Annotated in this window: 102 protein-coding genes, 1 tRNA gene, 1 pseudogene and 1 riboswitch (2 of these 105 cut by a window edge); of the genes and pseudogenes, 51 read left to right on the top strand and 53 right to left on the bottom strand. The window is 54.6% G+C overall.

The window, feature by feature from the left end:
- The 4 genes from iroB to ABLV17_RS04110 form a co-directional block, all read left to right on the top strand.
- Positions 1 to 305, top strand: the final stretch of a protein-coding gene (gene iroB, locus ABLV17_RS04125) for a salmochelin biosynthesis C-glycosyltransferase IroB (RefSeq protein ID WP_015703469.1). It extends 811 nt beyond the left edge of the window; the window shows 305 of its 1116 coding nt (coding positions 812-1116); its start codon lies off the left edge, out of view; its stop codon occupies positions 303 to 305.
- Positions 306 to 351: 46 nt separating this feature from the next.
- Complete coding sequence (gene iroC / locus ABLV17_RS04120) at positions 352 to 4020, top strand: salmochelin/enterobactin export ABC transporter IroC (protein WP_348854090.1); 3669 nt, start codon at positions 352 to 354, stop codon at positions 4018 to 4020.
- A 103-nt stretch (positions 4021 to 4123) separates the two neighbouring features.
- On the top strand, positions 4124 to 5362 hold the full coding sequence (locus ABLV17_RS04115; RefSeq protein WP_045359847.1) for an alpha/beta hydrolase-fold protein: 1239 nt from the start codon (positions 4124 to 4126) through the stop codon (positions 5360 to 5362).
- A gap of 83 nt (positions 5363 to 5445) precedes the next feature.
- Positions 5446 to 6378 (top strand): alpha/beta hydrolase, encoded by a 933-nt coding sequence (locus ABLV17_RS04110; protein ID WP_032715828.1) that lies wholly within the window; start codon positions 5446 to 5448, stop codon positions 6376 to 6378.
- A gap of 54 nt (positions 6379 to 6432) precedes the next feature.
- Here the strand turns inward: ABLV17_RS04110 and iroN are convergent, their stop codons facing one another.
- Entirely contained in the window at positions 6433 to 8607 is a 2175-nt protein-coding gene (gene iroN, locus ABLV17_RS04105) for a siderophore salmochelin receptor IroN (RefSeq protein ID WP_348854089.1), read from the bottom strand.
- 532 nt (positions 8608 to 9139) lie between these two features.
- Here iroN and ABLV17_RS04100 point away from each other — a divergent pair.
- Both ABLV17_RS04100 and ABLV17_RS04095 read left to right on the top strand, forming a co-directional pair.
- Positions 9140 to 9634, top strand: a complete 495-nt coding sequence (locus tag ABLV17_RS04100; RefSeq protein ID WP_348854088.1) for a M15 family metallopeptidase — start codon at positions 9140 to 9142, stop codon at positions 9632 to 9634.
- A 30-nt stretch (positions 9635 to 9664) separates the two neighbouring features.
- Positions 9665 to 10447 (top strand): hypothetical protein, encoded by a 783-nt coding sequence (locus ABLV17_RS04095; protein ID WP_213793586.1) that lies wholly within the window; start codon positions 9665 to 9667, stop codon positions 10445 to 10447.
- Positions 10448 to 10554: 107 nt separating this feature from the next.
- On the opposite strand, the gene ABLV17_RS04090 is transcribed toward ABLV17_RS04095, so the two are convergent.
- From ABLV17_RS04090 to ABLV17_RS04075, 4 genes are read right to left on the bottom strand one after another with little or no spacing between them, the layout of a single operon-like run.
- Positions 10555 to 11112: a DJ-1/PfpI family protein gene (locus ABLV17_RS04090; protein ID WP_308957729.1), complete on the bottom strand. Its 558-nt coding sequence runs from the start codon at positions 11110 to 11112 to the stop codon at positions 10555 to 10557.
- A gap of 22 nt (positions 11113 to 11134) precedes the next feature.
- The gene (locus ABLV17_RS04085) at positions 11135 to 12325 is read right to left on the bottom strand and encodes a glycoside hydrolase family 88 protein (protein ID WP_308957730.1); all 1191 of its coding nucleotides are present in this window, start codon (positions 12323 to 12325) and stop codon (positions 11135 to 11137) included.
- 13 nt (positions 12326 to 12338) lie between these two features.
- Positions 12339 to 13619 carry an oligosaccharide MFS transporter gene (locus tag ABLV17_RS04080; RefSeq protein ID WP_015369698.1) on the bottom strand — a complete coding sequence of 427 codons (1281 nt, stop codon included), beginning with the start codon at positions 13617 to 13619 and terminating at the stop codon, positions 12339 to 12341.
- Entirely contained in the window at positions 13616 to 15454 is a 1839-nt protein-coding gene (locus ABLV17_RS04075; RefSeq protein WP_308957731.1) for a DUF2264 domain-containing protein, read from the bottom strand. The genes ABLV17_RS04080 and ABLV17_RS04075 overlap by 4 nt, the downstream gene beginning before the upstream one ends.
- 229 nt (positions 15455 to 15683) lie before the next feature.
- Here ABLV17_RS04075 and ABLV17_RS04070 point away from each other — a divergent pair, with 229 nt between their 5' ends.
- Positions 15684 to 16538: an AraC family transcriptional regulator gene (locus ABLV17_RS04070; protein ID WP_015369696.1), complete on the top strand. Its 855-nt coding sequence runs from the start codon at positions 15684 to 15686 to the stop codon at positions 16536 to 16538.
- A gap of 1 nt (position 16539) precedes the next feature.
- Here ABLV17_RS04070 and ABLV17_RS04065 read toward each other — a convergent pair whose 3' ends face one another.
- The 4 genes from ABLV17_RS04065 to ABLV17_RS04050 form a co-directional block, all read right to left on the bottom strand.
- The gene (locus ABLV17_RS04065) at positions 16540 to 17949 is read right to left on the bottom strand and encodes a cytosine permease (RefSeq protein WP_047055790.1); all 1410 of its coding nucleotides are present in this window, start codon (positions 17947 to 17949) and stop codon (positions 16540 to 16542) included.
- 344 nt (positions 17950 to 18293) lie between these two features.
- On the bottom strand, positions 18294 to 18689 hold the full coding sequence (locus ABLV17_RS04060; RefSeq protein WP_271032117.1) for a YidB family protein: 396 nt from the start codon (positions 18687 to 18689) through the stop codon (positions 18294 to 18296).
- Between the two features lie 44 nt (positions 18690 to 18733).
- Entirely contained in the window at positions 18734 to 19183 is a 450-nt protein-coding gene (gene lysM, locus ABLV17_RS04055; RefSeq protein WP_015369692.1) for a peptidoglycan-binding protein LysM, read from the bottom strand.
- Positions 19184 to 19237: 54 nt separating this feature from the next.
- Entirely contained in the window at positions 19238 to 20134 is an 897-nt protein-coding gene (locus ABLV17_RS04050) for a LysR family transcriptional regulator (RefSeq protein ID WP_087859798.1), read from the bottom strand.
- A 98-nt stretch (positions 20135 to 20232) separates the two neighbouring features.
- On the opposite strand from ABLV17_RS04050, the gene ABLV17_RS04045 reads away from it, so the two are divergent.
- Together ABLV17_RS04045 and ABLV17_RS04040 are read left to right on the top strand one after the other, a co-directional pair.
- Positions 20233 to 20835, top strand: coding sequence for a short chain dehydrogenase (locus ABLV17_RS04045; protein WP_308957732.1), 603 nt, complete (start codon positions 20233 to 20235; stop codon positions 20833 to 20835).
- Between the two features lie 549 nt (positions 20836 to 21384).
- Positions 21385 to 22788: a cytosine permease gene (locus ABLV17_RS04040; RefSeq protein WP_308957733.1), complete on the top strand. Its 1404-nt coding sequence runs from the start codon at positions 21385 to 21387 to the stop codon at positions 22786 to 22788.
- A gap of 41 nt (positions 22789 to 22829) precedes the next feature.
- Here the strand turns inward: ABLV17_RS04040 and argE are convergent, their stop codons facing one another.
- From argE to ABLV17_RS04015, 5 genes are all read right to left on the bottom strand, one after another.
- Positions 22830 to 23978: an acetylornithine deacetylase gene (gene argE / locus ABLV17_RS04035; protein WP_213316613.1), complete on the bottom strand. Its 1149-nt coding sequence runs from the start codon at positions 23976 to 23978 to the stop codon at positions 22830 to 22832.
- The gene (locus ABLV17_RS04030) at positions 23971 to 24645 is read right to left on the bottom strand and encodes a DUF1028 domain-containing protein (RefSeq protein ID WP_015703481.1); all 675 of its coding nucleotides are present in this window, start codon (positions 24643 to 24645) and stop codon (positions 23971 to 23973) included. The genes argE and ABLV17_RS04030 overlap by 8 nt, the downstream gene beginning before the upstream one ends.
- A gap of 9 nt (positions 24646 to 24654) precedes the next feature.
- Complete coding sequence (locus ABLV17_RS04025; protein ID WP_087859803.1) at positions 24655 to 25077, bottom strand: RidA family protein; 423 nt, start codon at positions 25075 to 25077, stop codon at positions 24655 to 24657.
- Between the two features lie 28 nt (positions 25078 to 25105).
- Positions 25106 to 26371: an NAD(P)/FAD-dependent oxidoreductase gene (locus ABLV17_RS04020; RefSeq protein ID WP_015703482.1), complete on the bottom strand. Its 1266-nt coding sequence runs from the start codon at positions 26369 to 26371 to the stop codon at positions 25106 to 25108.
- 311 nt (positions 26372 to 26682) lie between these two features.
- Positions 26683 to 27612, bottom strand: coding sequence for a LysR substrate-binding domain-containing protein (locus ABLV17_RS04015; protein ID WP_015703484.1), 930 nt, complete (start codon positions 27610 to 27612; stop codon positions 26683 to 26685).
- A 631-nt stretch (positions 27613 to 28243) separates the two neighbouring features.
- Here ABLV17_RS04015 and ABLV17_RS04010 point away from each other — a divergent pair.
- From ABLV17_RS04010 to ABLV17_RS04000, 3 genes are all read left to right on the top strand, one after another.
- On the top strand, positions 28244 to 29752 hold the full coding sequence (locus ABLV17_RS04010; RefSeq protein ID WP_308957734.1) for an aldehyde dehydrogenase: 1509 nt from the start codon (positions 28244 to 28246) through the stop codon (positions 29750 to 29752).
- The gene (locus tag ABLV17_RS04005; RefSeq protein WP_108684040.1) at positions 29749 to 31131 is read left to right on the top strand and encodes an aspartate aminotransferase family protein; all 1383 of its coding nucleotides are present in this window, start codon (positions 29749 to 29751) and stop codon (positions 31129 to 31131) included. Before ABLV17_RS04010 ends, ABLV17_RS04005 begins: the two co-directional genes overlap by 4 nt.
- Positions 31132 to 31327: 196 nt before the next feature.
- Positions 31328 to 31516 carry a hypothetical protein gene (locus ABLV17_RS04000; protein WP_047078357.1) on the top strand — a complete coding sequence of 63 codons (189 nt, stop codon included), beginning with the start codon at positions 31328 to 31330 and terminating at the stop codon, positions 31514 to 31516.
- A gap of 166 nt (positions 31517 to 31682) precedes the next feature.
- Here ABLV17_RS04000 and ABLV17_RS03995 read toward each other — a convergent pair whose 3' ends face one another.
- The 3 genes from ABLV17_RS03995 to ABLV17_RS03985 all read right to left on the bottom strand — a co-directional run bounded on the left by ABLV17_RS03995 (position 31683) and on the right by ABLV17_RS03985 (position 35025).
- Positions 31683 to 32864, bottom strand: a complete 1182-nt coding sequence (locus ABLV17_RS03995; protein ID WP_213793595.1) for a PLP-dependent aminotransferase family protein — start codon at positions 32862 to 32864, stop codon at positions 31683 to 31685.
- 96 nt (positions 32865 to 32960) lie between these two features.
- Positions 32961 to 34826: a bifunctional glutathionylspermidine amidase/synthase gene (gene gss / locus ABLV17_RS03990; RefSeq protein WP_113373066.1), complete on the bottom strand. Its 1866-nt coding sequence runs from the start codon at positions 34824 to 34826 to the stop codon at positions 32961 to 32963.
- 76 nt (positions 34827 to 34902) lie between these two features.
- Positions 34903 to 35025 carry a hypothetical protein gene (locus ABLV17_RS03985; RefSeq protein ID WP_323129966.1) on the bottom strand — a complete coding sequence of 41 codons (123 nt, stop codon included), beginning with the start codon at positions 35023 to 35025 and terminating at the stop codon, positions 34903 to 34905.
- A gap of 20 nt (positions 35026 to 35045) precedes the next feature.
- Between ABLV17_RS03985 and ABLV17_RS03980 the strand changes: the two genes are divergently transcribed.
- Entirely contained in the window at positions 35046 to 35606 is a 561-nt protein-coding gene (locus tag ABLV17_RS03980) for a thioredoxin domain-containing protein (protein WP_015703498.1), read from the top strand.
- 49 nt (positions 35607 to 35655) lie between these two features.
- On the top strand, positions 35656 to 36522 hold the full coding sequence (gene yghU, locus ABLV17_RS03975; protein ID WP_032715837.1) for a glutathione-dependent disulfide-bond oxidoreductase: 867 nt from the start codon (positions 35656 to 35658) through the stop codon (positions 36520 to 36522).
- A gap of 43 nt (positions 36523 to 36565) precedes the next feature.
- Here the strand turns inward: yghU and ABLV17_RS03970 are convergent, their stop codons facing one another.
- The 3 genes from ABLV17_RS03970 to exbB all read right to left on the bottom strand — a co-directional run bounded on the left by ABLV17_RS03970 (position 36566) and on the right by exbB (position 38355).
- On the bottom strand, positions 36566 to 37060 hold the full coding sequence (locus tag ABLV17_RS03970; RefSeq protein WP_015369672.1) for a TIGR00645 family protein: 495 nt from the start codon (positions 37058 to 37060) through the stop codon (positions 36566 to 36568).
- Positions 37061 to 37191: 131 nt separating this feature from the next.
- Positions 37192 to 37617: a TonB system transport protein ExbD gene (exbD, locus tag ABLV17_RS03965; RefSeq protein WP_015369671.1), complete on the bottom strand. Its 426-nt coding sequence runs from the start codon at positions 37615 to 37617 to the stop codon at positions 37192 to 37194.
- Between the two features lie 6 nt (positions 37618 to 37623).
- Positions 37624 to 38355: a tol-pal system-associated acyl-CoA thioesterase gene (exbB, locus tag ABLV17_RS03960; RefSeq protein ID WP_015369670.1), complete on the bottom strand. Its 732-nt coding sequence runs from the start codon at positions 38353 to 38355 to the stop codon at positions 37624 to 37626.
- A gap of 251 nt (positions 38356 to 38606) precedes the next feature.
- Between exbB and metC the strand changes: the two genes are divergently transcribed.
- Together metC and yghB are read left to right on the top strand one after the other, a co-directional pair.
- Positions 38607 to 39794: a cystathionine beta-lyase gene (metC, locus tag ABLV17_RS03955; protein ID WP_087859810.1), complete on the top strand. Its 1188-nt coding sequence runs from the start codon at positions 38607 to 38609 to the stop codon at positions 39792 to 39794.
- Positions 39795 to 39923: 129 nt separating this feature from the next.
- Entirely contained in the window at positions 39924 to 40583 is a 660-nt protein-coding gene (yghB, locus tag ABLV17_RS03950; protein ID WP_308957736.1) for a DedA family general envelope maintenance protein YghB, read from the top strand.
- 74 nt (positions 40584 to 40657) lie between these two features.
- Here yghB and ABLV17_RS03945 read toward each other — a convergent pair whose 3' ends face one another.
- Positions 40658 to 41557: an AraC family transcriptional regulator gene (locus ABLV17_RS03945; RefSeq protein ID WP_015703501.1), complete on the bottom strand. Its 900-nt coding sequence runs from the start codon at positions 41555 to 41557 to the stop codon at positions 40658 to 40660.
- A 198-nt stretch (positions 41558 to 41755) separates the two neighbouring features.
- On the opposite strand from ABLV17_RS03945, the gene yqhD reads away from it, so the two are divergent.
- Positions 41756 to 42919: an alcohol dehydrogenase gene (gene yqhD / locus ABLV17_RS03940; protein WP_087859813.1), complete on the top strand. Its 1164-nt coding sequence runs from the start codon at positions 41756 to 41758 to the stop codon at positions 42917 to 42919.
- A gap of 144 nt (positions 42920 to 43063) precedes the next feature.
- Complete coding sequence (dkgA, locus tag ABLV17_RS03935; RefSeq protein WP_015369664.1) at positions 43064 to 43891, top strand: 2,5-didehydrogluconate reductase DkgA; 828 nt, start codon at positions 43064 to 43066, stop codon at positions 43889 to 43891.
- A 34-nt stretch (positions 43892 to 43925) separates the two neighbouring features.
- Here the strand turns inward: dkgA and ABLV17_RS03930 are convergent, their stop codons facing one another.
- The 7 genes and pseudogenes from ABLV17_RS03930 to ABLV17_RS03900 all read right to left on the bottom strand — a co-directional run bounded on the left by ABLV17_RS03930 (position 43926) and on the right by ABLV17_RS03900 (position 52968).
- Positions 43926 to 44453, bottom strand: a complete 528-nt coding sequence (locus ABLV17_RS03930) for a GNAT family N-acetyltransferase (RefSeq protein ID WP_308957737.1) — start codon at positions 44451 to 44453, stop codon at positions 43926 to 43928.
- Positions 44453 to 46790, bottom strand: a pseudogene (locus tag ABLV17_RS03925) (YgiQ family radical SAM protein). Before ABLV17_RS03925 ends, ABLV17_RS03930 begins: the two are co-directional and overlap by 1 nt.
- Positions 46791 to 46823: 33 nt before the next feature.
- A complete protein-coding gene (gene ftsP / locus ABLV17_RS03920) occupies positions 46824 to 48236 on the bottom strand; it encodes a cell division protein FtsP (protein ID WP_087859816.1) in 1413 nt (470 codons plus the stop codon).
- Positions 48237 to 48319: 83 nt separating this feature from the next.
- A complete protein-coding gene (gene plsC, locus ABLV17_RS03915; protein ID WP_087859817.1) occupies positions 48320 to 49057 on the bottom strand; it encodes a 1-acylglycerol-3-phosphate O-acyltransferase in 738 nt (245 codons plus the stop codon).
- Positions 49058 to 49243: 186 nt separating this feature from the next.
- Positions 49244 to 51502 (bottom strand): DNA topoisomerase IV subunit A, encoded by a 2259-nt coding sequence (gene parC / locus ABLV17_RS03910; RefSeq protein ID WP_113373071.1) that lies wholly within the window; start codon positions 51500 to 51502, stop codon positions 49244 to 49246.
- A gap of 121 nt (positions 51503 to 51623) precedes the next feature.
- A complete protein-coding gene (locus ABLV17_RS03905) occupies positions 51624 to 52493 on the bottom strand; it encodes an AraC family transcriptional regulator (RefSeq protein ID WP_113373072.1) in 870 nt (289 codons plus the stop codon).
- A 79-nt stretch (positions 52494 to 52572) separates the two neighbouring features.
- Positions 52573 to 52968 (bottom strand): YgiW/YdeI family stress tolerance OB fold protein, encoded by a 396-nt coding sequence (locus tag ABLV17_RS03900; RefSeq protein ID WP_047065630.1) that lies wholly within the window; start codon positions 52966 to 52968, stop codon positions 52573 to 52575.
- 150 nt (positions 52969 to 53118) lie between these two features.
- Here ABLV17_RS03900 and qseB point away from each other — a divergent pair, with 150 nt between their 5' ends.
- The 4 genes from qseB (at position 53119) to ABLV17_RS03880 (ending at position 56208) form a co-directional block, all read left to right on the top strand.
- Positions 53119 to 53778, top strand: a complete 660-nt coding sequence (gene qseB, locus ABLV17_RS03895) for a quorum sensing response regulator transcription factor QseB (RefSeq protein WP_015369657.1) — start codon at positions 53119 to 53121, stop codon at positions 53776 to 53778.
- Positions 53775 to 55124: a quorum sensing histidine kinase QseC gene (gene qseC / locus ABLV17_RS03890; RefSeq protein WP_308957738.1), complete on the top strand. Its 1350-nt coding sequence runs from the start codon at positions 53775 to 53777 to the stop codon at positions 55122 to 55124. The genes qseB and qseC overlap by 4 nt, the downstream gene beginning before the upstream one ends.
- Before the next feature lie 106 nt (positions 55125 to 55230).
- The gene (locus ABLV17_RS03885) at positions 55231 to 55812 is read left to right on the top strand and encodes an NAD(P)H-dependent oxidoreductase (protein ID WP_308957739.1); all 582 of its coding nucleotides are present in this window, start codon (positions 55231 to 55233) and stop codon (positions 55810 to 55812) included.
- A gap of 81 nt (positions 55813 to 55893) precedes the next feature.
- Positions 55894 to 56208, top strand: coding sequence for a putative quinol monooxygenase (locus tag ABLV17_RS03880; RefSeq protein ID WP_015369654.1), 315 nt, complete (start codon positions 55894 to 55896; stop codon positions 56206 to 56208).
- A 64-nt stretch (positions 56209 to 56272) separates the two neighbouring features.
- Here the strand turns inward: ABLV17_RS03880 and parE are convergent, their stop codons facing one another.
- The 5 genes from parE to nudF are packed head-to-tail and all read right to left on the bottom strand — an operon-like array spanning position 56273 to position 60679.
- Positions 56273 to 58168 (bottom strand): DNA topoisomerase IV subunit B, encoded by a 1896-nt coding sequence (parE, locus tag ABLV17_RS03875; RefSeq protein ID WP_015369653.1) that lies wholly within the window; start codon positions 58166 to 58168, stop codon positions 56273 to 56275.
- Positions 58169 to 58198: 30 nt separating this feature from the next.
- Complete coding sequence (yqiA, locus tag ABLV17_RS03870) at positions 58199 to 58774, bottom strand: esterase YqiA (protein ID WP_087859821.1); 576 nt, start codon at positions 58772 to 58774, stop codon at positions 58199 to 58201.
- Entirely contained in the window at positions 58774 to 59601 is an 828-nt protein-coding gene (cpdA, locus tag ABLV17_RS03865; protein ID WP_087859822.1) for a 3',5'-cyclic-AMP phosphodiesterase, read from the bottom strand. The genes yqiA and cpdA overlap by 1 nt, the downstream gene beginning before the upstream one ends.
- A 24-nt stretch (positions 59602 to 59625) precedes the next feature.
- Positions 59626 to 60048, bottom strand: a complete 423-nt coding sequence (locus ABLV17_RS03860; protein WP_015703512.1) for a DUF1249 family protein — start codon at positions 60046 to 60048, stop codon at positions 59626 to 59628.
- A 1-nt stretch (position 60049) separates the two neighbouring features.
- Positions 60050 to 60679: an ADP-ribose diphosphatase gene (gene nudF / locus ABLV17_RS03855; RefSeq protein ID WP_015369649.1), complete on the bottom strand. Its 630-nt coding sequence runs from the start codon at positions 60677 to 60679 to the stop codon at positions 60050 to 60052.
- A 195-nt stretch (positions 60680 to 60874) separates the two neighbouring features.
- On the opposite strand from nudF, the gene tolC reads away from it, so the two are divergent.
- From tolC to ABLV17_RS03840, 3 genes are all read left to right on the top strand, one after another.
- Entirely contained in the window at positions 60875 to 62356 is a 1482-nt protein-coding gene (gene tolC / locus ABLV17_RS03850) for an outer membrane channel protein TolC (RefSeq protein ID WP_213793603.1), read from the top strand.
- 166 nt (positions 62357 to 62522) lie between these two features.
- Positions 62523 to 63194, top strand: a complete 672-nt coding sequence (locus ABLV17_RS03845; RefSeq protein ID WP_015369647.1) for a DUF1190 family protein — start codon at positions 62523 to 62525, stop codon at positions 63192 to 63194.
- Positions 63195 to 63199: 5 nt separating this feature from the next.
- Positions 63200 to 64360, top strand: a complete 1161-nt coding sequence (locus ABLV17_RS03840) for a glutathionylspermidine synthase family protein (RefSeq protein ID WP_015703515.1) — start codon at positions 63200 to 63202, stop codon at positions 64358 to 64360.
- Positions 64361 to 64415: 55 nt separating this feature from the next.
- Here ABLV17_RS03840 and ygiD read toward each other — a convergent pair whose 3' ends face one another.
- The gene (gene ygiD / locus ABLV17_RS03835) at positions 64416 to 65210 is read right to left on the bottom strand and encodes a 4,5-DOPA dioxygenase extradiol (RefSeq protein WP_087859824.1); all 795 of its coding nucleotides are present in this window, start codon (positions 65208 to 65210) and stop codon (positions 64416 to 64418) included.
- A gap of 205 nt (positions 65211 to 65415) precedes the next feature.
- The gene (gene ribB / locus ABLV17_RS03830; RefSeq protein WP_015703517.1) at positions 65416 to 66069 is read right to left on the bottom strand and encodes a 3,4-dihydroxy-2-butanone-4-phosphate synthase; all 654 of its coding nucleotides are present in this window, start codon (positions 66067 to 66069) and stop codon (positions 65416 to 65418) included.
- Between the two features lie 105 nt (positions 66070 to 66174).
- Positions 66175 to 66326: riboswitch (FMN riboswitch) on the bottom strand.
- Positions 66327 to 66453: 127 nt separating this feature from the next.
- On the opposite strand from ribB, the gene ABLV17_RS03825 reads away from it, so the two are divergent.
- Positions 66454 to 66723, top strand: a complete 270-nt coding sequence (locus ABLV17_RS03825; protein WP_015369643.1) for an accessory factor UbiK family protein — start codon at positions 66454 to 66456, stop codon at positions 66721 to 66723.
- Between the two features lie 193 nt (positions 66724 to 66916).
- On the opposite strand, the gene glgS is transcribed toward ABLV17_RS03825, so the two are convergent.
- The gene (gene glgS, locus ABLV17_RS03820; protein WP_087859826.1) at positions 66917 to 67114 is read right to left on the bottom strand and encodes a cell surface composition regulator GlgS; all 198 of its coding nucleotides are present in this window, start codon (positions 67112 to 67114) and stop codon (positions 66917 to 66919) included.
- On the opposite strand from glgS, the gene ABLV17_RS03815 reads away from it, so the two are divergent.
- From ABLV17_RS03815 to ABLV17_RS03805, 3 genes are all read left to right on the top strand, one after another.
- On the top strand, positions 67106 to 67246 hold the full coding sequence (locus ABLV17_RS03815; protein WP_271032107.1) for a hypothetical protein: 141 nt from the start codon (positions 67106 to 67108) through the stop codon (positions 67244 to 67246). The two genes, glgS and ABLV17_RS03815, sit on opposite strands and share 9 nt — an antisense overlap.
- Positions 67247 to 67463: 217 nt before the next feature.
- A complete protein-coding gene (locus ABLV17_RS03810) occupies positions 67464 to 68093 on the top strand; it encodes an OB-fold-containig protein (RefSeq protein ID WP_271032106.1) in 630 nt (209 codons plus the stop codon).
- A gap of 20 nt (positions 68094 to 68113) precedes the next feature.
- A complete protein-coding gene (locus ABLV17_RS03805) occupies positions 68114 to 69838 on the top strand; it encodes a flotillin family protein (protein ID WP_259678471.1) in 1725 nt (574 codons plus the stop codon).
- Positions 69839 to 69928: 90 nt separating this feature from the next.
- Here ABLV17_RS03805 and hldE read toward each other — a convergent pair whose 3' ends face one another.
- From hldE to ABLV17_RS03790, 3 genes are read right to left on the bottom strand one after another with little or no spacing between them, the layout of a single operon-like run.
- A complete protein-coding gene (gene hldE, locus ABLV17_RS03800; protein ID WP_015369639.1) occupies positions 69929 to 71362 on the bottom strand; it encodes a bifunctional D-glycero-beta-D-manno-heptose-7-phosphate kinase/D-glycero-beta-D-manno-heptose 1-phosphate adenylyltransferase HldE in 1434 nt (477 codons plus the stop codon).
- A gap of 58 nt (positions 71363 to 71420) precedes the next feature.
- Positions 71421 to 74258, bottom strand: a complete 2838-nt coding sequence (gene glnE, locus ABLV17_RS03795) for a bifunctional [glutamate--ammonia ligase]-adenylyl-L-tyrosine phosphorylase/[glutamate--ammonia-ligase] adenylyltransferase (protein WP_348854094.1) — start codon at positions 74256 to 74258, stop codon at positions 71421 to 71423.
- 21 nt (positions 74259 to 74279) lie between these two features.
- The gene (locus ABLV17_RS03790) at positions 74280 to 75575 is read right to left on the bottom strand and encodes an inorganic triphosphatase (RefSeq protein ID WP_271032105.1); all 1296 of its coding nucleotides are present in this window, start codon (positions 75573 to 75575) and stop codon (positions 74280 to 74282) included.
- 212 nt (positions 75576 to 75787) lie between these two features.
- Between ABLV17_RS03790 and ABLV17_RS03785 the strand changes: the two genes are divergently transcribed.
- Positions 75788 to 76408, top strand: a complete 621-nt coding sequence (locus ABLV17_RS03785; protein ID WP_087859830.1) for a TIGR04211 family SH3 domain-containing protein — start codon at positions 75788 to 75790, stop codon at positions 76406 to 76408.
- A 61-nt stretch (positions 76409 to 76469) separates the two neighbouring features.
- On the top strand, positions 76470 to 77711 hold the full coding sequence (locus ABLV17_RS03780; RefSeq protein WP_213316623.1) for a multifunctional CCA addition/repair protein: 1242 nt from the start codon (positions 76470 to 76472) through the stop codon (positions 77709 to 77711).
- Positions 77712 to 77722: 11 nt separating this feature from the next.
- On the opposite strand, the gene bacA is transcribed toward ABLV17_RS03780, so the two are convergent.
- Complete coding sequence (bacA, locus tag ABLV17_RS03775; protein ID WP_087859832.1) at positions 77723 to 78544, bottom strand: undecaprenyl-diphosphate phosphatase; 822 nt, start codon at positions 78542 to 78544, stop codon at positions 77723 to 77725.
- A 69-nt stretch (positions 78545 to 78613) separates the two neighbouring features.
- A complete protein-coding gene (folB, locus tag ABLV17_RS03770; RefSeq protein WP_020077905.1) occupies positions 78614 to 78997 on the bottom strand; it encodes a bifunctional dihydroneopterin aldolase/7,8-dihydroneopterin epimerase in 384 nt (127 codons plus the stop codon).
- A gap of 233 nt (positions 78998 to 79230) precedes the next feature.
- Here folB and plsY point away from each other — a divergent pair, with 233 nt between their 5' ends.
- Both plsY and ABLV17_RS03760 read left to right on the top strand, forming a co-directional pair.
- Positions 79231 to 79851, top strand: a complete 621-nt coding sequence (plsY, locus tag ABLV17_RS03765; RefSeq protein ID WP_015703522.1) for a glycerol-3-phosphate 1-O-acyltransferase PlsY — start codon at positions 79231 to 79233, stop codon at positions 79849 to 79851.
- A gap of 213 nt (positions 79852 to 80064) precedes the next feature.
- The gene (locus ABLV17_RS03760) at positions 80065 to 81534 is read left to right on the top strand and encodes an MFS transporter (protein ID WP_308957741.1); all 1470 of its coding nucleotides are present in this window, start codon (positions 80065 to 80067) and stop codon (positions 81532 to 81534) included.
- Between the two features lie 53 nt (positions 81535 to 81587).
- On the opposite strand, the gene tsaD is transcribed toward ABLV17_RS03760, so the two are convergent.
- A complete protein-coding gene (tsaD, locus tag ABLV17_RS03755) occupies positions 81588 to 82601 on the bottom strand; it encodes a tRNA (adenosine(37)-N6)-threonylcarbamoyltransferase complex transferase subunit TsaD (RefSeq protein WP_032712539.1) in 1014 nt (337 codons plus the stop codon).
- 238 nt (positions 82602 to 82839) lie between these two features.
- Between tsaD and rpsU the strand changes: the two genes are divergently transcribed.
- The 3 genes from rpsU to rpoD all read left to right on the top strand — a co-directional run bounded on the left by rpsU (position 82840) and on the right by rpoD (position 86973).
- Positions 82840 to 83055, top strand: coding sequence for a 30S ribosomal protein S21 (rpsU, locus tag ABLV17_RS03750; RefSeq protein WP_001144069.1), 216 nt, complete (start codon positions 82840 to 82842; stop codon positions 83053 to 83055).
- Positions 83056 to 83232: 177 nt separating this feature from the next.
- Positions 83233 to 84978 (top strand): DNA primase, encoded by a 1746-nt coding sequence (dnaG, locus tag ABLV17_RS03745; protein WP_045392225.1) that lies wholly within the window; start codon positions 83233 to 83235, stop codon positions 84976 to 84978.
- Positions 84979 to 85128: 150 nt separating this feature from the next.
- Positions 85129 to 86973 (top strand): RNA polymerase sigma factor RpoD, encoded by a 1845-nt coding sequence (gene rpoD, locus ABLV17_RS03740; RefSeq protein WP_015369628.1) that lies wholly within the window; start codon positions 85129 to 85131, stop codon positions 86971 to 86973.
- Between the two features lie 70 nt (positions 86974 to 87043).
- Here the strand turns inward: rpoD and mug are convergent, their stop codons facing one another.
- Positions 87044 to 87550, bottom strand: coding sequence for a G/U mismatch-specific DNA glycosylase (gene mug / locus ABLV17_RS03735; RefSeq protein ID WP_049056296.1), 507 nt, complete (start codon positions 87548 to 87550; stop codon positions 87044 to 87046).
- Between the two features lie 125 nt (positions 87551 to 87675).
- On the opposite strand from mug, the gene ABLV17_RS03730 reads away from it, so the two are divergent.
- Both ABLV17_RS03730 and ABLV17_RS03725 read left to right on the top strand, forming a co-directional pair.
- Positions 87676 to 87751, top strand: a tRNA-Ile gene (locus ABLV17_RS03730).
- A gap of 562 nt (positions 87752 to 88313) precedes the next feature.
- A complete protein-coding gene (locus tag ABLV17_RS03725; protein ID WP_213316625.1) occupies positions 88314 to 89387 on the top strand; it encodes a hypothetical protein in 1074 nt (357 codons plus the stop codon).
- Here ABLV17_RS03725 and ABLV17_RS03720 read toward each other — a convergent pair.
- The 6 genes from ABLV17_RS03720 to ABLV17_RS03695 are packed head-to-tail and all read right to left on the bottom strand — an operon-like array spanning position 89353 to position 95057.
- Positions 89353 to 90783 (bottom strand): amidase, encoded by a 1431-nt coding sequence (locus ABLV17_RS03720; protein ID WP_213793615.1) that lies wholly within the window; start codon positions 90781 to 90783, stop codon positions 89353 to 89355. The two genes, ABLV17_RS03725 and ABLV17_RS03720, sit on opposite strands and share 35 nt — an antisense overlap.
- Positions 90776 to 90982: a hypothetical protein gene (locus ABLV17_RS03715; protein WP_213316627.1), complete on the bottom strand. Its 207-nt coding sequence runs from the start codon at positions 90980 to 90982 to the stop codon at positions 90776 to 90778. The genes ABLV17_RS03720 and ABLV17_RS03715 overlap by 8 nt, the downstream gene beginning before the upstream one ends.
- On the bottom strand, positions 90960 to 92597 hold the full coding sequence (locus ABLV17_RS03710) for a M28 family peptidase (RefSeq protein WP_271032102.1): 1638 nt from the start codon (positions 92595 to 92597) through the stop codon (positions 90960 to 90962). Before ABLV17_RS03710 ends, ABLV17_RS03715 begins: the two co-directional genes overlap by 23 nt.
- A gap of 14 nt (positions 92598 to 92611) precedes the next feature.
- A complete protein-coding gene (locus ABLV17_RS03705; protein WP_213316629.1) occupies positions 92612 to 93784 on the bottom strand; it encodes an MFS transporter in 1173 nt (390 codons plus the stop codon).
- A complete protein-coding gene (locus ABLV17_RS03700) occupies positions 93781 to 94119 on the bottom strand; it encodes a hypothetical protein (protein ID WP_213316630.1) in 339 nt (112 codons plus the stop codon). The genes ABLV17_RS03705 and ABLV17_RS03700 overlap by 4 nt, the downstream gene beginning before the upstream one ends.
- Positions 94104 to 95057: a hypothetical protein gene (locus ABLV17_RS03695; protein ID WP_213316631.1), complete on the bottom strand. Its 954-nt coding sequence runs from the start codon at positions 95055 to 95057 to the stop codon at positions 94104 to 94106. Before ABLV17_RS03695 ends, ABLV17_RS03700 begins: the two co-directional genes overlap by 16 nt.
- A gap of 485 nt (positions 95058 to 95542) precedes the next feature.
- On the opposite strand from ABLV17_RS03695, the gene ABLV17_RS03690 reads away from it, so the two are divergent.
- From ABLV17_RS03690 to ABLV17_RS03650, 9 genes are all read left to right on the top strand, one after another.
- Positions 95543 to 95752 (top strand): hypothetical protein, encoded by a 210-nt coding sequence (locus ABLV17_RS03690; protein ID WP_213316632.1) that lies wholly within the window; start codon positions 95543 to 95545, stop codon positions 95750 to 95752.
- Positions 95753 to 95859: 107 nt separating this feature from the next.
- Positions 95860 to 97128: a hypothetical protein gene (locus tag ABLV17_RS03685; RefSeq protein ID WP_213316633.1), complete on the top strand. Its 1269-nt coding sequence runs from the start codon at positions 95860 to 95862 to the stop codon at positions 97126 to 97128.
- 48 nt (positions 97129 to 97176) lie between these two features.
- Positions 97177 to 97827 carry a dTMP kinase gene (locus tag ABLV17_RS03680; RefSeq protein ID WP_213316634.1) on the top strand — a complete coding sequence of 217 codons (651 nt, stop codon included), beginning with the start codon at positions 97177 to 97179 and terminating at the stop codon, positions 97825 to 97827.
- Between the two features lie 27 nt (positions 97828 to 97854).
- Complete coding sequence (locus ABLV17_RS03675; protein WP_213316635.1) at positions 97855 to 98787, top strand: putative PEP-binding protein; 933 nt, start codon at positions 97855 to 97857, stop codon at positions 98785 to 98787.
- 14 nt (positions 98788 to 98801) lie between these two features.
- Complete coding sequence (locus tag ABLV17_RS03670) at positions 98802 to 100928, top strand: FAD/NAD(P)-binding protein (protein WP_213316636.1); 2127 nt, start codon at positions 98802 to 98804, stop codon at positions 100926 to 100928.
- The gene (locus ABLV17_RS03665) at positions 100925 to 101962 is read left to right on the top strand and encodes an alkaline phosphatase family protein (RefSeq protein ID WP_308957742.1); all 1038 of its coding nucleotides are present in this window, start codon (positions 100925 to 100927) and stop codon (positions 101960 to 101962) included. Before ABLV17_RS03670 ends, ABLV17_RS03665 begins: the two co-directional genes overlap by 4 nt.
- Complete coding sequence (locus tag ABLV17_RS03660; protein ID WP_213316638.1) at positions 101956 to 103029, top strand: aminotransferase class I/II-fold pyridoxal phosphate-dependent enzyme; 1074 nt, start codon at positions 101956 to 101958, stop codon at positions 103027 to 103029. The genes ABLV17_RS03665 and ABLV17_RS03660 overlap by 7 nt, the downstream gene beginning before the upstream one ends.
- Positions 103026 to 104252 (top strand): nucleotidyltransferase family protein, encoded by a 1227-nt coding sequence (locus tag ABLV17_RS03655; protein WP_308957743.1) that lies wholly within the window; start codon positions 103026 to 103028, stop codon positions 104250 to 104252. The genes ABLV17_RS03660 and ABLV17_RS03655 overlap by 4 nt, the downstream gene beginning before the upstream one ends.
- Before the next feature lies 1 nt (position 104253).
- On the top strand, positions 104254 to 105558 hold the full coding sequence (locus ABLV17_RS03650; RefSeq protein ID WP_213316640.1) for an LLM class flavin-dependent oxidoreductase: 1305 nt from the start codon (positions 104254 to 104256) through the stop codon (positions 105556 to 105558).
- 35 nt (positions 105559 to 105593) lie between these two features.
- Here the strand turns inward: ABLV17_RS03650 and ABLV17_RS03645 are convergent, their stop codons facing one another.
- Both ABLV17_RS03645 and ABLV17_RS03640 read right to left on the bottom strand, forming a co-directional pair.
- Entirely contained in the window at positions 105594 to 106658 is a 1065-nt protein-coding gene (locus tag ABLV17_RS03645; protein WP_308957744.1) for an iron-containing redox enzyme family protein, read from the bottom strand.
- A 188-nt stretch (positions 106659 to 106846) separates the two neighbouring features.
- Positions 106847 to 107428: a TetR/AcrR family transcriptional regulator gene (locus ABLV17_RS03640; RefSeq protein ID WP_308957756.1), complete on the bottom strand. Its 582-nt coding sequence runs from the start codon at positions 107426 to 107428 to the stop codon at positions 106847 to 106849.
- A gap of 149 nt (positions 107429 to 107577) precedes the next feature.
- Here ABLV17_RS03640 and ABLV17_RS03635 point away from each other — a divergent pair, with 149 nt between their 5' ends.
- From ABLV17_RS03635 to ABLV17_RS03620, 4 genes are all read left to right on the top strand, one after another.
- Entirely contained in the window at positions 107578 to 108276 is a 699-nt protein-coding gene (locus ABLV17_RS03635) for an O-methyltransferase (protein WP_271032097.1), read from the top strand.
- A gap of 350 nt (positions 108277 to 108626) precedes the next feature.
- A complete protein-coding gene (locus ABLV17_RS03630; protein ID WP_271032096.1) occupies positions 108627 to 109709 on the top strand; it encodes a glycoside hydrolase family 88 protein in 1083 nt (360 codons plus the stop codon).
- Between the two features lie 33 nt (positions 109710 to 109742).
- Positions 109743 to 112226, top strand: a complete 2484-nt coding sequence (locus tag ABLV17_RS03625) for a hypothetical protein (RefSeq protein WP_348854087.1) — start codon at positions 109743 to 109745, stop codon at positions 112224 to 112226.
- Positions 112227 to 112262: 36 nt separating this feature from the next.
- Positions 112263 to 113609, top strand: a complete 1347-nt coding sequence (locus tag ABLV17_RS03620) for an MFS transporter (protein ID WP_113373089.1) — start codon at positions 112263 to 112265, stop codon at positions 113607 to 113609.
- A 26-nt stretch (positions 113610 to 113635) separates the two neighbouring features.
- Here the strand turns inward: ABLV17_RS03620 and ABLV17_RS03615 are convergent, their stop codons facing one another.
- Both ABLV17_RS03615 and ABLV17_RS03610 read right to left on the bottom strand, forming a co-directional pair.
- On the bottom strand, positions 113636 to 114676 hold the full coding sequence (locus ABLV17_RS03615; RefSeq protein ID WP_113373090.1) for a LacI family DNA-binding transcriptional regulator: 1041 nt from the start codon (positions 114674 to 114676) through the stop codon (positions 113636 to 113638).
- Positions 114677 to 115063: 387 nt separating this feature from the next.
- On the bottom strand, positions 115064 to 115343 hold the 3' portion of the coding sequence (locus tag ABLV17_RS03610; protein ID WP_087859854.1) for a hypothetical protein. The gene runs 17 nt beyond the window's last position; only the last 280 of its 297 coding nucleotides appear in the window; its start codon lies off the right edge, out of view — the gene reads right to left on this strand; its stop codon occupies positions 115064 to 115066.

Raw genomic sequence — 115343 nt, 5'->3', positions numbered from 1 at the left:
TCAACGGCGCCGATGGTTTTATCCATCACGGCGGCGCTGGCAACACCCTGACGGCGCTGCACGCGGGTATTCCACAGATCGTTTTCGGCCAGGGGGCCGATCGCCCAGTAAACGCCCGCGCGGTAGTCGATCGCGGCTGCGGGATCATCCCCGGCGACGGCGGTCTGTCGAGCAGCATGATCAATGCTTTCCTCGACGATCGCGCATTACGTACGGCCTCTGAAGAGGTGGCGGCGGAAATGGCGGCGCAGGCCTGCCCAACCGAGGTGGCGAAAGAACTGGCCGCCATGGCGCAAAAAGGGTAATGGCCGCCGTGGCGGATTTCATCTTTAAATTGACGGAGGAGGCTTAATGCCTGCGACTCACTCTCCCACGCCCGCGCGATCCTGGATAATCCGCCTTGCGCGCGTGTGCTGGGAACGTAAGAAACTTAGCGCCATCGTGGTGGTGGCGTCGGTGTCGACCATTCTGCTGGCCGCGCTGACGCCGCTACTGACGCGGCAGGCGGTAAATGATGCGCTGGCGGGTAATCCCACCCGCCTGCCGTGGCTGGCCTGCGGACTGCTACTTATCGCCTTTTTTGATTTCATCGGTAACTATGTACGACGCGGCTATGCTGGCGAGCTATCGCTGTGGGTGCAGCACACCCTGCGAGGACGCGCGTTCGACAGTATTCAAAAGCTCGATGGCGCAGGCCAGGACGCGCTGCGTACCGGACAGGTGATTTCACGGACCAATAGCGATCTGCAGCAGATGCATACCCTATTGCAGATGGCTCCGGTACCGCTGGCGGTATTCACCTACTACATCGCCGGTATTGCCGTGATGCTGTGGATGTCGCCGGCCATGACGCTAATCGTGGTCTGCGTGCTGGCGTGTCTTGCCATTACCGCGCTGCGCGCCCGTCGCCGGGTATTCGCACAGACGGGGCTAGCTTCAGACCGGCTGGCGAATCTGACCGAGCACATGCGCGAAGTTCTGGCGCAGATCTCGGTGGTGAAATCCTGCGTGGCGGAACTGCGCGAAACGCGCTGGCTGGATCGTCAGTCGCGGCAGATGGTGCGCGTGCGCATCGGCGCGGCCATCTCGCAGGCGATGCCTGGCGCTACCATGCTGGCGCTACCGGTTCTCGGGCAAATCGTTCTACTGTGCTACGGCGGCTGGTCAGTGATGCACGGGCGAATTGACCTCGGGACCTTCGTGGCCTTTGCCAGTTTCCTCGCCATGTTGACCGGACCTACCCGTGTGCTGGCGTCGTTCCTGGTGATCGCCCAACGTACCCAGGCATCCGTAGAACGGGTATTCGCTCTGATCGATACCCGTTCGCAAATGGTTGACGGTAGCGAAGCGCTCAATGGTCGTGTTATTGGCCTGCAGTTAGAAAAAGTGAACTTCGGTTATGGCGGCGGCAGCCGTATCCTGAGCGATGTTTCCTTCTCCCTACAGGCGGGTGAAACGCTGGCGGTCGTCGGCGCGTCGGGCTCCGGTAAATCGACGCTGCTAATGCTGCTGGCGCGCTTTTACGATCCCAGCGCTGGCGACATTTGGCTAAACACCAGCGCCGGTCGGCAGAACCTTCGCGATCTCAAGCTTGAGGCGTTACGCCGTCAGGTGGGGGTGGTATTTGAAGACGCCTTTCTGTTTGCCGGAACGGTCGCGGAAAATATCGCCTACGGCCACCCGCAGGCGACGATGGAAGATATTCGCCGCGCGGCGGCGGCGGCAGGCGCCAGCGAGTTTATCAATGCCTTACCGAAAGGCTTCGATACCCGCCTAACCGAGCGCGGCACTAACCTCTCCGGTGGACAGCGGCAACGCATCGCGCTGGCGCGGGCGCTGATTACCGCACCGGAACTGTTGATCCTCGATGACACCACATCGGCGGTAGATGCCGGTACCGAAGCGGAGATCAATGCCGCGCTGGGTCGTTACGCCGATGACCAGCACATGCTGCTGGTGATTGCCCGCCGCCGGGCGACGCTGCGGTTGGCCAGTCGAATCGTGGTGTTGGATAAAGGGCAAGTGGTGGACATCGGCAGCCAGGCTGAGCTTGAGTCTCGCTGCCCGGCGTTCCGCGCGCTGATGACCGGCGACGGGGATTTCCTCGAACCTGGCGCCGGCGGCTGCCGCGATCTTTGGCCAACAACGCCAGCGATGCAGAACGAGGAGCCGCAAGCGTTGCCGGAAGTTGACGGCAACGGTTTTGTCGCCCGCATGACCCGCGTGCCGGAACAGGCGGTTCAACAGGCGCTGGCCGGAGAGGGACGGAGATTGACCTCGCTGCTGCGGCCGGTGGCGTGGATGTTCATCATCGCCGCCCTGCTGATCGCGCTGGATTCTGCCGCTGGCGTCGGCGTGTTAATACTGCTGCAGCGCGGTATTGACTCGGGGGTTGCCGCAGGCGATATGGCGACTATCGGCATCTGCGCCCTGCTCGCCCTGTGCCTGGTGGTCATAAGCTGGTGTTGTTATTCACTACAGACCATCTTCGCCGCCAGAGCGGCGGAGTCGGTTCAACATACGGTACGCTTGCGCAGCTTCGGCCATATGCTGCGTCTTGCCCTCCCCTGGCATGAAAAGCACGTTGATTCACGCCTGACCCGGATGACCGTCGATGTCGACTCCCTCGCCCGCTTTCTGCAAAACGGCCTTGCCGGCGCGGCCACCAGCCTGGTCACGATGTTTGCCATCGCCGCGGCCATGTTCTGGCTCGACCCCATTCTGGCGTTGACGGCCTTAAGCGCAGTGCCGATAGTCGCGCTGGCGACCTGGGTTTATCGTCGCCTGAGCTCTCCAGCCTATGCCCAGGCGCGCCTTGAAATCGGCAAGGTGAATAGCACTCTGCAGGAGAAAGTCTCCGGCCTGCGCGTCGTGCAATCCCATGGTCAACAGGAGCAAGAGGCCGCCCGGCTGCGCGCATTATCGGATCGCTTCCGCGCCACCCGCGTACGCGCGCAGAAATATCTTGCGGTCTACTTCCCCTTCCTGACCTTCTGTACCGAGGCCTCCTATGCCGCCGTGCTTCTGGTTGGCGCATCGAGGGTGGCCGAAGGCGAAATGACCGCCGGGGTGCTGGCGGCATTCTTCCTGTTGCTGGGGCAGTTTTACGGCCCGGTACAGCAATTATCCGGGATTGTGGATTCCTTCCAGCAGGCGACGGCCAGCGGTAAACATATTGATGAACTGTTGGCGACCGAAGAGACGGAAAACGTCACCCCTTCCTCCACCCAGCCGGCCACGGGTGCATTACAGCTTGATGAAGTTACCTACCGTTATCCCGGCAGCGCTGAGCCAGCGCTGGACAAGCTCACCCTGACCATCCCCGAGGGCAGTGTCGTGGCGGTCGTTGGCCGCAGCGGCGCCGGGAAGTCGACATTGATTAAACTTATCGCCGGACTCTATTCGCCCACCAGCGGGACCATCGGCATTGGGGAACGACAGATGACGGCGACAACCCTTGCCGATTACCGCCGTCAGATCGGGCTGGTCGATCAAGATGTTGCGCTCTTTAGCGGCGATATTGCGGAGAATATACGTTATTCGCGGCCATCCAGCAGCAATGCCGAAGTTGAGATCGCTTCACGGCAGGCAGGCCTGTTTGAGCTGGTACGTCAGCTCCCGCAAGGTTTCCGCACGCCAGTCAATAACGGCGGCGCGGATTTATCCGCCGGACAACGTCAGTTGATTGCGCTGGCTCGCGCCCAGTTGGCGAATGCCCACGTCCTGCTGCTCGATGAAGCCACATCGCGCCTGGATCGCCGCGCGGAAGAGCGCCTCATGTCTTCGTTAACCGAAGTCGCCCGTGCCAGAAAACGCCTGGCGCTAATCGTGGCGCACCGCCTGACCACTGCCCAGCGCTGCGATCTGATCGCCGTTGTCGATAAAGGGCGGCTCGCAGAATACGGTACACACGAGCAATTACTTGCGGCGAACGGCCTCTACGCCCGCTTATGGCGCGATAGCGTCGGCCCGGCAGATGCACGCAACCAACACGACATAACGGGAGAAATCGTGGGATAGTGATGGTAAGCGTTAGACCTTAATCAACACGCCTAAAGCGGCTGTTCGCTGAACAGCCGCTTTAGCTATTTTTACTGGTAGCATAATTTTTCAAAGAGATAGAATGTTCAATATCAATCCACATCCGCCGGTTTCAGCGGCTATCGCCGGCCTGCGCCGCCAGTTGGCGACCGGCAACATTACCGATCTTTCTCATTTCTGGCAGCAGGCCACATCGCTGCCGGTACCGCTAGTAACAACGGTGGACGGCGCAGCCGATGAACGTGAAGTCACTTTTTTGTGGCGCGCCCGCCATCCGCTCAGAGGCGTTTATCTGCGATTAAACCGGGTAACCGACAAAGAACAGGTGGCAAAAGGGCTGATGACCCAGATTCCCGCAACGGATATCTGGACCCTGACGCTGCGCCTGCCGGCCAGCTATTGCGGCTCTTATTCACTGGTGGAGATCCCGCCAGGCACGCCGGAAGAGGTTGTTAATCAGCTTGGGAGCCGCTTTGCCGCACTCGCCGGACAGGCCGATCCGCTCAATAAGACGCCGGGGATCGCTATTCGCGACGGCGTGCGGGAGTCGGTGCTGGCGCTTGATAACGCCCCCGCTCAATCCGAATGGCGCGGAGGCCGCCACGCCGGCACCTTGCTGACCTCAGAACGGATCGTTGCCGGGCAATCACGGCAGGTGCGCCTGTACCTGCCCGCGGTTGATAAGTCGCAGCCGTTGGGGCTGGTGGTGCTACCCGATGGCGAAACCTGGTTCGATCATCTTGGGGTGTGCGCAGCCATCGACGCCGCGATCGATAGCCGTCGCATTGTTCCCGTGGCGCTGCTGGGCATCGACAATATCGATGAGCGCGAGCGCACCACGATACTCGGCGGGCGCAGCGAACTGATACGGGACGTCGCGGAACATCTCCTGCCGACCATTCGCCGCGAACAGCCGCGACAAAAATGGGCGGATCGCTCACGCACCGTCCTGGCCGGGCAGAGCCTCGGCGGCGTCAGCGCGCTGATGGCCGCCCGCCATGCGCCGGAAACTTTCGGTCTGGTGCTCAGCCATTCGCCTTCCATGTGGTGGACGCCAGATGGCGGCAGTCGCCCCCATTTATTTAGCGCAACCGATACTTCATGGGTCAGCGAACATGTGTTGTCTGCGCCGCCGCGTACTGTCCGTATCCGCCTGTGTGTGGGCTCACTGGAAGGTTCGACGGTGCCTCACGTCCAGCAGCTTCATCAGCAGCTACAGGCGTCCGGCGTTGATAGTCATTGCGCCATTTACACCGGCGGGCACGACTACGCCTGGTGGCGCGGCGCCTTGCTTGATGGGCTCGGCTTACTGCAGGGTTGACTTGACCAGCAAGCGCTTTCAGGCAACTGTATGTGCTTTCTGAATAACGAAAATTTCACCTGCGGAAAAGGAATAATCATCAGATGTATGCCCGCGAGTCTCGCTCTACGCGCCCGCGCAAGGCGCTTTTTGCCGTTCTTTCTTGCCTCACCCTCAGCTATAGCGCTTCAGGCTTAGCAAAACCGGATATGCAGCCGTTGGGGCCCAATATCGCCGATAAGGGTTCAGCGTTTTACCACTTCAGCGTCAATCAGTTCGATTCCGCCGACGGCGCTCGCCACTATCGGGTATGGACGGCCATACCGAATAAAGCCGCGCCACCAACGGGCTATCCCGTGCTATATATGCTTGATGGTAATGCGGTAATGGATCGCCTGTCTGACGAACTACTCAAGCAGCTGGCGGCGCAATCGCCGCCGGTGATCGTCGCGGTCGGTTATCAGACCAACCTGCCATTCGATCTTAACGGCCGGGCCTACGACTATACGCCGGCAGTCAGAAAGAATAATGAAACATATGCTGGCCGCAAAAGCGGCGGCAGTGAAGACTTCCGTCAATTACTGGAAACGCGTATAGCCGCTAAGGCGGAGCAAGGGCTGAAAATCAACCCACAGCGCCGCGGTCTGTGGGGCCACTCATACGGCGGCCTGTTCGCGCTCGACTCCTGGCTTTCGTCCTCGTTCTTCCATTCATATTACAGCGCCAGTCCTTCGCTTGGCCGGGACAACTTTGCCCTGCTGAACCGAATCACGGCGGTCGAGCCCGCATCATATTGCGCCAAAAGCCTGGCCATTATGGAGGGTTCGGCGACGCCGGGTGATAACCGGGCAACGCACGCCGCCGAAGTGCTAACTAAAGTACATGCCACCCTCGCCACGCTGAAAGAGAAAGGGGTTAATGCCGCCTTTTGGGATTTCCCTGGCCTGGGGCACGGGCCGATGTTTAACGCCTCATTCCACAGCGCGCTGCTGGATATGAGTCGCGAAAAAGCGTCCAACCAGCATAGTTGTCCTTAACCCAGCGTTGATACTGCCCGCGCGGTTGCGGGCAGTATACTGATGACGATGCGATCAGAATGTCGCCGTCACTCCGGCATAATAGGCCCGACCGGGTTCGTTATAGGTATTCGCCCCTTCGGATGAACGATAGATCTGTTTATCGAAGATATTGCTGACCCCCATGTTCAGACGCAGATTTTTATTAATATCGTAATTAAAGTTGGTACCCACCAGCGAATAAGCCCCCAGCTCTTTACCCGACAGGCCGCCGGTATCTTCGCTGCGCGACTCCGCATGGGTACGCGGTTTTTGTCTACCATACAGCGTCCAGTTGACGCTGGCGGAAAATGCCTGGGTAATCGTCCAGTCCAGGGAGTTGTTGATGGTGTATTTCGGAATAACCGAGAGCGGATTGCCGGTATCTTTTTGTTCCGAGGTAATCATGTAAGTGGCGTTGGTATTCCATTTCAGACGATCCTTCACCAGCGGGAACGCCATACTGGCTTCAATGCCGTCCACTAACGCTTTACCGCCGTTCTGCCACTGGAGGATATAAGCGCCGGAAGCGGTTTGCCCGATAATATCATCGCCGGCCACAATCTTATTCTGATAATCGTTACGGAAATAAGTCACGCTGGCATGATAATCGTCGAGGGCAAACTCCAGGCCGATCTCTTTATTCACGCTGATTTCCGGATCGAGATCTTTATTACCAATCAGGTAGCAGCCGCCTGAAGTAATATCTTTAGGGCAACCGTTGCCTTTCGAATAGAGCAGATAGCCTTCGCTGGATTGATAGAGGTTTGGCGCTTTAAAGGTTCTGGCAATCCCGGCTTTAATTTTGAAGTAATCACCTAATTCCTGCGACAGGTTCAGGCTGGGGCTAAAGTTGCCGCCGGACTCATTAAGATAATCAAAACGCAGGCCGGGAATAATATTGGTTCCGGGCGTCGGTTCAATATTATCTTCAAAATAGATGGCGCTAATTTGTGAATGATTTTTACTGCTGCGATCCGCCGCTGAACCGGGAATACCGCCAATGTTATTATCATTCACCGATAAACCAGTGGAAGAGGGATCGTCAAGCTCATCGCGGTTCCACTCCGCGCCAACGGTCAGAGTCTGATCGACCCATAGATCCAGCGGAATATTGAGTTCGCCGCTGGTGCGCCAGGAGGTCAGGCGGTTAGTGGTGAATTTCTCATCCGCCGAAATACGCCCTTCGCCGCCGCCGGATAAACCTTCATCCATACGGGTGTTATTGGTTTTTTCGTAATAGACTCCAAAGCGGCTTTGCCCCCAATCCCAGACCCCATTATGGGTAATACCGTAATTCTGCCGATACAGGCGGTTAGTCTCTGCGCCAGATTTCGCCAGGCTTTCGGTCACCGCGCTGGAAGAGCTATTTTGCGTATCGCCGGCGTAGATATTACCCTGACGGCTATATCCTGCTTCAAAATCGAGAATTTGCTGCGGATTCACTTTCCAGGAGACGACGCCGTTAATATCCTTGTTGCGTACCCCTTCGTGGCCGGCGGCGTTTTTCGTCCCCGCGGAAGAGTTAATATCCCAGCTGTCGGCATCGGTTTTATTCAGGTTGCCGTACAAACGCATCGTCAACGCATCGCCGGCCAGCGGCCCGCTCAGGCTAAAGTTGGCGCGTCGGGTGGCCCCTTCATCGCTGCTTTCCGGTTGGTTGGTGTATAACGAGAGCGAGCCATGCCAGTCATTGGTTGGGCGTTTAGTAATGATATTCACCACCCCGCCCGCCGCGCCGGAGCCATAGCGCGCCGCCGCCGGGCCACGAATGACTTCGATACGTTCAACCTGTTCCGGCGGTACCCAGTTAGTATCGCCGCGGGTATCACGCTCGCCGCGCCAGCTATAGCGTACGGAGTTACGCGAGGTCACCGGGACGCCATCAATGAGGATTAAGGTGTTTTCCGGCCCCATACCGCGAATATCGATTTGGCGGTTATTACCGCGGGTGCCTGACGCGCTGTTGCCGGTGAGGTTCACCCCCGGCATTTTGCGAATAATATCGGAGAGGTCGTTGACCGGAGGGTCCTTTTTAATATCTTCACTGGTAATAATTGAAACGCCCGGCTGCTGCTTAAGTACTTGTTCTGCGGTGGCTTCAACGACCAACGTTTCATCGCTATCGTCGGAGGATTTGGCGGCGGATAGCGGGCTATTCAACCCTACCACTAGCGCGGTGAGCGGCCAGAGGATCTTGTTAATTCTCATACCTATTCCCTAATTCATGCCTAACTTAAAGTGGTTGTTCGTTAAGCTCACATCCTTGCCAGGTATTAATATTGTTATTATGTTTTTATTATGAGAATGATAATTAATATCATTTAAGTGAGATTAAGGCAATCCTTGAATTGGTAAAGTGATGGGGTTTGGTACGAGCATGGTTAGTAGAAGCTGGTAGGTACACATCGACTTAAAGTCGATGTAGGGAGAGGTACCTGGTACCTCTCCCTCTCAGTACGAACCACAAATCATCTATTAAATCAGGGCATTGCTATAAAAGGCCTTTGATAGATTGTTTAACAAAAAAGATTAATCAATCAATTAAACTGGATACCTACTTACTAATAGATGAATAGACTAACATAATTAGAAAACCGAGATGAAAAAATAAAAAAACATCACTTACATTAGATTTAAAACAAATATTTCAAACACCCTACCAAATCTAGTGGATAATGAAAGGATTTACTCTATTTTAATTATATCTACCTGCTCATATCATTTGCACCTGGAGCGCGCTATGCCAATATTTACTTATCACCACCCCTTGTTTGGCAAGGTAACGTATAAAACAGCCCATGAGGAAAAAGTATTTGGCGATCGTATAATTTTCACTAAAGGATTAAACGAAAAGGATATTCAGTACGTTACTATTCCAGAATTAAAAAACATTAAAAATGTAAGCAGTACTTTTCTTTTTCATGTGAAAGGCCATGAACAGTTAAAATTAGCATTTTCAGAGATACACAGCGCAGGTCTTATTCATATTATAAAAGAGTTAGGGGCCCCATATTATGCAAGGCTTCGCAAACCAACGAGCGGCATCTATAGTAGCAAAACGTCTAATCATGCTTTTGGTATTGCGCTCGATATTAATCCTAATGATGGAGGAAATGGAATAAGTAGCTCACCGTTGTCAAACATTTTTATAAAACACGGATTTACTTGGGGTAACACTTTTACGGCAAAAGATCCTATGCACTATGAAATAAATGAATTCATTTTTCAAAATTAAACACAGCCTGCAAGGGTGGCACACATAAAAATGAAAAAAAATACTAGTCTTGTTTTGATCAATGCGATTTTGATACTTTCCGGTTGTACACAATACACACCGCAAAATCTCAATGCACATTCCGACCTTAATGAAATGCAATTTATATCAAAAAACAACAGGATAGAGGATGATCTCGGGAGGTTATATAAACAATGTAAAGGCATAGACAAAAACGGTAAAGAGTACTTAACGAACTGGAGTGCCACAAGTCTCATTTTATTTCCAACCGGTATAACTGGGGTAAATAAAATCGACACAGGACCAGTTAAAAAGGACTCTTATACTGCGATTGAAAAATCCGGAGCAAAAGCCAAAGCGGTTCTCACTGGCATATTTGATGGTGGTGTAAACTATAATAGTGCATACCGTTATAATGCTGAAGTCAACCAAGTAATATCATTACAAACATCAACATTAAAATTTAACAAGCCGGCTGGGGACTATATAACCAAACATTCAAATTGTAATTTCGCTTATCTAAACACCCTCTATAAAGGAACTGCATTTATTGAAGTGTTGAAAGAAGTCTCATCGGATACCGGAGGCGGAAATGAAGCGGCCTTTCGTATCGATGGCTCATATTATCAATCAGACTCCGCGAATAGATTTATTACTGGTTTTATTTTATTTGAGCTAGCGGATATCAGCCCTGATGAGCTGGAAATGCTTTCTTCAATGAAGCCTAGTCCGGATCTTATCGGCGCTCTAAATGCCAAAGAAGTGAGTGAATTAAAAAATATCTACCCTGAACTTAAAATTGACATCAAGTGATGTTGGCACCAAATCCAGGAAAAAGCGAACACATCGTAACTTCCTCTTTTACATTTAAAAAAATCTGCAGGCCGCCATTATTATTTTGGAAGCCTGCAGATCTTGTTCTACCACGGATAATAAATATGTTCCGCCTGTTCGCGCGCCGGCGCTTCATCGCCCTGTAACCGCGCCGCCAGGGTAAAAGCAAAATCAAATACCTTGCCCAACCCCCGGCCGCTGAGCAGATTGCCGTCTTCTACGACATCGGCGTCCACGTACACGCCATCGCTCACCTGCTGCCAAAGATCGCCGGAACAGACATAGCGACGCCCCTTCAGCAGCCCATTGCCGCCCAATACGCGGGCGGCGGCGGAGCAAATCGGGCAGATATATTTACCCGCTTCATCGTGGCGGCGAACGAAGGCAATAACCTCCGCGTTTTTCGCCAGGTTAACGCTGCCTTCCGGGCCGCCCGGCAACACCACGGCATCAAAGGTTCGATCGAAGCTGGCCTTCAGGGTGCTATCCGCTATCATTGGGATAGCGTGGTAGCTCACCACTTCGCGACTCTCGCCGCAGGCAATTGTCTGCACCGTAATATTCAGACGGCGCAGGATATCGATAGTGACTATCGCTTCCCCCTCTTCAAACCCGGGGGCTAATAACACGGCTACGCTTTTCATCTTGCTCTCCATTCCTTGAGGGTTACCAGTACGGGTACCAAATCTGTCGTAGCCGCGCCAGCAGCTCAAGATAGAAATAGTCCCCCCAGCTACAGCATTGATCGACGCCCTTGCCGCTACCCATGTGATAAACCGAGTGTTGCAGCAGCCCTTCGGTAGGGTCATCGTCGTGGGCCAGGTAGTTATCGGTCAGCGACAGCGCAATGCGCAGCGCCATCTCTTCGTAATACGCGCGATTGGCATCGAGCGTTGGCAGCGCCTTGACCAGCTCCAGCAGACCGCAGGCGGCAATCGCCGCTGCCGAACTGTCGCGCACGGCATCGGTGCCGAGCAGCGCCAGATCCCAATGGCAAACATCATCTTCCGGCAGACGGTTGAGGAAGTAGTGCGCCAGGCTGCGCGACAGCTCAACCATCTGCTTATCGCCGGTGTGCTGATAGCTCAGCAGGAAACCGTAAATGCCCCACGCCTGGCCGCGCGACCAGCATGAAGTATCGCTGTAGCCCTGATGAGTGTTACCAAAGCGCGGCTCGCCGGTCTGTACATCCATATAGTAGGTGTGATAAGTCGAAGCGTCTTCACGCACGATATAATTCGCCGCCTGCCCGGCGTGCGCCGTTGCCGCCTGCGCGTAGCGCGGGTCGCCGGTCTGCTCGCTGGCCCAGTACAGCAGCGGCAGGTTCATATTGCAGTCGATGATCATTCGCCCCTGCTGCTCCGGATCGTTTAAGTCGCCCCACGCCTGAATAATTTTGGCCGTCGGGTTAAAACGTTCCATCAGGCGCTCTGCAGCCAGCAGCGCCGACTGGCGAGCGGCTTCATTGCCGGTGAGCCGCCAGGCGCTGATGCAGGAGAGCGAATAAAGGAAGCCGAGGTCGTGGGTCGCGGTGTCGATACGCTGCTCAATACGCCGGGCGAACGACGGTAAATAGCGCTCGGCGGCTTCGCGGTAGTGCGCTTTGCCGGTCATCTCCCACGCCAGCCACAGCTGGCCCGGCCAAAAACTGGTGGTCCACTCTACGTTCTCGGTACGCGGCCAGATGCCGTTTTCACAGGCTTCGCCGGGGAACTTATCGCCGAAGGCGACGATATTTTTGTCGAGCTTGCGCGTCACGCGGTCCAGCGCGTCTTCCAGCTTCTGGCTCAACGCCAGGCGGTCAACCTGATGCAGTTCTATCGGCCGCAGCGCTTCGGTGATAACAGATTTGGTCATAACAACTCCTGAATTAATGTTTGGCCGGTTCAACCGAGGCGGTATCTAAAGCCGGAGTAAAGGGTCGTGAGGCATCGCGCTTCGACTGGCAGCGCGATAGCGTAAAAGCGGAAATCAGCGTAAACGTCAGGGCGCAGCAGCCCATCAGCAGATAGGTATGCTCAAAGCCGATTTTGTCGTACAGGTAACCCGCCGGCGGCGCGACCACAATCGATCCGACATAAATCATCGCCTGGTAACCCAGCAGGTACATCGTGGCGTTAACCCGACGATGGAAGTGTTCGGCGATGTATTTGAAGACTGAAATCAGCAGCAGCGCGATCTCGACGCCGTAAAACGGTTTGATGATGGAGATGACTATCGGGTCGTTGGTCAGGCCGGAGGCAATCAGCCGCGCCCCCACCACGCAGCCGCAGAACAGCAGGCCGCGCTTGGCGCCATAATGGTTCACCAGCCACGGGATAAACATCATCATCACGAATTCCATCCCCGACTGGACGGTACTCAGATAGCCGTACCAGGCGTTCCCTTGCTCTTTGGTGGCGAAGAACGAGACGAAATAGCGCGGGAACTGCTGCTCGGCGATGAACATCATCCACGCCACTCCGGCGACGTAGAGGCTGAACATCCAGAATTTGCGATTTTTCAGCAGCATCAGCACATCGGCAAAGACTATTTTATTCGCGGAAATAACGTTGTTATTGCGCAGCTGTTCATCACCGATTTTGAGGCTAATCAGCACCAGCAGCATCAGTACCGAGGTGCCGCTGCTGAGCAAAAAGTTAGCCAGCGGCGTGAAGTTAAACAGCAGCCCGGAGACCGAAGCCGCCATCGCCCAGCCCAGCGAACCCCACATTCTGATGCGGCCGAACTCCAGTCCGTACAGGCGGCTAAAGCGGTCGGCATAAGATTCGGAAGCCGCCACCCCGGCGTACCAGCCAAGGCTCAAATACAGCGCGCCGATGATAATCCCCAGCGTCGCGTGGCTTTGCAGCAGCGGCTGGTACACCAGCGCGAAGAACGGCGCCATCAGCGCGGAAATGGCGCAGACAAAATAGAGCAGCCACTTACTCATGCCGATTTTGTCCATGATGTAGCCGTACACCGGTTTCAGGACCACCGCGAAAACGCCATTAATGGCGAACACGCTGCCGATGGTAATGCTATCGAGACCTACCTTCTGGCTCAGCCACAGCGCGTACAGGCCAAAGCTGGATGACCAGGTGAAAAAATAGAGAAAAATAAAGGTACTCATTTTGTACTGCGCGGCGCGTACGGACGATGATGTGCTCATAGCGATGCCTCCGGGGCCAGAACGAGCGTCGTTTCTTGTCGTGCCGTCACGAAGCGTACCGCGTCATCGCTAATGAAGGCCTGTGGGCAGTGTTGCGGTTCGAAGTCAGCGGCATTCCCCGCCCATACCGCGCTTACCAGGCAATGCGTCCCCGCATCAAGCTCGCCGCGCAGCACCGGCACCGCCGCGCGTTCGGCGAACAACAGATTGCTGTTCGGCGGCGTCAGTACCGTCTCGCCACGGCGGGTGTGCGGATGTAAACAGAAAATTGCCGAGATATCGCGGGCGTTGCGTAAGCAGCAGGCGCCGTCACTCTCTTGCGCCTGCGGCAGCGGACGGTTCGCCAGGCTAAAGCCGCCTTCCGCGCAATCCAGCGCGCGGTGGGTAGTTATGCGATGGACGCGCAGCTGCCAGTCGCCCAGCGCCAGTAGCCAGCTATCAATCACCACGTCGCGCCACGGCAGCCAGCGGCTGTAAATAGTGCCATCAGCGGTGACCACCTGCTGGCATTCGCGGCGGCCGCGCCAGTAGTTATCCTTTTCGGCCAGCAGCAGCATCGAATCGGGGGCGGCATGGTTCAACCCGTAGCGCCCCCGCTCAATGGTGAAACCAAAGCGGGTGGAGTAGGCAAATTTGCAGTATTTCGCCTCGGTATTAACGAAGTTGTTCAGCTCCAGCTGGCCGGAAGTTAGCATCCACAGGTGATCGGCCTGATGTACCAGCACCTGATCCGCATGAGCTATTGTGTGCTGCGCGGGCAGCGGCGGCAGAGGCAACTCAGCCGCCTGCCAGAAGGCGTCGCCCTCGCCTAACGCCAGCACCAGCATGGTTTTCAGCCCCCAGTACGGTGAACCCGGCGCGTTGTAATCTTCCGCCATCGCCAGGTTCGGGTAGCTGTAGCCAACGCTCAGTACGCCGTCGCGGTCGAACATCGGCTGCTTCAGCCACCAGCGCAGGTGGCGCAACACGATGCCTTTCATCACGCCCGGCGAAAAGACTTCCAGCCCGGCGAAGGCCGCCGCGCTCCAGAACGCCGCTTCGGCAAAGCGATAGGTCAGACTACGGCCGAACGGGATCGCCGCGCCGTCATCGGCAAAGAAATGGATGAAGTCAGAGGAGAAACGCGCGGCCCGCTGACGCAGTTCCGCACAACGTCGCGGATCGACATCGGCCATCAGCTTCGCGTAAATCAGGCCATAGAAATGGAAACCCATCGAGATGTAGTAGTCGCGCGGTCGGCCCGGGCCATCCGAGTACCAGCCATCGCCGAGGTAGTAACGTTCCATGGCGGTGAAATGATCTTCCCGCGCCTGCGGATTGGTCGGCATACCGCAATAATGAAAGCCAACCTGCACCAGAATCGGAAAGAAGTGCCAGTTATTATCCGGGATATCCTGGGTCTCGCACTGCTTTAACCAGCGCCATAAATTCTCTTTTTCCACAGCGTTGAAGTGCGCCAGTACGGTTTTTCCCGCCAACGCCAGCAATAGTCCGTAAGCCGCCATCTCGACAATGCGTTGATCGTAAGGCGCGACTTCGCCCCAGTAATCGGCATGCTGCGGATTGGTGCCGTTTTTTATCGCCTGTAAATAGAAGGAGAAATGCTGCGGCTCGCTGCCGCCAGCCAACAGCGGCGTTACGCCCCACAGCAGGCGGGAAAAGGTTTCCATGCTCGCGACCTGCTGGCCGTAGTGAGCGGTGAAGTTCGCTAAATCAATGCGGCTGGCGTCGTTTTTAAAATAAGGCGCCACCGCGTTCAGCATTTCATTGACCAGCCGTAGCACCTCTTCCCGGCTTGTCAGTGGGTTATCCAGATGAATGTTTTCAGGTTGCACAGGGTCCTCCCGTATAACACGAGGATAGAGGTAAGTTATTGTTATTAGGCTTTTATCAAGCCACGTGTGCGACGTCTGGATGAAGAGTAACCGCTTTTATTCCCGGCGCTGAGTGAGCGGACTCACAAAATTAAACCGCCATTTCATTTTTGCTGGATTTTGTCGACCGCGCGGAGGATAAATTGCAAATGATGGCGTAAAAATTTAAATCTGTTGTCCTGGAGGCAAAATGGGTGAAGCGCAACTGCTGGAACGTATTACGCTCGATCGGCAGGCCATTTCGTTTAATCGCATGTATACCACCAGCGTGCTTTACTACCACTGGCATCAATGCGTTGAATTGCTTTATATTTCCAGCGGCTACGGCATCGTGGTGGTGGATAACCAGCACTACACCGCCCGTCCTGGGCGATTATTTATCTTCCCGCCCTTCCGTTTGCACAAAGTGCAGGTCGATCATAGCGATAAAAATCCTTATCACCGCACCACCATGCACATTGAGCAGTCGGTCGTTGAGAGCGCGCTCAGCGCTTTCCCGCGCCATCAGGCCCAGTTCGCAGCGCTGGCCGCCAGCAATCTGCCGGCGCAAATTTACGACCTCAGCGAGCACGCGGCATTTATCGAAAGGATCCTTGAACAGTTTCAGCGTCTGGAGGATAACGAGCAGACCACCGCCTGCGAGGTGGCGTTTTTGATGATGCAGCTGATGACGTTTCTACCCGAGCAGCCGCAACGCTACCCGCCGCGCCAGCAGACCGTCGCCTCGCGGATTATGAACTGGATCGAAGCCCACTATGCCAGCAAGTTTTCTCTTGACCAGCTGGCTTGCGACCTCGGACTTTCGCGCAGCTACACCTCGCGGGTTTTTCGTCAGCAGACCGGCGGCAATATCCATGAATATTTGCTCACCCGGCGAATAAAACGCAGTTGCGATCTGCTACGTAATAGCGATGAGAGCATTGATGCCATCGCATTAGCGGTGGGATTTGGCGAGGTGACCTACTTCATTACCTGTTTTAAAAAGATGATGCGCCAGACGCCGCTGCAGTACCGTAAGGCCAGCCAGCGGCGCTCCGCTTTATAACTTAATCCATCGCCTGCTTGAGGCCAACCTGACGGCGACGCCAGGCGCTATCGCGGCTCGCCAGCCAATAGTACAGCGGCGAGGTCACCAGCAGGCCGACCAGCCAGGAGAGATCGGCGCCGTTAAACCACGCCGAGACCGGGCCAACGTATAGCGGGGTATTCATAAACGGGATCTGCACCAGGATGCCGATGGCGTAGGCCAGCAGCGCGTGCGGGTTGTAACGGCCATAGATACCGCCATCCACCTGAAATATCGAGTTAATATCGTAGTTGCCCTTGTGAATGGCGTAGAAATCGATCAGGTTAATCGCGGTCCACGGCACCAGCACCACCAGCAGGGCCAGGACCAGATCGATAAAGTGGCTGATAAAGTCCGCCGAGGCGAAGATCGCCGCCGCCACGCAGCAAATAAGCACGATGACCGACAGCAGCGCGCGGCTGCGGCTGCCGGGGATCCAGCGCCACAGAAAGGTTTGCACCAGGGTTATCACCGACATCACCGCGCCATACAGATTAAGCGCGTTATGGCTGATGACGCTCAGCAGGAACAGCACCAGCATCAACGGGCCTATCGCACCGGTCGCCAGCTTTACCGCATCCATGGTTTCCAGCCCCACCGGCGTCGCCAGCACCGCTACCGCGCCGAAAATAAACGACAGGCTGGAACCGAGCGTCGAGCCAAGGTAAGTGGTCCAGAACGTCGCGGCGACGGGCACATCCGCCGGCAGGTATCGCGAATAATCAGAAACATACGGGGCGAAGGCAATCTGCCACAGCGCCGCCAGCGACACGGTGGCCAGCCAGCCCGAGAAGGAAAAGCCGCCGCGGGTTAAGAAATCGGCGGTATGCAGATGAGTGAAGATGTAGCCAAAGCCGACCATAATGCCGATACCCAGCACCCAGGTGCCGATTCGGTTGAGAATATGAATACATCGGTAGCCGATAATGCCAATCACGCAGGATCCCACCGCGCCGATCACAATCCCCACCGGTAGCGGAACCGCGGGGGCGATGCCGTGCAGCGACTGCCCGGCCAGCACGATGTTCGAGGCAAAGAAGCCGACGTACATCACCCCGGCGATCGCCACCACCAGCAGCGAACCAAAAGATCCAAACTGCGCGCGGCTCTGGATCATCTGCGGGATCCCCATCTGCGGCCCCTGCGCCGAGTGCAGCGCCATCAGCGCCCCGCCGACCAGATGGCCGACTAAAATCGCAGCGATCCCCCACAGCAGATTCAGGTGAAAGATCTGTACCCCCAAGGCGCCAGTAACGATCGGTAGCGGCGCGATGTTGCCGCCAAACCACAGGGTAAAGAGATCGCGGGTTTTACCGTGGCGATCTTCTGGCGGAATATAGCCAATAGTGTGCTTCTCAATAAGCGGCGGCGATGATTCTTTGGTCGGCATAGCATTCTCCAAAGTCAGAAACCATTAATAATGGTTGTGATGTGCAGGTGTTTTTATGTTTTGGAGATAATGCGCATTATTTTGCGAAAGGGTAAATTACTTTGTTTATGGCTACAGGAAATAAAAAAACTAATTAGCCCGGCAGGACGCCGATAAATATCATAAAAATTTATCATAACCGTTCCGGTAAGATTAAATAATGATATTTTCAACGCAGCGGTAAGTTGTCAATTAGTCATCCAGAATAAATAATCGTGATGAGATGAATTTATGGCTGATAATAAAATACGGGCCGTTATTCAGGCCCGTATTATGTGATAAGTTAAAACTCAAACGGCAAGCGCTTAACTAAAAAACTTACCTTTCAGTAGATTAAGCCCTGCGGAGACCAGGTCGCCCTGGGCCGGCGCTTCGCCCTGCGGCGACAGGCCATCGACGATTTTTGGCAGGTATTCCGCAATCAGCGATGAGGCAGTTTGCGAATCAACGCCCAGTTTGGCGCCGAGATCCTGCAGCGCAGGCGAGCCGAACACCGAGGTAATCTGATCGCTGTTCACCGACATATTACTCTGCTGACTAAGCCAGGACTCGACGATTTCACCTAAGCCGCCGCTGCGGAATTTTTCCAGAATCCCCTGGATACCGCCCTGCTGTTCAATCCAGGCCATGATCGCCTGAAGTTGTTCAGCCTTGCCAGCCTGCCCGCCAAGCACGCCGCCGATTTGATCTAATAATCCCATTACAGACTCCATCAAAACGTTGCTATTAATCCCTGATTCACGGCTTACTTCGCCGGGATAATCAGCACCTGCCCCGGATAGATCTTATCGGGATGCTTCAGCATCGGTTTATTGGCTTCAAAAATACGCTGATAGTCATTGGCGGAGCCATACATCGCTTTCGAGATGGCGCTGAGGGTATCACCGGATTTAACCGTATAGTAACGACTTTCCGCTCCGCTCTGCGTCACAGTAACGCTATCGTTGACCTGGCCAATCCCGGTTACGTTACCTACCGCCACCAGAATTTTTTCCTTATCTTCCTGTGAACCGACGTCGCCCGTTACCGTCGCGGTACCATCGTCCGCTACGGCAATATTGACCTTTTCGGCACCAGGCAGGTTAAGACTATCAATATGTTTTTTCAGCTTGTCAGCCTGATCTTCCTTGCTGGAGCCGGAGACGGCATCCCAGATCTTCTCGCCCGCTTCTTTCACAAAACTTAATAATCCCATCTATCCATACCTCCATTACTGTTTCACGATGAATGCTTTCATCAGACACGATAATCATAGCTTATAAATACCGTTCACTTCCTTTAACAAATGCTCGACGAAACGGGTAAGTTTTGGTAACGGGCGCAGATCCTGGCGCCACAGCAGGTGTATCGGCCTCGGTTCCGGGGTGTAATTTTGCAAAATACGCACCAGTCGGCCATTGGCTAAGTCTTCCGCCAGCAGCACTTCCGGCTGCAATAACAGCCCGGCGCCGGCCACCGCCGCCATACGCAGCGCGTAGCCATCGTTGCAGCGCAGCACCGCGTCGCGCTTCCAGCGCACCTCTTCCGCAGCGCCCGGCAGCCGCCACTCGTTGCGCGCGGTCCACACCGTATGCGAAAGACACTGATGCCCGGCTAAATCAGCGGGGGTTTGCGGGGTGCCGTGGCGCGCCAGATAATCCGGCGCCGCGCAGATCGCCATACGATAGGGAGCGAGATATTTCGCCACCAGATCGGTACGCTGGATGTCGCCGATGCGAATCGCCAGATCGATTCCCTCATCTACCAGGTCCACCATGCGGTTCGTCAAATCAAGCTCGACGCGTACCTCCGGCCAGGCCTGCAGAAAGGAGGCGGTCAGCGGCGCGATAATGCTGGCGCCGAAAGAAACCGGCGCGCTCACCCGTAGCGTACCGGCAGGGGCCAGCCGTAGCCGTTCAACTGAACGTTCGGCATTCGCCACCTGCTCCAGTACCCGCCGCGCCTCGTCAAAATAGACTCGCCCGGCATCGGTCAGGCTTTGCCGGCGGGTATTTCGCTCCAGCAGGCGGGTGCCGAGCTGGCCTTCAAGTAAGGCGATATATTTGCCGACCATCACCGCCGATATTTCGAGACGCGCCGCCGCGCCGGTGAAGCTACCGCACTCCACCACCGCGACAAACGTCTCCATTCCACGCAGTTTGTCCATATTACAAACTCCTGGTTAGTAATCATCTAACTTTTAGCCAGTTTATCCGACAATCGATTAATTAAAGAATAGAGGCTCACTTCACTGAGGAGTTTGCGATGAAAATTATCGTTATTGGCGCCAGCGGTACCGTTGGCCGCGCGGTTGCGGAAGAACTGAGCCGCCAACATGAGGTTATCCGCGTTGGCAGGACCCACGGCGACGAGCAGGTTGATATCACCTCGCAGCACAGCGTGCAGGCGCTGTTCGAGAAAATTGGCCCGGTCGATGCCATCGTCTCAGCAACCGGTAGTTTGTACTTTGGCCCGCTAAGCACGATGACCGACCGCGATTTTGACCAAGGGCTGCAGGATAAACTGCTGGGGCAGATTCGCCTCGCCCTCACCGGCCAGCATTATCTTAACGATGGCGGTTCCATCACCCTTATCAGCGGCATCGTCGCCGATGAACCCATCGCTCAAGGGGTGAATGCCACCACCGTTAACGCCGGACTGGCCGGCTTCGTTCGCGCCGCCGCCTGTGAATTACCGCGCGGGATCCGCATTAACCTGATAAGCCCCACCGTGCTCAGTGAATCCGTCGAAGCCTATGACGGCTTTTTCCCCGGTTTCTCCAGCGTATCGGCCGCAGCGGTGGCGCAGGCCTACCGCCGCAGCGTCGAAGGGATCCAAAGCGGGCGGGTTTATAAAGTCGGTTATTAATTATTTTCGGGCAGGATGTCGCATTCCTGCCCTTATATTGATTATCTGTTGGTTATTGTGAAGCGCCTCGCATAACGCCCTTTCCCCTATTATTTGTATGACTTTAGGTTACTCAATACGACAATTCTAATGTCATGATGTATCAGCTAATTATTTTATTTCCCCATTATTTTATGGGGTCAAACATCTATCTCATTAGACCATAATAAAAACAGGGAATTGTTATTTCTCCCTACGGTTCATCATTCTAATCCCTTCGCAATATAGCAGAGTTTTATCTGCCTGATAAAAAACCATCAGCGGGTTTGCCAGTAAAAAATTAAGCACGAAGCATAAAACTCTAAAAAAAACTAAACGCACAAATGCAGCGTTTTTCCAGCGCCGGGTAAAGCATTTTTTTTATATCCAGCACCGATATTTTTTGTCATTTCGCAAATGATACGGAGTTGTAAAAATGGTGAATGAAATGTTGTGATGAGTAGATTAGCTGTACTCCTCATTGAAATATCACTCTTACGCTGATGAAGACCAAAATAATGAGAGAGCACCATGACAAAACATCAATCTGTTAATGTCGAGAATCTTGAAAGTAATACCATCAGACCTATCCCCTTAAATATGCGTCACGGCAAGCCAGGCGATCTTTTTACCATTTGGTTTGGCTCCAATATTATGCTGTTAACGGTCATCACTGGCGCGATGTCGGTGACGATTTTCCACCTTTCCTTTTTATGGTCAGTGATTGCGCTATTTATCGGCAGCCTGGTCGGCGGGCTCTTTATGGCGCTGCATTCGGCGCAGGGTCCAAAACTCGGGGTGCCGCAAATGGTCCAGACCAAGGGGCAATTTGGCTCCTATGGTTCGGTACTGGTGGTCTCCATCGTCGTACTGATGTATATCGGCTTTACCGCCTCCAGTCTGGTGCTCGGCGGGCAGTCGATGCACGCGATTTATCAGCCGATGAACTCGGACATCGGGATTATCGTGGTCGGCGCGCTAAGCCTGTTCGCCACCATCTTTGGCTATAAGATCATCCACTCCTACGCGCGGATCATGTCGTGGATTTCCGGCATCGTACTGGCGGCAACCTTCGTGTGGATAGTCTTCATCCATGGCCTGCCGGGCGATTTTGTCGACCGCGGCGGCTTCAACATCGTCGGTTTTCTCGGCGCCGTCTCTATCGCCGCGCTCTGGCAGCTGGCCTATGCGCCGTATGTCTCTGATTATTCTCGCTATATGCCCTACAGCACCAACGATAAAAGCGTCTTTTACGCCAGCTATTTTGGCTGCATTCTCGGCTCCTATTTGCCGATGGTGCTCGGGGTACTGGTGGCGATTTGTATCGGTAATGACGATATTATTCAAGGGATTATGGATCTTACCGGCAGCATGGGGGCGATAGTGATTATCGTACTGGCGCTGGGGATCGCCGCCACCAACTCGATGATGCTGTACTGCGGCGTACTCTGTACCCTGACGCTCGGCCAGACCTTTATCGACGGCTGGTCGCCGATGGCGCGGGCACGCATTATCACCGCTATTTTGACCATGCTGCTGGAGATATTCCTCGCTATCTATGGCCAGGAAAATTTCCTGCTAATCTACACCAACTTTATTACCGTGCTGTTGTATGTGCTGGTGCCGTGGACGGCGATTAATCTGGTCGATTATTATTTAGTGGCCCACGGCGAATATCACGTTGAATCGTTCTTTAAACGCGATGGCGGTATTTACGGTTACTTTAATGCAACGGCGATATCCTGCTATATCCTCGGTATTCTGGTCGAAGTACCGTTTATGTCGACCTCAATTTATACCGGGCCAATCGCCCTCTCCTTCGGCGGCGCAGATCTCTCCTGGATTATAGGTTTATTGGTGGTCTCACCGGTCTATTATTATTTCTCGAAAGCGAAGAGTGTTAAAAGCATGGCTTTTGCTAAAGAGAAGATTTAAAGCCCACAAGAAAGCGCGCCGCCTTTGCGGCGCGCCGGCGTTTAAGCTGACATCCAGCGGCAGAGGTTTTTCAACATCTGCGCGCACTTTTCCAACTGCGCCTCGCTAACAAATTCATCCGCCTTATGCCCCTGCTCCATACTCCCCGGACCACAAACAAGCGTGGCCACGCCGGCCTCATCAAACAATCCGCCTTCGGTGCCAAAAGCAACCGTTGAAAAATCCTCGCATTCGGCCCACTGCGCCAGCCAGCCGGCGAACGCCGACTGCGGGTCGCTCAGCAGGCCGGGATACTGGCTGAGCGGTTGAAAGCTAATAGCCGATCCCGCCGCCTTCGCGCGCATTTTTGGCAACAACTCGCCTTCGGCATACGCCTGCAGCGAGGCCAGCGCATCATCGACCGACACATCCGGTAAATGGCGAATTTCAAAATCGAACTGACAGTGCTGCGGTACAATATTCAACGCCGCGCCGCCCTTAATCACCCCCACCTGCAGGGTGCTGAAAGGCGGATCGAAACGCGAATCCTTGCGAAGCGCAAGCTGCTCGCCCAGCTCGTCCAGGCGGCCAATCAGCTTTGCCGCCCAGGCAATCGCATTCACGCCATCAGGCGCATAAGCGGAGTGGCAAGCGTGGCCGTGAACATCGCAGCGCATCGCCAGCTTCCCCTTGTGACCATAGACCGGGCGCATCTCCGTCGGCTCGCCGATAATGCACATCGCCGGTTTCTCTGTCGACGCCTGCAGATGGGCGACCAGGCTGCGTACGCCAAGACATCCCACCTCTTCATCGTAGGAAAAAGCCAAGTGCAGCGGCATGCGTAGCGGTTGGGCGAGAAAATCAGGAATGGCGGCCAGTACACAGGCGAGGAAGCCTTTCATATCGGCGCTACCGCGGCCGTAGCAGCGGCCATCGCGTTGCGTGAGGGCAAAAGGGGGAACCGTCCATGGCTGGCCGTCAACCGGCACCACGTCGGTGTGGCCGGAGAGCATAACGCCGCCGGGCCCCGCAGGGCCCAGTCGTGCATAGAGATTAGCTTTTCTCCCTTCCGCATCATAAAAGCGCTGCGTTTCGATTGCGAAGCCGTGGAGATATTCGGCGATATCGTCGATCATCGCCAGGTTCGATTCGCGGCTGGTGGTGTCAAACGCCAGCAGCCGCGCCAGAATATCCTGTAATCGACTATTCATCGCCGGGTACTCCGTAACTGGGAGCCTCCCGCGGATCGAGAGCGCGCGTCACGTAAGCCTGCATTTGCGGTTCATAGGCCTGCCACAACGCCGCCAGCTCGCCAATCGGGTCCGTTTCACTCCAGTCAACGCGCAGATCCACCAGCGGCCAGGAGTAATCATCCACCACCTTTACCGCCGCCGAATGGACCGGCCCGGCCTCGCCGCCCTCTGCTACACCGGCCTGCAGCGCGGCAACCAGTCGCGTCGCCAGCTCGCCTTCGGTTTGCGAAAACGTTGCCGCCATCGCGGCAATCACCGCTTCAGATGCCAGCATATTACCGCCGGCGATACAGTTATCGCCCTGCACAACATGCCAGGTCCCCAGCGTTTTATCGCCGCTGAACCACGCGGTCTGGCCGCTGGCGTCGATGGCGATAATCTGCCGATAGCGGCTAAAATCATCTTCCGCCAGCGCCCGGCGCATCGCTTTCTCCGCCGTCAGCCCCTGCTCCATCTGCGCCAGAGTGAGTTGCCCCAGCGCCGGTAAGGTAATGTTCTGGCTCGATACCGCCCCTACCCCCGCCTGCAGCCACGGGCAGCGGGCGCCGACGGCAATGCTTGAAGAGCTGATCGCGATACCAAACTGCCCGCTTTCCGGGCAGCGTGCGGCAATCGAAAATGTCATTCTGCCTCCTTATTTCGCCACGTCATCAGGGATGACGGCGATAACATCGATTTCCATTAGCCACTGCGGCTGCGCCAGCGCGGAAATCACCAGCCCGGTGGAGATCGGGAACACGCCTTTTAGCCATTTTCCTACCTCCTGATAGACCGGTTCGCGATAGCGCGGATCGATAATATAGGTGGTGGTTTTGACGATATGCGACAGATCGCTACCCGCCTCTTCCAGTAGCTGTTTGACGTTTTTCATCGCCTGTTCCGCCTGCGCTCTAGGGTCGCCAAGGCCCACCAGATTGCCGGCAAAATCCGTCCCTACCTGGCCGCGAACGTAGACGGTATTACCGGCGCGCACCGCCTGACATAAATCATTGTCCAGCGTCTGATTAGGGTAAGTCTCTTTGGTATTGAACATCCGAATACGAGTATGGGTCGGCATAATGGTTATCCTGTTCAGTAAGTCATGATTAACGCTGACTGGCGTCTTTGTACTGGCTATATTTACGGCGGGTAGCGATATGGTCGGCGATATGCTTCGCGTCGTGCCAGACGCCCCAGATAAAGGTTGATCCCCGGCGCGATAACCACGGCAGGCCGAGGAAGTAGACTCCCGGTTCGCTGGAGACGCCGCGCTGATGCTGAGGACGGCCCTGTTCGTTGAAAGCGTTGACGTTGAGCCAACTGTAGTCCACCGCATAGCCGGTGGCCCAGATAATGGTGTTAATCCCCGCCTGCGCCAGATCGAGCGACAGGATCGGCGACGTCATGCAGTCCGGGTCCGCTAAGAATTGCCGTGCGGCGGGCTCTTCCGGTAAATCCAGGCCATTGGCGGCGATGTAAGCATCGGCGGCATCCAGCAGCGCCAGGTAGTTTTCATCGCCGAGACGAATATTTTCGACGAGATTATTTTTAAAGGAGACGGTGCCCCCAGCGAAGGATTCGGTGAGACCAACCAACGTGATACCGCGATGCGCCAGCTCGCGGAAATCAACCGTGTGGCCGCCGTGCGCGCCGCTAACCGCGATGGTAACGTGCTCTTTACCGGGTTCGCTGGCCGGCGCATCCCACAGGCCTAATACCCCCAGCCACCAGCAGAAGTCCCGGTTACGATAGGCGCGCGGCGGGCGGTCATGGGCGCCGACCGACAGATAAACCTTGCGGCCCGCGCGCTGCAGTTCATCGGCGATTTGCACGCCGGACGAGCCCGCGCCCACCACCAGCACCGCACCTTCCGGCAGTTGCTGCGGGTTGTAATATTTCGCCGAATGAATTTGATGGATGGCGCTGTCGCGCGGGGCGATCGGCGGAATAACCGGCTTCTGGAACGGCCCGGTCGCCGCGACAATATTCAGCGCTTCAATCACGCCGTCGGTGGTTTCAATGGTAAACCCCGGACGACCGTGGTTACGCACCGCACTTTTGACTTCCACGCCGGTACGGACCGGAAGATTAAACTCGCGCACATAATCGACAAAGTATTGCGCAACATCATCCTTGGCAATAAAGGCATCGGGGTCGCCGCCTTTAAACTCCATGCCCGGAAAACGGTCATGCCACGCCGGGCCGTTCGCCACCAGCGAATCCCAGCGGCCGGTACGCCATGCTTCGGCAATGCGATTCTTTTCCACGACCAGATGCGAAATACCCTGTTTGCTCAGGTGCTCGCTCATAGCGATCCCGGCCTGCCCCCCGCCAACAACCAGCGTCTCGATTTGTATTTTTTCTACGGTCATATATGTGTCCTTCGGATGATGTTCTGCTCATGACCGAGGTTAATAAACCGTTATACACAGGTAAATTATTATAAATTTAGTACCTGAGAATAAAATAATGATGCAGCGGTCTCCCCCTGCCTTCAGGCCATTTCCGCCACGCGAATACGCAGTATTTATTTTTCAGGAACGGGATTTTGAAAGGAAAAATAACAATGGCTTTCGAGGCTCATGAAAATATCGTCAGAGCCTCGTTTTTTTATAAGCAATAAAACGTAGAAAATACCGCATGAATATATTTACCCGCGCTAATCGCGGGTAAATTTGCTCATTCAGGCGACTTTCACTTCTTGCTGCGGCGGGCTCAACACCGCATTGCGGCAATATTCCATAAACAGTTTGGTGGGTTTAGTCGGTTCACTACTGCGCAGGTGCGCCATTACCAGCGCCGAATTCGCCATCTCATCTTGAATTTCCACACAGCGAACCTGCTGGCCGTCATAGGTCATGTCATTCACCGGACGCGTTACCAGCACCGAGAAGCCCAGCCCTTGGCCGACCATGCAGCGCACCATCTCAATCGACGGCGAACTGTAGGCCACCTGCGGGTTGTAGCCCTTATCTTTGAAAATGCTGATGAAGTAGTTTTTGCTCGGCACCACATCCAACAGGATCATTGGCAGATTGCTCAGCTCCGACAGCCGCACGGCGTGCCGCTGGGCCAGCGGATGGTCCGCCGGTAACAACGCATAGGGCTTCTGCGGCGCGTTGAGGCTCTCGGTATAAATCGAGGTATCCAGTTCGAGGTCATAGAGAAAAGCCAAATCAAAACGCCCGCGGTGCAGGCCGTGAGCAATCTCGTGCTGCTCGCCGTCGTAAATTTTAATGGTGATTTCCGGATAAATTTTCTTAAACCCGGCCATCAACGATGGCATATACAGCGGCGCGGCGGTCTCGAAACAGCCGATGGAAATAATCCCGGAGACCAGCTCATTATCGGCCTTCGAGTTTTGCTCGAATTGATAAGAGAGCCGCAGCAGTTCTTTGGCTTTTTCATAAAAACGCTGCCCGCTCGGAGTCATTGATACCCCCTGGGCGTGGTGGCGAATAAAAAACTGCTGCTCAAACATATCTTCCAGCGTCTTCACGGCAATGGAAATTGACGGCTGCGCGATATGCAGCTGGCGTGAGGCTTCAGCAATACTTTCCGCCTCGACGACGGCAACAAAGTATTTGAGCTGTTTCAGGGTGAAATGGGGCATGTGATACCTTATTTTTTTATCATCAAGGAGGCAGGCTGGTTAGCTTTAAACGATGAATACCCTGGCCTGCAACCCTCTGCCGTGAAAAAGATCAACAATCCGACAGCGATCAGATTTTTACAGAAAATTAACAGACGCCTGGCGAGAAAACTGCGAGCGCCGGAGGATAATACTTCGGCCAGTATAAGCAGGATGAGAAAAAACAAGGCATATAACTACCTTATATTACAACGTATTAATTATGCTTACGCTCACTAAAACGCGCTGGTGAGGTCGAACGTTTCATCGTTATTCATTTTGCCTTAATTAGTATTTATGTTCTCAATATTTTTATTTGAGAATATTTAATATTGCCAAAGCCCACCGGGCCCCTTCGTTATAGAAAACGGACCGCAAATAAAAACTCTTTGCATTACAGCTTATTGAAAAATTGCACCTCCCCGATTTTTGAACGCCATCACAACGCACGACCTCCCGTCCTCGATCACAGAAAATCGCCAATCCTGACTAACAACGATTTTTATAGAGGTAGCCTCAATTTTTAGTCCTTTCTCGCCGCATTGGCCTCCTGCATCATGAACTCAAAGAAACAAATAAATAACAATTACGCAACATGCGAAGGAGAAGGTTCATGTCTGATAGAAACTTTTGGCAGCGCAGGCTGCAGGAGCAGCGCTTTATCAGCCACGCCATTATCGATGGTCAACCGTACGTCGCGAAAAGCCGTAAAGTCTGCCCCGCCATTAATCCAGCCAGCAATACGCTGCTGGCGGAAGTCACCTCGCTGCAGGCGGAAGATATCGATATTGCCGTCGCCTCCGCGCGCCGCGCGTTTACTTCCGGCGTCTGGTCGGGGCTGGCGCCGCAGGAGCGTAAACGCGCGCTGCTGCGCCTCTCGGCGCTGATCCTTCAACATCGCGAAGAGCTGGCGCTGCTGGAGAGCGTCAGCATGGGGAAACCGGTCAACGATGCGCTGAACATTGATGTACCCGGCGCCGCGCACATCCTCAGCTGGTATGCAGAAAGCGTGGATAAAATCTACGATGAGGTGGCTCCCGCCAGGCCCGGCGCGCTGGCGACCATTACCCGCCAGCCCATCGGCGTGGTTGCCACCATCGTGCCGTGGAATTTCCCGCTCGACCTCGCCTCCTGGAAGTTGGGTCCGGCGCTGGCCGCCGGCAATAGCGTAATCCTCAAGCCCTCGGAAAACTCGCCGTTTAGCGCCCTGCGTCTGGGCGAACTGGCGCTGGAGGCCGGTATTCCGCCAGGCGTGCTTAACGTGGTGACCGGGCTGGGAACCGAAACCGGGAGCGCGCTGGGACTGCATCACGATATCGATGTCATCGCCTTCACCGGCTCAACCGCCGTCGGCAAAGCCTTTATGGCCTATTCGGCCCAGTCCAATCTGAAACAAGTATGGCTGGAGTGCGGCGGCAAGAGCGCCAATATCATCTTCGCCGACTGCCAGGATCTCGACCTGGCCGCTGAAAAAGCAGCTTTCGGTATTTGTTTTAATCAGGGCGAAGTCTGCTCTGCCAACTCTCGCCTGCTGGTTGAGCGCCCGATTTACGCGGCCTTCATTGCCAAACTACAGGAAAGAATGCAGGCCTGGGCTCCGGCGCATCCGCTCGAGCCGCAAACCCGCATGGGAGCGATGGTCAGCGCCGCGCATGCCGAAAAAGTGATGGCGGCTATCCGCCGCGCGCAAGACGAGGGCGCAACGCTGCTTACCGGCGGCCGTACGGTGGAAATAGACGGCGTCGCCAACTACGTTCAGCCAACGCTGCTGACCAACGTGAACGAAGAGATGGCGCTGTGGAAAGAGGAGATCTTCGGCCCGGTGCTGGCCGTTTGCGCCTTCGATAGCGAGCAGGAGGCGGTTCATCTGGCGAATAACCATATCTATGCGCTGGCCGCCTCGCTATGGACCGACAATCTGCACCGCGCCCATCGCGTCGCCGCGCAGCTGACCGCCGGAACGATCTCGGTAAATACCGTCGATGCGCTGGACGTCACCGTTCCCTTTGGCGGCAACAAACAGTCGGGCTTTGGCCGCGATCTGTCGCTGCACGCCTTTGATAAATTCACCAGCCTCAAAACCACCTGGTTTCAGTTTCAGCAGACAGGAGAGACGAAATGACTAATCCAAGCAATCAGAACCGTTCGACGTCCGATTACCAACATTCAGATGCGGCTCACCATATTCATGCCTTCCTGGATCAAAAAGCGCTGAACGCCGAAGGGGCGCGCGTCATGGTACGCGGCGAAGGACTATACCTGTGGGACAACGACGGGAATAAATACCTCGATGGAATGTCCGGCCTGTGGTGTACCCAGCTGGGCTACAGCCGCCAGGATCTGGCGGACGCCGCCGCGGCGCAGTTTGCCAAACTGCCCTATTACAATATGTTCTTCCACACGACCCACCCGGCGGTGATTGAGCTTTCCGAGCTGCTGTTCAGCCTGCTGCCGCCACACTACAGCCACGCTATCTACACCAACTCCGGCTCGGAATCGAATGAAGTGCTGATTCGCACCGTTCGTCGCTACTGGCAGATCCTCGGTAAGCCGGAGAAAAAGGTGATGATTGGCCGCTGGAACGGCTATCACGGCTCCACGCTGGCGGCAAGCGGGCTCGGCGGCATGAAGTTCATGCATGAAATGGGCGGCGTGATCCCGGACGTTGCCCACATCGACGAACCCTACTGGTTTATGCACGGCGGCAACCTGACCCCACAGGAGTTCGGCCTGCGCTGCGCCCGCCAGCTGGAAGAGAAGATCCTTGAGCTGGGCGCGGAAAACGTCGCCGGTTTTATCGCCGAGCCGTTCCAGGGCGCGGGTGGGATGATCTTCCCGCCGGAAAGCTACTGGCCGGAAATCCAACGTATCTGCCGGCAATATGACGTGCTGCTGTGCGCCGATGAGGTGATTGGCGGCTTTGGCCGTACCGGCGAGTGGTTTGCGCATCAGTACTTTGGTTTTGAACCGGATACGCTGTCGATTGCTAAGGGGCTAACCTCTGGTTACGTACCAATGGGCGGGCTGGTACTGAGCAAACGCATGGCGGAAGTGCTGGTGGAAAAAGGCGGCGTTTTCCCACACGGCCTGACCTATTCCGGCCACCCGGTGGCGGCCGCGGTGGCGATTGCCAACCTGAAAGCCTTACGCGATGAAAACCACGTTACCCGAGTTCGTACCGATAGCGGCCCCTATCTGCAAAAAACGCTGCGCGAAGTGTTTGAAAATCATCCGCTCATTGGCGAGGTGCAGGGAGCCGGGCTGGTGGCTGCCCTGCAGTTTGCTGAAGATAAAGCCACTCGCAAACGCTTTGCCAACGAGAACGAACTGGCCTGGCGCTGTCGCACCATCGGCTTTGAAGAAGGGGTGATTATTCGCTCGACGCTGGGGCGCATGATCATGGCGCCGGCGCTGATTGCCGGACATAGCGAACTCGATGAACTGGTTGAAAAAACCAAGCGTGCCGTTGACCGTACCGCTAAAGAGATTGGCCTGCTATAAGTCAATTACTTACTGCTTTTGATTATCTTTTAGCGGAGGCCTTCGGCCTCCGTTTTTACCTGCATTCCACTTAGCAGGGTTCCGGGTATCAGCAGACCGTCATGAGATGCGCTTTTAGAGCGTCGGCAAAAAAATGTTGATCTGATACGAACAAGCTTTTATTTTGCCTGCTAGTTTTCAAACTGAGATGAAACTGATGCCTACTATTATCGCCAGTAGTATGAAAGAAGCTAAAGAACTTGTTAATGCCAGAAAGTACCGGGAAATCGTCCTGAATTTCGATGTTGACGCTGATGATTTTTTCACCCTTGCAACAGCGCAGCATGACACCAAAATCACCATTGCAAACAAAAATAGCCACTCACCGGTTACATTAGAAAAATAATAAAACCCCTGAGGAAATTTTTATGTTGTTGTTTATTGGCACTATTGCTGTCGCTTTTCTCTCTTCTCTGATGCTCATCTGGCTCGACGATCGCATCGCCGAGCAGGAGTAATCCCTCCCCCGATTTAAAGCTCTCCGCACCGGTCATCGGTGCGGAGACAAAAGATTACAGCGATTTCGCCAGACGTTCGACGGCGGTCAGCAGACCGGCTTCAGAAACCGTCGAATAGGAAAGACGCAGCGTGCGGGTATCCGGATTATCGTTGTAGAACGCTTCGCCAGGTACGTAAACCACGCCGTTTTCCAGCGTCTTATTCAACCACGCCATGGTATCGAACGGATAGCGGAAGCGGGCCCACAGGAACATTCCCCCTTCCGGGCGGCTAAACTCAAGATGCTCGCCAAGACGGCTTTCCAGTGCCTCGGCCAGCGCCACGCACTTCTTGCGGTAGTCTTCGCGGATCAGGGCGATCTGATTGTTCAGGCGATTCATTCCCAGATACTCAGCGGTGATAACCTGAGAGAGCATATTGGTATGCAGATCCGCCGCCTGCTTCACGATCACCGCCTGGTGCGCCAGCCATTCCGGCATCACGATCCAGCCAATACGCATTCCCGGTGCGAGGATCTTGGAGAACGTGGAGGTGTACACCACCCGATCTTCACAGCCTTGTTCGATCGCATGTTGATACAGCGGACGCCGCACTTTATCGGTGAAGCTGATTTCGCCGTAGGGATCGTCTTCGATGATCACAAAATCATGTTGCTTCGCTAACGCCACCAGCCGCTGGCGACGATCGTCGCTGAGGGTTTTACCGCCGGGGTTGCCAAACGTCGGCACCAGATAGACCGCTTTAACCTTAGTGGTCTCCAGCAGATCGGCCAGTTGTTCAACCAGCATGCCGTTATCGTCGGTATCGACGCTCAGGATATTCGCCTGCGCCAGCTGGAATACCTGCAGCGCGGCAAGGTAGGTCGGACGTTCAACGACGACCGCATCGCCCGGATCGAGCAGCGTGCGGGCAACGATATCCAGCGATTGCTGCGAACCGGAGGTGATATACACCTGGCTTGCCGAGCAGGCCACGCCGCGCGACTGGCAGATTTCGCTCACCGCCTGGCGCAGCGGCGGATATCCTTCGGTAAGGCCGTACTGGAACGCATCATTAAAACGTTCGCTCATCACCTTTTGCACCGCGAGGTTGAGACCTTCGGTATCAAACAGTTCCGGAGCCGGAATACCGCCGCCAAGCGAAATAACGCCGGGCAGTTTACTGTGTTTGAGAAGTTCGCGGACGGCGGAGGGCTTAAGTTCACCCGCGCGGGCGGCGAGGCGCCGATCGTGCATATGCTTTTCCTTTTCTGTCTTGTTGTTGTGTTAGTTGTACGTTGAAGCTTTGCAGGTGCCGGGCAGCGATGCTAGCCGCTGCCCGGTTTGCGGCCGTTACTCGTTGTCTTTCAGTACGACTAACGGCTCAATATCGCTCTCTTTCTTCACCACCAGCGAATCATCGCCGCGCAGGCAGGTTCCGCCATAGTTACCGCCCACCGTAAAGGTGCACACCTGGATGTACTTGCCGTCAACCTTCGGCAGACACCACAGCTGCTGGTAAATATTTTTGCGATCGACAAATTGCCCGCTGGTCTGATCCAATACCTCATCGTGCGGGCTTATCAGATCGATGTTATTACCGCAGCGCCCGGAGATCGGTTTGACCGCATAACCGGTTTTCGCCAGCTCGTCATTGACCACAAAATCGGTATCCAGCAGATAACGATGATGCGGGAACAGCGACCACAGCACCGGCAGAATCGCCTTGTTGCCGGGGATAACCGTCCACAGCGGTTCGAATACCAATACTTCAGGGCGCAGCAAGACGTCAATCAGGCGCACCTCATTTTGCGGATGACCGGTACGAATCGGCACCGCCGCATACTCATCGGCGCTGACTTCACGCACCTGCTCGATGGCGGTTTCCCATGCCCAGGTCTTCCACACGCAGTTAACCAAGCGGCCATCGCCGTCGATAAGCTGACCGGCAGCATCCCAGCGCAGCTCATCAAGACCGAAGAGAATTTTGCTCTCAAAGCCCGCCTCGGTTAGCGAACGCTGAATAAACTGGGCATGGTAGTTCTCTTCAAGATCCTTATCCTGCATGATATGCACGAACGGCCGCGCGCGGCTGTGTTTCCACGCCCCCGCCAGCTCCTCGAGCAGATTTTCCGCCGGATTATGGCCGGTACCGCGGTAGCCCTGTTTGAGCCACTGTTCGAGGATCAATCCACCTTCCGTATGGCAAGAGGCAGAGTCGGCGTTGTATTCGTACACCTTCAGCCCGCGCTCGTCCATGCAGAAATCCATGCGCCCGGTAATCATATGATGTCGGCGGCGCTGCCACGAGAGGCGCAGGCGCGGCCAAAGAATTTTCGGAATATCGAACAGCGCCAGCAGGTTGTCATCTTTCATCACCTTATCAGTGGCGTGCAGATACATCAGGTGCAGTTCGTTAGTCGCTTTAATCAGCTCCTGTTCGGCGCTCTCGCTGATGGTGAAGTACTGGTAGGGATCCTGATTGATGAAATGACCGTTGGCTTCAACATAGGCCTTTTGCAGCGCGTCTTTCTCATTGAGCCAGTTACCGCGGAACTGGCCCTTATTCGGCAGCCGCGCGCCGCTGATTTTCATCTCCTCGCCCGGCAGCACCGGCTGCGGCAGGCTGTGCTCGGTATCGGCGGTCTGGATCATCCAGCCTAAAATTTCGGTATCGGTAAAGGTATCTTTGATGGTGTAGACGCCGTCTTTCACTTCCAGCGTCAGCTCGCGGGTCCACTGCTGGCCCTGCGGCAGCGGCGCGTGAATGACGTTTTGCTCGGCGATACGGACCTTATTCCCTACCAGTTGCGTAATCACCGCCACGTGGCCGGTATGTTTAAACTCGCCGCCTTTCTGCCAGATTAGCAGCGAGCCGGCGATCGGCGGACGACGCGAGCCGTTGGCGAAGGCCTGCAGGGGAAGAATGTTGTCATTCACCACTTCGCGCAGAAAGCGCAGCGAGAAGATTTCATAAGCCATACCGACATCGGTAAAGACAAAGCCGTAGGTGAGGAATAAAAAGCGCCGCGCGAACTCTACGCACTGCCATTTATGCCCCATATACTCATTGCCGATATAGCTGCGGAAAGCGGCGTCATCCGGATAATCTTGTGGATTTAAGCTACTGTAATTCGAAGAATAAATTGCCACGCCGCCCGGCGCGTAGCCTAAAAGCGTGCCGAAAGGGGCGTCAATACTGGTCGATCCTTTACTCATTTAGCCTGACCTCAAATTAATGCAGCCCGGGCAGTTGGCGGAACAAAACTCCCTCTTCTTATCCTGCCGCAGGCACTTACCAGACAGAGGTGAAAAGATGATACCACTCATTCGATTCGCTAAACGTGCCCTTATAGAAAATAACCCGGCGTCCATTGGCAAAAGTGATATTGTTAGCCAACACATAACAAAAAAACATCACTACATCAGGAGTCGACAATGAGCGCACCTTCGCATCTCAATGCCCAGCCGCTGGTCTGGGGACACGGCCCGCGGACTTTTGAAGTATTCCTCGAACCAACCTGTCCGTTTTCCGTTCGCGCCTTCAACAAACTCGATGAATTGCTGGATGAAGTCGGCGCCGAGAACGTCACGATTAAGATTCGCCTGCAGTCCCAGCCGTGGCATCTGTTTTCCGGGGTAATCGTGCGCTGCGTGCTGGCCGCCTCCACCCTGCCGCACGGCAGAGAGCAGGCGCACAAAGTCCTGCAGGCGGTCGCCGATCATCGTGAAGAGTTTGAATTCACCGACCACTGCAGCGGGCCGAATATGAATACCACTCCGCAGCAAATTATCGAGCGCCTTGAGCGCTATAGCCACGTGTCGCTGGCGGCGGCATTTGCCCGCCCTGAGCTGCAAAACGAAATCAAATGGCACAGTAAATACGCCCGCCAGAACGGCATCCATGTGTCGCCGACGTTTATGGTCAACGGCCTGGTGCAGCCCGATCTCGGCAGCGGCGATGACGTCAGCGTGTGGGCCGCGCGGATTATGGCCTGAGATTAGCTGCTAGACTTTTTTATACACCTTACTAAAGAGGCAGGTCAGTATGTCCGACAATCACTACCAACCACCGAAAGTATGGGAATGGAAACAGAATAACGGCGGCGCGTTCGCCAATATCAACCGTCCGGTTTCCGGCGCGACGCATGAAAAAGTGCTGCCCGTTGGCAATCACCCGCTGCAGCTCTATTCGCTGGGCACGCCGAACGGGCAGAAAGTGACTATCATGCTGGAAGAGCTGCTGGCGCTGGGCGTGGCTGGCGCTGAGTATGATGCCTGGCTGATTCGTATCGGCGAAGGCGATCAATTTTCCAGCGGCTTTGTCGAAGTGAATCCGAACTCGAAGATCCCGGCGCTGAGCGACCACTCCACCACTCCACCGACCCGGGTATTTGAATCCGGCAGCATCCTACTCTATCTGGCGGAAAAATTTGGTTTCTTCCTGCCGAAAGACCCGGCCGGGCGCACCGAAACGCTGAACTGGCTGTTCTGGCTACAGGGCGCAGCGCCGTTCCTCGGCGGCGGCTTTGGCCACTTCTATAACTATGCGCCGGTGAAAATCGAGTACGCCATCGACCGCTTTACCATGGAAGCGAAACGTCAGCTAGACGTGCTGGATAAGCAGCTGGCGCGCGGCCGCTTTGTGGCGGGGGAAGAGTACACCATCGCCGATATGGCGATCTGGCCGTGGTACGGCAACGTGGTGCTGGGCAACGTCTATAACGCCGCGGAATTCCTTGATGCCGGCAGTTACGTTAACGTGCTGCGCTGGGCGCAGGATGTGGGCAATCGCCCGGCGGTGAAGCGCGGACGGATAGTTAACCGCACCAATGGCCCGCTCGACGAGCAGTTGCACGAGCGCCATGACGCCCGCGATTTCGACACGCAGACCGAAGACAAACGTCAGGCGTAATGCCTTTACCCGGCGGCGCAAAGCTGCCGGGTAAGTTATCACATCAGTGCTTTACCTTAGTCAGGCGATCGAGATAGCCCATCACAAAGGCAGACAGCACAAAGGTGAGATGGATAATGACGTACCACATCAGCTTATTATCCGGCACGTTCTTCGCATCCATAAACACCCGCAGCAGGTGAATGGAAGAGATAGCCACAATCGACGCCGCCACCTTGTTTTTCAGCGATGTCGCATCCATTTTGCCAAGCCAGTTGAGCTTCTCTTTGCCTTCGTTAATATCCAGCGTCGAGACGAAGTTCTCATAACCTGAAAACATCACCATCACCAGCAGCCCGCCCACCAGCGTCATATCGACCAGCGAAAGCAGCGTCAGAATCAGATCCGACTCGCTGACGCTGAAGATATGCGGCAGGATGTGGAATATCTCCTGAAAAAATTTTATCGATAGCGCGATAAGCCCCAGCGAGAGGCCGAAATAAACCGGCGCCAGCAGCCAGCGCGAAGCATAAATAGCGTTTTCCAGAAAGCGTTCCATAAGGTCCTGTCAGTTTGTAAAAATGGCCGCCATTATATCGCAGCTGGCCCATATCAAAACGATACGCAGTCGGTGGGGAAATAAAAAAGGCCAACACTGTGTTGGCCTTTCGGGAGAAATCCTGGGGGAAATTACTTCGCTTTGACGGTCTCTTCGCCCACCAGACCAATTTTCAGGTAACCGGCCTGATGCAGCGTATCCATCACTTTCATCATCGTCTCGTAGTCGACGGTTTTGTCGGCTCGGAAGAACACGGTGGTGTCTTTCTTACCCTGAGTCAGCGCGTCCAGCGAGGCAATCACGCTCTCTTCGGTCACCGGATCGTTGCCGAGGAACATCGATTTGTCCGCCTTCACCGACAGGTAAATCGGTTTTTCCGGACGCGGCTGCGGCTGGCTGGATGAGGCTGGCAGGTTGACTTTGACGTCCACGGTGGCCAGCGGCGCCGCCACCATGAAGATAATCAACAGCACCAACATGACGTCGATAAACGGCGTGACGTTAATATCGTGCATTTCGCCGTTATCATCGAGGTTTTCGTTAAAATGCATCGCCATAGCGGATCAACCTACCCGTAATTTCTGCGCCGGACGCAGCGGCTGAGAACCACTGGCGTTCAGGTCAAGGTCACGGCTTTGCAGCAGCATAATCTGCGCGGCCACATCGCCAAGAGACGCTTTGTAACTGGCAATCATGCGGGCGAAGACGTTATAGATAACCACCGCCGGAATCGCGGCAAACAGGCCAATCGCCGTTGCCAGCAGCGCTTCCGCGATACCCGGCGCGACAACCGCCAGGTTAGTCGTCTGCGTTTGCGCGATACCGATAAAGCTGTTCATGATGCCCCAGACGGTACCAAACAGACCGACGAACGGGGAAATAGCGCCGATGGTTGCCAGATAACCATTTCCGCGGCCCATGTAGCGGCCAACCTGCGCCACGCGACGCTCAAGGCGGAAACCGGTACGTTCTTTAATGCCTTCGTTGTCATCCACGCCTGCCGACAGTTCCAGCTCATTATTGGCTTCGTTAATCAGCTGAGTGGTCAGGCTTTTAGCATGGAATCCATTCGCGATAGTGTTAGCCTGATCGAGAGAACGCGCTTCGCTGAGCTGCTGCTGCTCACGCTTGAGGCGACGCTTGCTGGACAACATTTCGGCACCCTTGCCGAAGAAAATAGCCCAGGTGACTACTGAAGCCAGAATCAAGCCAATCATCACAACCTTAACGACAATATCGGCGTGATGATACATACCCCAAACGGAGAGATCCGCCTGCATCAAATTATTACCCACACTGTTTCTCCAGGACGTCAATCACAAAAACTGAGCATAATAATATCAAAACGACATCGAATTGATAGTGGTTCTCATTAGTATTTACACTGTGCAGCAAATCACGTTTATTTTCTTTGCGCTTACGCAGTAAAAAAGCGGCTGACGCCGGTTTCGGGAAAATTTTTGCCTGTATCGTTTGCGGCCCGGTACACAAACCGGTATTCATGGTAGTTTAGACGTCCAGACGTATAAAAACAGGTTTCTATAACATGGCTGATAAACATCTTGATACCGCGCTGGTCAACGCCGGGCGCCGCAAAAAATATACTCAGGGTTCGGTGAATAGCGTTATCCAACGCGCCTCATCGCTGGTGTTCGATACCGTCGAGGCTAAAAAACACGCCACCCGTAATCGCGCCAAAGGCGAGCTGTTTTATGGCCGCCGCGGCACGCTGACCCACTTTTCGCTGCAGGAAGCCATGTGTGAACTGGAAGGCGGCGCCGGCTGCGCCCTCTTCCCCTGCGGCGCGGCCGCGGTCGCCAACACGATTCTGGCCTTCGTCGAACAGGGCGACCACGTGTTAATGACCAACACCGCCTATGAGCCCAGCCAGGACTTCTGCACTAAGATCCTCGCGAAGCTCGGGGTGACGACCGGCTGGTTCGATCCGCTCATCGGTGCGGATATCGCCAACCTGATTCAACCCAATACTAAAGTCGTGTTTCTGGAATCCCCCGGCTCGATCACCATGGAAGTGCATGATGTGCCGGCCATCGTCGCCGCCGTGCGCCGCGTCGCGCCGGAAGCCATTATCATGATCGATAACACCTGGGCGGCAGGGGTACTGTTTAAAGCGCTCGATTTTGGTATCGATATCTCTATTCAGGCGGCAACGAAATATTTAATTGGTCACTCCGACGGGATGATCGGCACCGCGGTGGCCAACGCCCGCTGCTGGGAGCAATTGTGTGAAAACGCCTATCTGATGGGCCAGATGGTCGATGCCGACACCGCCTACATGACCAGCCGCGGCTTGCGCACGCTTGGCGTCCGCCTGCGTCAGCATCATGAAAGCAGCCTGCGCGTCGCCGAATGGCTGGCGCAGCACCCGCAGGTGGCGCGAGTCAATCATCCGGCGCTACCGGGCAGCAAGGGCCACGAGTTCTGGAAGCGCGACTTCAGCGGCAGCAGCGGGCTGTTCTCTTTCGTCCTTAATAAACGTCTGACCGACGCCGAGCTGGCAGCCTATCTGGACAACTTCAGCCTGTTCAGCATGGCCTACTCGTGGGGCGGGTTCGAATCGCTGATTCTCGCCAATCAGCCGGAACATATCGCGGCCATCCGCCCCGGGGCGGAAGTGGATTTCAGCGGCACTCTTATTCGACTGCACATAGGTTTAGAAAATGTTGACGATCTGCTGGCGGATTTAGCGGCAGGTTTCGCGCGTATCGTGTAAAGTGACAGGAAGTGGCAACAAAAGCGGACGCTTTCAGAAAAGCGGCCGCTTTTGTTGCGCCCGGGATCAAGGTGCTCGGGCCGCTTCAGGAGTACACTAGTCGAAAAACGGTACCACTTAGGAAAGTCCATGGTTGTCATTCAAGAGATTGTCGCCGCGCTGTGGCAACATGATTTTGCCGCATTGGCAAACCCTCACGTTGTGGGTTTTGTATATCTGGTCATGTTCGCGACCCTGTTTCTGGAAAACGGGCTGCTGCCGGCTTCGTTTTTACCGGGCGATAGCCTGTTGCTGCTCGCCGGCGCGCTAATCGCTAAAGGCGTCATGGATTTTGTCCCCACTCTCGCCATCCTAACCGCTGCCGCCAGCCTCGGCTGCTGGCTGAGCTATTTACAGGGGCGCTGGCTGGGTAATACCAATATGGTGAAAGGCTGGCTGTCGCATCTGCCGCACAAATATCACCAGCGCGCCACCAACATGTTTGATAAACACGGCCTGCTGGCGCTGCTGGCCGGGCGCTTTTTGGCGTTTGTCCGCACCCTGCTGCCAACCATGGCGGGCATTTCCGGCCTGCCGAATCGTCGTTTCCAGTTCTTTAACTGGCTAAGCGGCCTGCTGTGGGTTGGTGTCGTCACCGGTCTTGGCTATGCGCTGAGCATGATCCCGTTCGTGAAAAACCACGAAGACCAGGTCATGACCTGCCTGATGATTTTACCGATCGCCCTGCTGGTGACCGGCCTCGTTGGTACGGTTATCGTCGTTATCAAGAAGAAATACTGCAGCGCCTGATTCACTCGCGCCGGATGGTCTCAAAGTCCCCGGTAGCGCTAACGCTTACCGGGGCTACAGGCGCCGCATCCTTATCAAATCCCCTGCATTGTGCGAATACGCGCAGCATCTTCACCCGGCGTAATACCAAAATAGCGTTTAAACTCACGGCTAAACTGCGAGGCGCTTTCATAGCCGACGCGCATTGCCGCCGCGCTGGCTTTCATACCGTCATGGATCATCAGCATTCTGGCCTTATGCAGGCGATAGGTCTTCAAATACTGCAGCGGCGAGGTGCTGGTAACCGATTTAAAGTTATGGTGAAACGCCGAGACGCTCATATTCGCTTCCGCCGCCAGCTGGTCGACGCTGAGGTTTTCGGTGTACTGGCTTTCAATACGCTTCAAAACGCGGCTAATCAGACTAAAGTGCGTCTGTCGGCTGACCAGCGCCAGCAGCGCGCCGCCGCAGGGGCCAATCAGGACATGATAAAGGATCTCGCGAATAATCTGTTTGCCGAGAATGCGCGCGTCCAGCGGCCGCTCCATCACGTCTAACAGGCGTTCCGCCGCGCAGAGGATCTCTTCCGATAACACCGCCGAGTTGATCCCGCTGGAGGCGACCGACGGCTGAAAAAGCTCATCTTCGCCGATATCCATCAGCAGCTCCTGCAACTGCAAAATATCGACATTCAACCGCATTCCCGCCAGCGGCACTTCCGGGGTCGCGAAGGTTTCGCATTCGAACGGTAGCGGAACGGTTAACAGTAAGTATTCGTTGGTGTCATAACGGAAGGTTCGTTCATTGATATAGCCAATTTTATGGCCGGAAAAGAGAAAAACGATCCCCGGCTGGTACATCACCGGCGTACGGGTGCCCGGCTGCGTCCCGTACAGCAGACGGATATCCGGCAGCAGTTCACTTAGCATTTCTTGCTTATCTTTCAGCTTGTTAACTTTATCTGTTAATAGCTGGCATATCTCGGCACGGTTCATTTTCGCTGCTTCTCCGACGACTTTTCTACAAGCTTATTGTGCGTAGTTTCCTTCTTTTTCTCCAGCCCAATGGAGAAATGGGCAAGACAATGGCAGGAATGTGCATTGAGAGGAAACGGTCGCAGGAACACAATAGCCGCCATCGGGCAGAGAGTCGTCTTTTCTGCCGGGAGTTTCATCTTTATGAGGGCACCAGCCATGAATAACTTCAATTTACATACCCCAACCCGCATTCTGTTCGGCAAAGGCGCCATCGCCGATCTGCGCGAACAAATCCCAGCCGGCGCTCGCGTGCTGGTGACTTACGGCGGCGGTAGCGTGAAGAAAACCGGCGTACTGGATCAGGTACTGAGCGCGCTGGCTGGCTTTGACGTGCTGGAGTTCGGCGGGATTGAGCCAAACCCGTCTTACGAAACGCTGATGAACGCGGTGAAAATCGCTCGCGAAGAGAAAGTGACCTTCTTGCTGGCGGTTGGCGGCGGTTCGGTGCTTGATGGCACCAAGTTTATCGCCGCGGCCGCGCACTATGACGCGAATATCGATCCGTGGGAAATTCTGGAAACCTACGGCAACAAGATTGCCAGCGCAATTCCGATGGGCTCGGTATTGACCCTGCCGGCGACCGGTTCCGAATCAAACAAAGGCGCGGTTATCTCGCGTAAAACCACCGGTGATAAACGCGCGTTTATGTCCGAACACGTTCAGCCGGTCTTCGCGATCCTCGATCCGGTTTACACCTACACCCTGCCGCCGCGCCAGGTCGCTAACGGTGTCGTTGACGCTTTCGTCCATACCGTTGAGCAGTACGTGACCTACCCGGTTGACGGCAAAATTCAGGACCGTTTCGCCGAGGGCATTCTGCTAACGCTGGTGGAAGATGGCCCGAAAGCGCTGCAGGAGCCGGAGAATTACAACGTGCGCGCCAACATTATGTGGGCGGCGACGCAGGCATTGAACGGCCTCATTGGCGCAGGCGTGCCTCAGGACTGGGCGACGCATATGCTCGGCCACGAACTGACGGCGATGCACGGCCTGGATCACGCTCAGACGCTGGCTATCGTGCTGCCGGCGCTGTGGAATGAGAAACGCGATACCAAGCGCGCTAAGCTGCTGCAGTACGCCGAGCGCGTGTGGAATATCACCGAAGGTTCCGAAGAACAGCGTATCGATGCCGCTATCGCCGCAACCCGTAGTTTCTTCGAACAAATGGGCGTGCCGACTCGCCTTTCCGATTATGGTCTCGACGGTAGCTCCATCCCGGCGCTGCTGGCGAAGCTGGAAGAGCACGGCATGACTAAGCTTGGCGAAAATCAGGATATCACTCTGGACGTCAGCCGCCGTATCTATGAGGCTGCCCGCTAAGTTATTCCCGCCTGATTCACCTCTCCTTACGTTAAACAAACGTCAAGGAGAGGTGTTTTTACTACCGTTTTTAGCTATTTCGTCCAGACTTAATGCTACCCCTCGGCGGATTTTTGACGCTGAGTTCATTAACAGGAGGAAGGCATGACACATCCAACCGTTATTAAACTACACGACGGCAACCTGATGCCGCAGCTGGGTCTCGGCGTGTGGAAAGCAGGCAACGAGGAAGTCGTCTCCGCCATTCATAAGGCGCTGGAAGTCGGTTATCGTTCTTTTGACACCGCCGCCGCGTACCAAAATGAGGCTGGCGTCGGCAACGCGTTAAGCAGCGCGGGCGTCAATCGCGATGAGCTCTTCATCACCACCAAACTGTGGAATGACGATCAAAAACGGCCGCATGAAGCGCTAAAAGAGAGCCTCAGCAAGCTGAAATTGGACTATGTGGATCTCTATTTAATCCACTGGCCGGTGCCAGCGATAGGCCATTACGTCGAAGCCTGGCAGGCGCTGATCGAACTACAGCAGCAAGGGCTGGCAAAAAGCATCGGGGTGTGTAATTTCCAGGTGCCGCATCTGCAAAAGCTGATCGATGAAACCGGCGTCGCCCCGGTGATCAACCAGATTGAGCTGCACCCGTTAATGCAGCAGCGTCAGCTACATGCATGGAACGCCACGCACAAAATCCAGACCGAATCCTGGAGCCCATTAGCGCAGGGCGGCAAAGGGGTCTTCGATCAGAAAATTATTCACCATCTGGCGGATAAATACGGCAAAACGCCGGCGCAAATCGTCATTCGCTGGCATCTCGACAGCGGACTGGTGGTAATCCCGAAATCCGTCACGCCATCGCGTATCGCGGAAAACTTTGACGTCTGGGACTTCCGTCTCGACAAAGACGAACTCAGTGAAATCGCTAAGCTGGACCAAGGCAAACGTCTCGGCCCCGACCCGGACCAGTTCGGCGGTTAATCCCCTTCACTTTTGCCTTTAGCGCCGCACGGCGCTAAAGGCTTTCGCAAATTAAATGTATATCCTCAGGCTCCAGAGCAAACAGCTCCGGGTCGGGCTCATCAATTAAACGACACCCCTGTGAGAGATAAAAATCAACGGTACTTTTATTGGGAATGGACGAAATATACAGGCCGGACGCGCCCAGATCAGGAAGCTGCTGCAGCGCATAATCAAACAGACGCCGTCCCCATCCCTGGCCACGCTGCGCCGCACCCACATAAAAGAATAGCAGCTGGCGTAGATCGCCCTTTTCACCCCGTGGCAAGGTATCAATCGCCGCCGCGGCAATGATTTTATCCTGTTCGAAAAAGGCGAAAAAAATACCGCCGCGATCGTAGCAGGCCTCGTGAATAGGCGTATAAACCTGGCGATCGTGAGGATCCCAACCTCGCACATCATAATATTGCGAGTACGCCTGAAGCCGGCCATTATCGAGCTTATAAAGGGTGTCGATAATTTCACTGCGATCTATCTCCCACAACATTTCCAGCTGCTGTCGTGACAGGATTACCGGCATCATTATCGTTCTCTCTCCTTATATGACAGGCTTTCCCCCGGCGAGCGCACCCGCCGGGGAAGCGGCTTAGCGGGACGCCGTCTTCGGCTTAATACGCTTTTTCGCGCCCGGCGCGGCCGGCGTCTGGCGCTGATGCGCAACCGGCGTATGCTTCGTCAGCGCCGGACGGGTATGGCGGTTCTGGCGACGCGCTTCACGCATCTCGTCAAGGGTCGGCGCCGGTACCAGGCAGTCACGGCGTGAACCAATCAGATGCTTTTTACCCATCGCTTCCAGCGCCTGACGGATCAGCGGCCAATTTGCCGGATCGTGATAGCGCAGCAGCGCTTTATGCAGACGGCGCTGTTTGTCACCCTTCGGCACCACCACGTCTTCGCTCTTATAGCCGATTTTACCCAGCGGGTTCTTGCCGGTGTAATACATGGTGGTTGAGTTCGCCAGCGGCGACGGATAGAAGTTCTGTACCTGGTCGAGACGGAAGCGATGACGTTTCAGCCACAGCGCCAGGTTCACCATATCTTCATCGCGCGTCCCTGGGTGGGCGGAAATAAAGTACGGGATCAGGTACTGTTCTTTACCCGCCTGCTTCGAATAGGTATCAAACAATTCTTTAAAGCGGTCATAGCTGCCCATGCCCGGCTTCATCATCTTCGACAGCGGCCCCTCTTCGGTATGCTCCGGGGCGATCTTAAGGTAGCCACCGACGTGGTGGGTCGCCAGCTCTTTGATATAGCGCGGATCCTCTACGGCGATGTCGTAACGCACACCCGATGCGATAAGGATTTTCTTGATGCCTTTCAGGTCGCGGGCGCGACGGTACAGATTAATCGTCGGCTCATGGTTGGTATCCATGTGCGGGCAGATATCCGGGTAGACGCAGGAGAGGCGGCGGCAGGTCTGCTCAGCGCGCGGCGATTTACAGCGCAGCATATACATATTGGCGGTTGGGCCGCCAAGATCGGAAATAATGCCGGTAAAGCCGGGGACCGTGTCGCGAATCGCTTCGATTTCATTGATTATCGAATCTTCGGAGCGACTCTGGATGATGCGCCCTTCGTGCTCGGTGATCGAGCAGAAAGAACAACCACCGAAGCAACCGCGCATGATGTTAATGGAGAAGCGAATCATCTCGTAGGCCGGGATACGCGCATCGCCATAAGAAGGATGCGGCACACGCTTGTACGGCAGCGCAAAGACGCTGTCCATCTCTTCAGTCGACAGCGGGATCGCCGGCGGGTTAACCCAGATATAACGCTCGCCGTGCTTTTGCATCAGCGCGCGGGCGCAGCCTGGGTTGGTTTCATGGTGCAGAATGCGCGACGCGTGAGCGTACAGCACTTTGTCGCCTTTAACCTTCTCAAAGGAAGGCAGCAATACGTAGGTTTTTTCCCACGGTTTTGGCCGCGGCGGCTGCACGACAACGGTTTTGGCCTCAGCTTTTTTCGGCGCAACCGGTTTGTTGTCTGCGCACGGCAGGTCTTCACCGTACGGATGCGGAATCGGGTCGATTTTGCCCGGCGTATCCAGACGCGTGGAGTCAACGCCGCTCCAGCCCGGCAGTGCTTCCTTTACCATGATCGCGGTATTACGCACATCGCGAATATCGCCGATGGCCTCGCCCATCGCCAGACGATGCGCCACTTCTACCAGCGGGCGCTCGCCGTTGCCGAACATCAGCATATCGGCTTTTGAATCCACCAGCACCGAGCGGCGCACGGTATCGGACCAATAATCGTAGTGCGCGGTACGGCGCAGGCTGGCCTCAATACCGCCGAGGATCACCGGCACGTCTTTCCATGCTTCTTTACAGCGCTGGGTATAAACCAGCGTCGCGCGGTCCGGGCGCTTACCCGCGACGTTGCCGGCGGTATAAGCGTCGTCATGGCGCAGCTTACGGTCGGCGGTATAGCGGTTGATCATTGAGTCCATATTGCCCGCGGTCACGCCGAAGAACAGATTCGGCTTACCCAGGCGCATGAAGTCTTCTTTGCTGTTCCAGTCCGGCTGAGAGATGATCCCTACGCGGAAGCCCTGTGCTTCCAGCATACGGCCGCAGATAGCCATGCCGAAGCTTGGATGGTCGACGTAGGCGTCGCCGGTCACCAGAATAATGTCGCAGCTATCCCAGCCAAGTTGATCCATCTCTTCACGCGACATCGGTAAAAATGGCGCAGGGCCAAAACAGGCAGCCCAGTATTGCGGCCAGGAAAATAGGTCACGATCCGGCTGGATCAGGGATATTGCGCTCATATTGCTTCCGGGGAAAATGATAAAAAAATAACCAAAAGGGCGTGGATTATAAGCCGGAATGATAGTGGAAATGAAGGAGGATTTTCTCAAACCCTGACCGTGTTGCGGCCAGGGTTACGGATATTACGGCGCCGGATTCACCAGAATCTGGCCAATCGAGCCGCGGTCGGCAAGCTCCAGCGTCTGGCTCAGGTACTGGAACGGGAAGTGCGGCCAGGAAGGCTGGTTATAATACACCAGCAGTTCTACCTGCCCGTCGATCCATACGGTATCTTTCCAGCCACGGTCTTCCGGGAACGGCATCGTTCCATTAACGTTACGGATCTGGAACATCACGCCTTCAATATGGAACGACTGCGGGCGGTCGGCGCGCACGGTCCAGCGCTCCCACGTTCCCTGCTGGGCGGTGATATCAATACGCTGCGGATCCCACAGTTGGCCGTTGATGCCGGGGTCGTCGCCGAGCGTAATATCGCGGCTGCGCAGCGGCGTGCCGGAGAGCAGCTCGGTCGGCAGCAGCCGCACCGGCAGGCTATCGGTAACCAGCGGCAGCAGCCCGGTCGGACGCAGCGTCAACACCAGCGTGGAGATCAAAATGCTCGACGGCTCGAAGAAACCGCGGATACGGTCGACGATGCTCGCCGCTTCGCCGCAGGTAATCGACACTTCATCGCCGTTGGTCATATCCACCAGAATTTCTCGCCGCTCGCCGGGGGCCAGCGACAATTGCTTAAGTGAGACCGGCGCCGGCAGGAAGCCCTGATCGCCTGAGATAACGTGCAGCAGACGACCATCGCTCATCTGCAACTGATAGCGGCGCGAGTTAGAAGCGTTCAGCAGACGCAGTCGTACCCAGCCGCGTGAGACTTCGACATAGGGCCCCTGCGCGCCGTTGACCAACAGGGTATCGCCCACGAAACCACCGCTGCCCGGTTCGCTATATTCCGGAGTACCGAAGTTATCCAGCCGCTTATCCTGAATAATCACCGGGAAGTCATCAACGCCATAATGATTAGGAATTGGCAGATTCTTGCTGACTTCATCTTCCACCAGCCACATTCCCGCCAGGCCGTTGTAAACCTGTTTCGCCATCCGGTTCGGGGTATTCGCCTGATACCACAAAGTGGCCGCACTCTGGCGAATCGGCAATACCGGCGCCCAATCCGCATTCGGCGACATCATGCGCGCCGCGCCGCCAATCAGCGGGCCCGGCACCTGCAGGCCGCGAATCGTCATGGCGACATTTTCGGTCAGGCGGTTACTGTAGATAAGTTTGACGTCATCGCCATTCCAGACGCGAATGGTCGGCCCCAGGTAGCGGCCATTGATGCCCCATACCGGCGCGCGCGTGCCCTGGGTAAATGACCAATGAGAACGTTGCAGGGTCAGAAACAGCGGCTGACCGCGACGGGATTCCAGCAGAGGCGGAATGGGGAGCGCCGGCTGCTGGCCGGCGGCATGAGCCTTCAGCGGCGCGGCGCCCGCGCACAGCGCTACACCTGAAGCCTTAATAAACTGACGCCGACTGAGTGACATATTAACTCCATGAAATACTGACAATGCAAAAAGGGAATTCGTTTCCCGCCAGCAATACGCTCGCGTTCGCGGCGTTTCCTGTATTATTTCTTTCCAGCCGCTTCGCGCTCGGCCACTTCTTTATCCAGCTCGGCGATTTTTGCGGACATCAGCTCGCGGCAGTGTGTCGCCAGCGCGCGCACATTATCTTTACCGTACTGGCTGGTATCGACCGGCGGCAGCATCTCGACAATCACCAGACCGTTGTTCCAGCGATTGAGTTTAATTTTGTTCGATGTATTCGACACGCATACTGGAATAATCGGTACGCCAGCGGCGATGGCCGCGTGGAACGCGCCGGTTTTAAAGGGCAGCAGACCGCGGCCGCGGCTGCGGGTCCCTTCCGGGAACATCCAGAACGAAATTTTACGCTTTTTAAACGCATTCACTACTTCGGCGATAGTGCCGTGCGCTTTGGTTCGGTTATTACGGTCAATCAGCAGGTTGCCCGTCAGCCAGTAAAGCTGGCCAAAGAACGGGATCCACAGCAGGCTTTTTTTCCCTACGGTAACCGTCGGCGGCTGCACGATATTTGACGCTGTCACCATATCATAGTTGTTCTGGTGATTAGCGATGTAGATCGCATTGCCGTAGCTTTCCGCATCTGCGGGCTTACGCAGTTCGACTTTCAGGCCGAATACCGGGGACAGACGGCCAAACAGATGACCAAACGTCGCGACGTGCTTAGGGTTGCGCGGGCTGAACAAGCAGTAAAGACTGCCAAATATGCACACCACGATGCAATAAATGACAACAAAAATTAGTCGAAAAATAAATAACATAGCTTCCTCTGAAACCCAAACCGCTTAGCGTTATACCCGTTGAATCACAGGTTCAGGACACCGCTGCCCTCTCAACGCGGGGCGGAAAATTTCCGCCCCTGGAGGACATGTTAATCGCAATGCCTGAATAAACAACGATTTTGCGGCAAATTTTCGCATCCTCCAGCCGGGTGAAGGATGCGGGTCTTACTCTTCGCTGTCGCCAGCCGAGGCGCGGCGCGGGGAGTCGATCTCCACGCGGTCGATTTTCTGCAGGCCGCGCATCAGCGAACCGCGACGGCCGCGCTCGCCGGTGACTTTTTGCAGCTCTTCCGGCCGCAGTTTGATCTTACGCTTGCCGACATGAATGGTCAGCGTGCTCTGCGGCGGCAGGACAAACAGATGCGCCAGCCCATCCTGGCCGGAGGCGGCTTCCGCCGACGGAATGTTGATAATTTTATTGCCTTTGCCTTTCGACAGCTGCGGCAGATCGCTCACCGGGAACATCAGCATGCGCCCGGCGTTGGTGATCGCCAACAGCATATCGGCATCGTCTTCAATGACCAGCGGTGGCATGACATGCGCGTTCTCCGGCAGCGTAATCAGCGCCTTACCGGCGCGGTTGCGCGCCACCAGGTCGTTGAAGGTACAGACGAAACCGTAGCCGGCATCGGAAGCCATCAGCAGCTTCTGATCGTCTGCCTCCATCAGCATATGTTCTACGCTGGCGCCCGGCGGCAACGTCACTTTACCGGTGACCGGTTCGCCCTGGCCGCGGGCGGAAGGCAGCGTAATCGGGTCGATGGCGTAGCTGCGCCCGGTGGTATCAATGAATACCACCGGCTGGTTGCTCTTGCCTTTCACCGACGCTTTCCAGCTATCGCCGGCTTTGTAACTCAGCCCCTGCGCGTCGATATCGTGACCTTTGGCGCTACGCACCCAGCCCATCTGCGACAGAACGATAGTGACCGGCTCGGACGGCAGCATATCGTGCTCGCTCATCGCCTTCGCTTCTTCGCGTTCGCGCAGCGGCGAACGGCGGTCGTCGCCAAAGGTATCGGCATCGGCCTGCAGCTCTTTCTTCAGCAGGTTATTCATCTTGCGCTCGGAGGCCAGAATCGCCTGCAGCTGATCGCGCTCTTTTTCCAGCTCGCTCTGCTCGCCGCGGATCTTCATCTCTTCCAGTTTGGCGAGATGGCGCAGTTTTAATTCCAGAATCGCTTCCGCCTGGGTTTCGCTGATGCCGAAGCGGGCAATCAGCGCCGGCTTTGGTTCATCTTCGTGGCGGATTATCTCAATCACTTCATCAATGTTGAGGAACGCGACCAGCAAACCTTCGAGGATGTGCAGGCGCTTGAGGACTTTTTCCAGCCGGTAGTTCAGGCGGTTACGCACGGTATCACGACGGAAGGTCAACCACTCCGTCAGGATTTCGAGCAGATTCTTCACCGCCGGACGGTTGTCCAGGCCGATCATGTTGAGGTTGATGCGGTAGCTCTTTTCCAGATCGGTGGTGGCGAACAGGTGGTTCATCACCTGCTCCATATCTACGCGGTTGGAACGCGGCACGATCACCAGACGGGTCGGGTTTTCATGATCCGATTCATCACGCAGATCATCAACCATCGGCAGCTTTTTGTTACGCATCTGCGCGGCGATCTGCTCCAGCACGCGCGCGCCGGACACCTGATGCGGCAGCGCGCTAATCACCACCGCGCCGTCTTCTTTCGCCCACACGGCGCGCATCCGTACCGAACCGCGGCCGTTCTGGTAGATTTTGCGAATTTCCGCGCGCGGGGTAATGATTTCCGCTTCGGTCGGGTAGTCCGGCCCCTGCACGATATCCAGCAGTTCATCGAGGGTGGTTTTCGGTTTTTCCAGCAGCGTAATCGCCGCCTGCGCCACTTCACGCAGGTTGTGCGGCGGAATATCGGTCGCCATACCAACGGCGATGCCGGTGGTGCCGTTCAGCAGGATGTTCGGCAGACGCGCCGGCAGCATTTTCGGCTCCTGCAGCGTACCGTCAAAGTTCGGTACCCAATCGACGGTGCCCTGACCCAGTTCGCTGAGCAGCAATTCGGCGTATTTTGACAGGCGGGATTCGGTGTAACGCATCGCCGCGAAGGATTTCGGATCGTCCGGCGCCCCCCAGTTCCCCTGGCCGTCTACCAGCGGATAGCGGTAAGAGAACGGTTGCGCCATCAGCACCATCGCTTCATAGCAAGCGCTGTCGCCGTGCGGGTGATATTTACCCAGCACGTCGCCGACGGTGCGGGCGGATTTTTTGAACTTGGCGCTGGCGTTCAGGCCCAGCTCGGACATTGCATAGACAATGCGGCGCTGAACCGGCTTTAAGCCATCGCCAATAAACGGCAATGCCCTGTCCATGATGACGTACATGGAGTAGTTCAGGTAGGCATTTTCCGTGAATTCATGTAGCGCGAGGCGCTCTGCCATATCGCTCATTAATCGTGGATCCTCAATCTGGGACGCGGCCATTGCGGCGGCAAAACTACCCGCGATAATACCCGATCTCACGCCCTGAGTCACAGGAAGTGAGATCGGTTAAAGAGGATGAGGATATCAATCAGGCTAGCGGCAAATAAATATCGGTGCGGAGTTCATGCTCGCCAACTTCATGCACAAAATTGAGGTAGCGGAAGTACACCGGAAAATCCCTTAGCGTCTCCCCGGCGGCGGGTAGCCAGTCGCGATAGAGGAACCAGACGCTTTGCGCCAGCGTGTCCAGCGAACCGTGGTGGCGGGCCACGGCGCAACGGCCTGCCGGGATCTCGCCGTTAATCACGCCAAACGCGTTTTCGCTAATCGGCCGATCGACGGTACCGCAGATATCAAAACGAAATGCGTCGCCTGGCGTTGTTTGCGGATCGTCCCAGGCAATGCCCCAGGTTTCGCTGGTGGCGACTGGCGACAGCCCGCTCGTTTTACGCCATGCGATAAAACGCGCGGCGGTGGCGTTGACCAGGTCCGGGCTCCCGCGATGTTGTAGTATGGCGACCCTTGTAGCTGGAAATTGAATGATGTTTACGTCCATCGAAGTTTGCTCCTGTAGCGTATGTTTCGGTACGCGTCGATGCCACTCGGCCCAATCCGGTCGCTGACGGAACTGAGTCGGGCTTTGATCAAACGCGGTACGGAAGGCGCGACTGAACGACTCCGAATTTTGAAATCCGGCATCAAGGGCAATATCGATGATTTTATCGTGCGGGTTGAAGGCCAGGCGCCAACAGGCGCGCCGCAGGCGTAACCACTGAATATACCGGTACAGCGGAACGCCGGTATACGCGCTAAATTGCCGGTGAAAATGGTAAGGCGAGCTATACGCAATCGCGCTCAGCGCCTCCAGCGTTAGCGGCTCATCAAGATGATTCTCAATGTACAAACAGACTCGCTGAAAACGCCCGACGTACGCCGGGCTGGCCTTAATATCGTTCATCGTCTCCTCCACGCGACATACTCTGCCAGAGCGAGGATAGCGATTCCTGACCAATCTTGCGCACTATCCGGCACGTACCTTATGGCGTGATTTTACGGATCTGCTTCACGTCGATCTCTACCGAATTCCAGTCTTTATCGACTTCACCCTGAATTTCTACCGTATCCTGCGGGCCGACGGTCACGCCGTTCCAGCGCTTATGGTCGATATCGACGTTCACCACGCCGGAGGCATCCTGGAATTTATACAGATCATCAGAGATGCGCTCGACGATTTTACCGCGCAGGGTCACCCAGGTGTCATCACGCAGCGACTTGGCGTTCGCCACGGTGGTCACCGCGCCGCTCGGCCCGGTGAAGCCGCCGGCCTGCGTAGTAGCGGTAGTAGACGGTCCGGTGAATCCACCCTGCCCGGCGGCCAGTACCGGCATGGAAACCAAAGCAATAATCGCGGTCATCGCAGCAATTTTTTTCATCTTATATTCTCCCTTATGTGTTGGTATGGCTCCTATTACGCCTGACAAAACTTAACGACTTCTTAAGCGGAAAAAAGAAATTTTAATGCTGTACATCCCCTGCTTCAACGCGGTTTACTGCGCAAAGAAACGGGATCGTCGGAGGGAAACATGCGCATATTATTGGTGGAAGATGACAAACTGATCGGTGACGGCATCAAAGCCGGGCTGAGCAAAATGGGCTTCAGCATCGACTGGTTCACCGCAGGCCAGGAGGGCAAAAACGCCTTATATAGCGCCCCTTATGACGCCGCGATACTTGACCTTACTCTCCCCGGCATTGACGGTCTCGATATTCTGCGCGAATGGCGCGATAAAGGTCGTAATGAACCCGTGCTGATCCTCACCGCCCGCGACGCGCTGAGCCAGCGGGTCGAAGGGCTACAGCTTGGCGCCGATGACTATCTGTGTAAACCCTTCGCCCTGATTGAGGTAGCGGCGCGTCTCGAGGCGCTGATCCGCCGCGCTCACGGCCAGAGCAGCAGCGAGCTACGCCACGGTAAGGTGACCCTCGACCCGAACCGCTTAACCGCCAGCCTCGACGGCGAAAGCCTGGCGCTAAAGCCGAAGGAGTTCGCCCTGCTGGAATTGCTTATGCGCAACGCCGGGCGCGTGTTGCCGCGTAAGCTTATCGAGGAAAAACTCTATAACTGGGACGACGAGGTCTCCAGTAACGCCGTGGAAGTTCACGTCCACCATCTGCGGCGCAAACTCGGCAGCGGTTTTATCCGTACCGTGCACGGCATCGGCTATACCTTGGGTGACGCATGAAACGACTCGCCCGTTTAAGCCTGCGCCTGCGCCTGACGCTGCTGTTTGTCCTGCTAACCAGCGCCGCCTGGGGGATCGCCAGCGTTATCGCCTGGCAGCAGACCAGTGAAAAGCTGGATAAGCTGTTTGATACCCAACAACTGCTCTTCGCCCGCCGCCTGAGCGCCATGAATGTCGATGAGCTGCAGGCGCGACCGGCGCAGATCCGCGAAAAGAAAAAAGTTAAACACGGCCATCTTGATGATGACGCGCTGGCCTTCGCTATCTTCACCCGCGACGGGAAAATGGTGCTTAACGATGGTGAAAACGGCGAAGACATTCAATGGGGCTCGCAGCGCGAAGGCTTCAGCGATGGCTACCTGCGTGGCGATGACGACCAATGGCGCTTCTTGTGGCTGACCACCGCTGACGGCCGCCATCGTATCGCCGTCGGTCAGGAGTGGGATTATCGCCGGGAAATGGCGATGGATATCGTGACCTCGCAGCTCACGCCGTGGCTGGTCGCGCTACCGCTGATGTTCGTGTTGCTCATCGTACTATTAAGCCGCGAGCTGGCGCCGTTGAAGAAACTGGCTCGCACCCTGCGCCAGCGCGCGCCGGACTCGGCGGAACGTCTGTCGGACGACAAAATCCCTTCAGAAGTTCGCCCGCTGGTCGATGCCCTGAACCAACTGTTCAGCCGTACCCACGAAACCATGCTGCGCGAGCGCCGCTTTACCTCTGATGCCGCCCATGAGTTGCGCAGCCCGCTGGCGGCGCTGAAAGTGCAAACCGAAGTTGCCCAGCTTTCAATGGACGATCCCGAAGGTCGGGATAAAGCGTTGGCGCAATTACATCAGGGCATCGACCGCGCTACCCGACTGGTCGATCAATTACTTACGCTGTCGCGGTTGGATTCCCTGGCGCAACTGGATGACGTGCAGCCGGTCGCCATCGACGACCTGCTACAGTCGGCGGTGATGGAGATGTATCACCACGCGCAGCAGTCCGCCATTGAGCTACGCCTGCATCTGAATGCCAGCAATATCGTCCGCACCGGCCAGCCGCTGCTGCTCAGCCTGCTGGTACGCAATCTGCTGGATAATGCCATACGCTACAGCCCGCGCGGTAGCCGGGTGGATATCACCCTTTCCGCCCGCGAATTCCGGGTCCGCGACAATGGTCCAGGCATTAGCCCGCAAGCGCTGGCGCGCATTGGCGAGCGTTTTTATCGCCCGCCGGGCCAGGATGCCCCCGGCAGCGGATTAGGCTTATCGATCGTTCGCCGCATCGCCGCACTGCACGGCATGCGGGTTGATTTTGCTAACGCGCGCGGCGGCGGCTTCGAGGCGCGCGTTTACTGGTAGCCGCATTATTGCCAAAAATGCAAAAGACTTTGCACATTTTGCTCATTTTACTGCCCCGCTTCGCGGGGTAAAATTGCCGACAAATTTAATAGATTGAGGGCAAAAAATGAGCAATATCCTGATTATCAACGGGGCGAAAAAATTCGCTCACTCTAATGGCCAATTAAACGACACCCTGACCGAGGTCGCGGATGGTTATCTGCGCGACGTCGGGCATGATGTTAAAATCGTCCGCGCGGAAAGGGAGTACGATGTAAAAGAAGAAGTGCAGAATTTCCTGTGGGCCGATGTGGTTATCTGGCAGATGCCGGGCTGGTGGATGGGCGCGCCGTGGACCGTGAAAAAGTACATGGATGACGTCTTCACCGAAGGCCATGGTTCTCTGTACGCCAGCGATGGCCGTACCCGCTCCGATGACAGCAAAAAATATGGCTCCGGCGGATTGATTCAAGGCAAACAGTACATGCTGTCGCTGACCTGGAATGCGCCGATGGAAGCCTTCACCGATAAAGATCAATTCTTCCACGGCGTCGGCGTTGATGGCGTTTACCTGCCGTTCCACAAAGCCAATCAGTTCCTTGGCATGAGCGCGATGCCGACTTTTATCGCCAACGACGTGATTAAAATGCCTGACGTTCCCCACGTCATCGCAGAATATCGCAAGCATCTGGCCGAGATTTTTGGTTAACTAGATGTCTACACTCGCTGTTATTCAAGTCACTAACCTTGAAGTATGGCGAGTTTACACACAGAAGGAGTTGAGTTAACCATGTTAACAGTGATTGCCGAAATTCGTACTCGTCCGGGCCAACACCACCGTCAGGCGGTACTGGATCAGTTCGCTAAAATTGTCCCAGTGGTACTGCAGGAAGAAGGCTGCCACGGCTACGCGCCGCTGGTTGACCACGCCGCCGGCGTGAGTTTCCAGACTTCCGCCCCGGATTCGATCGTCATGGTCGAGCAGTGGGAAAGCGTCGCGCATCTTGAAGCGCATCTGCAAACGCCGCACATGAAGGCTTACGCTGAAGCGGTCAAAGGCGACGTGCTGGAAACCAGCATCCGCATTCTGCAGGCTGGCGTATAAGCCCGGCAGAAGTAAAAAAGGGAGCCTCAGGCTCCCTTTTTCGCATCTGGCGGCTGACGTCGGCTTAGGCTTCGAGATCCGCCATATCGCCTTTTTCCTGCAGCCAATTGCGACGGTCTTCAGAACGCTTCTTGGCCAACAGCATATCCATCACCGCGGTCGTTTGCTGCTCGTCTTCATCGGTGATGATGAGCTGCACCAGGCGGCGGGTGTTCGGGTCGAGCGTGGTTTCACGTAGCTGCATCGGGTTCATCTCGCCCAGCCCTTTAAAGCGCTGTACGTTCGGCTTACCCTTCTTACGCTTCAACTGCTCCAGCACGCCGGCTTTTTCTTCTTCCGTCAGCGCGTAGTAAACCTCTTTACCCAGGTCGATACGATACAACGGCGGCAGCGCGACGTACACGTGACCCTCTTTCACCAGGGTACGGAAATGCTTCACGAACAGCGCGCACAGCAGGGTAGCGATGTGCAGACCATCCGAGTCGGCATCGGCGAGAATACAGATTTTACCGTAACGCAGCTGGCTTAAATCATCGCTATCCGGGTCGATACCAATCGCCACCGAAATGTCGTGCACCTCTTGCGAAGCGAGCACTTCATCGGAAGAGACTTCCCAGGTATTCAGGATCTTGCCTTTCAGCGGCATGATCGCCTGATATTCACGGTCGCGCGCCTGTTTCGCCGAACCGCCCGCAGAATCCCCTTCGACAAGAAACAGTTCGGTGCGGTTCAGGTCCTGCGCGGTGCAGTCCGCCAGCTTACCCGGCAGCGCCGGGCCGCTGGTGAGCTTTTTGCGCACCACTTTCTTGGCGGCGCGCAGGCGACGCTGAGCGCTGGAAATGGCCATTTCCGCCAGCAGCTCCGCAGCCTGTACGTTCTGATTCAGCCACAGGCTGAAGGCGTCTTTAACCACCCCGGAGACGAATGCCGCGCACTGACGCGACGACAGACGTTCTTTAGTCTGCCCGGCGAACTGCGGATCCTGCATTTTCACCGACAGTACGTACGCGCAGCGATCCCAGATATCTTCCGCCGACAGCTTCACGCCGCGCGGCAGAATATTGCGGTATTCGCAAAACTCGCGCATCGCGTCGAGCAACCCCTGACGCAGACCGTTAACGTGCGTACCGCCCTGCATGGTCGGGATCAGGTTTACGTAGCTTTCAGTCAGCAGTTCGCCGCCTTCCGGCAGCCACAGCAGCGCCCAATCCACCGCTTCCGTTTCGCCGGAGAAGTTACCGACAAACGGTTTTTCCGGCAGCAGCGGCAGGCCATTGACCGCCTCGCACAGATAATCATTAAGGCCGTCCGCATAGCACCAGCGCTGTTCGCTGTTGTTCACCTGGTCGCGGAAAACAATTTCCACGCCCGGGCACAGCACCGCTTTCGCTTTTAACAGGTGAGTTAGCCGCGAGACGGAGAAACGCGGGCTATCGAAGAAGCTTTCATCTGGCCAGAAATGGACGCTGGTCCCGGTGTTGCGTTTACCGCAGGTGCCGGTGACGCGCAGGTCTTCAACTTTTTCCCCGTTCTCAAAGGCGATGCTGTAGACCTGGCCATCGCGGCGCACGTTGACTTCCACGCGTTTAGACAAGGCGTTGACGACAGAAATCCCCACCCCATGCAGGCCACCGGAGAACTGGTAGTTCTTGTTGGAAAACTTCCCGCCCGCGTGCAGCCGACAAAGGATCAGCTCAACCGCCGGAACCCCTTCTTCCGGGTGGATATCAACCGGCATCCCGCGCCCATCGTCGATAACTTCCAACGATTGATCGGCATGAAGGATGACCTCCACGCGTTTGGCGTGACCAGCCAGTGCTTCATCCACACTGTTATCAATAACTTCCTGACCAAGATGGTTAGGACGGGTTGTGTCGGTGTACATTCCCGGGCGGCGGCGAACCGGCTCAAGCCCGGTGAGTACCTCAATGGCATCAGCGTTATATGAAGATTGCGTCATGGTGTGTATTCGTAGGTCGTTCTGAACCGCTTAGCGCAGGCCCAGAAAATCGATAATCTGGGTGAAATGATCTTCAAAGCCAACAAATGCGTGATTACCGCCCTCCTCGACCGTTTGACGGCAGGAGGCGAAGTAGTCAACAGCCTGGCGGTAATCAAGCACTTCATCGCCCGTTTGCTGCAATAACCAGATAAGGTCAGGCGCTTCCAGCGGGTCGATATGCATGACTTTAAGATCGTAAATATGGCGAGACTCTAGCACATATTGCTGCCCGGTGTACGGATTCTCATTGGGGCCAAGAAAATTGTTCAGCAGTTCAAATGGCCGCACCGCCGGGTTAATCACCACCGCCGGCAGCATAAAACATTGCGACAGCCAGGTAGCGTAGTAGCCGCCCAATGACGACCCCACCACGCCTAACGGCTCGCCGCCGTGCTCCAGCACGATAGCTTCCAGCATCTCTGCCGCCTGCGCCGGGAAAGCAGGCAGTTCCGGCACCACCATGTTAATTTCCGGGTGCTGCTGCGTCAGCCACGTTTTCAGCGCCGTCGCTTTTGCCGAGCGCGGCGAGCTGTTAAATCCGTGCAGATAAAGAAGAGTAGACATCAGTATCCTTCTGAAGCGATATCCGGGTGAAACTCGGCGCCGCTGAGACGACAGACTTCAGTCGTCAACGCGCCATCGGGATGCAGCTCAAGCCAGCGCCAGCCAGGAGAGACGGTATCGAGGGTGAAATTAGCGCAGTGCGGCTTAAACTGTACGCAGGTCGATGGCGTCGCCATCATCCGCCGCCCGTTCCAGTCGAGATCCAGCTCCTGGTGAATATGGCCGCACAGCAGGTGCTTAACCCGCGGATAGTTGCTCAGGATGTGATCTAACGCGCCGGCGTTGCGCAGGCTATGCTGATCGAGCCAGCTACAGCCCGCCGGCAGCGGATGATGATGCAGTAACAGCAGCGTGTAGCGCTCTGGTTCCGCATTCAATTGATGCTCAAGCCACTCCAGTTGGAAATCGCTCAGCTCGCCGTGAGGCACGCCAAAGACCTGGCTGTCCAGCAGCAGGATTTGCCAATGGTCGCCCAACAGGACGCGTTTTGCGGGGGAGATGCCGGCATCGTGCAGCGTGCTGTACATCGCCGGCTGGAAATCATGGTTTCCCGGCAGCCAGACGCAGGGTGCGGCAAAGCTCGCGATGCCTTCAGCGAAATGCTGATAGGCCGCGGCAGAGTGGTCTTGCGCCAGATCGCCTGTTGCTACAATCAGGTCGCATTCACGCTGTGAGGCATGTATCGCATCCAATACAGCCTGATAACTTTCCCAGGTATTGATACCCAACAGCGTTTCATGTTTTTCAGCAAACAGGTGAGTATCAGTAATTTGTAATATCCTGACTCTGGCCTCACCAGCCAGAGGTAGGTTTAACAGGCTTTCCAAATGGTGTCCTTAGGTTTCACGACGCTAACAAACCGGAATCGCCATCGCTCCATGTGCTAAACAGTAACGCAGCCAGTCGGCCAGAAACTGATTAATTTGATGCTTTTCGTCGCGTTGATGCAACTTTTTATTAGGATAATCATATCTCGCTTTGAAGCGAAAAATCTGCTGACTTGAACACACTTCAGCCACCATGGCGTCGTGGTACAGGCGCACCGTCATTGACGGCAGGCTCCAGTAGCTCACCGCAGGCATAGTCTGTTCTATTGTCACCAATGTAGTGTAGCGGGTCGATTCGACCACCGTTAATCGGTATTGCGCCGCACCCACCTGATAGTTCGCCATATCGCCGACCGCCTCAGTGCGAGGCAACAGGCGGCGCAGCTGGGCGAAATTGGTTTCGCACAGGCGCATCATTTCCGGGAAGTCAGGTGTATAACGCTTCATATTATTTCCACTCGTTTCGTAAGCTATGATAATGCAGCTGCAGCCATTGCAGGGCGATGACAGAAGCCGCGTTGTCGATTTTCCCCTCTTCTACCCACTGGTAAGCCTGTTCCCGGCTCACCACATGCACCCGAATATCCTCGTTTTCTTCGGCCAGGCCGTGAATGCCTTTTGCCGTCGATGCATCAACTTCGCCCACCAGGATCGATAACCGTTCGCTGGTGCCGCCTGGGCTTGCCAGATAGCTTAATATTGGTTTGGTACGCCCAACTTCAAGCCCGGCCTCTTCCAGCGCTTCGCGGCGGGCGACATCCTCTACCGTTTCGCCTTCTTCTATCATCCCGGCGACCATTTCCAGCAGCCACGGGCTCTCGCTGGTATCATAGGCGGCAATGCGGATCTGCTCGACCAGCACAACTTCATCGCGTACCGGGTCAAAGGGTAGCAAGACCGCGGCGTGCCCGCGCTCAAAAATTTCGCGGGTCACCTCGCCGCTCATCCCGCCGTTAAACAGGCGATGGCGAAAACGATACAAATCGAGTGAAAAAAAACCGCGATAAAGCGTTTCGCGTGCAATAATTTCTACATCGTTTTTAGAGAAGGTAATTCCCTGCTGATTGGGTTTGCTCATTGTCTGTGTCCTGCTCATCCGAAAGTAGGGATTTATAGGCCGTTTGGCTACCGTTTTACAGCCTGTATGTTAGATTGGTGCAAATTACCGCCCTATGGCACGTAACGCCAACTTTTTACGGCGACAGAGTCGATACAATCAGCGATTATTTTTAGAATTTGAGTAGCGCTAAATGCTTCACAACAAGGAATGCAAATGAAGAAACTTTTTCCCATCCTTATCGGCCTGGGCCTGACTGGCTTCAGCGCCATGAGCCAGGCAGAGAACCTGTTGCAGGTTTATCAGCAGGCGCGTATTAGCAACCCTGATCTGCGTAAATCGGCAGCCGATCGCGATGCTGCATTCGAAAAAATCAACGAAGCGCGTAGCCCATTACTGCCGCAACTCGGTCTGGGCGCGGATTATACCTATACCAATGGATTCCGTGACAGTAACGGTCTTAATTCCAATGTCACCAGTGGTTCACTGCAGTTAACGCAAACCCTGTTCGATATGTCGAAATGGCGCGCGCTGACCCTGCAGGAAAAAGCGGCGGGCATTCAGGATGTCACCTATCAGACTGACCAGCAAACGCTGATTCTGAATACCGCGACGGCTTACTTTAAAGTTCTGGCCGCTATCGATACGCTCTCCTATACCGAAGCCCAGAAACAGGCCATCTACCGCCAGTTGGATCAAACCACCCAGCGTTTTAACGTGGGCCTGGTTGCCATCACCGACGTGCAGAACGCCCGCTCGCAATACGACGCCGTGCTGGCAAATGAAGTGACCGCGCGTAACGACCTCGACAACGCCGTTGAAGAGCTGCGTCAGGTCACCGGCAACTACTATCCGGAGCTGGCGTCGCTGAACGTTAACGGTTTCAAAACCAACAAACCGCAGGCGGTGAACGCGCTGCTGAAGGAAGCGGAAAACCGCAACCTGTCGCTGCTGCAGGCGCGTTTGAACCAGGATCTGGCGCGTGAGCAGATTCGCCAGGCGCAGGATGGTCATTTGCCAACACTTAGTCTATCCGCTTCAAGTTCGGTATCGAATACCAGTTATAGTGGTTCAAAAACTCATGCTAATTCTCAGACTAGCATTCAACAGTATAAAGATAACGATGCCGGCCAGAACCAAATCGGCCTGAACTTCACCCTGCCGCTGTATCAGGGCGGGATGGTTAACTCACAGGTGAAACAGGCGCAGTACAACTTCGTCGGCGCCAGCGAGCAGCTGGAAAGCGCGCACCGCAGCGTGGTGCAGACCGTGCGTTCGTCGTTTAACAACGTGAACGCCTCCATCAGCAGCATCAACGCCTACAAACAGGCGGTGGTCTCTGCGCAGAGCTCCCTGGATGCGATGGAAGCGGGTTATTCGGTGGGTACGCGTACCATCGTTGATGTGTTGGATGCAACCACCACGCTGTACAACGCCAAGCAGCAGCTCTCCAACGCCCGTTATAACTACCTGATCAACGAGCTGAACATTAAGTCTGCTCTTGGTACGCTGAACGAGCAGGATCTGATTGCGCTGAACAACACGCTGGGTAAAGCGATTCCGACTTCACCAGACAGCGTCGCGCCGGAAAACCCGCAGCAGGACGCCGCTGCTGACGGTTATGCGAACACCGCCTCCGCACAGCCGGCTGCCGCCCGTACGACGAAGACCAGCGGTTCCAATCCGTTTAGTCACTAATCGTTGAACGTGATTACGCCTCGTCTGGCCTTCGGCTCAGGCGGGGCGTAAAACGTAAGACAACGTAAAGACCCCCGCTTTTCCCCTCTTTCGCTTCATTTTCCACCACTCATACTCTATCCTGAGCGTTGACAAACGCACTACCACTGGGTCCTGGAAGACAAATATGAAACGGACAAAAAATATTAATCATGCGTCGTTCCGCAAAAGCTGGAGCGCTCGCCACCTGACGCCGGTCGCCCTTGCCGTCACCGCCGTCTTTATGCTCGCCGGTTGCGAAAAAACTGACGAGACGGTTTCTCTGTATCAGAACGCCGATGACTGCTCCGCGGCTAACCCAAGCAAAGCCGCAGAGTGCACCACCGCCTACAATAACGCGGTGAAAGAAGCCGCGCGCACCGCGCCGAAATACGCCAGCCGTGAAGACTGTGTCGCCGAGTTCGGCGAAGGCCAATGCCAGCAGGCGCCGGCTCAGGCGGGCGTCGCCCCGGAAAACCAGGCGCAGGCGCAAAGCAGCGGCAGCTTCTGGATGCCGCTGATGGCCGGTTACATGATGGGCCGCCTGATGGGCGGTGGCATGGCCGCGCAGCAGCCGCTGTTTAGTTCGAAAAACCCGGCCAGCCCGGCCTACGGCCAGTACACCGATGCCAGCGGTAAGAGTTACGGCGCGGCGCAACCGGGTCGTACCATGAACGTGCCGAAAACCGCGATGGCGCCGAAGCCGGCCACCACGACGACCGTCACCCGCGGCGGTTTTGGCGAATCCGTTGCTAAGCAATCGACGATGCAGCGTAGCGCCGCGGGCTCCAGCTCCTCTTCACGCTCGATGGGCGGTTAAGCGGCATGGAAAGAATCAGCATTACCGAGCGCCCGGACTGGCGCGAGAAAGCGACCGAGTATGGCTTCAATTTTCACACCATGTACGGCGAGCCGTACTGGAGCGAAGAGGCCTACTACAAGCTGACGCTGGCGCAGGTTGAAAAGCTCGAAGCGGTCACCGCCGAGTTGCATCAAATGTGTCTACAGGTCGTTGAGAAAGTGATCGCCAGCGACGAGCTGATGACCAAATTCCGCATCCCTAAACACACCTGGGGCTTTGTGCGTCAGTCGTGGAAAACCAACCAGCCGTCGCTGTACTCGCGTCTAGATCTGGCCTGGGATGGCGTGGGCGAGCCGAAGCTGCTGGAGAACAACGCGGATACGCCAACCTCGCTATATGAAGCAGCGTTCTTTCAATGGATCTGGCTGGAAGATCAGCTTAACGCCGGTAATCTGCCTGCCGACAGCGATCAGTTCAACAGCCTGCAGGAAAAACTGATTGAACGCTTCGGCGAGCTGCGTGAACAGTTTGGCTTCCAGCTGCTGCATATGGCCTGCTGCCGCGATACCGTTGAAGACCGCGGCACCGTGCAATATCTGCAGGACTGCGCGGCAGAAGCGGGCGTCGCCACCGAGTTCTTGTATATCGAAGATATCGGTCTTGGCGAGAAAGGCCAGTTTACCGATTTGCAGGATCAGGTCATCGGCAATCTGTTCAAGCTTTATCCGTGGGAATTTATGCTGCGCGAGATGTTCTCCACCAAGCTGGAAGACGCCGGCGTACGCTGGCTGGAGCCTGCGTGGAAGAGCATTATCTCCAATAAAGCGCTGCTGCCGATGCTGTGGGAAATGTTCCCCAACCACCCTAACCTGTTGGCGGCTTACTTCAGCGAAGATAACCATCCGCAGCTTGAAAAGTACGTCATTAAGCCGATTTTCTCCCGCGAAGGCGCTAACGTGTCAATCGTTGAAAATGGCAAAGTGGTGGAAGCGGTGGAAGGCCCATACGGGGAAGAAGGCACTATCGTGCAGGAGTTTTATCCGCTGCCGAAATTTGGCGATAGCTATACGCTGATTGGCAGCTGGCTTATTAACGACCAGCCTGCCGGGATCGGCATTCGTGAAGATCGGGCGCTGATCACCCAGGATCTTTCGCGTTTCTATCCGCACATTTTCGTCGAATAACGGCAAACCCCGGCAACCTGAGTGGCCGGGGTTTTTTCATGTGCGATAGCTGCCGTTACGCGGCGCCCACCACCACCGACAGCATACTTAGCGACCCCATCTCCATCCCTTCGACCGGGATCGTTATCGGCTCTTCGCCATCCCACGCCCCCAGAATATAGAGCAGCGGCAGGAAGTGCTCAGCCGTTGGGTTAGAGAGCGATCCGCCTTCGTGGCTTAAATAGTTCACCAGCGGATGCGCGTCGACCGGCCCTTTCCAGGTTAAATTCGCTTTCACATAGTCGTTAAACGACTCGGCCCACGGATACGGCGTACTTTCGCCATGCCAGCGTGCGGTGCGCAGGTTATGTACCACGTTGCCGCTCGCCACCAGCATAATGCCTTCATCACGCAGCGACGCCAGCTTACGCCCCATCTCCAGATGCCACGCCGCGGGCTTGGTGCTATCGATACTTAACTGAACCATGGGAATATCGGCATCAGGGTACATTTTGATCAGCACGCCCCACGAACCGTGGTCAAAACCCCACGCCTCTTTATCGAGGGCAACGGGTACCGGCGCCAGCAGATCAACCAGATGCTGCGCCAGCTCCGGCGATCCCGGCGCAGGGTAATGCGTATCGTATAAGGCCTGCGGGAAACCGCCAAAATCATGAATGGTTTTCGGCGCTTCCATCGCCGTCACGCCCGTCCCGCGGGTAAACCAGTGCGCGGAGATAACCACGATAGCCTTTGGACGCGGCAGCGTTTCGCCGAGATGACGCCAGGCGCGGGTATAAATATTATCTTCCAGCACGTTCATCGGGCTACCATGGCCTAAAAACAACGCTGGCATACGGGTACGGGACATGATGGTATCCTTCAGTAGGGAGTATTTGATTCCTTCACATTACGCGCTTTTAGCCGCAGATAAACTCAGATAAGCGTGATGATCATCATCAGAAAATTTGAAGGTGAAAAATCTCTCCCATGTACCCGCAGAGAAAGCATATTAGCTCGCCCCAGAAACAACAAAGCCCACCGTAAAGTGGGCTTGTCATCAAAGCAGCGGCAACTTAGCTGGCTTTGCGATCGTGCTCGCGGCGGTAAGCCACCAGGTCTTCAATGGTGACCACGGCCATGTTGTGCTGCTGAGCGAACTTGATGCACTCCGGCGCGCGCGCCATGGTGCCATCGTCGTTAGTCAGTTCACAGAGAACGCCTGCCGGTTTAAAGCCCGCAAGGGTCACCAGGTCGATGGTCGCTTCAGTGTGGCCGCCGCGGGTCATTACGCCGCCTGGCTGCGCGCGCAGCGGGAAGACGTGGCCCGGACGGTTGAGATCGGAAGGTTTCGCGCCATCGGCAATGGCGGCGCGCACGGTCGTGATGCGGTCAGCGGCGGATACGCCGGTGGTTACGCCTTCTGCCGCTTCGATGGTCACGGTAAAGCCGGTGCCGTAGGCGCTGGTGTTGTTCTCCACCATCATCGGCAGGTCAAGCTGCTTGCGGCGGTCTTCGGTCAGGCACAGGCAGACAATGCCGCTGCCGTGACGAATGGTCAGCGCCATTTGCTCAACGGTCATGGTTTCGGCGGCGAAGATCATATCGCCTTCGTTTTCACGGTCTTCATCATCAAGCACCATCACACCGCGGCCTTCGCGCAGTGCGTCTAAAGCGTGTTCCACACGTTCAAAAGCGGTACCAAAAGAAGAAAGGAGCGTCTGATTCATGGTAAAAAAACCTCATTAAAATTATGGTTACCAGAATCAGGGCAGTCTTAGGAGTGCCGGTTTAGCGGCAAAAGTCAACGCAAGCGGATCGTAATCCGACTGAGCCGTTACTCTCTCCCATCCGGACTTTAACCGTCGGCCCCGGAATTACACCGGATCTGCTGACCTTCCCGTTTTCACAGGAAGCGCTCGCGGGCTTTCAACGCATAGGTTGATTTACCGCCGGTGGGGAATTTCGCCCCGCCCTGAGAATAAGCGAGATAACTATAACGCCATTAACTATCTTCATCAATGGCTACTCGCTATACATCTGACATTTGTGGTTTATAGGCGCTCCCGTTCGCACTACAATGAACTGTAACTAGACCAGCGCAGGAATCCGCCATGATTGACCCGAAAAAAATTGAACAAATCGCCCGCCAGGTCCATGAATCGATGCCGAAAGGCCTTCGCGATCTTGGAGATGACGTAGAAAAGAAAATCCGCCAGGTACTGCAATCGCAGTTAACTCGCCTGGATTTGGTCAGCCGCGAAGAGTTCGATGTGCAAACACAGGTTCTGCTGCGCACCCGCGAAAAGCTGGCTTTACTTGAGCAGCGCATTAGCGATCTGGAAAGCCGCTCAGCTGCCCCGAAGAGCGAAGAACAGCAATAAAAAACGGGCCTGATGGCCCGTTTGAGATTGATGACAAATCTCATGCAACCTTTGCAGTTACAGATTGCAGCAGATGAAAAACATCGAAAATCAATTTATTGATTTTCGGCTGATAACCACAAAGAAGGAAAAACCACGCTTTTTCCTTCTTTGTCAGCAGTCTGACGGGCCTGATGGCCCGTTTTCATTTGGCTTAGTGCTCTAGCTCGGCCGTGCTATTCACCTGGCGACAATAAAGCTCATAGCGTTGGCAAAACCATTCACGATGTTCCTCATCCATATTGCCGACAATAGCCTGAAGATCAACCGAGTGGCCCTGTGCGTGCATCCTGGCGAAACTACGTGCCAGAAAATCGAAGTTCTTCATAGAATACATATCGTTATGGTTCATCCGCATACTCCTTCAGCCGTTGGCGTTCTGATTGGTCATATGCCTTTTACTAGCTTCAGTATTTACGCTTACCTTAACGCACTTTGTACGAAAAATGCGCTTAACCAGATTATTTATTGCGCTAAATCATAAACACCATCATTAGATCTAAAAATGTGATCTCACGCTCTGCCAACGCCCCCCCTCAAGCACCATTCATTACAGTAATTAATGCCACTAAATATTTTCCTAAATGCAAAAAACACGATAAGTAATGACGTTATGATCTATTTTATTTTCCAGTTTATTGATAAAGTTAATTGCGGCGATTAGGTTTTTATTTGCAATACTTCCGTGAATAAGGAGAGCCATGGATTTACTTTCCGAATACAACAACCCTTATCTATTTGCTTTATCATTTGTCATAATGATTGGATTGTTAGAAATCATCTCTCTTATTTTTGGACATCTATTATCCACCGTTATTGATGCTCACTTGATTCATTTCGAATCGTTATCCTCCGGTAATATAGGACAGGCACTTCATTATCTAAATATAGGGCGAATTCCGGCGCTGATTGTTCTCTGCCTGCTCGCGGGTTATTTTGCTTTTTTTGGGATCATCGCCCAACACGTAACGGTCAACCTCACCGACTCACCTTTGAGTAATATGCTGTTAGCCCCTATCTGCTTGTTGTTAGCAGGTATCGCAGTACATTACACAGGAAAGACGATCGCCCCCTGGCTGCCTCGGGATGAAACGACGGCAATAACGGAAGATGATTTTATTGGCAACATGGCAATTATCACCGGCCATAGTGCTAAACATGGTTGGCCATGCGAAGGGAAATTCACCGATAAATTTGGCCAAACGCATTACTTATTACTGGAGCCAGAGGAAGGCAAAGAGTTTAAAAAAGGGGATCGCGTTCTTATCGTTCTCAGGCTGACCCCAACACGGTACCTGGCCGAACTGAATCCCTGGCCACATATTTTATAATATAAAAAGGAGATTTTTTCATGGATAGCTTGAGCAATTTATTGCCCTCGTGGATGTTTACTTCCGGCATCGCGGTAATAATCCTATTAATCATCGGTATTATTTTCGCCAGACTCTATCGTCGGGCTTCAGCAGAACAAGCGTTTGTCCGGACAGGGCTTGGCGGGTTAAAAGTGGTGATGAGCGGCGGGGCTATCTCAATGCCTATTTTCCACGAAATCATTCCGATCAATATGAACACGCTGAAACTTGAGGTTAGCCGTTCCAGCGCCGATAGCCTTATCACCAAGGATCGCATGCGCGTGGATGTCGTCGTCGCCTTCTTCGTCAGAGTGAAGCCCTCCGAGGAAGGCATCGCGACGGCGGCGCAAACGCTGGGCCAGCGTACATTATCACCGGAGGATCTGCGCATTTTGGTCGAGGATAAATTCGTTGATGCCCTGCGCGCTACGGCAGCGCAGATGACCATGCATGAGTTACAAGATACCCGTGAAAACTTTGTGCAGGGTGTGCAAAACACCGTTGCCGAAGACTTATCCAAAAACGGTCTGGAATTAGAGAGCGTCTCGTTAACCAACTTCAACCAAACGTCTAAAGAACATTTCAATCCCAATAATGCCTTTGATGCCGAGGGCTTAACAAAACTCACTCAGGAGACGGAACGCCGTCGCCGCGAACGTAATGAAGTAGAGCAAGACGTTGAAGTCGCTGTGCGGGAAAAAAACCGCGATGCGCTGGCGCGTAAACTCGAGATTGAACAACAAGAATCCTTCATGACGCTTGAGCAGGAACAGCAGGTGAAAACCCGTACCGCTGAGCAAAACGCTAAAATTGCCGCCTTTGAAGCTGAACGCCACCGTGAAGCTGAGCAAACGCGTATCCAGGCTGAGCGTCAGATCCAGGAAAGCGAAATTGAACGTGAGCAGATTGTGCGCACGAAAAAAGTGGAAGCCGAGCGGGAAATCCGCATTAAAGAGATTGAGCAACAGCAAGCGACGGAAATTGCAAACCAGACGAAGTCTATCGCCATCGCCGCAAAATCAGAACAGCAGTCTCAGGCGGAAGCGCGGGCTAACGAAGCATTAGCCGCTGCCGTTAAAGCGCAGCAAAATGTTGAAACCACGCGACAGACCGCGGAAGCCGACCGTGCAAAACAGGTTGCATTAATCGCCGCCGCGCAGGATGCAGAAACTCAGGCCGTCGAATTAACCGTACGGGCAAAAGCGGAAAAAGAGGCCGCTGAGCTGCAGGCCGCGGCCATCGTCGAACTGGCGGAGGCAACCAAGAAAAAAGGTCTGGCGGAAGCAGAAGCGCAACGCGCGCTCAACGATGCCATTAACGTATTGTCCGATGAGCAAACCAGCCTGAAGTTCAAACTGGCGCTGCTGCAATCGCTGCCAGCGGTTATCGAGAAATCTGTTGAACCGATGAAATCGATCGAAGGTATCAAGATTATTCAGGTCGACGGTCTCAACCGCAGCGGAAGTGCGGAAAATACCGGCGTAAGCGCAAGCGGCGGCAATCTGGCAGAGCAGGCCCTATCGGCGGCGCTAACCTACCGCGCCCAGGCGCCGCTAATTGATTCACTGCTAAATGAAGTTGGCCTTTCAGGATCTTCTTTAGCTTCGCTGGCAGCGCCATTAACCGCGTCGATACCCGAAACCGCGCCGACAAACGAAGCAACGCACTTCATTGCCGTTCCGCAAAATCAACCCTCTCAGCCATCTACGATCCCGGCCGAATAAAAAGCGCCCCCTATAACGGGGGCGCTTTATGCCAAACCCGGCGACGTTATCGTCCCGGGTTTAACCTTTATCAACCATAAGACAAGGCGATTACTTATCGCTATCTTTCTGAATCTTCTTGATAATATTGGTAGTCGAGCAGCCATCTTCAAAGTTGAGCACCAGCACTTCGCCGCCGTTGGCCCATACCTCTTCGCTGCCGGCAATTTGCTCCGGCTTGTAATCGCCGCCTTTCACCAGCAGATCCGGCAGGATCCCGGCAATCAGCCGCTGCGGCGTATCTTCTTCAAACGACACGACCCAATCGACGGCTTCCAGCGCTCCCAGCACGATCATCCGCTGTTCAAGCGGGTTCACCGGGCGGGTTTCGCCTTTCAGACGTTTGGTTGAGGCATCGCTGTTGACGGCGACGATCAGACGATCGCCCAGCTTGCGCGCATTGGCCAGATACGAAACGTGACCTGCGTGCAGAATGTCGAAGACGCCATTGGTCATCACCACTTTTTCGCCACGCTTACGCGCCGCGGCGACCGCCTGTTTCAGCTCTTCTTCGCTCATCACGCCAAACCCGGTATCGGCACGCCCGCGCACCGCGTTTTCCAGCTCGATTGGCGAAACGGTGGAAGTCCCCAGCTTGCCGACCACCACACCGGCCGCGGCGTTAGCGAAATAGCAGGCCTCTTCCAGCGTGTTGCCCGCCGCCAGCGTCGCCGCCAGCACGCCGATAACCGTGTCGCCTGCGCCGGTGACGTCATACACTTCCTGCGCCTGGGTCGGCATATGCAGCGGCGGACGACCCGGCTGCAGCAGCGTCATACCCTGCTCGGAGCGCGTTACCAGCAGTGCGGAAAGCTCGAAGTCGGCGATGATTTTCATCCCGCGTTCGACGATTTCTGCTTCATCCTTACACTTTCCGGCGACCGCTTCGAATTCAGACAGGTTCGGCGTCAGCAGCGTCGCCCCGCGGTAGCGTTCAAATTCAGTGCCTTTCGGATCAATCAGCACCGGAACGCCAGCATCACGCGCCAGCTTAATCATGGTCTGCACGCTGGCCAGCGCGCCTTTCGCGTAGTCTGACAGCACCAGCGCGCCGATTGAACCCAGCGCCTGCTGAATACGTTCATGCATCGGCTGTGGATCGACCCCGGAGAAGCCCTCTTCAAAATCGAGGCGAATCAGCTGCTGGTTGCGCGACAGCACGCGCAGTTTGGTGATGGTCGGATGCGTCGGTACCGACACGAAATCACACTTCACTTTTACGTCAGCCAGCGCTTTGCTAAGCGCGCGTGCGGCATCGTCGATACCGGTCAGGCCGACCAGACGAGAAGTCGCGCCGAGCGAAGCAATGTTCATCGCCACGTTAGCCGCGCCGCCAGGGCGTTCTTCGATATTTTCCACCTTCACCACCGGCACCGGGGCTTCCGGGGAAATACGGCTGGTAGGGCCATACCAGTAGCGGTCCAGCATCACATCGCCTACCACCAACACTCCTGCACGTTCAAACTCTGGCAGCGTTACTTTCATTACTCTCTCCTGCGAGATGCAAACTTTGCGCGCGATAATAGCACACCCGATTTGTTAATTAAGCCATCAACCACTTCTGCCAGCTGGCGCTCACCTGCTGGCGTTCACCGTCAAAGGCATCCGGCGCAACGTGGCCCGGCTGCTCCTGCAGCGCCAGATGGTGCAACGCATCGCGTAGCGTGGTGTAGGCATGGGTAAGCGCCCGCGCTTCTTCCTCATCCATGATGTCGTTCTGCGCCAGCAGTTCCAGAATACGCACATTATCGGACCAGCGCGTCAGCTTCGGCTTTTCATGCGCGTAGCGCAGCACCAGGTACTGGGTGATAAATTCAATATCGGTGATCCCGCCGGCATCGGCTTTGATATCAAAGCGATCGCGCTGCTTATTGCCGAGATGGGCGCGCATCTTTTCCCGCATCTCACGTACTTCGGTTTGCAGCGTCGCGCCTTCACGCGGCGTGGTCAGGATATCGCGGCGGATCGCATCGAAGCGCGCCTGCAGCGCCGGGTCGCCATACACCACCCGGGCGCGAACCAGCGCCTGATGTTCCCAGGTCCAGGCTTCATTGCGCTGATAATCGGCGAAGGCGTCGGCGGTAGTCACCAGCATGCCCGCCGCGCCGGATGGACGTAAGCGAGCGTCCACTTCATACAGGATGCCCGACGAGGTGCGGGTGCTGAAAAGATGCATGATCCGCTGGGCAAGGCGCAGATAGAACTGGCGGCCATCGATTTCTCGCTCGCCGTCGGTCATCACCTCCATCGGACAGTCGTGGAGGAAGACCAGATCGAGGTCGGAACTATAACCCAGCTCCCAACCGCCGAGTTTACCGTAACCTACTACCGCAAAACCGCGTCCCTGACGGTCGCGCAGATGGGTCGGCTGGCCGTAGCGGGCGACCATCTGTAGCCACGCCTGCTGAACTACCGCATCGATCATCGCCTCGGCAAGCCAGGTTAAGTGATCGCTCACTTTCATCACCGGTAGCGTGCCGGCAATATCGGCGGCGGCGATGTGCAGCAATTGCGCCTGTTTAAACTGACGCAGCGCTTCCAGCTGCTGTTCTTCGTCTTCTTCCGGCACGCGCAGCAAATACTGGCGCAGCTCGTCGCGGTACGCATCGGTCGCCGTCGGTTGATAAAGCGTGTTCGGATCCAGCAGTTCGTCCAGCAGCAGCGGGTGGCGCGCCAGCTGGCTGGCGACCATCGGCGAAGCGGCGCACAGGCTAATCAGGTGTTTTAGCGCGCCGGGGAATTCGCTGAGCAGCTCCAGATAGGTGGTACGGGTGACGATACCGGTCAGCAACGGGGTGATTCGCGCCAGCGGCAGCGGCGCATCCGCCCGCGAGCAGACCTCGCTGAGCAGATGCGGCATCAGCTGGTCGAGTACCTGCCGCCCGCGTGGGCCGATGGTGCGCCGGTCGAGCTCTTTGCGAAAATCAGCGATCAGCGCCAACACGCTGCGCCGATCGTTGTCGTCAAGATGCGCCAGCGCCGGCGTAGTGTCGTCTTCTTCCAGCGCGTCCTGCCACAGTTCGCGCCAGTACTCTTCCAGTTGTTCATCCGGCGATTGCGCTTCATCGTCGCCAATCAGTTCGTTAAAGACGCGACGCACGCGGCGCATCTGCTCTTCCAGCTGTGCGCTGAGCGTCTGCCAGTCGGCGACGCGCATCCCCCACGCCAGACGCGCGCGGTTAAGCTCATCCTGCGGCAGGGTTTGGGTTTGCTCGTCGTTAATGCTCTGCAGCAGGTTTTCGAGACGGCGCAGGAACAGATAGGCTTCGCGCAACTGGGCGGCATCGCCTTCCGGCAACAAATGCAGCTCGTCAATCGCCGTCAGCGTCGGCAACAGCGCGCGCTGCTGCAAGGCCGGTTCGCGACCGCCGCGGATCAGCTGGAAAACCTGGACGATAAATTCGATTTCGCGGATGCCGCCCGCGCCAAGCTTGATGTTGTCTGTCAGGCCGCGGCGGCGCACTTCACGGGCAATCATCCCCTTCATATTACGCAGTGACTGAATAACGCTAAAATCGATGTAGCGGCGGAAGACGAACGGACGCAGCATGGCGCGCAGTTCGTTGGCGTGCTCGCCGTCGTTATCGCCCATGATCCGCGCCTTTACCATCGCGTAACGCTCCCAGTCGCGCCCCTGCTCCTGGTAATAATCCTCCAGCGCCGCAAAGCTCAACACCAGCGGGCCGCTGTCGCCAAATGGTCGCAGACGCATATCCACGCGGTAGACGAAACCATCCTGCGTCGGCTGATCGAGTACTTTGATTAACCGCTGGCCCAGACGGGTAAAGAACTGGCCGTTATCCAGCTCGCGACGCCCGCCCTGGGTGGCGCCGTGTTCCGGCCAGGCAAAAATCAGGTCGATATCGGAAGAGAAGTTAAGCTCGCCGCCGCCCAATTTCCCCATGCCCAGGATCATTAGCGGCTGCGCTTCGCCCTGCGCATTGCACGGCGTCCCCCACTCCCGGCAGCAGGCGGCGTACAGCCAGTCGCGGGCGGCGACGATTAAGGTCTCCGCCAGGGCGCTGAGCTGCTGCAAACTGCTCTCTTCGCTCACCAACAACAGCGCCTGCGCCCAGGCGATACGCACCATTATCCGGCGGCGGAACTGGCGTAGCTCGCGCATTAGCGCGGCCTCGTCAGTCACGTTTTGTAGCTGTTCCGCCAGCCAGTCGCCGTAATGGCGCCATTCGTCGGCCTGCGGCGGCGCGCTTTCCAGTTCAGCCAGCCACTGCGGCTGAGCGACCAGACTCTGTTCAACAAACTCGCTGAACGTCATCACCGACTGCGCCTGCGAACTTAACGTTTGCAGGGGAAAATCTGCCGGAAGCCGGTTTACAACCGTCTGCCAGTGCTGCTGTAACTGCGAAGAAAGCGCCATTATAGGGGTCTCCCTGGCCTGAAATTATCGTTTTCCACTATGCAGCCAGAATGGTTCCGCGGCCAGCGCCTGACGACGGAAATATTCGATGACGCTGCGGTCATTGTTCTCGATAGCGCGGCGCACCTCTTGCCAGTTTTCCAGCCAGGCCTCGGCGACCTCGGCATAGGCGCTGGAAAGCAATTGAATACTGTCGATCTCGCGCGCCAGACGCGTGAGCCGATCGCTATAGTCGTCCTGCGTCTGCTGGAAGTTACTTTTCAGATCCGCCGCGGCTCGCGACAGCTGAATATCAGCAAAGCGTTTGAACGAACCGGCGATTTTCTTTTGCCCCGCTTCGTTGAGGAACGAACGCCAACCGCGGGTAACCAGCCATTCGGTCAGCAGCAGTTTGGCGCCAACCGTAGCGCGGTTGAACAACGCCGCTTCGGCTTTCTCCGCTCCGTCCAGCGCCGCTTCGGCCTCAGTGAGCGATTCACGCAACTGTACGGTGGCTTTTCGCGGCACAATGCCGCCAAACAGCACCAGCGCATGGCGTACGCGAGCCATCGCCCGCTGGATTTCACGTTTAGCGGCCGCGTTGCCCCGGTTCCAGACTTCATCATGATAGAGCCAGTGCGCCAGCGCGCTTTCCAGCGCCGCTTCCAGCCCCTGCTCGACGCTGGCTTTGGCCGCCACGCCTACTACCGTTAACGGTTTAACCGGGCGCGCTTCGTTGCCCTGCGCCAGCTGATAGCCACGCGCCGCTTTACTCAGGCTGCCCTGGCGCAATACGCCGGTTGCCAGTAAACGTCGCGCCAGCGCCAGAATGTCGGCGGTATCGCCGCTCAACAGCTCAAGCTCCAGTTCGCAAATGGCTTCCTGATGCTCACCGGCTTTGACGTCGCCAAGGTCAAGAGCTATCTCAATCTGGCTATCGCCCTCTTTCACCACCCATTTTTCACGGAGGAAATCAGTGCTAAACAGCGGCTGCACATTTTGCGCCAGTTCTGCCGGCAATTGCCCCTGCGGCCAGACTTCAGCCGGCAGCTTATCCAGCGCCAGCTCAGCTTTTTCCAGCGGAATATTGTATTCCGGACGCTGATGCAAACCGCCCACCACCCGACCGGCAATTTTCAGCGTCATTTCATAGCGCTCCCGATCGCCGCGGATCCGCAATCCCATGTCGTGACGACGCAGCCAGTTATCGGCGGTTTCGTAGTAAATATTCAGCAGTTGACCTGCCGGTGTGTGCTTCGCGTCCAGCGTATTGAGATGCTGGCGCAGCGCCTCAACGCCGTCGTGGGCAACGATAAACTTCAGTTCGATTTCTTGAGCCATGGCTGAATTCTTCCACCTGATAAGCGTCGCCGGGAAAATGCGGCGAACTAATGACGATATTTTTTGTCAGTAAATAGTATTTTGCGGCGAATCGCCATGCAATGCGCATTTGCCAGCTGCATTTGGATGATTCCGATTGTGGCGGAAAACTTTGCGTCGCTCTGGCGATGCCACTACTATCGTTCAACTTTTTATGACCAAACGATGACCTGATGCCAAAATTACGCCTTATTACCTTTACATTGCTAGCGCTTAGCGCCGCTACGGCGGTTCACGCAGAAGAAAAGCGCTACGTTTCCGATGAGCTGAACACCTGGGTTCGCAGCGGTCCTGGCGATAACTATCGTCTGGTCGGCACCATTAACGCCGGTGAAGCCGTCGACGTTCTGCAAACCAATGACAGCACGAATTACGCGCAGGTACGCGACAGCAACGGCCGTACCGCCTGGATCCCGCTGAAAGAGCTGAGCAACGAGCCCAGCCTGCGCATTCGCGTGCCGGATCTGGAAAATCAGGTCAAAACGCTGACCGACAAGCTGAACAATATTGACGCCACCTGGAACCAGCGTACCGCCGACATGCAGAAAAAAGTCGCCGGTAGCGATGGCGCGATCAACGCTCTGAAAGAAGAGAACCAAAAGCTGAAAAACGAGCTGGTTGTCGCTCAGAAGAAGGTGAACGCGGCGAATCTGCAGCTTGATGATAAACAGCGCACCATTATCATGCAGTGGTTTATGTACGGCGGCGGCGTGCTTGGCGTCGGTCTGATCCTTGGTCTGGTGCTGCCGCATCTGGTACCGAGCCGCAAGCGTAAAGACCGGTGGATGAACTAATTCGTCTTCTCTGCCAGACTTACGTATCATCTTGCGAAAAGTCGATGCGGGAGAAACAGGCGTGAAGATTTATTTGGTCGGTGGTGCGGTACGAGATGCGTTATTAGGACTACCGGTCAAAGACAGAGACTGGGTGGTGGTTGGCGCCACGCCCCAGCAGTTGCTCGACGCGGGCTACCAGCAGGTAGGCCGCGATTTTCCCGTGTTTCTTCACCCGCAAAGCCGTGAAGAGTACGCCCTCGCGCGTACCGAACGTAAATCCGGTTCCGGCTATACCGGTTTCACCTGTTATGCCGCCGCTGACGTCACCCTTGAGCAAGATCTACTGCGCCGCGATCTCACCATTAACGCGCTGGCTCAGGACACTGACGGTCAGATTTACGATCCCTATGGCGGCCAGGCCGATTTACGCCAGCGCCTGCTGCGCCACGTCTCCCCAGCCTTTAGCGAAGATCCGCTACGCGTACTGCGCGTCGCGCGTTTTGCCGCACGCTATGCCCATCTCGGTTTTCGCATTGCCGATGAAACCATGGCGCTGATGCGCGCGATGGCGGACGCCGGCGAACTGGCGCATTTAACCGCGGAGCGGGTATGGAAAGAGACGGAGAACGCGCTTAGCACGCGTAACCCGCAGGTCTTTTTCCAGACCCTGCGCGACTGCCACGCGCTGAAGGTTCTGTTCCCGGAAATCGACGCCCTGTATGGCGTACCCGCGCCGGCCAAATGGCATCCGGAAATCGATACCGGTGTTCACACCCTGATGACGCTCACCATGGCGGCGATGCTATCGCCGGCCATCGACGTCCGTTTCGCCACCCTGTGCCACGATCTTGGTAAAGGTTTAACGCCCAAAGAGTTCTGGCCGCGCCACCACGGCCACGGCCCGGCGGGGGTAAAGCTGGTGGAACAGATTTGCCAGCGCCTGCGGGTGCCAAACGATATCCGCGATCTGGCCAGATTGGTCGCCGAATTCCACGATCTGATCCACACCCTGCCGATTCTGCAGCCAAAAACCATCGTGAAGCTGTTTGATAGCATCGATGCCTGGCGCAAGCCGCAGCGTGTACAGCAAATCGCCCTCACCAGCGAGGCCGACGTGCGTGGGCGTACCGGTTTTGAGTCCTGTGATTATCCGCAGGGGCGCCTGCTGCTTGAAGCCTGGGAAGTGGCGCAGTCGGTCTCCACTAAAGAAGTCGTAGCGGAAGGTTTCAAAGGACCGGAGATTCGCGAAGAGCTGACGCGGCGCAGAATTGCGGCCGTGGGGCAGTGGAAAGAACAACGTTGCCCCCAGCCGCAAGGCTGAGGGCCAGGGCCTTAGAAGAAGACCACGTAGACGGCTGCCGCGACGATAAAGCGGTAGATTGCAAACGGGATAAACGAAATACGTTTAATCAGCTGCAGGAAGGTTTTAATGGCGATCAGCGCCACGATGAACGCCATGATAAAACCGACGGCGAACATCGGAATATCCCCGGCGTTAAGGAAGCCGATGCTCTTGTAGACGTCCAGCACGGTGGCGCCCATCATCATCGGCACCGCCAGCAGGAAAGAGAACTCGGATGCCGCATAGCGGCTAACGCCCATCAGCATACCGCCGGAAATGGTCGCCCCGGAGCGAGAGAAGCCAGGCCACAGCGCCAGACACTGGAAGCAGCCGATGGCGAACGCCTGACGATAGGTCATATCGTCAATCCCCACCGCGCGCGGTTGTTTCGGTTTGAACAGTTCCGCCGCGATCAGCAGGAAGCCGCCGACAATCAGCGCGTACATGACGTTAACCGGGTTAAACAGCGATTTAATCAGGTCATGGAACACCAGTCCCAGTACCACAGCCGGGATCATGCCTAACAGGATATGAATCAACGACAGACGCCCGCTGCCTTCGCCTTCATGCACCGGCGGGCGGCCAAAATGAATGCCGATCAGGCCAAACAGTCGACGCCAGAACACCACGACGACCGCGAGAATAGATCCTAATTGAATTACGACTTCAAAAGTATTGGCGGTATCCCCTTCAAAGCCAAGGAGATGACCAACAATAATCATATGTCCCGTACTGGAAACCGGTAAAAACTCCGTCAACCCTTCAACCACACCCAAAATTGCCGCTATCAGCAGCGAGTGTAAATCGCCCATTCAATAAACCCTTAAAAGAAAAAGTAAAATTAAAATCCAGGCACTAAGACCGGTATAAAACAAATTTGTTTAAACATTATGACGAGAAACGTTTTGTTTCAGATTACTGCCACGTTCAATGATTACGCCAACGTTGGCCGCACGAGCCACCGCGCCAGGCTTGCTGACTTTAATCCGCACCCACGGAGAATTAAATTTTTGCAGCAGGAGATCGGCTATCTCTTCCGCCACCCGCTCGACCAGCGCAAAACGCCCGCCCTCAACGTGGTTGATAACCAACTCGCTGATATCAGCATAGCTCAGGCAATCGCTCACATCGTCGCTGGCGGCCGCTTTGCGGTTATCCCACGCCATTTCGATATCGAACACTAACTTCTGTTCGATGGTCTGTTCCCAGTCGTAAACACCGATAGTGGTGATTACCGAAAGTTGCTCTATAAATACAATATCCATCACGACCTGCCTGCTTTTTGGCTAAACCGGATACCACTTCCGGCGAATTATGCGTATTATCCACAGATGCAAAGACATCCCCTAAAGAATTCACGTGTCCTGACAGCGGCGACGCGGCAAGATTTCGGGAACATAGCAGCATCACTATGTAACCTATCGCGCAAAGAAAGCCAACAAACTGTTAACACGAAAATGGGTGGGGTTCTAACGACATTTTCAAAATGGAACAGCTGATGAGTGCAATCGCGCCTGGACTAGTTATCCTCGCCTACCTCTGCGGCTCAATTTCCAGCGCCATTCTGGTATGCCGTCTTGCTGGTTTGCCCGACCCTCGCGATAGCGGTTCCGGCAACCCTGGGGCGACGAACGTACTCCGAATTGGCGGCAAGGGAGCAGCCGTAACGGTATTAATTTTTGATGTCCTGAAAGGGATGCTGCCGGTTTGGGGCGCCTGGGCGCTCGGCTTGACGCCATTCTGGCTCGGGCTGGTGGCGATCGCCGCCTGCGTCGGCCATATCTGGCCGGTGTTCTTTAATTTCCGCGGCGGCAAAGGGGTGGCAACCGCATTTGGCGCTATCGCGCCCATCGGCTGGGATCTCACCGGCGTGATGGCTGGCACCTGGCTGCTGACTATTCTGCTCAGCGGGTATTCCTCGCTGGGCGCTATCGTCAGCGCGCTGGTCGCCCCTTTCTACGTCTGGTGGTTCAAGCCGCAGTACACCTTTCCGGTCTCGATGCTCTCCTGCCTGATCCTGCTACGCCATCACGACAACATCCAGCGCCTGTGGCGCCGTCAGGAAACGAAAATCTGGTCACGCTTTAAGAAGAAGAAAAAAACGCCAGAGCAGAAATAATCTCCACGCCCGGCCGCCTGTGCCGGGCTTCTTTGCCCCCACAAACGCATTCTATTTCCCACTTTTTTAGCCAATCATAGCGGCAAAAGAGAAAACCAAAGATAATCCTTTCACTACAATGACTTAGTTATGAGTTATAACCAAAAGTGATTTTTTCGTCCCCGCGTCGCTGTTTACTCTGAAGATCTTTATAAGAGAAAAAAGCACAACACCATGACTGATGTAATTAACGCGGCGCCAGCGGCAACCTCTGCGTCGCCCGGCGGGGAAGTAAAATGGATCGGCAGCGCGGCGGACGTCTCGCGCCTCATCAATGAAGGCAGCAGCGGGCGCAATAACGCGCGTATCGTCATGGGAATCGCCCTCGGCGGTATTTTCCTTGATGCCTACGATCTTGGCTCGCTGGCCTTCGGCCTGAAAGATATTACCCGGGAATTCAACCTGACGCCTGCCGGTACCGGGATGGTCGCCTCGGCCATCACCTTCGGCGCTATCGTTGGCGCGCTGCTCGGCGGTTACTTGACGGACAAAATTGGCCGCTATCGCGTGTTTATGGCGGATATGCTGTTCTTCGTGGTAGCGGCAATCGCCTGCGCGCTGGCGCCGAATGAATACGTCCTTACCGGCGCGCGCTTCGTGATGGGCCTCGGCGTCGGGATCGACCTGCCGGTGGCGATGGCGTTTCTCAGCGAATTCGCGAGGCTCAAAGGCCCCGGCAACAAGGCGGCCAGCGTGGCGATGTGGTGCCCAACGTGGTACGCGGCGATCAGCATTTCCTATCTGCTGGTACTCTTTTTTTATGCCGTCCTGCCGGAAAGCCATAGCGACTGGCTATGGCGGATTATTCTTGGTTTTGGCGCCATCCCGGCGCTGGTGATTATCGCTATCCGTAGCCGCTACATGAGCGAATCGCCGGTGTGGGCCGCCAACCAGGGCAACCTGCGTGAAGCTGCATCTATTCTACGCCAGGCGTACAACATCAATGCACACGTTGCCCAGGACGCGCTGGAAAAACCGGCGCCCAAAGTTCGTAGCGCCCAATGGAGTAACTATCTGCGCCTGTTCCGCGGCGTCTACCTGCGCCGCACCACGCTTTCTACCCTGCTGTCAGTGGTTTCCTCGTTTGCCTATAACGCCGTCGCGTTCGGTCTGCCGGTGATCATCTCCAGCTTCTTCGTGCAGTCAATGTTGACGACGATTTTGATTTCGCTGGCGCTGAATCTGCTGTTCGCTTTCGTGGGAGGGATACTGGCGGTACGCCTGGTACCGCGCTTCGGGGCGTGGCGGATGTCGCTGGCGGGTTATAGCTGCCAGCTGACGGCGCTGCTCGGCCTGGCGCTGATTGGCCGCCCTGATGGCGCAGGTGAAGGCGTCGCTGCCGTGGCGATGCTGGCGCTGTTCCTTTTCGGCCAGGGATTCGGCCCCGGCGCGCACACCATGACCTTCGCCTCGTTAAGCTATCCGACATCGCTGCGCGGCGTTGGCGTCGGGCTCAACCAGACGCTTATGCGCGGCAGCTCAACGCTTTCTTTATTCCTCTTCCCGCTGCTGGTCGCCGCGCTGGATACCCGCGTTTTCTGGATCATCGCCGCGGCGCCGCTGATTGGGCTATTGTCGCTGCTGGCGATACGCTGGGAGCCGTCAGGCTACGACATCGACGCCGAGGATTATCAGCAGCCTTAATCCACGCGTAAAAAAGCCGCCTCGATGGGCGGCTTTTGCTTGTAACAGGCTTATCAGGCGGCCGGCAGTTCCGCCAACGGCCAGCGCGGCCGCACGGTAACGCCGAGTCCGGCATTGGCGCCGCCCTGCAGGCGGACCATCCCGGCGTAAGCGATCATCGCGCCGTTATCGGTACAGAACTCAGGACGGGCATAAAACACTTCGCCGCCGCGTTTGCTCATCATTTCCGCCAGCTTCGCGCGCAGCGTACGGTTAGCGCTTACGCCCCCCGCCATCACCAGACGCTTAAAGCCGGTTTGCTCCAGCGCGCGGCGGCATTTAATCATCAGCGTATCGACCACCGCGTCTTCAAATGCGCGGGCGATATCGGCACGGGTTTGCTCATCGTCGCCGTTGTTACGAATGGTATTAGCGGCGAAGGTTTTCAGGCCGGAGAAGCTAAAATCGAGCCCCGGACGATCGGTCATTGGCCGCGGGAAAACGAAGCGGCCTTCCGTGCCCTGAGACGCCATTTTCGACAGCATCGGCCCGCCGGGATAATCCAGCCCCAACAGTTTCGCCGTCTTATCAAAGGCTTCGCCAGCGGCATCATCGATTGACTCGCCCAGCAGTTCATACTGACCAATGCCGGTGACGCTAATCAACTGGGTGTGACCGCCTGAAACCAGCAGAGCGACGAACGGGAACGCCGGCGGGTTATCTTCCAGCATCGGCGCCAGCAGGTGCCCTTCCATATGGTGTACCGGAATCGCCGGCACGTTCCAGGCGAACGCCAGCGAGCGGCCAACGGTCGCGCCGACCAGCAGCGCACCCACCAGGCCAGGGCCTGCCGTATAGGCAACGGCATCAATATCTTTCGCCGTCAGACCCGCTTCTTTAAGCGCCGCCTGAATCAGCGGAACGGTCTTACGCACGTGGTCGCGCGACGCCAGTTCAGGCACCACGCCGCCGTAGTCGGCGTGCAATTTCACCTGACTATACAGCTGGTTGGCTAACAGACCTTGTTTATCGTCGTAAATGGCGATGCCGGTTTCATCGCAGGATGTTTCAATTCCCAGTACACGCATGAGTTGTTTTACCTCGTTTCAATACCGCGCAGTGTAGGACCAATGACCGGCGATGTAAAACTTTGCTCACCCCTGGTGTTCTCTTCGTGTATACTCCTCACCCTTATAAAAGTCCCCTTTCAAAAAAGGCGCCGGTGCTTTACAAAGCAGCAGTAGTTGCAGTAAAATTCCGCACCATTTTGAAATAAGCTGGCATTGCGGCCAGCGGCAAACCGAATTAATCAAAGGTGAGAGGCACATGCCGGTAATTAAAGTACGTGAAAACGAGCCGTTCGACGTAGCTCTGCGTCGCTTCAAGCGTTCCTGCGAAAAAGCAGGTGTTCTGGCGGAAGTTCGTCGTCGTGAGTTCTATGAAAAACCGACTACCGAACGTAAGCGCGCTAAAGCTTCTGCAGTGAAACGTCACGCGAAGAAACTGGCTCGCGAAAACGCACGCCGCACTCGTCTGTACTAATCTGTTGAGAGCGAAGCTCTCAATTCAGACCGAGTTGTAGTTGTAAGGCCGTGCTTCCGAAAGGAATGCGCGGCTTATTTTCGTTTATGCATTAGCAGATACACGAGATCGTTCAAACTGTCTTCAGGCAATACATCGAGGCCGTTTGCAGGATGCAGTGTATAGATTACGGGGCATATGGCTGGACGAATCCCACGCGTATTTATCAATGACCTGCTGGCGCGCACCGACATCATCGATCTGATCGATGCTCGGGTGAAGCTGAAAAAGCAGGGCAAGAATTATCACGCGTGTTGTCCATTCCATAACGAAAAAACCCCCTCCTTCACCGTCAACGGTGAAAAGCAGTTTTACCATTGCTTCGGCTGCGGTGCGCACGGCAACGCCATCGACTTCCTGATGAACTACGACAAGCTCGAGTTCGTCGAAACCGTCGAAGAGCTGGCCGCCATGCACAACCTTGAAGTGCCCTATGAAGCAGGTAATGGACCGAGCCAGATAGAACGGCATCAGCGGCAAAATCTCTATCAGCTGCTGGACGGTCTGAACACGTTTTACCAACAGTCTCTGAACCAACCCGCCGCCGAACCCGCGCGCCAGTATCTGGCAAAACGCGGCTTAAGCAGCGAGGTGATTACCCGCTTCGCAATAGGCTTCGCTCCCCCAGGCTGGGATAACGTTTTAAAACGTTTTGGCGGCAATCAGGAAAACCGCCAGTCGCTTATTGATGCGGGCATGCTGGTCACCAACGATCAGGGGCGCAGTTACGACCGCTTCCGCGAACGGGTGATGTTCCCGATTCGCGATAAGCGAGGCCGGGTGATTGGTTTTGGCGGGCGCGTGCTGGGCGATGCGCTGCCAAAATACCTGAACTCCCCGGAGACCGATATTTTCCATAAAGGCCGCCAGCTGTACGGCCTGTATGAAGCGCAGCAGGATAACGCCGAACCTCAGCGTCTGCTGGTGGTCGAAGGCTATATGGACGTCGTCGCGCTGGCGCAGTACGGCATTAATTATGCCGTGGCCTCGCTGGGCACCTCGACGACCGCCGACCACATTCAGCTGTTGTTCCGGGCGACCAATCAGGTCATCTGCTGTTACGACGGCGACCGGGCTGGCCGCGACGCGGCATGGCGCGCGCTGGAAACGGCGCTACCGTATATGACCGATGGCCGCCAGCTACGCTTTATGTTTTTACCTGACGGCGAAGACCCGGATACGCTGGTGCGTAAAGAGGGCAAAGAGGCGTTTGAAGCGCGGATGGAGCAGGCTCAGCCGCTCTCCACGTTTTTGTTTAATAGCCTGATGCCGCAGGTCGACCTGAGCACTCCGGACGGGCGCGCGCAGCTGAGCACGCTGGCGCTGCCGCTGATAACCCAGGTGCCGGGCGAAACGCTGCGCATCTATTTGCGTCAGGAGCTGGGCAACAAACTGGGCATTCTGGATGACGCCCAGCTTGAACGTTTAATGCCGAAACAGGCGGAAAATAGCGCTCCGCGCCCGGCGCCGCAGCTAAAACGCACGACCATGCGTATACTTATAGGGTTACTGGTGCAGAACCCCGATCTGGCGCCGCTGGTTCCGCCCTTAGCCGGTCTGGATCAGCAAAAGATGCCAGGGCTTGGTTTATTCAGCGAACTGGTCAATACGTGTCTGGCGCAGCCAGGTCTGACCACCGGGCAACTTTTAGAGCAGTATCGCGGGACAAATGAAGCGGCAACCCTTGAAAAACTGTCGATGTGGGACGATATAGCAGATAAGGATATCGCTGAACAAACCTTCACCGACTCGCTCAACCATATGTTTGACTCACTGCTGGAACTGCGACAAGAAGAGTTGATAGCTCGCGATCGCACACATGGTTTAAGCAGTGAGGAGCGCCGGGAACTCTGGACTATCAGCCAGGAACTGGCCAAAAAATGAATTTAACGGCTTAAGTGCCGAATATCGCTCGGGAAGCCCCCGACAGCCGCGCTGAGGCGCAGCGGCAATAATATAAGTACGCCCTCGCTTTAAATGTTGGCAGTTCGTCTGCCTGCACCAATCAAACGAATTAAGTGTGGATACCGTCTTATGGAGCAAAACCCGCAGTCACAGCTGAAGCTTCTTGTCCAACGTGGTAAGGAGCAAGGCTATCTGACCTATGCCGAGGTCAATGACCATCTGCCGGAAGATATCGTCGACTCCGATCAGATCGAAGACATCATCCAAATGATCAACGACATGGGTATTCAGGTGATGGAAGAAGCACCGGATGCCGATGATCTGCTGCTTGCTGAAACCTCCAATAATACCGATGAAGACGCGGAAGAAGCGGCGGCCCAGGTGCTGTCGAGCGTTGAATCTGAAATTGGCCGTACGACCGACCCGGTGCGCATGTACATGCGCGAAATGGGTACCGTTGAACTGCTGACCCGCGAAGGCGAAATCGACATCGCTAAACGCATCGAAGACGGGATCAACCAGGTCCAGTGCTCCGTTGCGGAATATCCGGAAGCTATCACCTATCTGCTGGAGCAGTACGACCGCGTTGAAGCTGAAGAAGCTCGCCTGTCTGACCTGATCACCGGCTTCGTCGATCCGAACGCTGAAGAAGATATGGCGCCGACCGCCACTCACGTCGGTTCCGAGCTGTCTCAGGAAGAGATGGACGACGACGAAGATGAAGAAGAAGATGACGACGACGACAACAGCGATGACGATAACAGCATCGACCCGGAGCTGGCCCGCGAGAAATTCGCCGAGCTGCGCACCCAGTATGAGCTGACTCGCGACACCATCAAAGCGAAAGGTCGCAGCCACGCCGCCGCGCAGGAAGAGATCCTCAAGCTGTCCGAGGTCTTCAAACAGTTCCGCCTGGTACCGAAACAGTTCGATTACCTGGTCAACAGCATGCGCAGCATGATGGATCGCGTTCGTACTCAAGAACGTATCATCATGAAGCTGTGCGTTGAACAGTGCAAAATGCCGAAGAAAAACTTCATCACCCTGTTCACCGGCAACGAAACCAGCGAAACCTGGTTCAACGCCGCCGTGGCGATGAACAAGCCGTGGTCCGAGAAGCTGCATGACGTTAAAGAAGACGTTCAGCGCGGCCTGCAGAAACTGCAGCAGATTGAAGAAGAAACCGGCCTGACCATCGAGCAGGTTAAAGATATCAACCGTCGCATGTCCATCGGCGAAGCGAAAGCCCGCCGTGCGAAGAAAGAGATGGTTGAAGCGAACTTACGTCTGGTTATTTCTATCGCCAAGAAATACACCAACCGCGGTCTGCAGTTCCTCGACCTGATTCAGGAAGGCAACATCGGTCTGATGAAAGCGGTAGATAAGTTTGAATACCGTCGTGGTTACAAGTTCTCCACCTATGCGACCTGGTGGATCCGTCAGGCTATCACCCGCTCCATCGCGGATCAGGCGCGCACCATCCGTATTCCGGTGCATATGATTGAGACTATCAACAAGCTCAACCGTATCTCCCGCCAGATGCTGCAGGAAATGGGCCGCGAGCCGACGCCGGAAGAACTAGCCGAGCGCATGCTGATGCCGGAAGACAAAATCCGTAAGGTGCTGAAAATCGCCAAAGAGCCGATCTCCATGGAAACGCCGATCGGCGACGATGAAGATTCGCATCTGGGTGACTTCATCGAGGATACCACCCTCGAGCTGCCGCTGGATTCTGCGACCACCGAGAGCCTGCGTGCGGCAACGCACGACGTGCTGGCGGGCCTTACCGCTCGTGAAGCGAAAGTGCTGCGTATGCGTTTCGGTATCGACATGAACACCGACCACACGCTGGAAGAAGTGGGTAAACAGTTCGACGTTACCCGCGAACGTATTCGTCAGATCGAAGCGAAGGCGCTGCGTAAACTGCGCCACCCAAGCCGTTCTGAAGTGCTGCGTAGCTTCCTCGACGATTAATCGTCGCGCTGCAAAGAGAGTAAAAAGCTCCCCGCGGGGAGCTTTTTTTATGCCTGCGATTCGGGCGCCATCACCGCCCTCGCCCCGCCAGCGCCTCATCCAGTTCGCGATAGGCTTCAACCAGCTTGTCCAGCGTCGCCCGGTTTAAACCGCTGGGATTGGGCAGCACCCAGATTTCAGTTTCACCGATGGTCGCCTCCTGGCGTCCCCACTTCGCGCCACGTACCCTGAACGCCTGCTCATAGGCCTGCTTGCCGAGCACCGCCAGCGCCTGCGGCTGATAGTCCTGGATTTTGCTTATTAGCTCCTGCGCGCCATTGCGCAGTTCCAACAGGGCAACCTCGCTGGCCTGCACCGTCGGCCGCTCAACCAGCATGGTGATACCGCAGCCGGTATCCAACAGATGCTGCTCCTCTTCCGGCTTCAGCTGCCGCTCGGTGAACCCCGCCTGGTGAATGACCTTCCAGAATCGATTGCCGGGATGGGCAAAATGAAACCCCGTATGCGCGGAGGACTTCCCCGGATTGATGCCGCAAAAGACCACCCGTAGCCCCGGCGCCAGGATATCGCTAATCATAATTTCTCCGGCTGAATGACTAAAAAGCTGATTATAAAGGATTGAAAATGCATTGTTTATAAAAACAGCAGCCGAGCGCTTTACGCTGGATTGCAGCGTGCAGTTACATTATAATCCCTCGCCACGGCCCCTTAGCTCAGTGGTTAGAGCAGGCGACTCATAATCGCTTGGTCGTTGGTTCAAACCCAACAGGGGCCACCAAATAAAACAAGGGCTTAGATAAGAAATTATCTAAGCCCTTGTTCTTTCCCGTTGTTTAAGTCGGGTATAGAATCGCCTTCTCGCCCTTTTCATCTCGTGATCTGCCCCCTCTGACAATGGTGTAAATCTGTGATACTGCACCGAGCCACGACAGACAAAGAGCATTCGATTCAAAGTGCCACACCCGCCAGAACCCCCGCTCATTGCAATCGCGTTTCCCTGGGAGAAATCATTACACGGTTCATCTTCAGTAGGAACGAGTTCGACTAACGACATTATGCTGATTAATACCTGATAAGATATTTTTAAGCAATCTGAGTGCCACATCTTTCGCTAACAAGTTTCATTTTAATAAAAACAGATTGCGGTATAACCCACCAACAATAAAAGGTGGTCTATTTCTTGTTTCAAATATCAAGGTATTATCCCCATGAGAGATTTAAAGAGATAAATAAAAAAATCGCATCAGAAGAACATCTAACATTAACGCTGCATTACTTGACAAAAAACCAGATAAGTCAATAATTAACAGATGCACATCACAATTAACCATGGAAAGAAAATGATTACAGCAAATAACATTGCTTTACTGTTCGATGATACTGTCCCTACTCAGTATTTATTTTCTTTAGCTAAGGACATCCCACTTCCGCAGAGGCTATCATGGTTATATATAATTTCGAACATCAGAGAAAGTAGATTATTAGATGAATATGAAAACACATTGAGTAAACATAACTCCCAAGCAAAAAATAAAAAATTTGATAAAATCTATGCGAACACCGAACAAACGTTAAACCTCTGTGGTGGTACCGTAGACCGATCATTACTGGCAAAAGATATTGTCGACATCACCCACCTTATCGCGCAAAAAATTCACTGGGACGATCTGCAGTTTTTGCCAGAACATCCGCACTATATGCGTGCCGAATATCTTGAGGCTACGCTACAGAAAGTGAAATCCGTTGAGGACGTGTGCCTGGCTCTTAATATTAACTGCATAGACTGTAGACCTGACAGCGCAACCATCGAGATTAACCAAGCGCGTGTCGATATTATAACGGATAGCGATAACTACGCCGACCTCCGTCTCGACGATAAACAGCGAAGCGCGAGTATTGCGCTTAATGCCCCTGACTTTACCAGCCTGACACCGAGCGAAGCTCTTGAGCTAGCGCATGAAATTGGCCACTGTCGTAACCACCTATTCAGCCCCTATCCCAGCGGAGATTTTGCGCTTCCTTTCTGGGATACCGAACTGCCGGCCTTTGAAGAAGAGTGGCGCTTATGTACAGCGTTGGATCCCCACATAAGCCTGCAAGCATGGTCTCTCGAAGCCATTAAGCAATCCGTTTTCGCTCTTTTTCCGCTTCTGGCTCCTGAAAACGGTATAGAGCGGGCGTTTCGATATGCCCTGGAGCACAATCCCATTTATTGCAACAGCGCGAAAACACCAGAATGGCTACTGGAAAAAACATCTCTTTTCGTCTGGACTGGAGTCCCTTACGTGCAATATTTCCTCAGCCTCGCACATCTCATTTTACGCCATAGTCCCAAGGATGAGCAGCTTGCGAAATTATTATCGCGCAGCTATTCACGTTTTACGCTGCGGCTTCCTTCTGCTGGCATATCATAACGTTATCACTCAGTGCGGGCATTGCGAGCCATTTCTCCATCTCCTCGCCCGCGTCCAGCACAAAGCTGTCATCAAATAATCTGCCGACGAGTTGCATCCCCAGGGGCAATCCATCCTCCGTCAGCCCCAGCGGCAGGCTCAGTGCAGGATTCCCCGTCACGTTAAAGGGAATTGTCTGCGTTGGTACGACATGGCTAGCCGGTGGCCAATCCTGTGAAAATTCATTGAAGTGCGGTGCGGCCCGCAGCGTGCCGGGAAACAGCAACAATGAATAGCGCGAAAATAATTCAGCATTCAGCCAGCCAGTCAGTTCCGTACGTAAACGCAACGCATCCAATAGCTCAGTTGCCGAAATTGTTGCACCGGGGAGGATCCGCTGATAGGTGAAACGACCGTATTCAGCTCCTCGTGTGCGCAGATTGTGCTGATGGATAGCAAAAGATTCGGCAGCCATGATAATTCGCCCACAGGCATTAAACAGAGAAAAATCCTTAAATTTCACCTCTTCGACCTGTGCTCCCGCGTCAACCAGAAATCCGACCGCCCGATCCATCGCAGCGATCAGTGCCGGGTCGGTATGTGGGTTATCCGTTAACAGATGTCGTGGCCAGGCTATGCGGTGACTGGGCCATGTCACCGCTCGGGGAGATAAATCCAGTTTACGGCTGTTGGTCGTCGGGTCGGCCGGGTCATATCCGGCAATCGCCTGTAAAACCCTACGGCTATCATCGCTAAAACGCGTTAAGGGCCCACAATGATCCAGCGTCCATGATAGGGGGAATACACCTGCCCGGGAGACGACTCCATAGGTTGGTTTAAACCCAACGATACCGCATAAACAGGCGGGGCCGCGTATTGAACCGCTGGTATCCGAACCAAGAGCGATGGGAACCAACCCCGCAGCGACTGCAGCGCCCGCCCCCGACGAAGATGCTCCGGTAAAATGTGCCGTATTCCAGGGATTGCGCGCAGGAGGAAAAGGAAGCTCAATACTCGGGCCGCCCAGAGCAAACTCATGCGTCGCCAGTTTGCCTAAATATACTGCGCCGGAGGCAGCCAGTCGGGACTCCACGGTACTACTGCGCGTCGCACGATGTTGCAACATCAAATACGAATGACAGGTTGTCGGCTCACCCTCAACGTCAAAAATATCTTTTAGGGCATAAGGTATGCCCGTTAAGGGACTACACGGCCCTCCCTTAGTCAGGATATCATCGGCGCGACGTGCGCAGCGGTATGCGCGCTCCCTATCAACCTGTATAAATGCGTGTAGAGTTGGATTAAAGCGTTCAATACGTTCCAGGAAGTACTCCGTCAACGCCACTGAAGTCAGTAACTTCTGCTGCAACTGCCGCGACAACTCGGCCAACGAAAGAAGATGAAGAGCCTTATTCACGGGTTGCCTCATAATGGTGGACGATATCTTCAGGGAAAAAGCCGTTAGCAGGCTCAGTCTGATCAAAGCGGCAAGAACTAATCCGCTCCACAGCATGACGAAGTTCAATAACGCACTGTAACGTGCCCGCTCGCCAGGCCTCAGGCACATCGATGTTCTCTTTCACCATACAACATTCAAAAAGCTGTTGTGGATCCATAATTTTCGCCCCCCGGAATGTGATTTGCTCTGCAGACCTGAAAATAATCAGAGGAATCAAAAAGTGAGAATAGTAATGCAGCCACCTCATCAGAGAGTGGCAAACCTATCGTGTTAGCCGATTCATGCACTAACGTCTCCCTCCGGCATCCATTAGCCCCAATAGCACAAAGATGCAGAAGCGCAAGGTAACGTTTATCCCGTGAAATCAATGTTTCTATCGACTGTCGCAGCGGTTTGTCCAACCGCTGGATAAGGCCCCTGAGGTTAAGCGGCCCCTCCCAGCGCCCCACCAAGCCGCCATCCTCAGGAGCCGGCTCTTGACGATGAGGCAAAATCTGTTCTGGACGTAGCGCCTGCAGTTGCATAATTAGCGCCAACGCTACAGCAACCGCACGCTTCATCTCTACACCGGAGACCTTATCCGGCAAATCTGCCGCGGTATGATTGAACCGATCGTTGATGTGGCAAAGCTGAACCGCAGGGCAGTTACGCTGCGCATCGCTATGGTTCATAAACAGTGCGTGATCGGAAAAACCGTGGAAAGGCATGCTAAGCCAGGAACCAGGATACCCGGCGGTCAGGGCAAAAACGTTCTGCATCAGCATTTTTGCCATCTCTCCCAGTGGGGAGGTTAAGCTGTCTGGAGGGAGCTCAACACACATTGGCGCCCCGCATCGCTCAGGGTCTTCACCCACCATATCCAGATTAATTACCGCAATCGGTCCCGGCAGGTGACGCCTTTTATACTGCATCGCCGCCACGCCAAGAAATTCAGGCCCCCAGATGAAGCGAATAGGATAACGCAACGCCCCGGACGTTTTTATCAAACACTGCACCAGTCTCGCCACTTCAAGCGAGGCGCTCACCCCGGATGCATTATCGTTCGCCCCCGCGCGGGAATGGCATAGGTGTGCAGTTACCCAGATCTCCCGCACCTCCGTCTTACCAGGAATTGAGGCACTCACTACGGGCATGGAGGCATCATCATCAATCACGATCTCGACATACGCCTCAGTTTCGGCGCAAGCCAGGTCTCGTAGCTCTTCCGGAAGCACGCTAAACGCAAATAATTCGCAACCTGGCGGCAGCTCAAGGCGGCCACGCCAGTAACGGCCGCTATCGGGATCAAAACGGGCAAAGGCATCGGTCACAAATCCCGCCGCGCCCCGTTGCTTCAGACTCGCCAACAGACCAGCAGGTTGATAGTCCGACGCGGGGATAAGGACAACTTTCCCGTTGAGATCGTTTACCTCATCAAAGAAAACCATGGGATACTGTCCACACGCCGCCGCTGAATAGGTGGCCAAAGTAAAAGGTTTGCTCCGGTGGTCTAGTACACAGGATGGGGGAAACAGAGACAACGTCGCTTTTAGTGGCGTCCAAGCCACAGGGGCCTGGAAATCCCACCAGCTTCGGGAGCCATTAGCAGTGAAGTGGTGGACTGTCGCATCGCACATCCCCTTCTCTTTTGCTACGCGAGAGATAAATGTCGCCGCAGACATAATGCCTTGAGAAGCCTGATAACGATCGAACTCACCAAGCCCATGGATAATATCGAACATCTCCGTTTCATTACCGTTGCTCAGCGCCCATTTAAGCCATTTCTGCGTCATGCTTTGCCTCACGGTTAATAATTATCTGACAATTTTTCCTGCATCCTGAGCACGTTGGAGGCCACTAACACTATCGAACCTGACACAAACAGCCCTCCCATCACTCCCAATACCACACCTGTCGAAACCTGATTACCCCAGAGCGCATAAAGCGTTAGTGATACCGGGATGAACATTTTGAAGATGCTGCCGGTGATACCATTAATTTTGCCGAGATCGTCAGCCGGGGCCACCACCAGCCTGTAGGTTCGAACGCAGACAATATAGAGAGAGAAAAGAAAAGATTCGCAAAACAACATTGCGCCTAAGGTTACAGGCGTAACGTGAAGGCTGGTGAAGAGGTAGGCAAGCCCAATTAGAGGAATACTGTAGGCCAGCACCCGTATGACCCCCACGCGTTGCTCAATATGTTCCGACAGCCACGATCCGCTTATAGCGCCCAAACCACCAACTGCGAAAAGTAACCCGACCTGAAAATCGGTGAAGGTAAATGTCGACTTCGCACAGTACATCACCACGACTTCCGAGACGACAATCACAGCATTAGCAAAGGCCGTCCACCACGATAAAACCCAAAGATTACGCAATCGATAGAGGGCTCGAAAGCCGTATATAACATCGGGTATAAACGGTTTTTTCCCCCTTGCTGGCGGACGTCGGAAAGTCATTATGCCAAGCAACAGGGCGACAGACAGCAGCACCCAAGAAAAATGCAGCGCCTGGGTATAACTTAATACCAGCAATAAAGCGCCAATTATGGCGGGTCCTGCGCTTTCCATGACATTAGTCACCATATTCGTATAGCGGTTATAGGTGATTAGTCTGTTATCAGGTAAAGCAGTTCGGGACTGGACGATGAGCGAGTTATTTGCGAAATACGTCATCCCCATTAGCACGAATACCAGAAGGAAAAGCAAATGTGGCGATGGAGCGCCATACCACGCCAGCACCGCCAACACCGCTGTCTGCCCCAGAGTCCCTAACGTAAAACCGCGACGGCTGCCGACTCTATCCACCAGCGCACCAATAATGAATCCTAAAACCATAAAAGGTAGGTATTCAAACATGCGTACATAGCTCATCAAATCATTGGACTGAGTCTGCTGAAATGCCCATAACGGCAAAATAAAGTTACTTATTTTCTCGGCAACAGCTTTCAGCATTGTAATAATTATCAGTAAGGTCATGACAAAGAACGGTCCTTCAAAAAGCGAGCTACAAACGCGCGATCTTCCATAAACACGGGTAAATCAACCTTACCGAGTAATTCGCTTACCTCCTGCCGCCAGGGCGCCTCAGGGAGTGACTGGCAGACCGTGCGTAAAAAAGCAAAAAAGCGTCCCTCTCCGTCGAGCATGGCGATCCGTCCGCGCGTAACAATTGCCCGTTGCTGAAAATTTAGCGGCGTTTCGATGCCTTCCAGCAGCGTCATTTTTTTCCATACACTACGCAAATCAACCAGTGGATCCGCGTTCATCGCAATGCCAAGGCTGATCATCTGAAACATCATTGATTGATACATAACCGCTCCTCCACCGCCTGTTCGTCACGATAAAACGTATAGATTTCATCCTGCATGTCATAAAAAAGGAAATTGAGATATGACATATCATCCAGAATTTCGTTTTGCTGCTCGTGAGTAAGCAGAGAGATTTCCGAGAAATAGTGGCGTGAAAAATTGGCGTGATCGCCCTGAACATTAATGCGGGCATGCGCCAGATGACTGTCACGTATCCGACGAAAACCAGGGATATCGGGAATTCGCTCGGAGAACATCAGCATATCTTCATCATCACCTTCATAGAAAAACAGGCTGGCAAAAAACGAGTGAGGACGACGAAAAGCAATATCCTTGAGAAAATCCATATAGGCTTGCGTTGAGGGGAGCGGTTGCGAGGCAAACACTTGGCTGTCATTCCATGGCGTATCCTGAAAAGCTTTGGCCATAATACGCTCATGAAATAGCTCTTCTTTAACAAAATCCCGGGCAAGCGCAGCAAGTGCTGGAGAGAAGTTGTGCCCAAGAATACCAATCAGCGAGGTGATGGCCAGTCGGGTGACGTGAAAATATTCCAGCGTCCAGCCCAACAGCAGGGCTCGGTGCTTTTCAGGTTCCAGCAGCGCCAGCGCAAGCGGAGTTTCCCCCCGCTCTAACAACCATTTATTATTAACTATATTAAACAGATGGTTATAAAAAGCATTTCCGGTACTCCCCAATTCGCTGACGGGAGCAAAACTACCGGTATGTTCAAAAACAAGATTGTTTTCTATGAGATATTCACAAAAAGGGGTTTGATCCCGCTCGGCGCACCCTTTTTTGACTAATGCATCAGCCAATTGCTGTGCAGAAATATATTGAACTTCATCATCAAAACTTATTTCGAACACCTGCTCAAACACATAAAATAAAAAAACATGACCACAAAACTTTATTTTCACATCGGAGGGTAAATAGATCATCAGCAGCCCCTAATGAAAGGCAACAACGATAAGATTCAGTAATAATTAATGGCACAAATCCCTGTGCCACTAATTCGCGTCATTAACAATTACAACGCGGCACCACCACGACGTACTTTCTTCAGTTTCTTCGTATTCATAATGACTCTCCTTAATTAACATTCAGGTTTATGCATTACGCTCCGCTCATTCACAGATTTGAGAACGAACAGGAGTTTAGTCTTATCACAGCGATAACAATTGTCAAATAAAAAGTTACTAACAAGTATCATTTTTTATGATGAAAAAACGATGAAGTCGCGGAGATTGCAGCATGGCCTGCAACAATGGTCATCACAGAAGATGACACATCGATACTAAGTAGTAACATTCTTGCTTGACAAAGTAGTCGACAGAGATATAACTATTCTTGCTACGTAAATGTTGAGCGATTGTTTCTCATATGTAGCCTAACCGGTATTCCACTTTCAAATGAGGACGTGAGAATGAAAACTGCTTTAAAACAAAATCCAAGTAATAATTTCAACCTGAAAAATGAAGCTGTAAATCTGATCGTACATGGCGCACATCATCAGTATGCCGACCTGTCCGTCAATGAGCTGGAATCAATGCGTGCTAATCGCGCATTTATTCCGGCTTCACGGCATGGGATTGAAACTATTTGCGGTGCCAGCTGCGAAACCGGCGCACAGTAAAAACCAAGGCCACATTCCCATGTGGCCTTACTTTCATCATACATCTTTAACCAATAATCTAATAATCCTATAACGACTTACTATTCAGGGTAATGCGAGGTGATGCAATGTCAGCAAAGTTATCTTTAAATTCAGAGGGACCTGCAATCTCGGTTGTCACGGCACATGGACGCCAGCAACTCATCAGTAATAAAGATGAGCGCTTAATTGACGTCCTCAACCGTAATAATGTTCCGTGGTCTGCAGTCTCTATCTACCAGCGTAATGAAGATGACGAAACGCTACACCTCTGCTCTGGCCTGGAAAAGAGCATGTCTGAGTTTAACGCTGATGAACTATTGCTTTATTTCAATCGTAACGTAAATCCTTTTAAATTCTCGCCAGAGAATTTTCGCATCGTGCCGGCATCAGAGGACGAGCAACAGTCGACGGAATACATCTATCAGGATTTACAAAACAGCGACTCCAGCGCCCAAAGTTATCTGAAAAAACTGACGCCGGAAGAGTGTCAGTCGATTATTGCCCAGCGGGTTGCTGATACCATTAAAGAGAATTTGCCGGAAGGGGCTCATCTGGTGGTGGGGGTCAGCGGTGGCGGTGACAGTAATGCCATGCTGCACGGTCTGAGCCTCATCCGCGACTATGTGCATATTCATCCCGTCATCATTATGGGGATCCCTGATTGGGATAAAGGCGTGCCGCGCGCCAAAGCGCTGTGTGAAAAATATCAGCTCGACCTTAAAGTTTTTGACGAAACAGAAGTTAAATCCCTGCTAGGTATTCCTTCCGACGGCGAAAGCCTTATTGATCGTTTTGAGCGACATTTTGTCGGTGACGACTTTGAATTCCTCGGAACATTGCTGATTCGTCTCTCTCTGACTCGCTATGCGCGAGAGTTGAATACCACCTTCATCAGCACCGGTCTGAATCTGGAAGATGTGCTGTGTGAAAATCTCTATCGCGTGACGACCGGATTAAAGCCAGCTTCCAGTCCTGCTCGTAAAATTGGCGATATGACACTGGTAATGCCCCTTTGGATGTGCCCGAAACGGATCATTGACGGCTGTTTCCCTAAATACTCCCTCGACAATTACGAAGCGCGTTACCCCTGCTTCTCCCTGGGGCGCAATCTGTACTACAGCGTCATTTATACGCTGCAATCGAGCTACCCGGGATTTCCGGAGCAAATGGCCAGAGGACTATCTCTGCTGGCAGAACAGAATCCAGTGGAGTACCACCTGGATGAACAGCTCGGCTTTTATGTAGAACGATTGGTTCCACTGGCGCTACGCCATCAGTTTAAAAAAATGCTCAATGATGCCCAGGGGGTCAGCCTGGACGAGCAGGCAGAGGACATTCTGCGTACGCAGCGTTAATCCCGGCCCCGGCGCACTGCGCCGGGACAACACCAGCCTGAGGTATTTATGTTAATTAACTTATTGGGTTGCGACGGCTGCGGAAAATCAACCCAGTTGCGTCAGGTTATCCCGTGGCTGGAAGCCCACTATTCTCAGCCAGTCCGGTCAATTTCGAAAAAAGATGCGTTGAACATCACCGCCATCCCTGAAGCTCGCTATTTTGGCTGCGACTACCATACCCTGATGTTCGATATCCTGCCTGAAATGCGTGGAGCAAGCCGGGCTCTGTTTATCTTTAATCTGCTTGCTATACCGCTTTGCCATCAGCCGGTACAAAACGATGAGATTGTGATTCTGGATGGTGGCTGGCAAAAACATGTCGCCACCGAGATGGCATTGGGTCTTGATGAGCAATGGTTGACTAATCTGGCCGACATTTTCCCTAAACCCGACCTGACGATATTCCTCGACGTGGATCCGGATACCATCCTCGAATGGCGTAGGCAAAAAAATGGCACTCATGCTCCCTACGAGTGCGGGAACCAATCAAACTGCAGCGACGCCCTTTTTCTGGAACAAATGAACAAGGTATACCGAATTTTGCTCAGGCAGAGCCGGGAACAAAATTGGACACGAATCGACGGTAAAAAAACTACGACGGAGGTGTTTCAGGCGATTACCCAAACCATCACTGCAACCTTCGAACCCGCACGTTGAAAATTATTATTTGATCAGGAGCCAATTATGGAAATAGAAGTCTCTTTGAGCGGCGAACTCCCCGACGCGCGCATTTATGAGGAAGTCTCTGCCGTAGGTCTATTGAGGGGCGAGTATATTTTTCGCCGCGCCGGAAAATACCTGACGGCTCCCGATGGACGACAGCTCATGGAAGAATATATCGAAAATATTCTGCGAACTTTTCCGGACAAGGATGTTTGGTACCGTTTTATCGACGCGCCAGCAAATGAAATTAATATGCTGGAAGGCTATGACGAGTATGTATTAGAAGAGTTTCCAACTATCGGGTTGCGCGGAATGCGCCGTGCAATGGAGCTGCCACGAACCTTCGATCTGGAATTTGATGTGGTTACTACGCTCGCCAGGAAGCATAAAAACTTGCACATCATGTTTCCCTACATCTGCGAAATGTCAGAAATCGAATTTGGCATGGATTATGTGCGCCGCTTCAGCTTCCCCAACAAAGTGTCATGCATGATGGAAACCCCTGCCGCCCTTTGGCATGCCAAAGATATCCAGCGGCTCGGTCTGGAAAACTTTTTGGTTGGCATGAATGATTTGAGTAGTCTGGTTGTAGGCGCCAGCCGAGGTAGTGGTTTTGATCGCCATAACCATCCCGCCATTATCGGCATGCTTAAGACGCTGCGCCAAACGCTAAGCGACAGCCGTCTCAGCATTGCGGGGTACATGAAGCCCGAATTTCTGGAAATTGCCAAACAAACTGGAATGGATGCCATTACCGTGCATTACTCCTCCTTCCCGGCCTTTTTTGGCGACCGTTTTTCTGAGTACCAGGATATGGACTTTATGCTGAACTTTAAAAAACAGGATAACCGCAAGCGCCTAAGATTATGGGCCCAGTCTCTGCTAGATGTTGCTAATGATACCAGTTCAATGACGATTCAAGGCCTGCACTGGCATAAAAAAGCCAAATCATAATGGATGGTATGCGTATGGAGAACATGGTAGTGGCAATCGTCGGCGGTGGTCCGCGCGCAGTGTACGCCCTGGAACGTCTACTGGTGCTATTGACCAACCATCTGCCCGTACGCCAATTATCTATTCATATCTTTGATAATACTGGACGTTTTGGCGCAGGGATGGCGCACAGCGATCTACAGAGCAAAAGCTGCTATTTGAATCGCCCGGTCGATCAAATTGCATTTGCCGCAGATGAGTCCATCAGCACGACCAATAAGCTGCTTCCCGCGCCGTTGCGCCTCAATTTTTATCACTGGTGCCGACAACGTTTTTATGCAACAGGCGATGCCCGATTTGATTTACAGCCCCATGACATTCCTCGTCGATATTTACACGGTCTCGCGCTGCGCGATTATTTCGATACCTACGCCAACGCCCTTCGGGCACTACCCGGCATAGATGTCACGACTCATGCAGAAGAGGTTATTAGCGTCACGCGCAATAATTCCGATTTTTTACTGCATACCCCCCGAATGCCGGCAGGTTTGCGCGCCGACTACGCGCTCTTTGTGACCGGGCATACGCCTTGCCGCGCCCATTGGCAAACGGATGAAGCCCGTTATCAACGCGGCTTACGTTATACATCGTACGCCTATCCCCTGGACCAACTAAACAGCGTAGGCGCAGGAAGCAGCATCGCCCTCTGCGGTATGGGCCTCACCGCCATCGACATCTGTCTACATTTGACAGAAGGACGGGGAGGCCGTTTCCTCCGTACAGAAGAGGGGGACTTGCGTTATCAAGCCAGCGGCAATGAACCATCGCAAATCATCACGCTCAGCCGAAGCGGCCAGCTTTACACCGCCCGGGCACGCAACCAAAAAACCGCAGTCAATCTTCACCGCCCACACTTTTTTTGTGAAGAGGCAATTGCATCTCTGCGGCGCCACCGTGGCCGATACACCGTGCTAGGTGATGGCACCGTTTGTCGACAGATCGATTTCAGGCAGGATGTTTTTCCCTTAATCGTCCTGGAAATGGCGTGGATCTATTACCGGACCCTGTTTGGCGAACGGTTTGCGCAGAGCGTCAGCGCGGCGCTCGCTCCACATTATCAGGCGTTTTTGACACATACGGCATCGGAGATACAGTGCAACGTTGAGACGCTAATGGCTTATTGGAACGACCATTTTCGTCAAATGGCGACTGCGCTGAACGAGGCCTGTCAGGGAACAGTATGCCCCGATCGGGGCGTTCAGGAGGCCGCGGCCGCGTTTGTTTGTACGCTAACAGATGAACACATCACGCCGGAACAGGCGATTAGCCGCCTGCGCTCGCTCCCCAGGCAGGAGATAAAATGGCGCCATGCCCGGAATATTTATCACCACTACTTCGACTGGCAGGCTATTTTCTATCCCAAAACGCGGGGGCGTCGGCCACGTAAAGCTGAGCACCTGGACGCACTGGCACGCGATCTGGCTTTTGCCGCACAGGGCAATATCTCTAATCCCCTGAAGGCCGCCTGCGATGGCGTCTGGCGCGATTTACGCGCCGTCTTCTCGGCAGCCACAGATTTTGGAGGCCTGACGCCCGCCTCTCAGCAGGATTTTATCCGCCACTGGCTCTCCCACTATAATCGGCTTTCCAACGGCGCCGGTACAGAAGCGATGGAGAAGCTAGGCTGCTTGATTGCCAGTGGCCGGGTGGCAATCGCGCCTGGCGGCACCCGCATCCGTTCTTGCGGCCCCTTTAGCGGTTATCGGCTCACGGGTCGACAATATCGGCTACGGGTTGACCATCTATGTTGCGCGCGTTTACACCCCTTCGATGCGCATCGGCAACGTAATTCTCTCTACCCTTCCCTGCTCGCAACAGGTCTGGTCCGCATGTGGGAAAACCGTGGCGGCGACGGAACGCGCTTTATGCCGGGCGCCCTGGACCTCACCCGCGATTTTCACCCTATTAATCGCCAAAACCACATCGAGAGGCGATTAACGTTTCTCGGGGCGCCCGCCGAAGGACTCTGTTTTTTCCAGAATGCCGCCGCGCGCCCCGACACCAATAGCGCAATCCTTAGCGCCATAAATAACTGGGCAACAGACCTGCTGACGCAAATGGCTGAAAACGCGTTGGCGATATCAGAACCGGAGCGGCTATGAAAAAAGTGGAAACAGCGTCGCGTTTAAGCCAGCGGCATTTTCGTGAGCGTGTAAGAGCTCGCTTGTCGCGCAACACGCACCAGATCGTGTTTGCCCTGGATGGCATTCCCGGCAAACTGGTTGACACTCTGTGGCAAACGCCAGTCATAGAACGCTGGCATGCAGTGTTTCCCGCCACCTCAACCACTGGTTGGCTCAGCAGCCTGACCGGGCTCGGCGTTGAAGAACACGGTATTCCCGGCGTCGTGTTCCGATATAACGACCAACCGGATTCGCTTATCAATATTTGCCAATATCAAGGGGAAGCGCTGGCAATTCCCACAGACAACATTTTCCATGACGCACGCCGCTGCGGTTATTTACCGCAAGCTGTGATAGGGGATCTGCTCCCCATCGAGGGAACCTGGACGCGCGCCCTACTTGATGGTGTGGAAATCATCGACCGAAGCGTTTTTTTTACCCTTTCGCCACCACAACCGGTTTGGGCACTTCTAGAAACACTTAAAACCGCTATTAAAAGCGCGCTCGAGAGAACAGACGTCCCAACCCTGGTCTGGATATTTATCGATATCGATCATTACGTCCACACGCAAGGTTATGACGCTCACGTTACAGCCTTTCTGCTGGGTATTGATGAACTCGCCAGCACTCTGACGCAACAGGGCTGCGATGTCATCGCCCATTCCGATCATGGCCTGGTACCCGTGCTCCACGATGAGCAGATCGCCCACCAGATTGACCTGTTGTGCGAACAGTTCGGCGCGACCATGGGAGGAGCAGGTCTGACGCGCTGGTTCTATGTCCCGGATGACAGAGTAGCCGAATTCCATCGTCGCCTGACCGATCGCCTGGGGGAGTTTGCCGAGGTCATTTACGCCACAGAATTGGATGATATGCCTGCTCGCGTGGGCAACCTGCTGCTTATTGCGCGTGGCGAACGATTTATTGCCTCTCCGGGCTACCGGTATGAACATGGCTCACGCCAGCCCGACGAACTCGACGTCTTTTATGCCATATGGGAGACACCATGTTAAAGCGGGCTATTGATTCCTACCACCATCTTAAGCTTGACGATACGCCAGAGCTGCTAAATCTGGCCTGGACGCAGGATGAACGGAATTTTATTACTCCCGCCCTGAACGAGCTTATTACGTGCAGCCTGCAGGAGGAAATCAATGGACAACTGCCTGCAACCTGGCATTATGCCGTCGACGATCCTTGGGGAGAACAGCGTCTCACCCCAGCCGTTGCCCACTATTTCGGCGTTCAGGAAAAAGCATTCTCGCTGGCCTGTGGAGCCGGCGTCATTCAATTATTGAGTATTTTACCCGCGCTAAGTGCCAGACGGCATGTCGCCGTCGACGGTGAAGTTTATCCAGACTTTCCCTGGTGGTTAAAACATTCGGGGCGACGCGCAGAACGAATCGCATCCGAGCCCTTGGCGGAAAGGATAAAGCAGGTTATCAGTCTGGAAAGCGATCTCTATTTCATAGAACGCCCCGCGCTTCAGAGTGGCTCAGTCATGTCTCTGGATAGTGTTTATGAATTGGGAGTAGCCATGGCGCGAGCGGGGATAAAACTATTGATTGATGAATCCAACGCCAATTACCTTCCCCCCTCCTGTAGCGCCGTTCATTTACTGGCCTGTCTGCCAAACATCATCGTACTACGAGGTATGTCAAAAGCCTGGGGATTAGGTGGGCTACGTATGGGGTTTTGTCTTTCCTCTCCTGCGCTTAAAAACATGCTTCGGGAACATATTCCGCCTTTACTTAATCCGTCTTTAACACTAAGGATCGCCCACAATCTGCTGATGGCGGGGGATAGCACAGCCAGCCTGCGCGCGCGAATCCAACAACAAAAGCAGGCCGCGCTCGGTCTATTTACCGGATGGCCAGTGATCTCCTCCAGCGAAGCCATGCCCTATATTTTTCTCCCCAGTGACAAGGAATCCGCGCTGCAAAAACGAGGAGTTGTTGGAAAACAGCACCACTTCTGGCAGGAAACTAACGCCTCCGCCACTCTGTTACGTCTCAGCGTACCGCTGGAGACCAGTAGAATGCAGCGGCTGGAACAGGCCCTGAAGGTAGAAACGCCATGAATATCGCACAAGCCCCCCTCGACCATCTTTTATGCCGTTTATTGTTTGATCCGCAGCATGCCGGAGAACTGACGCAAACATTGTCGGCAGAACAGTGGCAACACTGCCTCGAACGCGCCGTCAACCATAAAATTCTGCCGCACGTCGCGATGCTCTACCAGCAGTATCAGGCCTTACCGCTGCCGGAAAACTATCAAACAATTTTGCATACGCATACGCTGGAGCGTTCCAGTTGGCTCGCTGCTCTACGACTAGCCGCCCCTTTCAGCCAAAGCGCTAATGCTATGTTAATGAAGGGCTTTGGCCATGAGCTCCTCTACCCTGAAAAGATAGATCGGTTCGCAAAAGATATGGATGTTGTTGTGGCTGATTTCACTGTCTTCTGTGATATAGCTAACCAGTTACTTAATAATGGCTTTCATTTGCCATTTATGACGCAGTTTATCTGGCGTAAAGAGTTGAAAAGCTGGCAGGGACTGGCCCGCTTCATTCATCGGGAAGGAAATGAAGATGGCGGGGTTGAACTGCATATCGGTCAGTTTGCGGTCGATGAAGCCCACAAACTTAGTTGGCCTACGTTGCACGCGCAGGCCACAGTACAACGCTTTGGGGAGCTTCCGCTCTGCATGCCTGATACGACGATGATGCTCACCGTTTTTTTCATGGAACTTGCCACCCGCCCGGAATGCATGCTGAGGGATCTCTATGATGGTTACTGCCTGTGCATGACCCTCACGGACCAGGATAAATTCGATATGCTGGTCACGGCGCTGAATAAGGCGCAGCTTGGCGAGCAGGTCATAAAACTGATCGCGGCCTTTAATCGCTTTAATCATCCCACTCCGCAAAAACTACTCCAGCTTGAGAAAAAAGTTCGAACACGTGGGCCATCAGGTAAGTGCAACTGGCGTAACCGAATTCGAAAACGTCTCGATAGCGCTTGCCAGAACGCCGACGTTTTGCTGCGGCTATACAGTATTTTTGATAGACCTTGGGCAATTCGCCTGGCAATGCATTTCGCCATACCTATTTACGGCATACCGCTGAGCTCTCATCCACAACCGCTGCGGCTGATAAAAAGGGGACGTTACAGGCTACTAACCACCCAAGCGGGCACATTTTTACTTGGCGGTGTGGGTATATTCAGCGATGAAGAGATCGAGTATTTACAGTCGGTTATCGCATCATCACCTTTACCTCTCACGCCTGAGCCGGAGCCATAATATGCATTCTTCTCCTTCGATGATGAAACTGGGCGCGTTCTGGTACCCAACCGGATACCACATTGCTGCATGGCGACACCCGGACGTTCCCGCTAACGCGGGGGTCAATATCGAACACTGCATGGCATTCGCGCGTCAGGCAGAACAAGCTTCATTCGATTTTATTTTTCTGGCGGATAGTCTGGCTGTAAAAGGAGATGACTGGCAGACGCTCAGCAAGAGCGCGCATCGCTACGTGGGTCAATTTGAACCACTGACACTACTTTCTGCCCTCAGTGCCGTCACCACACGAATCGGCCTGGTTGCCTCCGCCACGACCACCTACAACAGCCCATACACGTTGGCCAGGCAATTTGCTTCGCTGGCACATCTCAGCCAGGGGAGAGCGGGTTGGAATCTCATTACCTCACAAAATCCCTTTGAGGCCGGAAATTACGGTCTGGAAAATCATCCCGACCATGCCGATCGCTACAAACGTGCTGAAGAGTTTTGCGACGTCGTTAAAGGGTTATGGCACAGCTGGGATGATTCGGCCTTCTGTTATGACAAGAAGAACGGACAGTTTTTTAATGTCGATGGGCTGCATATCCTGGACCACCGTGGCGAAAATTTCCGGGTGAAAGGGCCGCTGAATGTTCCCGCTTGTCCAGGCGGCGATCCGATTATCGTTCAGGCGGGCGCTTCTGATGCCGGGCGCAGACTTGCTGCGCGCACCAGTGAAGTCATTTTTTCAGCACAACATGATTTTTCCTGTGCACAAGAATTTTATCAGGATATTCATCATCGCGCGGCGCTAGCCAGTCGCCCAGCGCCAAAAATTATGACAGGGCTATTCCCGTTTGTAGGACAAAGCATTCAAGAAGCGGAGGAAAAACACGCTCGGCTACAGTCATTGATTGATGATAGCGTGGGGCTCTCTCTCCTTCAGGTGCAGCTTGGTGGCGTAGATCTCTCGTCCTACTCCATGGATGCTCCTCTTCCGCCGCTTCCCGAAGGCAACGCCAGCCGTAGCCGTCGTCAATTGTTGCTGGAATTGGCCGAGCGTCAGGGTTATACGCTTCGCCAACTCTGTCAACATGTTGCAGGTGCCAGAGGACACTGGCAGCTCGTGGGAACGGCAGCACAAATAGCAGATGAGATGGAATACTGGTTTCGTCAACGGGCAACAGACGGTTTTAACATCATGGCCCCCTGGTTACCTGGCGGGTTTGAGGATTTTACCCGCTGGGTAGTACCTGAATTAAGACGGCGAGGATTATTCCGCGACGAATACACAGGCACAACCTTGCGCGAACATCTGGCATAAATAAATGTATCCGCCGGGCCCCCGGCGGATACATTTTACAAAGCCTTTAGCGTTCTGAGCAAATTATCGTAATAATCCTGACACGTCTGCAAACGTAACTGGGCGCCAAAGTAGATCTCCTCCAACGCCTCAGGATAACGTTCAGCGACGGGAATAATGACATTGTTAAGCCAGCCATCAGCATGGTCGACATCAACAGAGATATGCTCACTATAGTAATGCACATCTCGCGCCGAAAGACCAAGGCGACGACTACCGTTAACAAGCTTTTCATATTGTGACGGGTCGAGCAATTCGGTCATTGCCATCATACCAATCAATTTATAATAATGACAGCGAGTGACGCCCCCCATCATAAATAGATTATATCCGGCCAGCCCCTGCCAGTCATACAGATGGGTATAGTGATCGTCTGGTAAATTAATACCACGACGATAAAGCAAATCCTTATATAAATTTACATGGGTAAATTCATTGCTACCCTGTCCAATCTCATCCCATAAATTCTGACTAATTTCACCACGAGTTTCGGGGAAAGAACCAACCAACGTCATCGCGACCAGATCAAAGAAAAGTAAATTTAATGCACTGTCGCTTTTGAAAAAATAATAGAGCTGATGGCTATTAGCTTCATGCTCCAAAAAATCAAACAGCGCATGAGACGAAACTGAATGGCTCTTCCATAGTCGCTGAAGTTCCTCAATAATATTTCCCGGAGATAAAAACAATGCTTGAGATCTTACACGGCGTTTTTCGCTAAAAAGCCACTGCGACTCAAGAAAAGTACGTACCTGCAACAATACCGGATGGTATTGATTTCGACTAGAACAAGAAAGTGGTTCGGCGAGATGAGAGTGATATGCGTAGAAAAGCGCCTGGTGAACCTGACGGAGCGCCTCTTCATTCTGATGCTCAAAGGCATTAAAACACGCTTCCGACGCTAAGCTCATTAGCTGCTGCGCTGTCTGTGGCCGCCGTTCAAAAATTGAATTAATATCATTACTATCAATTAGTTGAAAAAATAAAGCATCCAGTTTATTTTCAAATTTTAAGGCTGTATCTCTGTCAATTACCGATAAAGATTCACTTTTATTTATCATGATTAACCCCTCACTATCCCAGAGTTTCGACTTTACTCAGACGCAAACATACATGCAACAAAAATGTTACACATATGTATCATTAGGGGTAAAAAGAGGTTGTTGAGATGAGAATCTTAAATAAGTCGGATAAAAAAACTGAGTTTCTGATCAATGTCGGTGTTTAAGGCATACAAGCGCCGCGATTGTCACTCTAACTCTCCACCTTCAGAATAAATTACAGCTTTTGCTGCTGACCACGCAGTCATGGCCGCAGGATATTCTCGCGCCTCTTTGTCCATTGTCTGGCTCATCGAGATGGCACCATCAATCAGCATAACAATAATAACCGCAACACGCTCAGCCGGCTCTGGCTTCAGACATTCGTTTAATATATCCCTCACGACCTTAAGTAAATCACTTTTGAAATCGAAAACGATGTTACAGAGTGCTGGCATGCTATTTCCCAACTCCACCACAGCACGAAAAAAAATACAACCATGAAAATAAGAACGCGCAAACCACTCATGATAAAAATTAAATATTGCGAAAAGTTTATCTTTCGTAGTATTTTCCTTTTCGGTTATAGCAACAAGCTCTGAAATAAACTTATGATGTTTATCTTCAAGAATAGCTCGGATTAATGACTCTTTATCATTAAAATAACGATAAAAGGTCATTTTAGATATCCCGGCAGCTTCAGAAATCTTGTCAATACTGGGTAATATATAACCTTCAACATTAAAAAGAAGAGCGGATGAATTAATAATATCGTGATATTTTGATTTCATACCCATTACCCACAACCTTAACAAGGAAAAATGCTAGATTATATTATAATTTAAAATAATAATGATGTATAGATGTGCTGGTTTGCAAAATACTTGGGTACAACTATTCTTAAGTAATCTGATTAAACAGATGATAAGGAAGATATCCCGTGAAGAGTACTCCCACTTCCGCAGCACAATCAGAACAATGGTTAGCAGTCGACGCATGGTTTTCTACCCTTTTTTCCCCTTCAGATGATATGTCAGACAAGATACTGGCGGCGAACCACGACGCGGGCTTGCCGGAACATGATATATCCATAATGCAAGGGAAAACGCTCGCCTTCTTTATCACATTAATGCAGGCTCAACGTATTCTTGAGATAGGTACGCTGGGGGCCTTTAGTACGATCTGGATGGCCCGTTCGCTACCGCCAGGCGGCCGAGTAACCACTATAGAGGCCGAGAAACGGCATGCGGAGGTCGCGTTACACAATGTGAGTGACGCGGGCCTGTGCGACCGTGTAGATCTTCGTATTGGGCAGGCTCTTGACATATTACCTTCACTAAAAGGGCCATTCGATCTCATTTTTATCGACGCTGATAAAAAAAATAATCCCGCTTATCTGGAATGGGCTTTGCGTCTCTCTCGTTCTGGGACGCTTATCATTGCCGATAATATTGTTCGCGGCGGTGAAATACTGCAAAGCGAAAGTTCAGACGACAATGTCAAAGGGGTTCGCACATTTCTTTCTTTGCTGGCCAAACATCCATTGCTTACCGCCACGGCCATACAAACAGTAGGGTCTAAAGGATGGGATGGCTTTGCCCTTGCAGTAGTTACGGGGAACATAGATGAACCAGAATAGTGGCTATGAGTAGAGTGGTTCGCCAAACACGGCTAGATGAATCAGGCGTTTGGTTCAATAGTAGCATGTGATTCCTAATCGCTGTTCGACATGCATAACGCCATTTTGGTAACTACGCAAAAAATTTTAGCGCTTCCAAAATCAAAAGTGAAACATCGTTCCAACAACCTCTTGTTTTATCAACAATTCCTGCCTGTTTTTCGCAAAAAACGACGTCCTCGCAGGGCAATAAAATATCGGCAAGGCTCACAAAATATAAACGCAAAATTTTTTCGTATTGCGCATATGAAATGCGTAGTGATTTAATTCTTATAGCCAAATCATCCTTAGAGCGAGAATGAGAATAAAAAATGGAAAAGCGTTCACTGAATAAAAATATTGATTTACTGCTGCGCGGATTTACTAAATTAAAAGATAACGGGCGGTTTAATGAACCCAATCTTGATGGTAGCGCCGGCGATTATATTTCATTTTCCAGTTGGGAATGGCCGCAGGGCGTAGGGCTATTTGGTCTGGTACGTTTATGGGAAAATACGAAGTCTGATGAGCTATATCAAATTATCGACCAGTGGTTTCAGGGAAATATCGAAAAAGGCCTACCAGGCCTGAACGTCAATACCACCGCGCCGATGCTTCCCCTCTCGCTTTTCTGGTCCCATCATCGGCAACCGCACTACCAGCAGGTGCTGGATAACTGGGCAAACCGCGTGATGACGGAACTACCGCGTACGCCGGAACAAGGCTTCCAGCATGTGGTCTCCGACGGCATTAACGACATGGAGATCTGGGACGACACGCTGTTTATGGTGGTACTGTTCCTCGCGCACTACGGTACGGTATCCGGGCGCCAGGAGCTGGTAGATGAAGCCGTTCGGCAGTTCCTGCTGCATGCGCGCTATCTCAACGATCCGCAGACCGGCCTGTGGTACCACGGCTGGAGCTTCGTCGAGAACAGCAACTTTGCCAAAGCCCGCTGGGCGCGCGGTAATGCGTGGATCACCGTCGGTATACTCGAATTACTGGAACTAGCCGACGTAGGCGCGGGCGTTCGGGAGTACCTGATAGAGTGCCTGAAAAAGCAGGTTAATACGTTAATCGATCTGCAGGCTGCTAATGGCGCCTGGCACACCCTGCTCGACCATCCTGACTCTTACATTGAAATTTCCGCGACTGCCGGTTTTGGCTATGGCTTATTAAAAGGCGCCCGTCTTGGCATTGGCGATGAACGATGGCTACAGGCGGGTATGAAAGCGCTGGCGATTGTTCAGGATAATATTGATGGCGCAGGAACGGTGCACAATGTTTCTTATGGCACGCGAATGGGGCGCACCCTGCAATTTTATAAAGACATTCCATTACAACCTACCGGTTATGGGCAGGCCTTAGCAATATTATGCCTGAGCGAAGGTTTGCGCCTGACTGATAATAAATAAAATAGATTCCTTCTCTATTTGGAGAAAGTAATAATGACTATCGAATATAGTAATTTTAATTTAACGGCGGGTAACGCCGTGCGCTACTGGCAGCTATCCGATATTACCAGTTTACGCTATGACACGGTGGACACGCCGATGGCTGGCGAAATGGACCCGTTTTTCTTTTTAAGCAAACATAAAAACTTCATTCCACATACCTACCCGTGCCGCGACGATTTTCGCCAGCACTTTGCTGAAAAAAAACCGCAGCCTTTCGCCAGCGCAAACTACTCTCGCTGGTGGTTCCCTTTTGCTTCCGACAGGGTCGATCTCTCCAGCTTTTGGTTTCGCCCAACCCGCGTCGGCGCCTGGGCCAGAACGCTGCTCGATTGCCCACAGGCGGGCGAGTATCGTTTTCGCCTCGCCACCTGCGGCGGCGCGCTGCTGAAGCTTAACGGCGAAGAAGTACTCTGGATGGCGGATTATCAGCGCAACCTGGAAAACCAGCGTGAATTCAGCCTGTCGTTACAGGCGGGGAAAAATGAGCTGGAGCTGTGGTTTGATGACTTAGCCGAACGCGATATTCGCTTCTTTTTCCAACTCGACTACCTCGCCGGCGAGCCGCTGCGTATTGCGTTGGCAACGCCGCTAACCGATGCGCAGGTCAAAGAGATGGAACAGCTCCTGGACGGCGTTTCCTTTGAGCATCCGGTATATAACCGCGGCACCATTCGCCTGGTATTTCCTCAACCCGCGTCGACGGACTACGGCCTGCACGTCAACGTGCTGGGGGATTTTATCTCGCTGGATGAACCGGTCACGCTCGATAGCCGACTGTCCGCCGGCGAGTCGCTAGTCGCCATTGCCGAAAGCGAAGCTATTCCGGCGGACTTCCGCAATTTCAACATCACGCTGCAGCGTGAAGGGTTCAAGATTAGCCGCACGCTGGGCGTCGAAATCTGCCACGCCGACCGCCAGACGGCGATCCCGGCAACGCTGGAAGCACGGATTGTGGAAGCGCTGGAGGTGGTCGCTCATGAAGGTGAATACAGCAGCGTCAAAGCGCTAGCGCGCCTGGCCTGCGGCCTGAACGATGAGCAAACCCAGCAAATGCTGGATGGCGTTCTGCCGTCGGTGCTCGACTGCCACGATTGTGCCGACTTTACGCTTGTGCCGCTGTTGTGGTGCCGGACGGTATGGGGCGACAAGATCGACCCGGAGGTTCGCGGGCGCATCGATGACGCGATTCTGCGTTTCCGCTACTGGATGGACGAACCCGGCAACGATGTACAGTGGTACTTCTCTGAGAACCACGCCCTGTTGTTCCACACTGCGGCGCTGCTGGCGGGCAATCTCTTCCCGGACGCGACTTTCACTCGTTCCGGGCGCAGCGGAAGCGAGCAGGCGGCGGCGGGTAAAGCGCGGGTCATCAGTTGGCTGGACCATTTCGAGCAGTGTGAAATGGCCGAATGGAACTCAGCGCCCTACTTCCCCATTGATTTAAAAGGTCTAACCGCACTGGCGGCACTGTCCGGCGACGCGCAAATAAGCCAGCGCGCCATCGCGGCAATCACACGCTTGCTGGCGCAGATTGCCCGCTCCGCCCACCAGGGTTTTCTGACCGCCTCGCAGGGACGTTCTTACGAACACACCCTACGCGCCGGACGCTCTCTGGAACTGGCGGCGATTTCGCGTCTGCTGTGGGGCAAAGGTAACTATGGTTGTCGTTTCCATGCGCTGCCGCAATTAGCCCTGCTGCTGCGTGATGGCCTGCTCACCCTTCCGGCGGAACTAGCAGAAGTTGCCGCCTGGCAAAAAGAGAGCGCCATCGAGTGGTGTTTTGCCCAGGGCGCCAACCGGATCGCCAAACTCTATCACTACAAAAACCGCCATGCGGCGATGGGGTCCATCGCCGGCTATCGCTGGGGAGAATGGGGCTATCAGGAGACGCCGTTCCATTTACGTCTTGGCAACCAACCTGAAGCGCAGATCTGGATAAACCATCCAGGCGAGACCCTGCACGGCGGGTTCGGTCGCCCCTCTTACTGGGGCGGGTGCGGCACGCTGCCGCGCGTGCAGCAATATCGCGGGCTGGCGGTGCTGACTTTCAATCTGCACGCCGATCAGCCTGGCTTTACTCATGCCTGGCTGCCGCAAAGCCAGTTTGATGAGGTCGTCATTAGCGGCCAGCGCGCGGCGGTACGCAGCGGTAACGGTATGGCGCTACTGGTGGGCAATCAGCCATTTGAAACGGTGAATACGGGGCCAACCCGCGGCTGCGAAATACGCCTTAACGGGCAACAAACCCGCTGGCTGGTTCGCATCAACGATCGGGTCGATAGCTCCCTGGAATCCTTCAGCGCATGTTTCAGCGACCTGACCATGATGCAGCACGAGGACGGCAGTATCGAAGTGAACGACCCGCTGTACGGAACGGTGCGTTTCCTGGCCGATGGACGAGTGAGCGCCGAAAACCGCACGCTGGACCCACAGCAGTGGAGCGTCGTGGGCAGCAGCCGTGAACTTCCTCTGTAACCAACGCCCGGCAGAGACCGGGCAAGGAAAATAATAATGGATACGCAAATCGACAAACAGGCTGTGCCCTCCGGGCAGGCCGCTGATGATGTTAATCCGAATACGCTGCACAATCCCGCTCGCGAAATGGCTAAACCGAAAAGCAACTATCGCTGGGTCATCTGTTCCATGCTGGTGTTTGCCACAACGGTCAACTATATGGATCGCCAGATCCTCGGCTTGCTGGCGCCGATGCTGCAAAAAGATATCGGCTGGACGCAAATGGAATATAGCTGGCTGGTTAATGCATTTACCGTCGCGTATGGCGTCGGCACGCTGGTATGTGGGCGAATTATCGACAAATTGGGGACCAAAATCAGCTATGCGGCGGCGATGGTCGTCTGGAGCGTCGCGGCGATGGCGCATGCCGTCGTCGGGTCGGTAGCGGGATTCGCGCTGGTTCGCGTCCTGCTTGGGCTAGGTGAATCCGCTAACTTCCCGGCGGCGATGAAGGTGATTGCCGAGTGGCATCCTAAAAAGGAACGCACGCTGGCGACCGGCATTCTTGGCGTCGCGGTCAATATCGGCGTGGTTATCTCACCTGCGCTGATCCCCCTTATCGCAGTGCATTATGGCTGGCACGGCGCGTTCTTAATTCTCGGCGCCATTGGCTTACTGTGGCTGATTCCCTGGTTCATTGCCTTTGGTCCGGTGAAAGCGAAGGCCAGCGCCGAAGAGCAGGCCTGGATTGCTCAGGATAAAGAAGAAGCCGTCAGCGTTTCGGCCATTAAATGGACACATCTGCTGGGCTATCGCCAACTGTGGGCCGTGGCATTAGGCAAAATGTTGACCGACCCAATCTGGTGGTTCTTTCTCTTCTGGCTACCGAAGTGGCTCAACGAATCCCGCGGTATCAACATGGAAGGCCTGGGTCTACCGCTGATCGTTATTTATCTCTTCGCCATCGTCGGCAGCCTCGGCGCAGGCTGGTTACCCGGCAAATTGATGAGTAAAGGCTTTAGCACCGCCAGCGCACGTAAAATCACGATGCTGATCTGCGCCTGCCTGGTCCTGCCGATTTTCGCCGCCACCCAGGTCGAAAATCTGTGGGCCGCCGTCGCGCTGGTCGGGTTAGCTGCGGCGGCGCACCAGGGGTGGTCTGCCAATATTCTGACCTCGGTATCCGATCTGTTCCCGAGCGCAGCCGTCGGTTCGGTCGTAGGGATTGGCAGTACCTTCGGGATGATCGGCAGCGTGATCTTCTCAACGGTGATTGGCGCCGTGCTTGAAGCCTCTGGTAACTATTGGGCGCTGTTCGCCATCAGCTCTGTGGCTTATCTGCTGGCATGGGCGATTATGTATTTACTGTTAGTGCCGAAGATGGAACGGGCTAAATTCGACTAACCCGTTCCCTTTGCCGGTGGCGCGTATCAGGCGATACGCGCCACCGATTGACGTTCGACGATGGCGCACGCCAGCTCAACCCGCCTTGGAATTTCGACACTACCCGCAATCATATCCTGCAGCAGCTCCAGCGCCAGCGTGCCGATTTCGTGTACCGGAAGGTGAACGGTAGTCAACGGCGGTGTGGCAAACTCCGCCTGCGGCAGGTTATTCATACCCACCACCGAGATATCTTCCGGCACGCGCAGTCCTAAGGCCCGCACGCCGTTGATCGCGCCGATCGCCAGCGAATCATTGGCGCACAGTATCGCCGTACACTCGCGCGGAGTATCACGGAAACGCGCGATCACCGCCTGCTCCGCCAGCTCCGGCAGCCAGTCGGTAACCGTCAGGATCCGCGAATCGTCGCACAACAGCTGGCGAGCGCGCATCGCTTCCCGCCAACCATCTTCACGCTGTTCAATGGTTCGCCTGCCTGGGTGGGTTAAAAAAAGAATGTCGCGGTGGCCGCGCTCGAGCAAATATTCACAGGCCATGCGCGTGGCCGAACGGTTACAGGGCAGCACGCTGGACAAGCGCATTAATGGATCGTCGGTATTCACCAATACCGCCGGTTTTTTCAGGTTCGCCACCGTATTCAGAAAGCCGCTGTCGTCCACCGTCAGCGCCAGCACGCCACCTACGTCCGCTTCTTCCAGCAGCGCCTGCAGAGCGCCGTTGTCATTATCGCTGAGCTGATGAGTAATGAGATCAACGCCCAGCACCTTCGCTCGCTCTTTTAACCCTTGCAGGACGTACCAGCTAAACTGATAGCGGTTGTAATCCAGCATCGCCACTTGTGAAATAGCCAGCACAATCCGCGCGCCGCCCAGCTCCTGAGCCGGCGTATATCGCATGGCCCGCGCCACTTCCTGAATACGCGTGCGCAGTTCGTTGCTAACCCCTTTTTCGCCCGATAGCGCCCGCGACACGGTACTGAGCGAGGTACGACAACGGGTAGCGATATCCTCCAGCCGCACGCGGCGATATCCAGCATCGCGATCTGCCTGATTATCTGATTTACTCATCTCTCATCCTTTCTGACACCGCGCGCTACTCGGCGTAAAAATGAAAATCGCCGCGACTGGCGAATAATATGCAGTACTCAGTGTAGCCATTGACGCTGCCCAAACGACTTAGCGCACCACGGCACGATAAGCCATTTTTTACCCGGCATCGATTCAGAATCGCGAATTTGTGATCGTCAGCCGCACTATCCTGCCATTGCTACCGCTCACTCGCTAATCCTGTAACAGCATGAAGATTTTGATATCGATGATTATATTTTTATTCAATTAGGGTGTGGATTATTCTGTTGTTTAAAAGTTTGCCATCATATTTATAAATATAATATTTATATTATCAGCCCTAAAGATTATCGAAACACCCGATGCTCTATATTCAGCCTCCTTCACTTATAGCGCTTCCCACATATAAAACCAGTGGGTGGCATCCCGACAAACGGTGCGGAACATCGCAGCGGAGACCAGCTGATAGCGGCGGTCCTGAGATTTCGCGGGTGTATAAGCGCACACGTAGCGACCGCTATTGGCGTCGGGCAGCCCCTCTTTAACCGACATCCAGGGGAGAATCAGCTGCTCCGGCGGAACGCCCGCCGAGATGGTATCGATCACTTCATGCGCCAGCGCCCGGGCGTCGCGGCTATAGGGGCCAACCACAACCTGTTCACAGTGT

This window comes from Klebsiella sp. CN_Kp091 (assembly GCF_040065095.1).
Taxonomy (GTDB): domain Bacteria; phylum Pseudomonadota; class Gammaproteobacteria; order Enterobacterales; family Enterobacteriaceae; genus Klebsiella; species Klebsiella aerogenes.
The sequence above is the reverse complement of the archived record's forward strand: the minus strand, read 5'-3'. Positions and strand labels throughout refer to the sequence as shown.

Bases quoted from the DNA above. Each gene is read 5' to 3' on its own strand.
- yqiA (WP_087859821.1), bottom strand. From the start codon at position 58,774: ATGTCTACTCTTCTTTATCTGCACGGATTTAACAGCTCGCCGCGCTCG.
- ftsP (WP_087859816.1), bottom strand. From the start codon at position 48,236: ATGTCACTCAGTCGGCGTCAGTTTATTAAGGCTTCAGGTGTAGCGCTG.
- ABLV17_RS03620 (WP_113373089.1), top strand. From the start codon at position 112,263: ATGGATACGCAAATCGACAAACAGGCTGTGCCCTCCGGGCAGGCCGCT.
- ABLV17_RS03630 (WP_271032096.1), top strand. From the start codon at position 108,627: ATGGAAAAGCGTTCACTGAATAAAAATATTGATTTACTGCTGCGCGGA.
- ABLV17_RS04095 (WP_213793586.1), top strand. From the start codon at position 9,665: ATGAAAAAAAATACTAGTCTTGTTTTGATCAATGCGATTTTGATACTT.
- yghU (WP_032715837.1), top strand. From the start codon at position 35,656: ATGTCCGACAATCACTACCAACCACCGAAAGTATGGGAATGGAAACAG.
- ABLV17_RS03825 (WP_015369643.1), top strand. From the start codon at position 66,454: ATGATTGACCCGAAAAAAATTGAACAAATCGCCCGCCAGGTCCATGAA.
- qseC (WP_308957738.1), top strand. From the start codon at position 53,775: ATGAAACGACTCGCCCGTTTAAGCCTGCGCCTGCGCCTGACGCTGCTG.
- ABLV17_RS04010 (WP_308957734.1), top strand. From the start codon at position 28,244: ATGTCTGATAGAAACTTTTGGCAGCGCAGGCTGCAGGAGCAGCGCTTT.
- ABLV17_RS03860 (WP_015703512.1), bottom strand. From the start codon at position 60,048: ATGAAGCGTTATACACCTGACTTCCCGGAAATGATGCGCCTGTGCGAA.
- qseB (WP_015369657.1), top strand. From the start codon at position 53,119: ATGCGCATATTATTGGTGGAAGATGACAAACTGATCGGTGACGGCATC.
- ygiD (WP_087859824.1), bottom strand. From the start codon at position 65,210: ATGTCCCGTACCCGTATGCCAGCGTTGTTTTTAGGCCATGGTAGCCCG.
- yqhD (WP_087859813.1), top strand. From the start codon at position 41,756: ATGAATAACTTCAATTTACATACCCCAACCCGCATTCTGTTCGGCAAA.
- ABLV17_RS04110 (WP_032715828.1), top strand. From the start codon at position 5,446: ATGTATGCCCGCGAGTCTCGCTCTACGCGCCCGCGCAAGGCGCTTTTT.
- ribB (WP_015703517.1), bottom strand. From the start codon at position 66,069: ATGAATCAGACGCTCCTTTCTTCTTTTGGTACCGCTTTTGAACGTGTG.
- ABLV17_RS03945 (WP_015703501.1), bottom strand. From the start codon at position 41,557: ATGAACCGTGCCGAGATATGCCAGCTATTAACAGATAAAGTTAACAAG.
- ABLV17_RS03845 (WP_015369647.1), top strand. From the start codon at position 62,523: ATGAAACGGACAAAAAATATTAATCATGCGTCGTTCCGCAAAAGCTGG.
- ABLV17_RS04070 (WP_015369696.1), top strand. From the start codon at position 15,684: ATGGGTGAAGCGCAACTGCTGGAACGTATTACGCTCGATCGGCAGGCC.
- ABLV17_RS03760 (WP_308957741.1), top strand. From the start codon at position 80,065: ATGACTGATGTAATTAACGCGGCGCCAGCGGCAACCTCTGCGTCGCCC.
- ABLV17_RS04025 (WP_087859803.1), bottom strand. From the start codon at position 25,077: ATGCCGACCCATACTCGTATTCGGATGTTCAATACCAAAGAGACTTAC.
- ABLV17_RS03700 (WP_213316630.1), bottom strand. From the start codon at position 94,119: ATGTATCAATCAATGATGTTTCAGATGATCAGCCTTGGCATTGCGATG.
- gss (WP_113373066.1), bottom strand. From the start codon at position 34,826: ATGAGTAAAGGATCGACCAGTATTGACGCCCCTTTCGGCACGCTTTTA.
- parE (WP_015369653.1), bottom strand. From the start codon at position 58,168: ATGACGCAATCTTCATATAACGCTGATGCCATTGAGGTACTCACCGGG.
- ABLV17_RS04000 (WP_047078357.1), top strand. From the start codon at position 31,328: ATGCCTACTATTATCGCCAGTAGTATGAAAGAAGCTAAAGAACTTGTT.
- ABLV17_RS04030 (WP_015703481.1), bottom strand. From the start codon at position 24,645: ATGACATTTTCGATTGCCGCACGCTGCCCGGAAAGCGGGCAGTTTGGT.
- plsY (WP_015703522.1), top strand. From the start codon at position 79,231: ATGAGTGCAATCGCGCCTGGACTAGTTATCCTCGCCTACCTCTGCGGC.
- iroN (WP_348854089.1), bottom strand. From the start codon at position 8,607: ATGAGAATTAACAAGATCCTCTGGCCGCTCACCGCGCTAGTGGTAGGG.
- mug (WP_049056296.1), bottom strand. From the start codon at position 87,550: ATGATTAGCGATATCCTGGCGCCGGGGCTACGGGTGGTCTTTTGCGGC.
- ABLV17_RS03615 (WP_113373090.1), bottom strand. From the start codon at position 114,676: ATGAGTAAATCAGATAATCAGGCAGATCGCGATGCTGGATATCGCCGC.
- ABLV17_RS03675 (WP_213316635.1), top strand. From the start codon at position 97,855: ATGGAAATAGAAGTCTCTTTGAGCGGCGAACTCCCCGACGCGCGCATT.
- ABLV17_RS03900 (WP_047065630.1), bottom strand. From the start codon at position 52,968: ATGAAAAAAATTGCTGCGATGACCGCGATTATTGCTTTGGTTTCCATG.
- ABLV17_RS03650 (WP_213316640.1), top strand. From the start codon at position 104,254: ATGCATTCTTCTCCTTCGATGATGAAACTGGGCGCGTTCTGGTACCCA.
- ABLV17_RS03680 (WP_213316634.1), top strand. From the start codon at position 97,177: ATGTTAATTAACTTATTGGGTTGCGACGGCTGCGGAAAATCAACCCAG.
- ABLV17_RS04115 (WP_045359847.1), top strand. From the start codon at position 4,124: ATGTTCAATATCAATCCACATCCGCCGGTTTCAGCGGCTATCGCCGGC.
- ABLV17_RS03710 (WP_271032102.1), bottom strand. From the start codon at position 92,597: ATGACGCAGAAATGGCTTAAATGGGCGCTGAGCAACGGTAATGAAACG.
- ABLV17_RS03685 (WP_213316633.1), top strand. From the start codon at position 95,860: ATGTCAGCAAAGTTATCTTTAAATTCAGAGGGACCTGCAATCTCGGTT.
- ABLV17_RS03880 (WP_015369654.1), top strand. From the start codon at position 55,894: ATGTTAACAGTGATTGCCGAAATTCGTACTCGTCCGGGCCAACACCAC.
- ABLV17_RS03690 (WP_213316632.1), top strand. From the start codon at position 95,543: ATGAAAACTGCTTTAAAACAAAATCCAAGTAATAATTTCAACCTGAAA.
- ABLV17_RS04005 (WP_108684040.1), top strand. From the start codon at position 29,749: ATGACTAATCCAAGCAATCAGAACCGTTCGACGTCCGATTACCAACAT.
- dkgA (WP_015369664.1), top strand. From the start codon at position 43,064: ATGACACATCCAACCGTTATTAAACTACACGACGGCAACCTGATGCCG.
- metC (WP_087859810.1), top strand. From the start codon at position 38,607: ATGGCTGATAAACATCTTGATACCGCGCTGGTCAACGCCGGGCGCCGC.
- ABLV17_RS04060 (WP_271032117.1), bottom strand. From the start codon at position 18,689: ATGGGATTATTAGATCAAATCGGCGGCGTGCTTGGCGGGCAGGCTGGC.
- ABLV17_RS03980 (WP_015703498.1), top strand. From the start codon at position 35,046: ATGAGCGCACCTTCGCATCTCAATGCCCAGCCGCTGGTCTGGGGACAC.
- ABLV17_RS03625 (WP_348854087.1), top strand. From the start codon at position 109,743: ATGACTATCGAATATAGTAATTTTAATTTAACGGCGGGTAACGCCGTG.
- exbD (WP_015369671.1), bottom strand. From the start codon at position 37,617: ATGGCGATGCATTTTAACGAAAACCTCGATGATAACGGCGAAATGCAC.
- ABLV17_RS03665 (WP_308957742.1), top strand. From the start codon at position 100,925: ATGAAAAAAGTGGAAACAGCGTCGCGTTTAAGCCAGCGGCATTTTCGT.
- ABLV17_RS03705 (WP_213316629.1), bottom strand. From the start codon at position 93,784: ATGACCTTACTGATAATTATTACAATGCTGAAAGCTGTTGCCGAGAAA.
- ABLV17_RS04045 (WP_308957732.1), top strand. From the start codon at position 20,233: ATGAAAATTATCGTTATTGGCGCCAGCGGTACCGTTGGCCGCGCGGTT.
- ABLV17_RS03985 (WP_323129966.1), bottom strand. From the start codon at position 35,025: ATGTTTTTTTGTTATGTGTTGGCTAACAATATCACTTTTGCCAATGGA.
- ABLV17_RS03970 (WP_015369672.1), bottom strand. From the start codon at position 37,060: ATGGAACGCTTTCTGGAAAACGCTATTTATGCTTCGCGCTGGCTGCTG.
- ABLV17_RS03810 (WP_271032106.1), top strand. From the start codon at position 67,464: ATGGATTTACTTTCCGAATACAACAACCCTTATCTATTTGCTTTATCA.
- bacA (WP_087859832.1), bottom strand. From the start codon at position 78,544: ATGGGCGATTTACACTCGCTGCTGATAGCGGCAATTTTGGGTGTGGTT.
- tsaD (WP_032712539.1), bottom strand. From the start codon at position 82,601: ATGCGTGTACTGGGAATTGAAACATCCTGCGATGAAACCGGCATCGCC.
- ABLV17_RS03930 (WP_308957737.1), bottom strand. From the start codon at position 44,453: ATGATGCCGGTAATCCTGTCACGACAGCAGCTGGAAATGTTGTGGGAG.
- ABLV17_RS03645 (WP_308957744.1), bottom strand. From the start codon at position 106,658: ATGATAAATAAAAGTGAATCTTTATCGGTAATTGACAGAGATACAGCC.
- ABLV17_RS04015 (WP_015703484.1), bottom strand. From the start codon at position 27,612: ATGCCCCATTTCACCCTGAAACAGCTCAAATACTTTGTTGCCGTCGTC.
- ABLV17_RS03670 (WP_213316636.1), top strand. From the start codon at position 98,802: ATGGAGAACATGGTAGTGGCAATCGTCGGCGGTGGTCCGCGCGCAGTG.
- tolC (WP_213793603.1), top strand. From the start codon at position 60,875: ATGAAGAAACTTTTTCCCATCCTTATCGGCCTGGGCCTGACTGGCTTC.
- ABLV17_RS04040 (WP_308957733.1), top strand. From the start codon at position 21,385: ATGACAAAACATCAATCTGTTAATGTCGAGAATCTTGAAAGTAATACC.
- ABLV17_RS03905 (WP_113373072.1), bottom strand. From the start codon at position 52,493: ATGAACGATATTAAGGCCAGCCCGGCGTACGTCGGGCGTTTTCAGCGA.
- yghB (WP_308957736.1), top strand. From the start codon at position 39,924: ATGGTTGTCATTCAAGAGATTGTCGCCGCGCTGTGGCAACATGATTTT.
- ABLV17_RS03995 (WP_213793595.1), bottom strand. From the start codon at position 32,864: ATGCACGATCGGCGCCTCGCCGCCCGCGCGGGTGAACTTAAGCCCTCC.
- ABLV17_RS04080 (WP_015369698.1), bottom strand. From the start codon at position 13,619: ATGAGCACATCATCGTCCGTACGCGCCGCGCAGTACAAAATGAGTACC.
- ABLV17_RS03840 (WP_015703515.1), top strand. From the start codon at position 63,200: ATGGAAAGAATCAGCATTACCGAGCGCCCGGACTGGCGCGAGAAAGCG.
- ABLV17_RS03715 (WP_213316627.1), bottom strand. From the start codon at position 90,982: ATGGATCCACAACAGCTTTTTGAATGTTGTATGGTGAAAGAGAACATC.
- argE (WP_213316613.1), bottom strand. From the start codon at position 23,978: ATGAATAGTCGATTACAGGATATTCTGGCGCGGCTGCTGGCGTTTGAC.
- ABLV17_RS04100 (WP_348854088.1), top strand. From the start codon at position 9,140: ATGCCAATATTTACTTATCACCACCCCTTGTTTGGCAAGGTAACGTAT.
- glgS (WP_087859826.1), bottom strand. From the start codon at position 67,114: ATGAACCATAACGATATGTATTCTATGAAGAACTTCGATTTTCTGGCA.
- parC (WP_113373071.1), bottom strand. From the start codon at position 51,502: ATGAGCGATATGGCAGAGCGCCTCGCGCTACATGAATTCACGGAAAAT.
- folB (WP_020077905.1), bottom strand. From the start codon at position 78,997: ATGGATATTGTATTTATAGAGCAACTTTCGGTAATCACCACTATCGGT.
- ABLV17_RS03815 (WP_271032107.1), top strand. From the start codon at position 67,106: ATGGTTCATCCGCATACTCCTTCAGCCGTTGGCGTTCTGATTGGTCAT.
- dnaG (WP_045392225.1), top strand. From the start codon at position 83,233: ATGGCTGGACGAATCCCACGCGTATTTATCAATGACCTGCTGGCGCGC.
- ABLV17_RS04085 (WP_308957730.1), bottom strand. From the start codon at position 12,325: ATGACCAAATCTGTTATCACCGAAGCGCTGCGGCCGATAGAACTGCAT.
- ABLV17_RS03885 (WP_308957739.1), top strand. From the start codon at position 55,231: ATGAGCAATATCCTGATTATCAACGGGGCGAAAAAATTCGCTCACTCT.
- hldE (WP_015369639.1), bottom strand. From the start codon at position 71,362: ATGAAAGTAACGCTGCCAGAGTTTGAACGTGCAGGAGTGTTGGTGGTA.
- ABLV17_RS03785 (WP_087859830.1), top strand. From the start codon at position 75,788: ATGCCAAAATTACGCCTTATTACCTTTACATTGCTAGCGCTTAGCGCC.
- ABLV17_RS03655 (WP_308957743.1), top strand. From the start codon at position 103,026: ATGAATATCGCACAAGCCCCCCTCGACCATCTTTTATGCCGTTTATTG.
- ABLV17_RS03660 (WP_213316638.1), top strand. From the start codon at position 101,956: ATGTTAAAGCGGGCTATTGATTCCTACCACCATCTTAAGCTTGACGAT.
- plsC (WP_087859817.1), bottom strand. From the start codon at position 49,057: ATGTTATTTATTTTTCGACTAATTTTTGTTGTCATTTATTGCATCGTG.
- ABLV17_RS03790 (WP_271032105.1), bottom strand. From the start codon at position 75,575: ATGGCTCAAGAAATCGAACTGAAGTTTATCGTTGCCCACGACGGCGTT.
- ABLV17_RS04050 (WP_087859798.1), bottom strand. From the start codon at position 20,134: ATGGACAAACTGCGTGGAATGGAGACGTTTGTCGCGGTGGTGGAGTGC.
- ABLV17_RS03725 (WP_213316625.1), top strand. From the start codon at position 88,314: ATGATTACAGCAAATAACATTGCTTTACTGTTCGATGATACTGTCCCT.
- ABLV17_RS04090 (WP_308957729.1), bottom strand. From the start codon at position 11,112: ATGAAAAGCGTAGCCGTGTTATTAGCCCCCGGGTTTGAAGAGGGGGAA.
- ABLV17_RS03640 (WP_308957756.1), bottom strand. From the start codon at position 107,428: ATGAAATCAAAATATCACGATATTATTAATTCATCCGCTCTTCTTTTT.
- rpsU (WP_001144069.1), top strand. From the start codon at position 82,840: ATGCCGGTAATTAAAGTACGTGAAAACGAGCCGTTCGACGTAGCTCTG.
- ABLV17_RS03805 (WP_259678471.1), top strand. From the start codon at position 68,114: ATGGATAGCTTGAGCAATTTATTGCCCTCGTGGATGTTTACTTCCGGC.
- ABLV17_RS03695 (WP_213316631.1), bottom strand. From the start codon at position 95,057: ATGATCTATTTACCCTCCGATGTGAAAATAAAGTTTTGTGGTCATGTT.
- ABLV17_RS04020 (WP_015703482.1), bottom strand. From the start codon at position 26,371: ATGACCGTAGAAAAAATACAAATCGAGACGCTGGTTGTTGGCGGGGGG.
- lysM (WP_015369692.1), bottom strand. From the start codon at position 19,183: ATGGGATTATTAAGTTTTGTGAAAGAAGCGGGCGAGAAGATCTGGGAT.
- nudF (WP_015369649.1), bottom strand. From the start codon at position 60,679: ATGAGCAAACCCAATCAGCAGGGAATTACCTTCTCTAAAAACGATGTA.
- iroC (WP_348854090.1), top strand. From the start codon at position 352: ATGCCTGCGACTCACTCTCCCACGCCCGCGCGATCCTGGATAATCCGC.
- rpoD (WP_015369628.1), top strand. From the start codon at position 85,129: ATGGAGCAAAACCCGCAGTCACAGCTGAAGCTTCTTGTCCAACGTGGT.
- ABLV17_RS04065 (WP_047055790.1), bottom strand. From the start codon at position 17,949: ATGCCGACCAAAGAATCATCGCCGCCGCTTATTGAGAAGCACACTATT.